This window comes from Sphingobacterium sp. UBA3549, assembly GCF_002376635.1.
Classification (GTDB): Bacteria; Bacteroidota; Bacteroidia; order Sphingobacteriales; family Sphingobacteriaceae; genus Sphingobacterium.
Genome location: NZ_DFOE01000036.1, coordinates 1 through 92,076 on the forward strand (window position 1 = coordinate 1; position 92,076 = coordinate 92,076).

Sequence of the window (92,076 nt, forward strand, 5' to 3'; positions counted from 1 at the left end):
CACAGTTTACTTTACACCCTCCCAGAATTAGCGCTAATTGCTGGGCGAAATAATTTTATTTGACAACTGTTGCTTCGAATTCAATCTTGAGTGTCTCAAAAAGTTTGTTAACTTCCATAACGGTGGTTGCCTGCTGTAATTGGTGCTTTTTAATCCAGAGCTGAAGAACATCGAAATTTTTAAATAACTCTTCCTGTTCGGTTGTGTAAACATTAAGTCGAACAATATTCTTTATTTCAAATTGAGACTGAAAAATGACTTTTTCAAGATTTTCTAGCGCCATCAATATCTGGGTTCTCATATCGGCGTCGCTAGAAATTCCATCATCGTCGATTGCTGTCTGTCCTGAAACATACAGCGTGCTCCGTGCATTTTTAACTTCTACAGCTTGCACATAGTCTCTAGCATCCTGCCACTGCCAAGGGTTGATAACTCTCTTTTCCATGTTATTTATTTTAGTTAAAGAAAGTTCAAAGTTCGTCGAAATGAATGCATGTTTTGTGTGACATTAATCACAATAACTTGGGCTCCGAAAAAATCGGCTTAACGTTTCCCTTGAAACTCCAAGATAAAGTGCCAGCGTAGTCTTGGGAATCCGCTGTAGCAGTAGAGGATAATATTTAAGGAAATGCTCGTATTTTCCTTGTGCAGATAAGGTCATGAGAGAAAGAATCCGGTGCTGGCTGGAAATATGGCCTCTTACAGCCTTGTTTAGAAAAAAATGAGTCATTTTGGGAACTTCTTGCAGCAATCGATGGTATCCCCCGTACGAAAGTTTTAAAACTCTGGTATTTTCAATACATCTCAACGATTGCGAAGCTCTAGTTTGGGTATAGAATGCATGGTAATCAGTTTCCCACCAGGCATCCATAGCAAACGATATAATGTGCTCATTAGCGTGATTATCCATAACCGAAAGTTTTACAAGTCCCGATAAAATAAAGTACATATGTTCCACTTTATCGTTCTCTCGTATAATGAAATCTTTCTTTTTAAACGTATCGCTAACGAAGAATGTCATAATGTGTTCTATTTCCTTTTCGGAAACATCGATTGTTTGCTTTATATCGTTGATTAGAAGTTGGCTCATGTCTAGCAAATATATGAATATGCGTATTATGGATAAACTTTTTTAGTATCGTGGCAACCATTTGTACAATAGCTCCGTCAACGTTTTCTTAACAAAGGGTTTCACCGCAAAATCGTCCATGCCAGACGCAATACACCTTTCTTTCTCACCTTTAATATTACTCGCAGTCAATGCTATAATCGGTGTACGATTTTCTTGGTCCTCATTTTCTCTGATTAATTTGCTTAATTCATAACCATTCATCTTAGGCATTTGAATGTCCATGAATACCAAATCTGGCGCATGTTCCTTAAATAATTCATACCCCTTCACACCATCGGAAGCCTCTATGATCTCAGCATTAGGAAGAAGATTCTGCACGATAGTATGGGTGAGTAACATATTGAATTTATTGTCTTCTATAATTAATATTTTGTGTTTTGACTCCAAGAAAATGGTTTCTTCATCGTTGGATCTGACTGATTTAACATGCTGTTTTAATACGCCAACCAACACAGAATATAACTGATCGATCTTAAAGGGTTTATTAATAGAAGGAGTGAATTCACTGTTAATACTATCAGCGGCATGGCTTTCTACGGTAGATAACATTAAAATAATCGGCTGTTCAGTATCATTGTAGATTAGTTTTTCTCTAATTTTTTTTATTGTATCCATACCGTTCATTACAGGCAGATCATGATCAATAATAATCATATCATACCGATGTCCTTTGGCTAATAATTGGAGAACTTCAAATCCGTTATCAGCTAAAGACACATTGACTTTCTTAATATTTAACATTAATGCAGTATTAGCTCTGTCGGTATCTTCCCGAGCCACAATCAGCATATGTAAGGACTCCAAAAGTTTCCACTCATATACCTCACCTTTTAAGGATCTTATGGTTATTTCGAAATAAAATTTGCTCCCTTCCCCATATTCACTTTCTAATTTTAGTTGACTACTCATCATTTTTAGCAACTGATTTGAAATACTAAGTCCAAGTCCAGTTCCTCCAAACGTTTTGCTTATTGAAGCGTCTTCCTGCGAAAATGCTTCAAATATTTTTTCCTGTCTGTCTGGTTTAATACCCATCCCGGTATCAGTAACACTAAAGCGTAGCGTTGTGGTGCTGCTGTCGGTAGAAAGTACATCAGCAAGAAGCTCAATCTTTCCCTTCTCAGTAAATTTTAACGCGTTGCTTAGTAGATTCATGAGCACTTGTTTTAATCGAAGAGTATCAACCCAAATATAATGCGGTAACGATTCAGATAAGCTCAACTTAAAATCTAACTTTTTGATTTTTAATTGAGGATCGATCAAACTCGTTAACTGAGCAAGCATTTCGTATAAATCACTTTTCTCAACTAAAAGTTCTAATTTCCCTGCTTCAATTTTAGAAAAGTCAAGTATATCATTGATAACTCCCAAGAGAAGATTAGCGGACTGATCGATGATAGATAGATACTCTTTTTGTGTAACATCAAGTTTTGTACGACTCATTAAATCCGTAAAACCAATAATTCCATTAAGAGGTGTGCGAATTTCATGACTCATATTAGCCAAAAATTCAGATTTTGCTTCACTTCCCTGGTCAGCAAGTTTTTTAGCTTTTTTTAATTCTTCACGCTGCAAAACACTCTTCGTGATATCGGTGGCTATGCAAAGATAACCTATAATCTGGTCCGAAATATCCCGAATTGCCGTAACAGCTACAGATACATAAAGTTGGGTCAAATCCTTTTTTACATATATCCATTCTCGCTGCTCTGATCCATAACGTTCCGCATTCTCAACAAATACCCTAAATTCACTAACAGGATAGCCCAGTTCAATTTCCAATTCATTGGCGCGTCCTTTTATTTCATTGCTACTATGAAATAATGTTGGGCTAATTTTTCCGATAACTTCCTCACTGCGATATCCTAAAAGGTTTTCAGCTCCCCGATTAAAAAGTGTTATCAACCCTTCTGAATCAGTTGCAATAATGCCTACTGGAGTTGTAGCGTTTAATACATCTTCAAGCAGTTTTTTTGACTGCATCGAATCCTCCTCAGAACGCTTTCGCTTATCAACATCCTGAAAAGTCCCATATAGTCGAACGCATTTCCCATTATCAAACGCTGCATTTCCAAGGACTCTAACCCATAGTCTTTGGCCTTGATATGTTTCAATCTCCAATTCCAGATCCCAAGGTGTTCCAGTAAAAATAGCGTCATTCATAGCCCTAACAATTTTCATTCTATGTTGCGGATCCTTGTAAAAATCAATTGCTGTTTCGACAGTAGGATTATAATCCATAGAAACGCCATGGATAGTTCTAGTCATTTCAGACCAATTGATTGAGTGTTCTATTAAATCATACTCCCAGCCACCTACCCTAGCCACTTTACTCGTCATGTCTATTGTGGATTTTACATATGCCAATTCACTGCTTAGATTAAAACGGCTATTCCTATCGTAGAGCAGTTCAAGCACTTCGAGGCATAATAATGATAAGAGCGTATGTTGATTATCATCAATGTCTCTAACATTGCTATCCATAACGCTTAAAAAACCAACCGTCTTTCCATCTGGATTTTTTAGTGGTATTTCCAAGTAGTACATGATGTTATATTCTTGGAAAACCACGGAATTACGCAACAAACATCGCTCATTCTTCAGATCTGAAAGCTCTGAATGAATACCATCATCAAACATATAATCCAGGAACACTTTGTCTACACTGACATTTCCTTTAGCATCGTGGAAGTATGTACCGACAAAATTTCGATTATTATCAAATAAAGTTAATATGGCCATCTCCGCATAACTGATCAATTTAGCCTTAAGGAGCACCCGAAAGAAATCATCCTTAATCATATCAGCTATCAGCCTATAATTTTGATCAGCTACGAAGTGAAAAGTGTTTTCGTTTTTAGGATATCTTTGGTTGTGAATAAGGCCATAATATGCTAGAGAAATTTAAAATATATGAACAAAACAACCGTGTTAATCAAATGGTTTTTTAATAAAAAAGATTTAAGTTGAATTATAGCTTACTGGTGCCCTCCTAATTAAACTAGTTACTGAGTAATAAAGCTTGAGTAGAAAATAAAATTCAAGAAAATATTTGATGGCAAAACAAATTCAATACTATTTTTTAATAACTTTGTATAGGATGAAAAAAATGCTTGCTATATGCTTTTTGACGATCTATATCGCCTCTGCAACAGAAATTGCGCAGTTGTTGCGGTTTCCATTGTTGATTGAGCATTATTTTGAGCATAAGGCGAAAAATCCACAGCTATCTGTCTTCGAATTTCTAAAGATTCACTATAATGGGGATCACCTGGAAAACCATCCACATGATGACGACTTTGAAGAAGATCAGAAGCTCCCATTCATAATGCATACAGCTTCATACTATGCTGTTTTTGTTTGCCCTCCCACTATAGAAGTGGAAATGCACAATAGCTCCCAACCGAAGCAGCATACCACTACTCCAATCCATAACGATCGGTTTATAGACGATACATTTCTTAGTTCCATCTGGCAACCGCCAAAATTCTGTTAATATATTCCTCTTTTTATTAGGATAAAGACGTCCGCAGTTCAGCATCTTTCTTGACAGTAAATGCCTATAATTTCTGTATTGGAAATACGGAAGCATTTTTCAATGTCAATATATTGCTGTTCATTCATGTCTTTGTCAAAACTTACGATTTAACAGAATCAAATTGATATGCTTACGAAAATTATTGAGTTCTCTGTAAAGAACAAACTCATTGTCGTGCTGTTGATGTTGGCTTTGATCGGTGTAGGTGCTTATCAGGTGACGAAATTGCCTATTGATGCCGTGCCCGATATTACCAACAATCAAGTGCAGGTCATTACAATAGCTCCATCCTTTGGAGCAACAGATATTGAAAGGCTCGTTACTTTTCCAATCGAACAGGCCAACAGTAATATTGGTGGATTACAGGAAATCCGGAGTTTTTCGCGATTTGGCTTATCCTTGGTAACCCTTGTTTTTGATGACAATATCGATATCTATTGGGCGAGGCAACAGGTAGCTGAGCGTCTCCAACAGGCGCAACAGGAAATCCCACCTGGTATAGGTTCTCCGCAGTTAGGTCCGATTTCAACAGGTCTTGGCGAAATATACCAATATGTTATTCGCCCGGGGCATGGATATGAGGGTAAATATAATGTGACTGAGCTCCGTACAATCCAGGACTGGATTGTCAGAAGGCAGCTGCTGGGTGTTAAAGGTGTAGCCGAAGTCAGCAGTTTTGGCGGTAAACTTAAACAGTATGAGATCGCTGTAAACCCCGACAGGCTAAATGCTTATGGGATTACCATTAACGACGTCTTTGATGCCCTCAACACCAACAATCAGAATACCGGCGGTGCTTACATCGAAAAAGGACCGACAGTGCTTTACATCCGAAGTGAAGGATTGGTTGGCACGATTGAAGACATTCAGAATATTGCGATCACAGGGAAGCAAAATAACTTACCAATTTTCATTCGGGATGTAGCCGATGTCCGCACGGGCTTTGCAACGCGATATGGTGCCATGACCTACAATGACAATGGTGAGGTGGCTGGAGCCGTCGTCATGATGCTTAAAGGAGCCAACAGCAGCCAAGTGATTGCGGATGTAAAGGCCAAGGTAGAGGAAATCCGAAAAACCCTACCCAAAGGAGTCGTCATAGAGCCATTTCTAGACCGTACCAAAATGGTCAATAATGCCATCAGCACCGTGCAGATAAATCTTTTGGAAGGCGCACTTATTGTGGTCTTAGTGCTGGTCCTCTTTTTGGGCAACATACGCGCCGGATTGCTCGTAGCTTCCGTCATTCCGCTAGCCATGCTTTTTGCAATCTGTATGATGAACCTTTTTGGGGTGAGTGGTAACCTAATGAGTCTTGGTGCACTGGATTTCGGATTAATCATTGATGGGGCAGTCATTATTGTTGAATCCGTCATGCATCAGCTTATGCAACAGCAACGATTCAAAGCCCTATTCAAAGTGCCCGCTTCTGAAATGGACGATTTGGTAACAGCATCAGCCGGTCGCATGATGAACAGTGCTGTCTTTGGACAGATCATTATTCTGATCGTTTACCTTCCAATCTTAACGTTGCAAGGAATCGAAGGCAAAATGTTCAAGCCTATGGCCGAAACGGTTGCTTTTGCGCTATTGGGTGCATTCCTTCTATCGCTCACCTATATTCCGATGATGAGCTCATTCCTACTTCGGTCAAAAAGTAACAGACCTTCGATTTCGGATAAGCTGATGAAAAGACTGGAAAAGTTTTATCTACACACACTACTCAAAGTACTGCGAATTCCAAAGACAATTTTTACACTGGTGATTTTACTTTTTATAGGAGCTGTAGTGGTACTCAGTCAGCTAGGTGGTGAATTTATCCCTTCACTGGAGGAAGGTGATTTTGCGGTGGATACCCGCGTACTCCCGGGAAGCAACCTGACGACGACCATTGAAAGCACCCAGAAAGCTGCCCATGTCTTAAAGAGCAGATTTCCGGAAGTAGAAAAAGTAGTCACCAAAATTGGCAGTGGCGAGGTGCCAACCGATCCTATGCCCATGGAGGCATCGGATATGATGGTTATTTTAAAAGACAAGAAGCAATGGACTTCGGCACATACGTTTCCTGAACTTGCTACAAAAATGAGCGAAGCATTGAAAGATGTCCCCGGTATTACCGCGGGTTTTCAGTACCCCGTCCAAATGCGGTTCAATGAGTTGATGACGGGGGCACGTCAGGATGTTGTCCTCAAAATATTTGGAGACAACCTGGATTCCCTAACTTTACATGCTCAAAAAATAGGTAAAATTATCGAAACAGTCCAGGGAACCCAGAATCTTTACATCGAACCGATTGCTGGGCTTCCGCAAGTTGTCATATCCTATAATCGCCCCATCATAGCGCAGTATCACCTCTCGATTGCTGAAGTGAACAGAACCATCAATGCTGCCTTTGCTGGACAGCGAACAGGTCTGGTATTCGAGGGTGAGAAACGATTCGACATGGTCGTACGGCTTGCCGCCAGAGACCGAAATAACATTACTGATATCCGTAACCTTTTAATACCTACTCCCATGGGAAACCAAATTCCATTGTCCCAATTGGCCCGTGTAGAGATTGTACAGGGCCCTAACCAGATCCAACGGGAAAATGCGCAACGGCGGATTGTTGTCGGATTTAATATCAACGGTCGAGATGTACAAAGTATCGTTCATGACCTACAAGCTAAGATTGAAAAAGAAATCAAACTTCCAACTGGATACTCCATCAAATATGGCGGCTCTTTTGAAAACCTCAATAACGCCAAACAGCGCCTGTTGATTGCTGTACCTATTGCGTTAGCGCTAATTTTTATACTCTTATTCCTTGCATTTAAATCTGTTAGAGAAAGCTTATTGATCTATACAGCTATACCATTATCAATTATCGGTGGCGTGTTCTTACTGGCGCTGCGGGGAATGCCTTTTAGCATTAGTGCCGGAGTTGGATTTATTGCGCTTTTTGGGGTCGCTGTGCTCAATGGAATCGTATTGATATCTGAATTTAACCGACTTCGAAAAAGCGGCATCCGTAATATTGTGCGTATTGTCGTTGATGGTGGAGAAAATCGGTTACGTCCTGTTTTAATGACCGCATCGGTGGCCTCACTGGGATTTATTCCAATGGCGCTGAGCAACGGAGCTGGAGCTGAAGTACAACGCCCTTTAGCAACTGTGGTTATCGGTGGTCTCCTTATTGCGACACTATTAACTTTATTTGTGCTTCCACTGCTTTTCGTAACGATGGAACGCGGATTTAAAACGCGTAAATTAAAAGGAAAGCAAATTGTACCGCTTGTGATAGCCTTTGTTGTTTTTGCAACAGAAAAATCCACAGCACAGACCAAGATCACTTTAGATCAGTCTATTGAACTTGCGCTCCAAAACAACCGAAACATAAAAATTGAAAAACTGCGTGTAGCCTATGCAAAGGCAATGATAGCGACATCCACTGCTGATGTTCCTCAAACGGACCTAAGCTTGGATTACGGGCAGATCAATAGCGCCTATCAAGATACAAAAATCAGTGTCAGTCAACGTTTTGGATTTCCTGCTGTCTACAGAAGGCAACGCGCACGCTATACCGAAGAATGGAAAAAAAGCCAGCTCAATGTCACTCTCAAAGAGTTTGAGCTGAAAAAGGCTGTCAGTCTAACCTACTATAACATCTTGTATTGGCAGCAAAAGGAAATACTTTTAAACGAGGCATTGTCCCTTTATAGCGGCTTCCTTGACAAAACTATACTACGTAAAAAAGCAGGAGAAAGTAATGCCTTAGAAAGCGCAACAGCGGCAAATCAAAAGGCAGCAATCACAATCCAATTGAGACAGGTGGCTGATGAACTAAAAGTCTTTCACCTCCAATTTCAATGGTTGCTAAATACACCAGAAGCCTACAGCCCTATCCAAGTGGAAAAGACTATTTTCGTTCAGTCATCGGTAGTCGATCATCCTTTACTCAAAGTACTGGAACAAGAAAAGATAATCGCAGCTCAGGCGACTGCAGTGGAAAAATCCAGGCTGCTTCCCCAATTACTGCTAGGCTACAATCTGAATAGTTTTAAAGGTGCAGGGCCTGATAACAGAATTTACGAAGCGAGTCCAAGATTTCATTCGGTGCAGTTAGGGCTCTCCATACCGGTATTTTCGAGCGGACAGCGTGCCCGGATCGAAACGATGCGCCTGGCTGAAGCCATTGCCAGCGATGAATTGCAAAATGCACAATCTGCGCTTGAAAGACGAGCCCAAGAATTTTCTCAACGCTATCAGACCAGTCTTGCTATTGTCAATCAATATGAATCCGAGGGACTCAAAAATGCAACAATAGTTTTTGAAACAGCACAGAAGCAGTTTTCCAATGGAGCAATTGACTATCTCGAATTTGTCACTTTAATCAATCAGGCGATCTCGCTGAAAAGTAGCTATACAGATGCATTGTGGCAGCTCAATGAAAATGCCATTCAACTTCATTACATCATGATAAATCAATAGAAATGAAAACAAAAAATATGATAGTCCAATACATCGTCCTTATGTTGACAACAACTGTCATCTCTTGCCAGGGTAATAAAGGAGATGTCTCACCGTCATCACCCAAGTCGAAGGACGAAACTCTTGTCTCCTTAACGGAAGCGCAACTGCACAATACCCAAATAGAAACTGTAACGCTCTCAGACCAGCCGATAGCCATCATCTTAAAACTGAATGGAAAAATTGATGTCCCGCCTCAGAACCTGGTATCGGTAAGTATTCCTTTGGGGGGATATTTAAAAAGTACCAACCTGCTGCCCGGTATGAAAGTATCAAAAGGCGATATTATTGCTATCGTCGAAAACCCTCAGTTTATTCAACTGCAGCAAGACTATCTTGCCGCCCAGTCGAAATTACAATTTGCCCAGATCGACTACAGACGTCAAAAAGAACTCAACCAGAGCCAGGCAAGCAGTGACAAAGTAATGCAGCAAGCACAGGCCGAAATGAACAGCCAGCAGATAATTATGAATGCAATCGCCAGACAGCTAGAACTTATTCATATACAACCAAGTACTATTACTGCAGGAAATATCCGTAAAAGCGCTCCAGTCTATAGCACGATCGATGGCTATGTAAGTAAAGTGAATGTCAATATCGGAAAATATGTAAATCCTTCCGATATCCTCTTTGAATTGATCAATCCGACGGACATTCATCTAAATCTGAAAGTCTATGAAAAGGATCTTGAACAATTACGTCCAGGCCAATCACTATTGGCTTACACCAATGCTAGTCCCAGTAAGAAGTATGCTGGAAAAATCCATTTGATCGGCAAAGATGTCGATCCTATAGGCATGACAGATGTCCATTGCCATTTGGATAACTATGATCAGGAGCTGGTACCAGGTGTATATATGAATGCTGAAATCCAAACGACAACGAGCTTGGGACAGGCTCTGCCGGAAGAATGTATTGTAGATTTCGAAGGAAAAAGTTACGTATTCGTCTCAGAAGGAAACAGGAACTATCGTCTGACAGCAATATCCGTTGAGGAGCCCCAAAAAGGCCTAGCTAAGGTGTTAAACGGTCGAGATTTCGAAGGTAAAAAAATCGTTAGTAAAAATGCTTATACCCTATTAATGCAGTTAAAAAACACAACCGAAGGAGAAGATTAATAAAATCACTATGAAAACATTATTAAATACGTTGGTACTAACACTGTTGTGTTATACCGCTCACGCGCAGAATCGACTGGATGTTGCTAAACAACAGGCACTAGCGCAACATGAACTTATACTGCTCAATTTTTCCGGTTCGGACTGGTGCATTCCCTGTATAAAGCTGCATAAAGAGATCATTGATACCGAGCAGTTCAAACAACTTCTAAACGAACAGATCATTGTCTTTCTTAATGCTGACTTTCCAAGAAGCAGAAAAAATCAACTGCCGGCAGAACTGAAAAAAGAGAATGCGAATCTTGCAGATCAATATAATCCTACGGGCATATTTCCTTATACGCTGTTACTGGATGCCAATGGGAAAATTTTAAAGAGCTGGGCCGGCTTACCTCGGGAAGATCGCTCTGCTTTTTGCGATGAAATCAGGACAGTTTACCAACAAATAACACGGCCATGAAAAAAGAATTTCGACGTGGACTCAAACTCATGGGTAATCATTTTGAGCTAACAGTAGTCGATGAAAATGAGGTAAAAGCTAACGCCCATATTGATGCGGCTATTGCAGAAATACAACATATAGAGCGATTATTGACCACCTTCAATGAAAACAGTCAAACGAACCTGATCAACCGTCATGCGGGCATCCGTCCGGTCAAAGTTGACCGGGAAATCTACCAACTTATCAAAAGAAGCCTGCGGATTAGCCGCTTGACGGATGGCTATTTTGATATTTCCTACGGGAGCATTGATAAGGCCCTTTGGAATTTTGATCGCAGTATGCCATGTCTTCCTGATGCAGAAACTGTTGAACGCAATTTGAGTTTAGTGAACTACAACAATATAGTACTCGATGATAAGGCAAGTACGGTATTTTTAACAAAGCAGGGCATGCGTATCGGTTTTGGAGGCATCGGAAAAGGATATGCGGCCGAAATGGGGAAACGAATATTACAGCAGCGGGGCGTAGATGCGGGTGTGGTAAACGCTTCGGGTGACCTTACCGTCTGGGGAAATCAGGCTAATGGAAAGCCATGGACCATTGGAATTGCCAATCCGGAGCAGGCAGGCCTTCCCTTTTCCTATATGAACATCACTGATACTGCTATTGCAACATCGGGGAACTATGAAAAATTCGTCCTTATAGACGGTAAAAAGTATTCTCATACCATTAACCCAAAAACAGGAATGCCCATAAGCGGTATAAAGAGTGTTACGATCATCTGCCCGAATGCTGAAATAGCAGATGCCCTTGCAACGCCGATCAGCATCATGGGTGTTCAAAATGGTATTGAGCTCATCAATCAGATTCAACAGGTAGAATGTATCATCATTGACGATGACAACCATATTTATTCATCTCATAAAATCAACTTCAAATGAAAAACAAAAGCAATAAGATATACTGGAGCCTCGCTATGATTGTACTATCGGTACTGGCCTCCTCCTGCAGTACAGTAAAAGAATACGAAAAAAATAAACTCAACGATGCTGAAATGAGGTTGGGAAACCGCCATGTCGAAAAGACTGAACTCAGCTTTCAGTCTTATAGAGAAGGTTCTTCTGGCGCAAACGCCGGAAAGGTTGGCGGCGGCTGTGGCTGCAATTAAAATGATTCCTGTTTTTTAACACACTACTAAATGAAAAAAGTATTTCTTAGCGTTGCTGCCCTTCTGGGCCTGCTGCACACAAAAGCACAGGAAAGCAAACCCACGGAAAAATCGAGGAAGCTTACTTTTGAAGAGGCAAATCTTGTCTCAAGTTATTATCATCAGGACGGCAACAATTCGGCAGTAACAGGCGGTATCGGTTCAGAAAGATTAACAGATATCTCCAATAATATCGAGGTGGTCCTCTTAAAATATGACAAGAAAGACCGGAAAAACAAATTCACATTCAATATCGGATTGGACCATTACACTTCGGCATCTTCAGATATGATCGATCTCAAGGCCAATTCCTCTGCTTCACATGCCGACAATCGAATCTACCCGTCAATTTCCTGGTCTCGGGAAAATGAAAAAAAGGGATCGACATTGATGGGTGGAATATCCCTTTCTTCAGAATTTGACTATCAATCCTATGGTGCCAATATTGGTTTTGCGCAGAAAACCAAAAACAGAATGGGCGAATTCACAGCACGATTCCAAACCTACCTCGACCAAGTAAAGCTGGTCACCCCAATCGAGCTACGCTTAAACACCAACCTTGGGTCGAATGGAAATGAGCATGATAATAACTATGGTTCAAGCGGCAGAAATACCTATGCGCTTTCACTGAGCTATTCACAGATTATCAACAGCAATTTTCAGGTGGAATTTTTGGCTGATGCCGTACAGCAATCAGGTTTTTTGAGTTTGCCCTTTCACAGGGCCTATTTTACAGATGGCACGGTGCATCAAGAAGCCCTACCCGATAGAAGATTTAAAATTCCATTGGGTGTACGGGCAAATTATTTCCTCGGCGACAAATTCATCATGCGCGCCTATTATCGTTATTACACAGACGATTGGGGAATAAAGTCCAGCACAGCAAGTCTAGAAATGCCGATAAAGCTTTCACCATTTGTTTCGCTAAGTCCTTTTTATCGGTATTACCGTCAGACTGCCGCTAAATATTTTGCAGCTTATCAGCAACACACCGGATTGGACGATTACTACACCAGTAACTATGATTTATCGCAATTCACCAGCAATTTCTCTGGTGCCGGTGTCCGTTTCAATCTTCCAAATGGACTGTTCGGTATCCGTAAATTGGATCTGTTGGAACTACGGTACGGACATTACACCAAGTCAGTGGGCATGAAGTCCGATATTATTTCATTAAATCTAAGATTTAAATAAATGAAGACCATAATCTTAACCACGATGGTATGTTTGCTCTTCGCTAATTTAGCGTCTGGAATGCATCATTGTTCAAGTCGTGATACACTGTTTGGGAACGAGTCGAATAACTTGGATTCTTTGGATAAAATGTATAAGCCAAATTATAAAACGATGATCATACCATCCCTATGCATTGGATACGGTATTCTCAGTCTTACTAACCCAAGCATAAAAGAAATCAACAGTTCAACGCGTTTTGAAATTGGAGAGCACAGCCCATCGCATATTAATTTTGATAATTACACGCAATTTGTGCCTGGAGCTTTAGTTTATGGCTTAAATGCCATTGGTATAAAAGGAATACATGGCTTTAGAGATCGTAATCTAATTTTGGCCACCGCTTTGCTAATTTCCACAGCGATCGTGACGCCTACAAAACACCTAGTCAGCGAACAGCGACCCGATGGTTCAAATAATTTATCTTTTCCATCGGGCCATACAGCTACAGCTTTTGCAACAGCTCATTTTATGTTCCGTGAATATCGTGCGCATAATTTGTGGCTCAGTTTACTCGGTTATCCTTTTGCCATATTCACTGGAACATATAGAACGTTCAATGATAAGCATTGGGTAGGCGATGTGGTTGCAGGAGCAGGCATTGGAATTTTGTCAACAGAGCTTGCCTATTGGTCATTTCCAAAACTGTCTGAATTATTTTCGAGCAAAAGGGAAAAAAATCCACTTGTTTTACCCTACTATCAATCAAATAAGTTGGGGGTCGCCTGTATTTTAAAGTTTTAAAAAATGAAATATTCTTTTTTGCCATTAATAAATCTACCGATTCATGATATAAAATGATCTATCAGACGGCTGAGCAAATTCAATACAAACTACCCTTAGGAATTAGATTATAATCATTAATTTAGGTCGATCATTATAATTTAGTTCCTAAAATTAGGTATAGGATGACAGCATGCTAAAACAACTGAAAGAAAATATCGCCAATCATATTGATCTCTCCGCACCGGATCTAGCGCAGTTTTGTGAACTATTTGCTCAAAAAAGCATCAAAAAGAAGGAATTCTTATTGTACGAAGGCGACGTTTGTAAATTTGAAGCTTTTGTCATTAAAGGGCTTCTTCGCGTATACCATATTGATGCTAATGGATTTGATAAGGTGTTATATTTCGCGGTTGAAAGTTGGTGGCTAACCGATATTGATAGTTTTACAAACCAGACACCGTCGCAGCTATGTATAGAAGCTTTGGAAGATAGTGAGCTATTGATAATTTCCAAAAGAAATAAGGAATTAGCCTATGAAGCTATACCTGCTGTTGAAAAACTTTTTCGGATCATGAGACAAAAGACACATGTTGCATTACAACGTCGGATGATAGATAATCTAAGTAAAACGGCAGATCAGCGATATCTTGATTTTATCGAAAAATATCCTAAACTTTCACAACGTCTTACTAACTTACAAATTGCAGCGTATCTAGGAATTAGTCATGAGTTTGTGAGTAAAATCAGAAAAAAAGGAAAGAACCTGGAAACTCATTTAGCGCCAAACGCTGAATGGACAGAAGCTGCGGGTTTTCCTTACGCCGGAACTTATATTGGAATAGCGGAAATTTCGAAAAATGTTTTCTATCGATTAGCAACAGAATGGATAGATTATAAGTTTACGCCCGAGAAATATATCGTAAGTGATAGTCATATCGCCGTTATTGGCACATACACAGGTACTTATAAGATTACATTAAAAGCAATGGCCGCAAGAGTTGTCCATGTGTGGGAATTGGAAGAAGGCAAAATTGTACGCTTTGAACAATTTGTGGATAGTAAAATTGTAGTAGATGCCATGAGTTAAATTAATGCGTCAGCCTTTCTTTCCTACATGCATACACTTATTTGTGACAATAACGGTATACTCTATCATCTGAAAAAAATGGCATAGCTGCGCCTGCATTTGTTTTAGGAGTCTTCTCCCATATTTAAGTGTACAGTATTGCGATAACCTTTTAAACTCAACCCTTTATGCCTTTTGAAGAACTTATTGATATGGCTTTCATCTGCAAACCCAAATTCATCGGCTAGTTCATGAACCCTTTTGTCACTAAACCGTAATCTATGTTCTATCAAACGAATACGATAGGAGGATATATAACTTTGGATGGTTTCGTTGCACTGTCTTCGAAAATAAGTACCGAGGTAAGTTGGAGATATACCGAACTGATTAGCAATTGCTGAAATTTTCAGTAATTCCGGCTCTCGAATATTTTCCTGTATATAATCCAGTATCTGCAATATTCGACCGTCTGATTTAGAGGAGATGCCATTAGGCTTCATCACAGCAATATTTCTTCCTGCAATGACAATTACAGCATTGACCAAATGACGGATAAGATCCTCGTTGTACATAGATTGATGGGCTATGGCCTGTCTTAAATTCTGCATAAGTAAAGAAACCATTTGCTGATCTTCTCTATTTACAAGGACGGAGCCAGCTATATGGGAAGCATAATATAATATACATTCCAAATGGTCAATACTTTTCCATTGGTATTCCTTTATATAGCTTTCCCCAAAACGCACAACCATAAACTCACATACGCTTTCTAAATCAAACTCGTGACGATCATGCGGTGCAAGAAGAAACATATCACCCGTATGGTAAGCGACCTTGTTCCCATTGACAACGTGAACTCCACATCCCGAAATAACATAAACCAATTCAAAAAAATTAAATTCTCTGTCACGCAATGGGCAGTGGTCCACCTTTTCATAAAAAACTTCTATTGATTGATAAATATTTTCCTTCGGCATACTGCAAAAATACCAATAAATACTGTAAAAGTACCTGTTTTAGGGACTTTTATCGGTCTATATTTGCCTAATAAATCGTAAGAAAATGAAAGCAATAATATTAGAAAAGTTCGGAAATACAACTGGTCTTGTTTACAAGAATATGGAAAGACCAAGTGTTAAAGCACATGAAGTGTTGATAAAGGTGAGAGCCATAAGTGTTAATCCTGTTGATGCTAAAGTCCGTAGCAGGCAAGCACCTTTAGCAGAAGATTTAGCACATCATGATCCATTGATTTTGGGGTGGGATGTATCTGGAGAAGTGATAGAAACCGGGGAGCAGGTTCAGCAATTCAAAATTGGTGATGAAGTTTTCGGGATGATCAATTTTGTTGGTCACGGCAAAGCGTACGCCGAATACGTCTCCGCACCAGCGGAACATCTTGCTTTGAAACCGCATAGCATTAGCCATATCGAAGCGGCGGCCAGTACCCTATCGGCCTTAACAGCATGGCAGGCGTTTGACAGTTATGGAAAATTGAGACCGCACGATCAGGTTCTTATTCACGGAGCGTCGGGAGGCGTAGGACATTTTGCTATACAGATTGCAAAACATATTGGTGCTTATGTGGTTGCAACATCATCTAATTCCAATCGAGATTTCGTCCTCAGCTTGGGTGCAGATAAACACATTAATTATAAAACGACACATTTTGAAGATGTACTTCATGACATAGATTTTGTACTAGAATCCATTGGAGGCGATAATTTCCAAAAGTCCGTAAGTGTATTAAAACCGTTTGGAACTATAGTGGCATTACCGTCTGGCCATACTAAAGACGATGAGCTTAAAGCGCAACAAAAGCAGTTACATGCCTGCTATTTCATGTCCGTTTATTCTAGCGGTGTTGATATGCAGCGAATTGCATCACTATTAGAAAGAGGTATTCTGAAACCTCATATTTCTCATGTGTACAATTTCGACGAGATGGCAAAGGCACATCTACACATCGAAACCGGCCGTACAGTCGGAAAAATAGTAGTCACTTTATAAAACGTTCAGCCATTTTACAACCACCCAGTCAAGTTATCCAGCAGCATTTTAAGTCAAAAGAAATGAAAAAAATAGTAGTCATCAACGGACATCCCGATAACGAAAGTTTCAACGAAGCATTAGCACAGTCATATATTAAATCTTCCTTAGCAAATGGCGCTGATATACGTTACGTAGCCATAGGAGCATTAAATTTTAACCCCAATCTCCAGTTTGGTTATCGACAAAGGATGGATCTTGAACCAGATTTGGTAAAAGCATTGGAAGATATACAATGGAGCCAACACCAGGTTTGGATACATCCGCTGTGGTGGGTGGGTATGCCTGCAATTATGAAAGGCTTTATCGATCGTTTATTTCTACCAGGATTAGCTTTTAAAACTGATAAAAATGGGATTAGTACGGGTCTGCTACGTTCAAAAACAGCAAGAATTATTACCACATCAGGCGATTTATCTCTGGATACTTATCAAGAAATTTATCATTCTTGTGGGCTCGTTCAATTGGAAAAAGGCATATTGGGATATTGTGGCGTGTCTTCCATTCAAAGTGCATTTATAGGCCCATTACACAATATGGATAGATTTGATAGGGCAAAATATTTGGAATATACAGCCTCGATGGCTTTTAATGATATGAATATAACACCCGCAACTTAGTTTACAGTTTTTTTTATTAGAGATTATTATAAATCGCTGTGCATATTTGATAGTTTAAAGTACGTTTGTACCTGAGTATATAATGTTCCACTTTTTTAGTATCTTAACTGTAAACAACCATACAATGCCTAAAAAAATTATTAGAAATCTTCAGATAGGTGTAGTGCTCTCCTTGATACTGCTGATTGCGAGCTCCGTAGCATCCTATATCAGCATACGAAACCAGATGGAGAATAGAGAAAGCTTCCTAAAAAGTAAGGAATCTATCAGTTTGATAAAAGATCTTCTAAACACACTCTTAGATGCTGAGACAGGCAATCGGGGATATCAGCTTACCGGTAGGGATAATTTTCTGGAACCTTTTAACAAAAGCAGGAAAGAGTATCCGCTGCTAGTTGCTCAAAAAGGCACATTTCATCTCAAAGATAAACAACAAATGAATACCTTAAGTGATCTGCTACAGACTTCAGAAGCAATGATGAAAGGTTATGTCTTACTGATTGAAAATCGTAAAAAGGGGGTATTAATGACCTCAGAAGAACTGATCCAAAATAAGAGGACAATGGATAAATGTCGTATGCTCGTTAACCAATTTGTCAAATATGAGGAAATTCAGCTCGCTATAAAAAATGAAGATCTAAATACGTCTTCTAGATGGACTATTCTATTTATCCTCTTTTCTGCAGTTGCAGCCATTGGTGTTACTATCTTCGTTTATATACAATTAAAATCCGACATCTTACGCAGAGATAAGCTCGAAAAGGATCTTTTTCGTACCAAGGAAATGCTTGAGGAAACAAGTGCGGTTGCACAAGTTGGCGGCTGGGAGGCTAATATGAAAACTGGTAAGCTCTTCTGGTCTCAAAGCACGAGGGAAATTCACAAAATCAAAAGCAATTTTCAACCAACTTTTGAAAATGCTCTTGGATTTTATGAAGGAGAAAATGAAAAACGAATAAGATATCTCTTTGACAGGGCTGTACAACAAGGAATTTCTTTTGATGAAGAGCTTCAGCTTTTGCGTAATGACGGCATTACAATCTGGGTAAGAGTAAAGGGTATTCCTGAATTTGAAGATGAAATCTGCAACAGAGTTTATGGAATTATCCAGGACATCGATACCTTTAAAAAAATGTTTCTGGAAATCACGCGGAAAGAGGCGATGATGCAATCTTTTGCCACTGATGTCCCTATTCCTTTAGCGATGTTCGACAAAGTCCTTAACTATGTTGCTGTAAGTAGCAAATGGAAAGAGGAATTTGATATTCATGATGTGGATCTTATCGGTAAAAATCTCTTCAGCACATCTCCGGATATTCCTGGAGAAAGAAAGGAAATCTACAGGGATGCATTGTTAGGACAAACTTACACCGATGGAGATTTTAAATTAAAGGTGAAGGGAAAGGAAGAAATGCAGCATTACGACCTTAAAGTGGGGCCTTGGTATCTTACAAAAGACGAGGTAGGCGGCGTAATTATTTCCATACAGAATATTACTAATGCCGTGAAAATTAATGAAGAGCTAAAAAATGCGAAAGAAGCCGCAGATCTTGCCAGCAAGGCAAAATCTGAATTTCTAGCCAACATGAGTCATGAAATTCGTACCCCTTTGAATGGGGTTATTGGTTTTTCTGACCTTCTCTTGAGAACACCACTGAATGAAACACAGATGCAATATCTGAATTATATCAACGAGTCCGGTGAAAACTTGCTTGGAATTATCAATGATATATTGGATTTTTCTAAAATAGAATCCGGAAAAATGGAGCTCTCAATCGAAAAAAGCAATATTTATGATATACTAAGCCAAGTTATAAATGTTATTCTTTATCAATGCCGGAAAAAAAATATCGAACTCTTGCTGAATGTAGAACCGGAATTGCCGAAAATGCTATCCATTGATGAAGCAAGGTTAAAGCAAATCTTAATCAACCTTTTGGGTAATTCCGTTAAATTTACAGAACAGGGAGAGATTGAATTAAAGGTAGAGAAATTACGTATAGACAATAATACCATCACTCTACGCTTTTCAGTAAGAGATACCGGAATTGGAATTCCTGCTGAGAAACAGAAATATATTTTTGATGCTTTTACCCAGGAAAACAGTTCTATTAGCAAAAGATATGGAGGCACGGGGCTCGGGCTAACCATCTCGAACAATATTTTGGGATATATGGGAAGTCATTTATCCCTAATTAGCCAAATGGGAAACGGTTCCGTATTTTTCTTCGATATCAAGGTCCCCTATGAAATCACCGAATGGCGAGATGAGGATGAGATATCTATCAAAACGGCTCTAATCGTCGATGATAATGAGTCCAACAGAATCATTTTAGAACACATGCTTGCCTATAAAGATATCAAGGTTACCTTGGCTTCTAATGGAATGGAAGCGTTAGATATCATGTTGAGAGGTGAACGGTTCGACGTGATCCTGATGGATTATCATATGCCTATTATGTCAGGATTGGAAACAATCGATAAAATAAAAGGATTGTTAAATCAGCGCAAAGAGACTACCCCATTTATACTACTCTCTGCTTCTTCAGAGGAAATGGATACGTATACATCCCGTAAAAATACTGAAAATATGTATCTATTGATGAAGCCTATAAAATCCGATGAATTATACCAAATACTTAAAAACATTGACAAAAGTAATGCAACAGAAAACATCCTTGACCAAGTTGGAGGACATTCACCGTTATTTGTTCTATCATCGGACGTACTATTGGTTGATGACAATCCTGTGAATATGGCCCTGAATAATAAGATAATCAGATCCTTTGCCCCTACTGTGCAACTAACAGAAGCTGTCAATGGTTTGCAGGCATTGGAAGAATGTAAGAAGAAGCAGTTCTCTGTTATTATTATTGATGTACAGATGCCAATAATGAGTGGTATTGATGCAACCCGATATATTAGAATGTTGCCAGGTTATCAAGATGTACCTATCATAGGCCTAACTGCTGGAAATGTACATGGAGAAAGAGAAAATTGCCTTGAATGCGGAATGAATGACCTTCTTGCCAAACCTATACGACAGGCTGACCTTTTTGAAGTACTCAAAAAATATATAAATGTTGAGTAATTATTACTTAATAATTTTAAAATCATATCAGAACCATACAGACAAGCAAATTGAACCGTGTAAGAAAGTGATTATGTTACAAAATAAAGACTTTTGTCTTATTACATTAAAATCAATCAAATGTCAGAAATTACAAGAATTCAACTGGGCAAAAATGGACCTGCGGTTTCAAAACTCGGCTTGGGTTGTATGCGGATGTCATCAATATGGGGCGGTGCTACGCCCGATGAAAAGGAGAGCATCGCGACCATCCATCAGGCGTTGGACATGGGGATCAACTTCCTGAATACCGGAGATTTTTATGGCGCAGGGCACAACGAGATGCTTATTGGGAAAGCAATTAGAGAAAGAAGGAATGATGCTTTCATCAGTGTCAAATTTGGCGCGATCTTCCATAATGGACAATGGATCGGCTTGGATCTCCGCCCTGTAGCCATTAAGAACTTTATCAATTACTCCTTGACACGTCTAGGCATTGAAGCCATCGACCTATACCAGCCCAGTAGAATGGATGGCAGCGTGCCGATAGAAGACATTATCGGTACAATAGCCGACTTGGTTAAAGAAGGTAAAGTACACCATATCGGCGTATCAGAAATTACCGCTGATCAACTTCGTAGAGCAAATAATGTTTACCCCATCAGTGCACTTGAAATCGCCTATTCTTTGACCGACCGTCAGATCGAAAAGGATCTTTTGCCGGTGGCTGAAGCGTTAGGAATTAGTGTAGTGGCTTTTGCTAATACTGCCGAAGGTCTGCTAAGTGGTCAGCTAAAAGCGCCAGTTCCTATGGATGACTATCGAAACCATTTTTCCCGTTTTCAGAGCAATAACCTAATCCATAATCTTGAAAAAGTTGACATATTAAAAGAAATTGCGCATCTTAAAAATGTCACACCTGCGCAGCTTGCAATCGCATGGGTTAAAGAACAAAGCGACAATATCATGCCATTGGTGAGTATGAGCCGCAGATCAAGGCTACCTGAAAATATTGCTGCTATGAAAATCGTATTTACACCGCAGGAGATGAGCCTTTTAAACAGTACATTTGCAATAGGTGCAATCAAAGGCAGTACATACTTACAAAGATAAATGGAGAGTCCAGCAGAAATACTTCCCGGCGTTATATTCTATTCTTACCTTTCTTCGAAGCGAAAAGAGAAAGCATGCGTTTGGAATCACCATACCCTAATATTGCAGGTATCAGGTCACATGCATCTCGAAACTACTCAACAGAATATAAGCATAACTGCTGGAGAAGTATTGCTAATTCATAAAAATCAACTTGGAACGTTAACTAAAACACCTGAAACAAATGGCCATTATGAAACAATTGTTATATCCCTGCAAGAAAATCTAATGCGTCAGATTGCGTTTGAGGAAAAATTGGAAGTTAGCGGTAAATACAGCGGACCGCTGAATCTATGTCTCCCCAATAATATATATCTCACAGGCTATTTTCAATCGATTATACCCTATGCTCGAAGCGCTGGACGTGAAATGACTGATGAAATGGGACTTTTAAAAGTCAAAGAGGGACTCAAATTGATACTGATTGCAGTGCCAGCACTACGTAACTTTTTCTTTGATTTTTCGGAAAATTATAAAATAGACCTTGAAAAATTTATGCTCCACAATTTTCATTTTAACGTTCCCATCGAGAAATTTGCACAACTTACAGGAAGAAGCCTTTCAGGGTATAAAAGAGACTTTCAGAGGGCTTTTGGTATGCCGCCACGAAAGTGGCTACAGGATAAAAGATTAAACGAAGCATGGTATTTAATTGAAAAAAAGAAAAAAAAGCCCTCAACTATCTATTTAGATCTTGGCTTCGAGAGCCTCTCCCATTTTTCTACTGCCTTTAAGAAAAAATTTGGAAAAGCGCCTACCCTAGTTGGCTAAAAAGCTTGTGTTGCACATGAACTTGACATCCAAAAACGGTGGGCGATCATCCATAACTACAAAGGCTATAAAAAAATTTAAGTTTAGTTTTTTCATAGTGCACGTACAAGATCTCCATTGATAATTATAAGATTAAACGTATGATTTTCTTTTCCTCGTCAACCGAATAATTCAATTTTCTATGAAAAAATTGCTCAAAGATCGCTGATACATCAATATAAGGATCTTCAACATCACTTACACTTCCTCCCGAGCGCCGAGACATGCCTTGATTAATGATTGTTTTTATAAATTGGGGCTGCCTTAAGGATTTTGGAGCTTCGTCGTCAGTACTGTAAGCTAACAAAAGTTGGCCATTGCGATCAAACGCACTATTTACGGTATAGTATGAACTAGCGTCAATGTATTTTCTCTCCTCCCGACAGTAAATCTTCGATTTGTCGTAATTGATAAAGGTGACGCTCCCCTGGAAAAATGGATTGCTCGGTTTTTCAGAATTGAGTTGATAGTGTTGCTCCGCTAGTGCAGAAATAAAACATACCGTGCCTGATCCTGCCTTCAAAAACACTTTCTTATCCCTAACGAAACGTTTACTGAACGCAAAAACACCTCCATTGCCGAGCTCATAGATTTTACCATTTGATGAAATCCCAATAATATAACCTCTGGCAACAAATTCCTTTTGCCACCAACCAAAAGTTTTTCCGATAAAAAATAAGGGGATTAAAAAAGGCAACACAATTAAAAATCGACCACTTTTTTGAAATAATATACTGTGTTGTGTTTCCTGCTTATTTTCGTTTTCCACCCCGTCGAATTTGGTAAACTTCTCTCCCATTTTCCATATGATTAGTTTAAGAAAAGTAACTACTCAACACCCTTGAAAGACATGATGACGCCAGAATATTTATCATGGTCTGCACCAATATATGACAGATCTATTCTTGATAAATCTTTATTGAGGGAAGCTTCTTTAAATAGTGGATAATTCATCTTTTCGATATGGTTATTCCAGTCTTCATCTGTTGTTGGCTTGATTGATTGCAAATCTTTCATTTCAAACATCGCGCGATCTGTCATTTTTTTTGACCGTTGGACGAAAATTGTATCTCCTTCTATCTTTAGAATTTTAACCCAACCGACAGGCAAACCTTCGATATTATTTCCTTCAGCGTCAGTAAAAAAACTTGCTCCATAAAGTTGACCCGCGTGTAATTGTCGAGCCGATTTCACAAGATTATCCTTTTCATTACGATATTTTTTGCCATCCAAATTTAGTTTTATACCGTAAATAATAGAGCCGACAATTGCTATTGAGGCTATCATCAAGTACCCTTTCCATAGTTTGAAATAGGGAATTTTAAGCGTCTTTTTAAATTTTTTAACCTCTTCTTTTATTTCAGGTGAATAATTTCTAGCGTGGATGACCTGTCCGTTTTGATTCACTAAACGAGACATTTTTACTAAACCTCCACCAACTGGGAATCCTAAAAATTTGGTTGCAGGTGTGATGATACTAAGATTAAAGTTCTGGGGTACGGCCTCATTTTTTAATGTTGCCAAGATATTTTTACTCCCTAGAACGTACTCGTAACGCGTATAAATGAAAAGCATAAATTGAATAAATTATAAATACTAAAATGCCAAAATTAAGAAAAAACTTTATTTGTAACAATCCTGTATCAATTAACTTATTAATACAGAAACTAATAAATTTATTTTTTGACTAATTGAATTACGACCATGTTACTTTTCAAATACTTTAGACCGTGGTATGCTAACCCGATGATATGCGATGAAATTACATTTAAAAAATAATTCGCCTCATTAAAAAGGTTGCAAGCAATTGATATATTTTAAAATTCAACATAAATTCTACCCTTAATAAATTCTCTGATAAGCATTTGAGCTTAATATTAACAAATCAGTGGTCAATTACTTCAGATGCTCTCTAAGGAAATTTTTTATTTCTGAAGCCACTTGACGATGTACCGATTTTCTGTCAATAGTTTCATGATCGTAGTAAAAAGTCGGTTCTTCATTAACTAAAAATGATTTTCCTTCATTTAAAAAAACATAATGCCCCGTTTTAACTGGAAGTACGCTATATTTTGAGCCTTTTATTACTTCACTATATTTAAGCGCATTCGATGCCAGCGGAGCAATGGAATCATCTGCGGCACCGATGATCAAAACCGAAGATTTTGTGCTTTGTTTTTCTTCCGAAAGTCCCAGTCCCAAAGCCGGAGATAAAGCTATGTTGACTTTAAATCGACTATCTTTTAAATTTTCTGGCACTTGGTTGCATGGGATTTTTTGTATGAGTTCTTGAAGATCACCCAGTTCAGGAACAACAAATTGGTTGCGATTTTTGGCTATCGATGCATTTATCTTGAGTTTATCACAATCTATTTTAACTCCAGCAAGTGCTAAAGTGGTGTATCCACCTAACGAAAATCCGATTCCCGCTATTTTACTACTGTCTATGTAACTATTATAAACAGGATCATCAAGCAATGATGAAATTAGAAAACTCATATCCAGCGGCCTATCCCAATAACGTACAAAGTTTTCAGGAATTTTATTATCGAGAGTATTTCCCCAATGATCCGGAGCTATCACAACATATCCGTCTTTAGCTAATTCAATCGCCAACCATGATAAGCTATATCGATTGCCTCCTGTCCCATGAGAAAGGACAACCAATGGATATTTTTTTTGTATAAATTCTGCATCTTTTACTGTCGGTGGTAAAACGAATGGTTGTTGCGTATTTTTAAAATTCGTACCCGTTGTTGGATACCAAATTTGGGATTTCAAAGGTCGCTCTCGAGAATGATCAGTATAAGTAACTTGCCGCTCTCCTACGTTTGTAATAGGCGTATGATAAATCATCATAAAAAGACTTAACAAAACAATACTAAATGGAATAGTCATATTTGGCACTGCTAATTTGGATCTTAACACTTTAAATAGTAAATAGAACATCTATACAACTCCCAAAGTTACCAGCGATGTTATACTTCAGTCAATGGTTATATTTAACCATATAAATAAAAATCGTTACTTTATTCAAAAAGGTTTTTCATATCGCTGCTAAAGAGACACTTTTACCAATAAATTTAAAGAATAAAAGCTATATTGTATCCGATCATTCGACCACATCAAGATATGGATTCTTTAGCAAGTATATTAATAGGACATTTCACGTTAATGGTAGAACGCTAATTGATGATAATAATTTGAAATTATAAACTTTACTATGGGACATTCAGTTAGTTATTGCAGGTACTCTCATACGTTCTTATTCATCCTTTTCATGGTAGGGGGAATAAACACAAGAGCGCAGTTATTTAATCAAGACAGCTTGAAATTAATATCTCGGGAGTTTACATTTACAGAAGGTCCTGCCGTGGATCGGGAGGGGAATATTTATTTTACTGACCAGCCAAATAACAAAATCTGGAAATACAGCACAAATGGTGATCTTTCGTTGTTTAAAGATTCTTCAGGCCGTGCAAATGGACTTTACTTTAATCATCTGAATCAACTGCTTTCATGTTCGGATGAGAAAAACGAAATTTGGTCAATCAACATGGATGGTAAGGTTACGGTCCTGCTATCAGCTGTAGATGGAAGAAAATTGAATGGTCCAAATGACCTATGGGTGGATGAAAAAGGAGGCATTTACTTTACAGACCCCTATTATCAGCGTGATTATTGGGATAGAAAGAAACCCGAGATAGCGGGGCAAAAAGTATACTACCTTCCTTTCGGAAAAGGAAAGAAGCCAATTGTGGTGGCTGATGATCTCACTAAGCCCAACGGAATAGTAGGTTCGCCTGATGGAAGATATTTGTATGTAGCAGACATTGAACGGAATAAAACGTATAGATATGTCATTGAGTCTAAAGGTAAATTAAGTAGTCAGACAGCGGTCATTGAGCAAGGTTCTGACGGACTTACCCTAGACAGCCAAGGAAATATTTACCTTACTGGAAGAGGTGTTTCTATCTATAGCCCGAAAGGTGAATTGATCGGACATATTGAGATAAATGAACCTTGGACATCGAACGTGTGTTTTGGAGGAAAAGATAGGACTGATTTATTTATTACCGCATCTACAGCAATATATTGTATTCCAATGCGCACAAAAGGAGTTAAATGAAATATCTCCAGTATCCTTAATTAAACATGTATCCATGTCGCTCAGATTCTGTTGAATTAAATCCATTTAAAAAAGTTTCCTACCGCGGTTCTTAAGAGTTAAACTACTTGAATTACCCGTGATTTATACGGTCAGCGGTATTAAAGGCATATGATTTGTAATTCTTCTGATAAGTATAATTGCCTTGTAGATACTATGCTATTATAGCCTGCTATAAGGTCGTTTATCGCCCTAATATTATAAAAGACAACGCGAATGTAAAGCAATTAAAGCAACACCTTCAACTTACACAAAAGAAATTCCCAGGCTTAGGTATTGGGTTCTATACATCCAAAGAAATCATTATGAATCATTAAGGTACATTATGGATGGAAAGGTCGGTTGATGAGGGTGCTACTTTTAATTTTACATTACCTATTATGCAAAAACAAAAAATACATGGAAGCTAAACGAATAATGATTTGTGACGATGACGAGGGAATACTTGAAGTTCTCGAGCTATATTTAGAATTGGAAGGTTATGTTGTCTTCACTGTCGCCAATAGTACCCTGTTAATTGAGCAGATAGAAATGCATTCACCTGATCTGCTCCTGCTTGACCTTTGGATGCCTTTGTTGTCTGGCGATCAGGTGATAAGCCTGATTCGCAAAAACGGTAAAATAATGGATTTGCCTATTATAGTACTTTCCGCTAGTGTTGATGGCGCCACCATAGCCAATGAAAATGGAGCAAATGGCTTTATAGCAAAACCTTTTGATCTAGATGACATTAAAGCGAATATTGATAGAATGATTAACAGGGAATAGACAAAATATATCCTCAATTCTTTTTGCGTACAGCATCTCCTGTACACCACATACTGTTCCGAATCTCCCACAAATGCTTCTAGAGCAGATTAAAAGTATTCGCGTAAATGCTGTCGCTCCAGGACCTTTATGGACGTAATTTAACGCACTGAAAGTATGATTTATGCAGACAGTGCGTTAATAGTTGTTGCTGTTAAGTTGAATTATAATTCACTCACTCATCAACACTACTTCATCAGCCAAAAGCCCCTTGCTTTTGGCTCGAAGGATGATTTTACCTTTTTCTTTGCTTTTTATCATCACCAAAGCTTTGCCGTTGAATGCCCTTCGGGCTGTTGATTGAAAACTAGTTAAGTCGGCTGTATTACCATTATCAGTGACAATAACCGTTGTGTTGGCAGAATCTGTCATAAATTCTATTTCATCAGCTGCATCCGGAACAATAGTATCATATTGATCAACAATGAAGGCCTGCACAAAGAATAGTTCATCGCTGCCGTTTTTTGCGATCGAATTTTCTGCCATTAGTTTGATTCGATATGCGCTCTCCGCAGTATGTACTGCCTTGCTGAGTACCTTCTTGTTTCCAAGGTACGATACCGCTTCGAGCTTACCAGGCTCAAATTCCACTCCTTTAAATACAAGGTCGTACCGATCTGGATCTTTGGACTGTTCTCGTATTTTTCTGTCGTTTAGATAAAGCTCTACCCGATCAGCCTGATTAAAATAGACCACCACGTCAACTCGGTCGCCTTTTTTCCAGTTCCAATGTGGTAATACATGTAAAACCGGTTTTTCTGTCCACACACTTTGATACAGGTAGTAAACATCCTTCGGAAATCCAGCTAGATCCACAATACCAAAGTACGAACTTCGCGCTGGCCAAGTGTATGGTGTGGGTTCACCGAGATAATCAAAACCCGTCCACACATACATGCCTGCAATATGGCTGTACTTCTCCATTAGCCGCAAACTCGTCTGATGGCTTGATCCCCAAGGCGTGAATACATTGTCGTAAGCTGATATGCTCCTGTCACTGTTGCCCCCATCAAAAGGAATATCCCATCTTTCAGGCCACATACGAATGGAATCGTAAGGAACCAAATCATATTTCCCGCTGCTTTCCAATGCCGAAGTACTTTCTGTTACAATAAACTTCTTTCCCGGATGATCCTGTGGGAAGCTTGCCCATTTGTGATGGTTGTAATTATAGCCAACTAAATCCACCGCCGTACTCATGAGTACGGGATTGGCTTTGGAGAGCTCATTATTGGCAATGGTGGTCGGGCGTGTGCCATCCAGGCTATCGACGATTGCGGCTAACGATATTGGAATAGCTGTACCATCAGCTTTGGAATGCCACTGCTCCTGTGCTTCATTGCCCAGACACCAGATAAACAGCGACGGATGATTCCGGTCCCGTTTGACATGATCCGAGAAGTCTCGCTTGTACCATTGGTCCCAGTATAAATGATAGTCATAGGCATTTTTACGACCTTTCCAAACATCGAATGTTTCACTCATCACGACGAAACCCAAGCTATCGCAAAGGTCCAAAAATGCTGGGGCCGAGGGATTGTGTGATGTTCGTATCCCATTCACCCCCATTGCTTTCATCATGCGGAGCTGACGTAATGCTGCAGACCGATTAAATGCCATGCCTAGTGCGCCGAGGTCACTATGTAAACAGACCCCTCGGATTTTAAGCTGTCTTCCATTCAGTATAAAGCCCTGCTGCTGATCGAATCTAAAATGGCGTAAGCCAAATTTGGTATGCTGTTCATCCAGCACCTCACCATCCACAATGAGCTGCATTTTTGCTGTATATTGATAGGGCTTTTCAATATCCCATAAGACGGGATTTTCGAGAACAATCTGCTGAGCGATGGGATGTAGACCTGCTTTGACGGCGTTCAAAGATGTACGTTTGCTTGCGATAACAGCACCTTGAGCGGAAAGGACCTCCGTCAGCAGCGTCATCTTTTTTGATTCTTTACGGCTGTGCTCAATTTCCAGGGAAAGATCCACGACAGCACGTTTCTCGCTGAGCTGCTCAGCCCTTATGAAGGTGCTGTTCGTTCCTATACTGACTGGATTCCGGCTGATTAATTTGACATCCCGATAGATACCCGAACCCGAATAGAAACGCGAATTGGGCTGATTCTTATTGTTTACTTTTACTGAAAGCAGGTTGTCCCTACCATCCCAGTATAAATAAGGGGAAAGCTCGTATTCGAATCCGATATAACCATTGGGCCGTTTCCCTAAGAAATGCCCGTTAATCCAGACTTCGCTGTTTTCGTATATACCTTCAAATGCGACAAATATCCGCTGGCCCCGCTCCGCGCTAGGCAGCTTAAAAGATTTTTGATACCAGCCTACGCCACCATCGAGGTAAGCAGCCCCGCTGCCTGCGGGACTGTTTTCTCTAAAAGGCATTTCGATGCTCCAGTCGTGCGGCAGATCGAGCTTTCGCCAGCTTTCTCCTTTTCGTCCATCGCTATATTGCTGGTTGCTATCCAGTTTAAACCACCAGCCCCCATTAAAATCAATAACCTTTCTGGACTGTCCAATCACGGAGCCCGTGAGCGTCAATAATAGCAACAATATACCTATTAATCTGCTATACCCCATGTCAAATAATTGCTTCAACATACATTTATTTGTTCATTTTGGTATTCGACCTATTTTCGGTCAGACTCTCCTTGAAGGCCTTGCTAATAAAATTAAAGGTCAGCATGGCCGCTCCATCATTCGAAAGCACCGGATCTCGCAATACCGCTAATTGCATGGTATTCTCGGTCAACGACATAATACGGACATCACCCCAGTCGACTACGATCCCATCTTGTGGTTTTCCATGTAAAGGCGAAGCCCCCGTCATACGGATGGTTTTCTTTTCAGTATCGATATTAAAAGTCCCCTTCTGTACTTTACCCAACATGGCATGATTCACATTGATGTTTGCTCCACCTTTCAGGTCAAAGGTCATACTCCCATAATCGCCTGCAGGCATCAGCCAACTATTGCCTTTCCAGTCGGGTTCCCAGCTCCAACTATCGCTGTTAAGAGGCGCAGCTGTTTCGTTGATGCTACCCCACCAGTCACCGGTGCCGTAAAAGTACAGCGGACCTTTAAAGTAACGAGAGATACCGTCAGCATCTAGATCGAGGTACCAGGTTTTCTCTTCCCCGGCCCCGCCCGTCAATAAGGTCCAGGTCTCGTCACTGATAAATTCGGCATACATCTGATCGATTTTAAATGTTACAGGTTCACCGTAGACAATCCCGCCACGGGTCTCAACACCAAATTTGACCGTGTACTCGCCCGGGAAGGGCATTTTCAGGATAACCTTTTTTTCCTGACTCCGTCCCTGCGGATGCTCCCACAAAGCGGTGTATCTGGCATCCATCAAGCTTGTCAAATACACTATATTGGGATTATTGGCATCATGTTCAACAGTAAAGGCTTTTCCCTTCTCCAACTGTGCCGATGTGACATCGATGTCCCCCAGTGTATAATTCTCCGGAGAACAGGCTCCAAAAAGTACCATCGCTACAAAGAAGCAGATGGCATATGTGAATATCTTTTTCATGTTTGTCTAGTTATAATTCAACGGGTACCAAATTCTACTAAGATTTTGTCTAGTTCCAGCCGGCATTTTGTTTCAGTACGCCATTGGAAAGAGTAATCTGCTTGTTTGGAATCTGCATAAATCCTTTCGTTGTCAGAAAACGCTCTTTAGTTACGGTGACCTTCTCCGGTACTGAACCGCTGAGGACATCTTCTGTTGTTTCCAGTGTAGCAGCAGCATTGTTTAGCCCCTGCCGCAATACATCCCAATAGCGGACACCTTCAAACGCAAATTCAAACTTTCTTTCCTTCAGAATATTATTTTTTGAAACTGATAAGGAGACAAAATTGGTCTTATAGGCTCTTTTTCGTACCTCATCAAAGTATTTCTGCGCATTTGCGGAACCGAGTTCTGCCGCCATCAACAAGACATCAGCGTAGCGGATAACAAAGTAATCCTGGTCTTGGGACAATTGCATATCCTTATCGCCACCTGTATTGCTGGTACCGTCCGGCAATGCTGTGGGGGCGTATTTTTTTATAGTGTACCCTGTATACTCACGCTGATCTTTCAGGTCAAATCCCGTAATCTTCTCGCCATCAATATCAATAATTGAAGCAGTCTTGCGCGTATCCGTGTTGTCAAACTCATTGAAGAATTTTTTGCTTACCGTACATGCACCCCATCCCTGGCCATAAGGCGACCAATTTTTACCACGTAGGCCCAGAAAGACGACCCAGCGATTGCCATCAACATAACCGTTGTAATTCGATGTATTGTTGAATTTCTGTGCAAATACCACCTCAACATTCCCCTTACCGGCATATTTGGAGATGTCTAGCGTATTATTGCTTGCATTCGGAATATAACTGGCTGCCGGCCACAGATTTTTGAAATCGGCCACCAGCGCATACTGACCACTGCTAATGATCTCTTCTAAGCCTGCAAGGGCTTCGGCTTTGGAGATACCGATATCTTCCTTTCCATAATAACCGGAATAAAATAGATAGACACGGGCCAATAGTGCTTTTGCAGCAAAGGGAGTTGCCCGGCCATCATTGGTTGCCGCAGCTGATTTGGGGTAAGCTGTGGCTGGGATATTGGTTGCCGCAAACTTAAGGTTGGAAACAATCAGCTGATAAATCGCTTTGGGGTCCGACTGCGGGATATTCTCATTGGTTGGGCTTGTAAGCAGAGGTATGTTTTCGAATAGGCGGACGAGATCAAAATACATGGTGGCCCGCAGGAATTTCGTTTCTCCTTCAATACGTGCCCGTGCAGTTGTATTGCCCGAAAAATCAGTACCGTCCAATTTTCCCAACAGCGTATTACACCTAAAAATTCCAGCATAGTAATCCGACCAGGTGCCGTCAAAGATATTGTTGTCCGATTGGGACTGCGCAATATCAAAACGGTCTATTGCCTGAAATGAGCGACCGTCTGTTGTACCTGTTCCGCCAAAACAATTGTCTGCAGCCACCTCTGCTGTCAGATAGAAAGACTGGCTCCCATTGGAGGTCGTCCGTTGATAACCATCGTAACAACCAACCAGCGCCATGTCAGCATCGGCGACGGTTTTATAAAAATTGCTTTCCAAAACGCTTGTCATCGGTTCGACATCCAAAAAACTAGATGAACACGATCCTAAAATTAAGGACCCAAATAACATGGAATGATAGATATAGCTCGTTTTTTTCATGATTTCTTGTGTTTAGAATTTAACATTTAGGCCAAATAATACCGTTCTTGGTCTTGGATAGTAGCCGAGGTCGATACCCGATACCCAACCATCTGTTCCATAGCCGATCTCGGGATCCATCCCATCATATTTGGTGAACGTGAACAGATTTTGACCTTGTACGTAGAACCGGATCTGATTAGCATACTTCCATTTGATCAGCTTCGACAGATCATAACCAAAGGTCACATTGCTGATCCGAAGAAAGTCTCCATCCTGAATATAAAGGTCTGAAAACTGCCAATTGACATTAGTTTCCGTAACACGGGGGATCTTACTGGAAGTACCTTCTCCGGTCCATCGGTCTAATATTCGTGTGGTATAGTTTGCTTGTTTATTGGCATGATTGCGGTAAGACTGTACAATTTTGTTTCCAAGGGAACCGTAGGCATTCACCGAGAAATCAAATCCTTTATAATCCAGTCCAATATTAAATCCATAGGTAAAATTAGGCATGCCAACACCTAGATTTGTCTTATCCGAGGCATTGATAATACCATCGTTATTCTGATCTACATATTTCACATCGCCCGGTTTTACATCCGCTTGAAGGATACCTTTTCCGGCTGTTTTCCAGGCGTCGATCTCGGCTTGGTTCTGGAATAGACCGTCTGTTTTATACCCCCAGAAGTAGCCAATGGGTAGGCCGTTTGCGGCGCGGTAAAATTCTTCCGAGTTATCGTATAACATGGCTGTCTGTCCGTGGATAATACCATCTTCAGTTGGTATCTGTCCCACCTTATTTTTGTTATAGGCACCATTTACCCCAAGACGATACTTGACTTCATTGATCTTATCCGCCCAATTTAGTCCCAGTTCCACCCCTGTATTCTTCACGTCACCGCCATTGATAAAAGGGGGCAACGTTCCAGTTGTCGCCAAAACAGGCGCTGTAACCAGCCAGTTTTTCGTCTTTTTGACATAAAAGTCGGCAACAACATCCAGACGGCTGTTCGCAAATTTGGCATCAAATCCGATATTGGTCTGTTCGGAAGTTTCCCAGGTCAGATTCGGATTGGATAAGCGGCTCGGATAGGCCCCAGCGATATTATTGTTGCTCGTTCCAAAAACATAATGTGCGCCGGGGTTGGACGATGTAATGCCAGTTGAGGTACTGATGGGTGCCGCATATTGAAAATCAGCAATATCCTGGTTACCAACTTGTCCCCATGAAGCACGGAGTTTAAAGAAGTTTACAGCCGCTAAATGCTCTTTAAAAAACTCTTCAGAAGAAATTACCCAGCCCGCCGATACCGAAGGGAAATATCCCCAGCGGTTGCTACGCGAAAATTTAGAGGATCCATCGGCACGCAATGTAGCATTCAAGAGGTACTTTTCCTTATAGTTATAGCCCAGGCGTCCAAAATACGAGACCCTGCGGGTGATGTTCTCTGGTTTTCCAGACACCGTACGCGTTTCGACGACATTACCTTTTTCATCCAGGTGTGCCTGGCCTGTGGTATTGTCCAAATAGGCATGTGCAAAATCGTTGAACTGCGAAAGCAGATTCCAGTTGGCCCCCGAAAGGTAAGTTCCCTGGTAACGTAGCGACTCCATACCGACCATGGCCGAAAAACGGTGATCCGTGTGAATATCAAAGTCATAGGAAGCGGTATTTGTCCAGGTCAGCGTATGACCTTTGCTCATGTTCTGCGAGGTGGTTGTATGATCTTGGTTGTAGGTGTAGATGGAGAAGCGATATAAGGGCGTAAAACTTCTGTATTCTGAAGCATAATAGTTGAACCCCAGCAGTGAGCGGACCTTTAAGCCTTTAATCGGTTCGATCTCTGCAAATACATCGGCCAGTAATTTTTGACCATCATTGGCGTTGTTCGAATTGGTCATCATCACCCCATATGGATTGCTGTCCCCATTGTACCAGGGCGAATTGGAGGTATCATTGAAAGGACTTCCGTACAAGCCATTGTCCGAATACACCGGTGACAAGGGCGAAGTAGCAAAAGCACCACGCAGCGTATTACTGTACTGATTGCCGACACTGATGCCTCGATTCTTAATGTAGTTAAAGTTGAGGTGTTGACCTATTTTCACAAAGTTATCAAAAAGTTTATGCTCCGAGTTCGTCCGGAAACCATAACGCTGATAGTTGGAAACGTCCTTACCACCCACAATTCCCTCCTGACCAATATAGTTCATGGATAAAGCGTAGGTGGATTTCTCATTCCCACCGGTCAGGCCAAAATTGTAATTGTCCGTTTTTGCATTATCCTTGAACATGTAATCCATCCAATTGGTATTGGCCAAACCTTCCATGCTGTTAAAATCAATCAGCGCGGCTCCCGAATTCAGTGATTGCTCATTCATGATTAGCTTGTACTGATCTGCATCCAGTAATTTCGCTTTACGCGAAACATTCTGAATGCCTGTATAGCCATCAAACGATAGCACATTTTTACCCGCTGCCCCCATTTTGGTAGTGACCAGGACCACTCCGTTTGCCGCTTGCGACCCATAGATGGCAGCCGAAGCAGCGTCTTTAAGTACGTCGATAGATTGGATATCGGCCGCATTCAAGACCGAAATATCTCCTCCTGGGACACCATCAATGACATACAAAGGACCTGAGTTACCGATTGTCCCCAGTCCGCGGACGACGACTTTCATATCTGCTCCCGGCTGACCCGAAGTTGATGTAATGGATACACCCGGTGCTTGCCCCTGAAGCGACTGCAGCGGGTTCAGCTGATTGCGTTTCTGCAGTTCTTCACCCTCAACTTTCAAATTGGCTCCTGTATTCAATTTTTTCTTCTGTACACCGTAGCCAATGACCACCACTTCTTCAAGATCAGAAGCTTGCGGCTGCAGGCGGATTACCATATTGGGGCCGGTAACTTTAACTTCCTCTGTTCTATACCCCACGTAGGTAATGGTCAATACTGTCCCTGTGCTGGCCTTCAGTGAAAACCTGCCCGATTCATCACTGCTGGTTGAAATCTTCTGATTCTTTATGCTAATACTCGCTCCCACGATTGGCAAGCCTGAATCAGCCGAAACAACCGATCCGGTGAAGGATTGTGCCCAGACCAGAGAGGTCACGCCGGTCATGACCACGACGGCCACGCCCCTGCTCAACAATTGTTTGCTTATCATATGTCTTGATTTATAAATTGGTTTTTTATTATTTTAATTTGATCTGCAAGGCTTTTCCTGTATAGGTTATAGCCGTTGATTTTTTTGACGAAACATCCAGTCCGACGACGTTGCTTTCGCTGACAAAAATGATATTAAACTTTCTTTTGGTCAGCATACCCTCGAAATCCCCCTGACGGCTGGCCAAAGAAAGTGTGTGTGTCGAGTTATCATAGCTGAAATCAATACGGCTGTATTTTCCTTTTTCATAATTATAGTTGCTCCCTTCATCTTCATAGAGTGAAAACTGACCGTTTGCTCCGGCATAAATATAAAGATCCAGCACATCTGCCTTTTTCTCCGTCGTATACTGCATGACAGGTCCAATGGGTACTATTGCTCCGGCTCTGACATAAACAGGGATACGTTCGTATGGTGCTGCCACAACCAGATCCTGCCCGCCTGCTACCATCTTGCCACTGTATAAATCATACCAGCTGGCTCCTTTCGGGAAGTGTATCTTGCGTGAGGTCGCTCCTTTTTCAGTGACTGGACTGATGAGCAAGGATGGTCCCCAAAGGTATTGGTCGTTGCTCTGGAATCCATCTTTGTCCTGCGGGAAATCCATGGCAAGTCCACGTATCATCGAATAGTCTTCGAAAAAGGTCTTTGCCGCCAGACTGTAATTGTAGGCCAGTAATTTATACCGTAGATTGATCGCATAGGTCATGCTTTTATAGGCCGGATGATCTTCCGGTGCGATATTGTATGGCTCGCGATACGGATATTGTCCATGCGCCCTGAACAAGGGCAAGAATGCGCCATATTGATACCAGCGGCTATTGAGCTCCCGCCACTCCTCCAAATCTGCCGCATTGGGTTTGTGAAACCTATTTTCCACCAAAAAGCCACCGGCATCCATTGTCCAATAAGGTGTACCGGACATCGAGAAATTGATCCCCCCGGCAATCTGATCTTTCATGTCATGCCATCTGGAAGCGATATCTCCGCTCCAGGCAGCCGCGGCATAGCGCTGCTGACCCGCAAAAAAGGAGCGCGTCAGAATAAATACCCGTTTGTTGGGATCCGTTTCACGCTGACCCTCATAGATGCCCTTGGCATTTTGCAAAGGGAACGCATTATAATAGCGAACAGATGATCCTATACTCGGCTGAAAAACCGACTTGCGTTCATCCAGATCGATATTGGAGTGAACATCAGGTTCGCTGGCATCCATCCACCAGGCATCGATCCCGATTTTGAAAAGGTTGTTGTCCAGCAACTTCCAGAACCCATCGCGTGCTGCTTTGTTGAAAGGATCATAAAAGGTCGAAGTATAACCTTTTCCGATCCAGTCTTTTCTGCCATCATAGATATTCCGGGGATAAATCCATTTGTTCGCTTTAAATTCTTGGTATACGGAAGACTCTTCGTTGATTTTGGGCCAGGCCGAGATCATGATGTTAAAGTGTTGATCATGCAGCTTCTTCACCATAGCCTGCGGATCTGGAAAACGCTTTACATCAAATTTCTGACTGCCCCAATCATTTTCGGACCAGTAAGACCAATCTTGCACAATATTGTCGATCGGAATCCTGCGTTTACGAAACTCAGCTGCAACCTCTTCGATTTCCGCCTGCGTCTTGTAGCGTTCTCTGCTCTGCCAAAATCCAAAGCTCCAAATCGGCATAATCGGTGCCTTGCCCGACAAGTGGCGATAGCCAGCAATAACCTCATCCATGGATTCACCCTGAACAAAGTAATAGTCAATGGCATCTCCGGCTTCCGAATTAAAGGAAAATAAGTTTTTACGCGCTTCCGGAATGGGGCTTTGCCAGTTTAAGGTAAAATAAGATTCACCCCCATCCGGGATCCATTCCATCCGGATCTGGTAAGTTTTATCTTTCTGCATGTCCCTTTCTATTTCAAAGGTGCCTGCATTCCAGGATTGCCGCCAGCGGTCGGCGACCTGCTCGCCATCAATCCAGACTTTCATATAACCCGAATATTTAAAATGCAGCACATGTTTGCCTGTGTAGGACGAAGAGAAACTTCCCGCATAGATGACCTTGCTGTCGGCCAGATTTACTCCCTTTGGAAACTTGTGCTGATCCGTTAGATAGCCATAATCGATGATCGATTCCGGCCGGGATAAATAGACCTCGTTGGCCTTGTTTCGATTTACATAGGTTGCAGTGAGCCAACCTGGTTCACCTTCTTTTGACAGTAGTTTAAAAGCATTTAAGGGCAATAATGGTCTCACATCGCCCGCTTTTGTAATGGAGTAATTGTGCCATAAGATACCATAGTTATTGGTAGACAGTAAAAAGGGAATTCCGATTTCTGTATTGTACTGCAGCAGCGAAACCTGTTTTCCGCGGTTATAGTTCATCACACCATTCTGATGCTGACCCAGTCCATAGATTCCTTCCTCAGCATCGACAATAAAGTCTTGGTTAAGGTGATAAAATGCATCACCCTGATAACTATTAGCTAAGAAAGAACTTGAATTTCGTTTTGCTTCTTTAAAGATCGATCGTCCCTTCAGGTCAAAAAACTCAACCTTGCCACTCACCAAAGAAACGACAGCCTGCATATTGGCTGTTTTTAAATTTACGGTGGAGTCGGTCGAGCTTACTGCTAAAGATTTCACTTGTCGACGCAGTGAATCGACGATCACTAAGCTTGTTTGTCCTGGTAAGGCTGCACCAGCCGGAACAGCCGTGACACGCACGATCTTATCGGTCACGACATCCAAATAGACATCCTGATCAATGGAGGTTTCCGAATTTTTGAAGCTAACTTTAATACCAGTAGGTGTTTTTTCATAATGAGCTTTATTCGTCTGGCTGAATCCCTGCTGCACGATCGCGAAGAGCATCAGACCACTTAAAGCGTACGTTAAGTTGCGCATTTAAATAAGATTTATTGGTTATTATATTCCCTTGGTTATTACACGTCCTTTCCTATTGAAAGAACTGATCAAATATAGAATGTAACCGGTTGTATAAGGGGTATATTTTGTTAACTTTTAGGGGCTCCTTTGTTAACATGTAAGGGATCATTTGAAGGTACAATAAACTTCAAACCTATGAATTACAGGTTTTTTCGGTAAAAAGACGGTAGGTTTCCAAATGCAGATTTAAAATATTTGCTGAACTGTTTCGGATTTCCGAATCCCGCTTCATAAGCAATTTCAGCTATCGATAATTTCGAGTTCTGAACTAAATGCATAGCACGTTTGAGCCGGATATGCCGGATGTATTCCATCGGCGAATAACCCGTGATGGCAAGCACCTTTTTATAAAGGCCTACGCGGGTGATGTTCATTCTTTTGGCAAGCAGTTCGACAGAAAGCGAAGAGTCACTGAGATCCTGTTCAATTTCCTTTACCAGCGCACGGATAAACTGTTCATCAGCAGATGCGACATCGGGCTGCGCCAGATTGACATAAATCTTTTTTTTATACCGTTTTACCATCGTCTGCTGCTGATTAAGTATCTGCGCTAATTTGGAACGCAGCAGGTTAATATTAAAAGGCTTGTTGATGTAATCTGTAGCACCGGACTGCAAGGCTTCCAGTTCAATTTTCTGATTGACTACCGCCGTTACAATCAGCACAGGGATATGGACCAGCTTAGTCTGGGCTTTTATATAGCGGCAAAAATCCAACCCACTCTCCCCGGGCAGGCTGAGATCGGTGATGACAAGATCAACTTGTTGCTTGCTTAAAATTAATTTAGCCTCATTGACACCTTTTGCAGAGTAGATTACGTAAGTTAACTTTAAGATCCGCTCCAGGTAATGAAGAAAGTCAATATCATCTTCGACCAATAAAATAGTGGGTTTATCCTGTTTATTGCTTTCGACAGAGTCAGTGCTCGCTGCGACCTTATTTAAAGGTAGTTGAACATAAAATATCGTCCATTGCCCATTGCTGCTCAGCCTGATATTTCCACCCAAGAATTCTACATAGTCTTTGACAATGGAGAGCCCGATGCCCGTACCCTGATTTAGTTTTCCATTTGGCACATCCAGCTGTATGTAACGTTCAAAAACACGGGACTGTAGATTTTCTGGAATCGCTGTACCCTGGTTTTGAACTTCAATAAGCAGTACCTTTCCTGCTTCTTGTTCAGTTATTTCGGCATTGAATGCCACAATGCCGGCTATCGGACTAAATTTGATCGCATTCGACATCAGATTGAAAATAATGCTTTCCAGTTTGTTTTTGTCGAACCACGCCGGGTATGTGTCTTGGGCAATATTGACCTGTAGGGAGATTTGATTGCTTTGGGCCATTCCGGCAAAGGCATTGAGCTGTTCATGGATAAATCCCATGAGATCCCCATATTCCTCGCTCAGTTCCAGTTCACTTTTCTCTAATTTCCTAAAGTCCAGCAGCTGGTTAACCAGTTTGAGGAGGCGGTCCGCATTCTTCTTGATCAAATTTAGGTCAGCTTTTTTTTCTGGATGCTGTTCTTCCTCCAGCAACTGTTGTGCTGGAGTTAGGATCAAGCTGATCGGAGTCCTGAATTCATGGCTTATATTGGTAAAGAAACGTGTTTTTAAAGCATCCAGCTCCTTTGCCTGGGCTGCCTGCTCCTGGGCAAGGTAAAGTTGATTACGCGTCTTGACACGCAGTTTTGTCAAATAAAAATAAGCCCATAGGACGACTAGTATCATACAGGCATAAAAAAGAAAGGCCCAGGTAGAACGCCAAAAAGGCGGCTGTACATCGATTTTCAAGAGCAGTACACCCTCCGACCAGCTATTCGTATCGATGGCATGCCGAATAAATAAGCTGTAGCTGCGGGTGTCTAGATTGGTGAAATTGGCGCGCATGGTCCCCGGTTCAAAATCAAACCATTCATCACTTAGACCGGCGAGCTGATATTGGTAGAGTCCATTATGCTGTTGCAGGTAATCAAAAGTCGAGAATTCCAGCGAAATGGCATTTAGATTGTACGGAAGACTCAGTTCCTTGAGATTATTCAGGGCTTGATCGTAAATGACCCGACCCGAAAATTCCTCGCCTACTGCTACCCGCTTATTAAATAAATAAAGGTTGGACAAAAGGGGTAAGACCAGTTCACTTTCGCTGCTAATTTTTGTAGGGTCGATAAAATTGAATCCCTTTGGTCCACCAAAGACAAGTCTTCCGTCCTGAATTTTTAAAGCGGCATTTTCATTGAATACATTCCCCTGGAGGCCCGATTCCTGTGTAAAATTGCGAATGATGAATTTCTCGGCCTGCCCCTTGCCGACGATCGCTGACAGTCCTTTGTTTGTTGAAGCCCAAATATCCCCTTGGTTATCGACCAATAGTGCCAGGATCGCATCGTCGCTGAGCCCATCCTGCTGTGTGAGACAGCTTATTTTCGTCCCGTCGATTACATGCAATCCCTCTTGTGTCGCTATCCAGATGCGACCGGTTTTGTCCTCCTTGATATCATAAATCAGATCATTCATGAGTTTCATAGGAGAACTGGAGGTATTAATATAGCTGATCCTACCGTCGGGACCCAATAATTCCAACCCCGTAGCTGTGCCAATCCAGAGCCTTTTTTTCGAATCCTCAAATAAGACGGAGATATAATTGCTGTTGATGGTTTGGCCCTGCCGAGAATACGTTTTCGAAAACTGTTCTGTTTTTCTATCAAACAGGTACAAGCCGGAACTTAGGGTTCCTATCCAAAACCGATGTTGACTATCTTCATAGATCTCCCAAACACTATCGTCGTTCAATTTTCCAGGTGCCGGGTCACGATGGAAAACTTTAAAACTTTTGCCGTCGAATCGACACATACCACCTCGATAAGTTCCGATCCACAGCCTGTCTTCTGTATCCAGCAATAAGGAAACAATTACGTTGGAACTCAAACTATTGGGATCCCGAGGATCATGCAAATATTGCTTAAATGTTTTCTGACTGATATCATAATAGAGCAATCCCCCACCGTTTGTCCCGATCCAGAGATTGCCCCTGCGATCCTGTACAAACTTATTGACATCGTCAAAGGGAAGTGATCTGGGAAGCCCCAGATAGTTCTTGATTAAGGAGAATAACAACAGGTTGGGATGATAATAACTGATGCCACCTTTATAGGTTCCTGTCCATATAATGCCTGACTTATCCCGATATAAGCACGTTATACTATTGTAAGGCAGACTCCGTAAGTCATATTTATCATTGCCGATGATTTCGACACTTTTCGTTTTCTTATCGTAGACATTGATGCCACCATGGTCTGTGCCCAGCCAGAGAAGTCCTTTGTCGTCTTCCACGATATTGCCTACAAAGGGGTTGGACAGTTCTTTTTGAATATGCCGAATTACCCCGTCTTTCGGGTCAAGCCAGTATACCCCAATGGGGATATCCTTTGAGAATATCCATATGACGCCATCTTGATCGGCAAATAGATTATAATTTACCGTTTTATTAATGAGCGGCAATAAACTGGTTTTGATACTTTGCAGCGACTTTGTATCGATATAGCCAAGGAGGCCATTTTCGTAGATTACGCAGATCGTTTGCCCTTGCCCCGCTATCACATCCGCAATTCGGCTGCTTTTGGTCAGCTGCGGCACAGTACGGTACGTTTTGGTTAGGGCGTCGTACAGGACCAGCGAACGATCGCTATACAATAGTGCAAAGGTCTGCTCTTCAAGCGGCCTTATCGTGTGTACGTCTTTGACGGGCAGCTTCAAGCTGGTGAGTATAGAATCCAGGTGCTGGCGGATAATGCCTGAGCGCTGATCATACACATTCATCCCGTTGTTGGTACGGATCCAGACATTGCCTTCCGGTCCTTCGAAGATTGCTGAAATCACATTTCCACTCAGGCCTGTGTGCTTACTGGCAGAATATCGGAAATTTGTGAATTGTACCCCATCAAATCGGCTCAAGCCCGACTCGGTACCAAACCACAGGTAATTATTCTTATCTCTAATGGCACAGTTGACGTGATTATGAACCAAGCCTTGGTCAGAAGTTAAGGTTTTAAACGCATAAGTATTGACCTGGCTCCAAGCCGAAAAATGACCTATGAAAAGGAGAAGAAAAAGGTTGAGATACGCGTATAAAAAAGACTTAAGTTGCTGCATTGGTTATGATCTTCCCAATGATACAAAAATTGAGCAAATCCAGCAAATCTGCTGTACGATTTCAGGTGTATACCTCCTACATTGACTCATTTGTATGGTTTAAGAGGAGATCATGTCAATCTAGATGTGTCATCTCTGGTAACATCAATTTAAAGTTTTTTGAACAATTTGAACTGAGGAACTGTTCAACTAATAAAAAAATCAGAGCAATGAATACACGAATTGGATTAATGATCACAGCAGCAGCGGGTGTTGCTGCATTTATTTACAGCCGTTGGAAAAGACGATTTGTAAATATCAATACGGAGAAAGACCATCAACACGAAAAGAGCAATCTATTCTATCCACCTAAATGGCACAATCAAATCAAAAACCTTCCAGACATAGATGCTGCAGATATTGTTTCGTTGCAGTATGCTAATTCATCCATATCTTCCAACAGTAATGAGGTTGCACAAAGCCTCGCTAAACATGTGCCCTACCACCAAAGAGGGAAAAGGCATCACTAGGAGGATTACATTAATGAGAATTAAAAGGGTTCTCTAAATCTCGCTTAAAAACTGACTTGCCTTCTTTGATCGTTTCTACAACGATGATATCTCTTAATTTTAGAGGATCTATTGTTAACGGATTCTGATTCAAAATAACAAGGTCGGCTAACTTCCCTACCTTCAGAGACCCTTTACTTTTTTCCTCTTGGTATTGATACGCCGCATTTATCGTAATTGCTTTTAACGCATCCCATACGCTAATACGTTCTCCTGGCCCTAATACCATTCCGCTCCGCGTTATACGGTTGACAGCGGCGTACACCCCAGTCATTAAATCAGGTGGTGTTACAGGACTATCATGATGGATAGTAAAAAGTATTCCAGCAGTTTTTGCTGATTGCGCGGGACTTATAAAAGAGGCACGTTTTGGGCCAAAAACACTTTGATAATGCCAGTCTCCCCACAAATATACATGGGATGAAAAATAAGACGGTATAACGCCAATTTTTTTTATCTTAGCGATATGATCATGTCTGCTGTTTTGCACGTGAATTAACGTCGCTCTGAGTTCGGGCTTGTAAACCCCTTCATTTTTCAGTTTTTCGATCACCCGAATCGCCTGATCAATAGCCGCATCACCATTGACGTGGAGTTGCGCCGTAATATCGTGTGAAAATATTGTTTTCAGATCATTGTATAGAGCTTCGTCCGAAAATATTGGAAAGCCTTTATAATCTGTCGACTGGCCTTGTGGAGGAACGAGATATGGTGCTGTTAACCACGCTGTTTTTCCCTGCGGAGAACCATCGTTTGAAAATTTAAAACCGCCAAATTTCAAACGCTTTTCGTATATCATATAATTAGATTTAAAGGAATTCCAATCTGACTTGTTGGCTTCGAAATCTGGAAAATAGATCACGTCTGCCTTAAGAAGATTTTTTGAAGCGGCTTCTTTTAAGAGTTCAATATTCCCTCCCATCGAACGCCCGTCGCAGATCGTTGTCTGACCATAACTAAGCCACTCGTCTTGCGCTTTAACAAAATCTTTAAGCGATTGAGATAGTTCGTCTTTAGCCTCTCTGGGCTTGGGCAACAAGGCTGTCAGCTTTATTAATGCCGCAAAGGAGGCATTTTCTTCCAACTTACCATTTAAGCGATTATCGGAACTTCGCCCGTAATGCCCTCCCTCTGGATCCTTGACGTTTTCTGTAATATTTAGCAAGGTTAGCATAGCGCTATTAACAACACTCGCATGACCAGAAGAATGGATGACAATAATAGGATGTGTAGTGCTAACCGCATCTAGTTCCTGACGGGTAGGATGACGATGTTCATGCATAATAGCATCGTCATAGCCGTTTCCCAATATTGGCGCAACAGATCCGGGTTTCATCCGATCTATTACCATTTTTAATGTCTTTTGAAGATCCGGCATGGAATTTACGGTTCCATAAGGGCTTGGAGAAAGATCTATTGCTTGTTCCATCCCGGCTCTTGAAGTGATATGCCCATGAGCATCAATAAAACCAGGAAGTAGGGTTTTACCCTTTAAATCAATTCGCTTTGTATTGTCTTTTATGTAGTTATACGCTTCCTTTTGGCTTCCAACAAAAATGATTTTACTTTCCTTTAATACTAGAGCTTCTGCTTCCGGAAAATCCTCTTCCATCGTAACAATATTTCCGCCGAAATATACAACATCTCCTTTTTGCTGATTACTCTTACAGCCTAAAAAAATTAAGAAAAAAAGGAAAATGATTACGTTTCTAATTGTTTCCATGTGACCGGTTAATAATGTTTTCTAATAACAATGAAGTATCTTCATTGTTTTAATGTTATTAAAACGACCAATCTACAAACGGAAATTTAACTATTGAATGGCGATATTAGTTGGGTCCTTCAAGTTAAAAAAAGTGATTTTACAACAAACGCTTAACGAGATCTATATCTTTAACTAAAGCAAGATTGGTAGCAATTGATCTAAACTGTCTATCTGTAGAAAACTACTCGGCTTTATTTCATCGCTTGCTTGTTCATGGGACCACGTTACGTGATACGGAATATGTATTGCCTGTCCGCCAATTTCCAAAACGGGTAGAATATCGGAATTTATTGAATTTCCTATCATCATGAAATTCTCGGCCGGACATTCAATTTTGCTTAATAATTTCGTATAATCCTCACTTTTTTTGTTACTCATAATCTCAACATGATGAAAATATTTTTGAAGAGGCGAATTCTTCAACTTTCTTTCCTGATCCAACAGATCGCCCTTTGTCGCTACAATCAATTTGTAATGTGCACTAAGTTGTACCAACGTATCCTCTATGCCATCCAATAATTCAATCGGCATTTTTAATAAACACTGTCCAATTTCTATAATTTTGTTTACTATGCTCAAAGGCAGTTGGCCAGCAGAAATACGGCTGGCAGTTTCTATCATACAAAGAATAAAACCTTTTACGCCATATCCGTAAAGCGACAGGTTGTTCATTTCCGTCTTAAATAGTTCCTGCGAAATTGCATGCTGCGGAAGATAGTTCTCTAACAGTGCGCAGAAATCATGTTCTGCTTTTTGAAAATAGGGTTCATTTACCCATAATGTATCATCAGCATCAAAGGCAATGATTTTAATCGCGTCTTTATTAACAGTCATTTTTCTTATTCAATTAAAACATTCTAAATAAGCTTAGTATTGCTATACTGCTCCCATAGTCCCGTCAAGTTTACGGCTGAGTCATAGGTAGCATTAAGAGCGAAATGCTTTTTCTTTGCCACATAATCATAGATATAGAGATCGGTTATTGGCGTCGGAATAGCGGATAAATCCGCTGCTGAAACCCATTCTAAATCTCCTTCATTACAATACGGTACATCGACAAATTCGATGTCTGATACATATACGTAACTGATCCAATTGTAATTAACTGGAGAAGTTTCTGTCAAAATACCACGAAACTGTTTTGAAGTTATATGGATACCTGTTTCTTCGATTACCTCTCGCTCAACAGCCGCATCAGGATTTTCAAAGGGGTCTATTTTTCCACCAACAGGAACGTACATATCCTTGTTGGGTTCTTTTAAGCGTCTTAATAATAGGAATTTATCTTTATTTCTCAAGATACATAGTGTTGCGACTCGTTTCAAACCGATCACTTCGTTCTCCATCTTTTTTCTGTTTCTAACAAAAATAGGAAAAGATGCGACAGTCTTCAAGAAATATTTCTTCCAATTTTCAATAAGCAGATCAGCCCTCTTTTTTGAAAGAATTTTGGAAATTTGATTTATATTTATATACCTAAAGTTTATATATGTTAGAAAATTTTGAATTCTATCTATTTGTGCTCCTATTGATCACGATGCTGATCTTACTGGCGAGAAAAATTCAGGTTGCCTACCCCGTTTTACTTGTATTAGCCGGACTTGTAATTAGTTTTATACCAGGAGTTCCTACTATAAAAATAGAGCCCGAATTAATATTTATTATTTTTTTACCTCCACTTTTGTACGAGGCTGCTTGGTCAACGTCATGGAAAGAACTGTGGCGATGGCGTAGGATTATATTTAGCTTTGCCTTCGTTGTGGTCTTTTTTACAGCCTTATCGGTTGCCGTATTTGCTAACTATTTTATCCCAGGATTCTCCTTAGCACTTGGATTTTTATTGGGAGGAATAGTTTCACCGCCTGACGCGGTTAGTGCTGGTGCAATTTTAAAATTCGTAAAAGTACCCAAAAGATTGGCTTCCATTCTGGAAGGTGAAAGTTTATTGAACGATGCTTCCTCATTAATAATCTTCAGATTCGCAATGATCGCCGCAGCTACAGGACAATTTGTATTGTACCAAGCTGCCGGAAGCTTTATTTGGATGTGCGTTGGCGGTGTAGCAATAGGGCTTGCAATCGCATATGTTTTCCTTAAAATGCACAAACTTTTGCCCACCGATTCAAATACAGACTTATTGCTAACTTTCATAGCGCCTTTCTCCATGTATTTGATCGCAGAACAACTTCACGCTTCCGGCGTTTTGGCAGTGGTAAGTGGCGGATTATTTTTATCCTATCGCAGCCACGACTTTTTGAGTAGCGCATCCCGAATCCGCACTGTAACAGTATGGGAAAGCTTCTGCTTTTTATTGAATGGTATTGTCTTTATGCTTATCGGATTAGATTTACCTGAAATTGTTTCGGGATTGGGAGACACCAATATTTCTACCGCGATTGGCTACGGTGTAGCCGTAACAATAGTCCTTATTCTCGTCAGAATTTTCGCTGGATATGCTGCGGTAATCACCACTTTAGTAATGAAACATTTCATAACAGTCGCCGATGCCCAATCACCAGGTTGGCAAACTCCAATGATTATTGGTTGGACCGGAATGCGTGGTGTAGTTTCTCTGGCGGCAGCTCTGTCTATTCCCTTAACACTGGCGGATGGTACCCCTTTTCCACAAAGAAACCTTATTCTTTTTATCACATTTGTCGTCATTCTTTTAACCTTAGTCGTTCAAGGATTAACACTTCCTTTTATATTAAGAACAATCAAATTAGTAGATAGAGATTTTGTCCGAAGCGAGAAGGAAATCGATTATGAAATTCAGAATAGGCTAGCTCAAGTTGCTGTCGATAAAATTCGAAATGACTACGCCGACAAAATTGAAAATTTTCCGACCTTAAAGGATCAGTTGGATAAGTATGAAAATCAATTGCGGAGCTCTGAAATTATCATTAATTATGCAGAATATCGCAAAATATATATTGACATTCTTGAAACGCAACGCATGTGGCTTATCAATAAAAATCGTGAGGAGCTTTTACTAGACGAAGAAATTATTAAGAAGCACCTTCGTTTATTGGATCTTCAGGAAGAAAGATTAAATATGAAGAGCTAGGTCTTGTACAATCAGATCACCTAATTTTCATGATCGGCAATAAAAATATTGACCGATCATGAATAAAAAAAGCTGATTAATCTTCATCCAGGTAAATACCATGAACGACAAATTTAATATCCTTGTTGAAAACAATCATATCTTCAACATCTTCAGAATCTATAGGGTAAAGGGTGTCAAGCCCTCCCCCATCCAACAGTTCCGAATCTGGTATAAGTTCAAAAAAGGTGACTCCATTAACAACAGATAGTTCCTCCACTTTGATATAAGAAACATTTTGGCTTCTCCAAAGTGCCAAAATATCAGTAGAAAATAACTGATAATTACTAGCTTGATTTGACATGGATGCAAATTAAGAAAAAAGTGGCGCAATTCACCTGTCCCAAAAATTTTTCCACTTCTGAACTAATTGTAAAACAAATTCTACTAACTTTGCAATCATCAGATGATGTGATTATATGAAGAATGATGCTATTATAAGGAAATCGCTAGCAGAGGAAGTTGCTACTGCAATTGAAGAAAAAATCAAAATGGGCACTTTTCCGGTAGAGTCAAAACTTCCCACGGAACCTGAATTAATGAAGCAATTTGCTGTGGGTAGATCAACAATTCGCGAAGCTGTTAAATACTTGTGCCAGTCTGGCTATCTAACTGTACAACAGGGGTTGGGAACATTTGTGAAGAGTTCAATAGGACATCACGCCTTGGATGCCAAAATTGAAAAAGGAAATTTTGATGATATCTTCGAAGTTAGGCAAGTATTGGAGATTAGAATTATTGAAAAATCTGCAGTGAATAGGACAACTAAGGGGCTGAAAGATATGGCTTCGGCGCTAAAGAATAGACTAAAATATGCAGAGTTGAATAATCTGATAGCCTGTGTCGAAGCTGATATAGCTTTTCATAGTGCAATTGCAGAATCTTGCGGAAATGGCATTTTAACAGCACTATATACAACATTATCGGTGCATGTCAATAAGTTCTTTATGTCCATATATAAAGACACCACTCCCTTCCTATCATCTCAAAAACAACATGAAGAGTTAATGTTGGCGATTAAAGATAGGGATGTCAAACGGGCGGTCGACATCGCTAATCGAATTATAAAACAACTATAATTACTTAATAATAATTTTCAAAATCAAATTTAACAATCCGCTATCAATTTAGCAACAAACATCTGATGACCTGATGAAAAGTCCTCTAAAAATTAAAACCTTAAATCAACGTGGTTCTTGGAATAGTTCCGGCACCGTGTACCCAATCTTATTTGCCATCAGTGCATCACATCTGCTCAACGATTTAATTCAATCTGTCATTCCCGCGGTATATCCGATGCTAAAATCGAATTATGCGCTTACTTTTACACAAATTGGTATTATAACATTGGTATTTCAACTGACGGCTTCTATCTTGCAGCCATTTGTTGGCTTGTATACCGATAAAAATCCCACACCTAGATCCTTAGCCATTGGCATGTTATTCTCATTGATGGGGTTAATTTGTATTTCTTTTGCTTCAAACTTCCTGTATATTCTATTGTCTGTAAGTCTCATTGGCATGGGATCTTCTATATTCCATCCTGAAGCTTCACGTGTAGCACATTTAGCTTCAGGTGGAAAAAAAGGTCTTGCACAATCCATTTTTCAAGTTGGTGGAAACGCAGGTGGTGCCATTGGGCCCCTCCTTGTAGCACTCATTGTAATTCCTTTTGGTCAAAATTACATTGGCTTATTCGGCGTATTGGCAATCGTTGCAGTCGTGATATTGACCTACGTTGGGAAGTGGTATCAAATTCATCTCAAACCTAAAACAGAGGTTATACCGGCAAATCAGCCAACATCGAAACTACCAAAATCAAAGATAATTTTTGCCTTGGGGATTCTATTGGTGCTGATTTTTTCCAAATATTTTTACATGGCCTCGATGACCAGCTACTTCACTTTCTATCTGATCAATAAGTTTCATGTTTCAGTTCAGGAATCTCAAATTTACCTCTTTGTATTTCTCGCCTCGGTTGCTGCGGGAACAATATTAGGCGGACCATTAGGAGATCGTTACGGTCGAAAGCTCATTATCTGGGTTTCGATTCTCGGTGCCGCACCGTTTACGCTACTTTTACCACATGCAGGTCTTGAAGCGACAATTATCCTTTCAATATCAATTGGCCTTATAATCTCCTCTGCTTTTTCAGCAATCCTAGTTTATGCAACAGAGCTCATGCCGGGGAAAGTGGGCATGATCGCTGGCTTATTTTTCGGTTTTGCATTTGGAATGGGGGGAATTGGTTCTGCTCTATTGGGGTGGTTAGCAGACCGTACCTCCATTGAGCACGTATTTAGCATTTGCGCCTACCTCCCATTGATTGGTATTGTGACCGGATTATTACCCAAAATGAATCATCCTAAGAAATAACGTTAAAAAGGCCTCCATTTATAATGAAGGCCTTTCTGAATTAATATCCGGGATTTTGAATTAATTTCGTATTTCTATTAATCTCGTCCCGATGCAAAGATGTAAAATACATCTTGTCATCCCAGTTTCGGTTTTCAATTCCTGGATCAATATCCGATACAACATATTTATAGGTGTAACTGCTTGGATCGTATTTGTATTGTGTCACACTTTTGCCTGCCTTAAGAGTTCCAGTAATATTGATAATATTTGCCTTCCGGCCGATTGTTTCTGCAGCTATCATCCAACGTCTTGCGTCAAAGAAGCGATGCTCCTCATAAGCTAACTCTACACGACGTTCGTTTCGATAGCGTGCTTTTAACGCCGCTCCACTCTCACTACTAGGTATTGCAGGCATTCCAGCTCTAAACCGAACTTTATTCATCCATATTTTAGCCTCGCCTTCCTCACCTAACTCCAGACATGCCTCGACGTAGTTTAATACCGCTTCCGTATAACGAAACATCGGCCATGGAATACGTTGTCTTGTATTTTGGTCTTCCATTGTAGGATCTGGATCAGTAAATTTACGGATATAATAGCCCGTTCGGGAGCCATTCCAATCTTCAATAGGGCTCTTTCTTGTGTCGAGACCAAAATGTGTGGTTTTTTGACCTTGTGCATTAACAACCTCATATTGCCCTGTCTGAATCTGGTTTACCTTATCCCGGGCGGCAACATCAGCTGTTCGAGGTTTCCAGTCTGCACCATCATACAATAGAGTTGCCTTCAAACGCGGATCACGATTTTGATAAGGATTAGCTGCCATAGTTGGATTTGACCAATCGAACTTTTCACCGGCAATCGTCTCGTAATCATCTACCAACAATTGTATTGGCGTATTTCCAGCCCAATTGTGGTAGCCATTCGGTCCATTGTCGCGACCTACCCAACCACCGCGTTCATCTTTTTCATCGATAAAAAATCGCCCCAAAATAATGTCTTTAGCCGCCGTAAAGTCAACTGTTTTACTCCCCCCTCCTAAGGAAAGAGCCATGTAATTAATCGCTCCATCAGCAGCCGAAACAGGCTGATTTAAATCAAGTTTATAGGCAAATTCGCTATGATCAATGACAGCCTTGGCAGCGGCCTTTGCTTTTGTCCAACGATCTGTTTGATTACCTGTGGTATACATTAGGTATTCTGGGTTTTTATATCCTGCTAATAATGTAGATTTTGATTTTGCTTTATTTGCATCGTGAAGGTCACTAGCGGCATACAACAAAACTCTTGATTTTAATGCCAGTACAGCAGCTTCGCTCGCCCGTCCTTTTACTTGAGATGCCCCTTTCAAAAGCTGAGCCGCGTTGTCAAGATCTTTAACTATGGCATCGACACATTCCTCATAGGTATTTCTAGGAACCATGTAATCTTTATCGTTCAGCGTATAGATCTTATTATCGATCGGTATTCCGCCATAGTAACGTAACAACTGCTGATAATAATAAGCACGTAAGAAATAGGCCTCCCCTAAAAGTTTATCTGCCTTTGTTTTATCAAATTTGGCTTCTGTTAAATTAGAAATCGCAATATTAGTCGCCCGGATGCGTGTATACATGCGCCCATATTCATAAGTTTCCATAATATAGCCCTGATCGGCAGGATTCGAGCGCGATTCAGTAACTGTATTTATTCCCCGGTTTGGATGGGTGAATAGTGCTTCATCTGTCATCGAAGCCATTTGCTGTTCATAAAATCCACCTACTCCAAATCCATTATAAATTTCAGTCACAAAAGCTTCTGATAAGCCCGCGTCTGACCACACCACCTCCTGTGGCACTTCACTAAGTGGCTTTGTACTTACAAAATCATCATTACAAGCGTGTAATGTTGCAGATAATACAAGTAGCATGAGTGATATATTTGTAATCTTTTTCATCTTCTTTTTCTTTTAAATTCGGGTTGATTAAAACGATAACAACGCGCCCAGATTGATTAATCTTGCTTGCGGATAATATTGTCCTAATGCATTCACAGCTTCCGGATCATACATTTTGATTTTACTCCAAGTAATGAGGTTCATTCCATTCGCAAATAAACGCAATGAGCCTATACCAATTTTATTGCATATACTAGAGGATAGATTATATCCTAATTCTACATTCTTAAGTCGGAGGTAATCTGTACTTCGCATCCAATACGTGTTATTATAGGAATAATATTGATTACCGCGGTCTGTTAAACGTGGATATACACTGCTCGGGTTACTGATACTCCAGCGGTTTTCGTAGAATTCCTCCACAAAATTTCCAATAGATCCAGACTCATCTGTACCGACACGGATCTCTCCGCCTGTAGCCCCCTGAAATAATACCGATAAGTCAAAATCTTTATAGGTAAGGCTAAAATTGAAACCGCCTTGAAATGTTGGATCACTATTTTTATCGCGTCTAACTTTATCATCGGGTGTGATTTTTCCGTCACCGTTGTAATCTTTGTACTTCATGTCACCAGGACGTAGAGTCTTTGTTATGGCGCTATAATCTAACTGATTGTTTGCAATATCATTTAAATCTTTGAATACGCCATCATAGATATAATAGATATCAGTTTTTATTGGCTTTCCTGTACTCTGCTGCCATGCTGGCGCTCCTGGTGCCTCATCCCAGAAGATAATTTTATTCTTCGCATACCCACCGTTAACGCCTACAGTATAACCAAGTTCCCCGACTTTACCATGATAACCGAGATTAAACTCCCATCCTTTATTATCGACCTTACCGATATTCTCGGCTGGGAGCGTCATTCCTGTACTCTGCGGTATGGACGCATTTTTGCGCCATAAAATTGAATTACGCCGGTTTTTGAAGATGTCAAATTCCAAGTTCAACTTGCCCTGAAGAAACTGAAAATCAAATCCGAGATTGTAATTATTGGCTACTTCCCAAGTAATCATTTCATTTGGTACACGACTTTCGTAAAGAGACTTGGCTAACTTGTCATTTACGATATACGTTCCAAAAGAATACGTGGAAAAATATTGATATTCTTGTAATTTATCATCATAATAGATGTTATCATTTCCCATCTGGCCGTACGAAGCACGGATTTTAAAATAATTAATTACAGGTACATTTTCCTTCCAGAAATTTTCTTCTGACACGACCCATCCAGCCATTGCCCCAGGGAAGAACCCGAATCGCTCCTTTTCAGGAAACATGTAAGAACCGTCGTAACGCCACAAGAGTTCGGCGATATATTTACTTTTATAGTTATAACCAAACCGACCAAAATAATTTAGACGAGCGCGCTTCCATGCCGCACCGTCGTTATTTTTTTCCTGTTCCCCGCCGGCGAAAAGATAATCAATCGCATTGGAAAGAAAGTAGCGGCGATAAGCACTGAATTTATCGTTATCAATTGTTTCTCTATTGATACCCGCAATGGCATTCACTTGATGGTTTCCAAATTTCCGGTCAAAGCTCAAAATACCACCAAGCAAGATGTTTAATTGATCTTCATTGCTTTGATTCAGATTCGGATCCGCAGGACCACGTCGCCCAGGGACCAGTTGTGGTGTTTCCCCATCAGCTTCATATGCACCCTGCCACGAATATAATGTCCAAGGTATCACCCACGTTTTTTGGTTTTTCACATATTTGTCTACAGATGCATTCAGTGTTAGCTTCAGACCATCAACCCATGGATTAGTTATTTCAACCTGTCCATTCGTTTGGAAATAATAGCGTTTGTCCCTATCATATCCTGTGGCATTAGTAGTGATAACAACGGGGTTTTCACCGTTTTCTATATCTGGCCCTGGCATACCGTTTGGCCAAATTGCAGGTTGAGTGGGATTTCCGCGCATGAGCATTCTGAAGATTGTACCAGCAGTTTTTGTTGGAAAATTGCGATTTTCCTGTCTCCCTAATACGCCGAATTGCGTTTTTATATATTGACTTATATTAGCATCGAGATTAATTCGCAAATCATATTGTTTATAGCCTGTGGCGGAGTTCTTGTAGTATGCATCCTGATTTTGATAGCCCAGGGACATCAAATATTTGACATCCTCAGTACCTCCATTGATCTGAAGATTGTGGCGTTGTTGCGGCGACCAATCTTTTAGGGTAGACTTATACCAATCTGTATTTGGATGGCCCCAAGGATCAGACCCGTCGCGGTATTTTTGGATATCCTCGGGTTTAAAAGGTGCATCTAATACTCCACCATCTTTTTTAATATAACTCCCTTTATCCGTTATTGCGCTATATGCTGCAGACCATTCGTCGACCGATAGGTTATAGATCTCAAGTTCATTTCTAATTTCAGCAAATTGAGCAGCAGTGGTCAATTTGGGGATTACTGTAGGTTGGGAATATCCCTGATTAAAAGTGTAGGAAAATTGTGGCTTGCCTGTTTTTCCTCTTTTCGTAGTGACAAGAATAACGCCGTTAGCTGCACGGGCGCCATAAATTGCTGCGGAAGCATCTTTAAGTACCGATATATTTTCAATATCACGGGGATTAAGCCGCTCGATTCCGCCTTCACGCGCCGGAACACCGTCAATTACCACCAAAGGACTGCTATTCCCTAACGTATTTGTCCCGCGGATCTTGATGTTAGATCCATCATAACCGGGCTCAGCACTCCCATTGGTCGCTGTGACACCAGGTACCCGGCCTGTTAACGCATTTGAGATGTTTAATGCGGGTGATTTGGCAAGATCACTCCCTTTAACTGTCGCGACAGACCCAGTCACAGTCTCCTTTTTTTGCTTTCCGTAACCTACCACGATAACCTCTTCCAAACTAGATTGTGAATTGAGTAGAATGACGTCAACAATACGTCTTCCCTTTATAGCTTCATCCATAGATAGCTTACCAACCATTCGAAAATTGAGCGTACCAGTACTTGGCACTTTATCCAATGTGTATTTACCTTCGTTGTCGGTTTTAGTCGCTAAGTTACTTCCACTTACCGAAATGGTCACTCCTGGAATAGGCATTCCAGCTTCATCGGTCACTTTACCGGTAACACTTAACTCTTGTTGAAAGAAAATTCCATAGCTTGCAAACGTTGCAGCGTCGACGAATTGGGGACTCAATGTGACTAAAGAACACAACGAACCAGTCCAAAACGCTCTCTTCCATTGATTTGAGAAATAATGGCAGTTGATCATAAAAACTGTTTAATGTTTAAATTCTATTTATAATAGTTATTTTTTTTGCTGTGATAAGATTTATCGGTTTAGCATCTTACGACAGCGGTTTATAATTGAATATTCATTTTGAATTTACAAAAATTATGATAAAATACAAGTGTTATTTTTACACTATTTAACATATTTTACACAAACGTTTGTAAATAAGCTATTTGAAATTTCATAAGTAAGCCACCTTTTCGCACAGATCGTAAAATGACTTTAAAAGTTTTTTTAAGGTTGTTTTGACCGCCCTATAACATAGAACTTTACAAGCGATTGCATGAATAAAAACATCTTTACAATATCGAAATTATATTAGTGCAGATAAAATGAAAAGACAGCTTTTCATGCCTTCTAATTACATCTATAATTAATTTAATAAAAATAGCCAAAATTGCTGGATACCGCAGTAATTAAACAGCACTTATTAAGAGATAAGAAAAAAAACTCCAGGAGAGCAAATAGAAAGGTAGGCAATTTAAAACACGCTGTAATCCTTTGATGCCAGCGTGCTTAATTAATACTTAATGGGATAATCTTGCATAAATTCAAATTGGTAGCCTTCGCTTTTGAGTGCATCAATTAACAAAGACAATTCCTGCTGTCCCTTTTTCGTTTGGAACATATCATCATGCATCAAGAAAACGACATTGTTCGGTACCATTGAACTCTTGTTGTTCATATAATTCCTAATGTGACTTAAGGTCGATTCTTGACTCTGAATGGGTGCTCCAGTGACACTATTGAGTCTCCACTCCACATCCCAACCATAAATCGTATATCCATTTTTATGAAGCAAATCCGCCGTACTGGCCCCGTTCTTGAGGTCGATCTTTCGAACATTTTCATAGATCCAGATATTCCTTCCTGGAAGTCGAACGATTTTATGCTTCAAGTTGAGATCTGTTTCATTTTTTTCAAAATCAGCAAAAGCCTTTTGAGGGTTATTATAAAATCTAGAATATTGATTATTTGCGTGTGTATAACTATGATTGTAACACGCTACAAGAGGATTTGATTCATATCGCGCAAGATCACGTTTCCTACCTTTACTCATATTGGCGTGCTTACCAATAAGGAATACGCTAACTTTGATATTTTTCTCCTTCGCAATGGAGTCAATAAAAGCACTACCAATTAATGGACCGTCATCAAAAGTTAAATAAATATGTTTAGGGTGTCTATCAAAAGCTTTACGCAAGGAATCTTTAAGTTCACGCTTTTGCTGTCTTACGGAAATAGGATGCAGACTGTCAACCGTAAAATGAATCTGATTTTTTTGAAGAGAATCCCATCTGTCCAACAAATGCGGTATCTTTTCCTCAACCTTTAATTGCTCTGTAATTGTATCTTTCAGATCCCCCTTTCCTAAAACCTTATTTGAAAAATCTTTACATGACGTCATACTTAACATCACGCTACATGTGAAAATTAAGGCAAACAACCTGCTACACTTCATATCAATCGCTATAACTTTAATGACTTTCTTTTTCCAAAATTAGTATAAAAAACCCTTCTTTCGTCCATAAAATATTTTAAATTCTTTTTCTCTATGTCGATAATACAATGCAATAAACTATGCATCTTTTTTTTATGAAGTAAATTGTATACTTAAAGTCCGATTGAAGAAACAATCGTGCCAGTTTTATAGAATACCATTCATGAAGATCATTGCCGCTTCTTAAAAATCAAAGCTTTGTTATATTCAAAATTCATACGTGCAATATTCAATACGGATATACCTTGAGGACACTCTACCTCACAGGCTTCCGTATTTGAGCAGTGACCGAAAGACTCCATATCCATTTGACTTACCATATTTAAAACCCGCAAGCTACGCTCTTCTTTACCCTGTGGAAGTAAAGCCATATGCGTAATCTTCGCAGCAGTAAAAAGAGCAGCACTACCATTTTTACAGGTCGCTACACAAGCACCACAACCTATACAGGCAGCAGAGTCAAATGCAGATTCCGCTAATTCGTGAGCAATAGGAATAACGGTCGCATCTGGAGCTTGCCCAGTATTAATGGATACAAATCCGCCCGAAGAAATAATTCGGTCAAATGCTGATCGATCCACTTTTAGATCTTTTTTTACCTGAAATGCAGCCGAACGGAAGGGTTCTATAGTTATCGTATCGTTATCGTTAAATGAACGTAAATGTAGCTGGCAGGTGGTGGTATGTTTAAGTGGTCCATGAGCAATTCCATTGATCATCAATCCACACTGACCACAGATGCCCTCGCGACAGTCATGATCGAACTCTATAGGGTCATCGCCTTGCGTAATGAGCTGCTCATTTAAGGTATCCATCATCTCCAAAAATGACATATGGGGATTAAGGTCATTTAAAGTGTAGGTCACTAACTTTCCTGTGGCATTGCGATCCTTCTGGCGCCATATTTTAAGATATAAATCCATAATTGTTCGTTTTATTTGTAGCTTCTTACTGTCGGCTCTATTTCTTCAAAAGTCAAGGGCTCTTTGACTAATTCAGGTTGTTCACTTTCTCCCTTCCAAGACCATGCTGAAATAAATTGGTAATCCGCGTCATTGCGTAATGCTTCACCATCTGCTGTTTGGTATTCTTCCCTAAAATGTGCCCCACAGGATTCGTTCCTTGTCAACGCATCATAACACATCAGTTCGCCGATTTCAAAATAATCCGCTACTCGTCCAGCTTTCTCCAATTCAGTATTTAATGTACTAGCCACACCGCTAACAATGACCTCATTATAAAATTCCTGTTTGAGCTTTTGAATCTCCCCAATTGCATAGCGAAGGCCCTTTTCATTTCGTGACAGCCCACAGTAATCATAAAGTATTTTACCAAGTGTTTTATGAAAATAATCAACAGTTTTCCTACCTTTGATTTTCAAAAATCTATCAATTTGCTTCCTAACCTGTTCCTCTGCACGTACAAATTCAATATGATCTGTAGAAATTTTACCCGTATGGATATCGTTTGCCAGATAATTTGCAATCGTATAGGGTGCAATGAAATAGCCGTCCACAGAAGCTTGAAGTAAAGAATTAGCGCCAAGTCTATTGGCGCCATGGTCTGCAAAATTAGCTTCACCTAAGGCAAATAACCCTGTTAGACTTGTCATCAGTTCATAATCCACCCACAATCCACCCATGGAAAAATGTGCGGAAGGTGAAATCATCATCGGTTCTTTATAAGCATCATATCCGGTTATCTTTTCATACATATCAAATAGGTTACCATACTTCTCTTGTATTTTCTGTTTTCCTTGTTCTCGAATAGCTTTCGCAAAATCAAGATAAACGGCATTTTTAAGCGGACCAATGCCAAAGCCGGCATCGATGCGTTCCTTCGCTGCCCGCGATGAAATATCCCTTGGCGCGAGATTGCCAAATGCGGGATAGCGCCGTTCCAAATAGTAATCCCTTTCTTCTTCGGGGATAGCGTTCGCGTCCCGTGTCTCACCCCTATGTAGTGGAACCCAAATCCTTCCATCGTTACGCAAAGACTCAGACATTAATGTCAATTTAGATTGATAATCGCCAGACTGTGGCAACGATGTGGGATGAATCTGAATCCAGCTCGGCGAGGCCATTAACGCTCCTTTTTTATGCGCTCGCCAGATTGCAGAGCCGTTACAGCCCATTGCCAAGGTAGATAGATAATAAATCTTCCCGTAGCCTCCAGTGGCCAATATAACGGTGTGTGCAGCATGTCGTTGTATTTCTCCGGTGTCGAGATTTCTAACAATAATACCCCGGGCCTTCCCATCAATAACAACAATATCGAGCATTTCGTGCCTAGAGAAAAGCTGTACGGCACCTTTACCCACTTGACGCATAAGCGCCTGATAAGCGCCCAAAAGAAGTTGTTGCCCAGTTTGACCTCTTGCATAGAATGTACGGCTTACCTGAACACCTCCAAAAGATCGATTATTCAGATAACCTCCGTATTCACGGCCAAAGGGAACGCCCTGGGCTACCGCCTGGTCTATCAAATTGAGCGAACACTCGGCCATACGATAAACGTTGGCCTCACGGGCCCGAAAATCTCCCCCTTTGAGCGTATCAACAAACATGCGATAGACACTGTCCCCATCATTTTTGTAATTCTTCGCCGCATTTACGCCACCTTGAGCAGCCACTGAATGCGCCCTTCTTGGACTATCCTGAAAGCAAAAAGATTTTACTTGATAGCCCATTTCGCCAAGCGAAGCAGCTATCGAACTGCCCGCAAGCCCAGTACCCACAACGATAACATCCAGCTTTTTACGATTCGCAGGATTAACAAGCTTGGCAGTTTTTTTATAGAGCGTCCATTTCTGATCCAATGGTCCACCCGGAATTTTTGAATTTAATGCCATGAATTCCCTTCCTTATTTTACTGTAAAAAATATATAAATAGGCATCAATGCAAAACCAATGCTGATGATGACAGAATAGCTGATACCGATGATCTTAAACCATTTAACAAATTTGGGGTGGAATACGCCTAAAGTTCGAATCGCACTATGAATCCCATGAATAAGATGATAGCAGAGAGCAGCCATGGAGAATACGTAAATAACCACATACCACCATTGCTTAAACACCTCTACGACAAGTATGTACAAATCTTTATTGCCCCGATCATCAAGTGGTGGAGCACCAAATTTGTACACATACCAAAAATTTTGAAAATGGATAACCAAAAAGATCAGTATAAGGGTTCCGAGAATTCCCATATTGCGCGAATACCACTTGCTCGCCCTCCCACGGCGATCGGACACATAATTTGCTCCAGCCCTTTTATTATGTAATGTGATCATTAACCCGTCCAAAGCATGTAAAATAATGCTTAGATAAAGTAAATAAGAAATCAATTTAATCAAGATATTGCCTGAAAGAAAATGCGAGTAAGCATTAAATTGTAAATGCGCTTGTTCCTGAGGCAAGAAGAGCTGCAAGTTTCCCAAAAAGTGAATCAGTAAAAAGAATACTAAAAACAATCCCGTCAGACACATGAGCATCTTTTTAGCTAAAGTAGATAACATAATAAGATCTTAATTTTAATAATAACCTATAACTTTCATCCAAAGTCCACCTACCCCCATATAAATCACCAACAATACAATGCCTATTTCAATTCCCCGCAGCCACCAGGATTTTAAATCTACATAACCACTTCCAAAGAACACAGGTGCGGGGCCATGTCCGTAATGCGTTAAGACACCATAGATAGAACCCAGAAATCCGAGCATCATTGCCAGTAACATCGGTGGAATACCTAGTGAAATGCCAACGCCAAGCAAAGCGGCATACATCGCCGCCACATGGGCGGTAGCACTGGCAAAAATGTAATGACTAAAGAAATAAACAAGAATAATGACAGGAAAAGCAATTTGCCAACTTAAATCACCAATCTGTACTTTAATTAAATCACTAAACCAGCCAATGAAACCAAGTTCATTTAAAGAACTAGCCATCATCACTAACACAGCAAACCAAACAATTGTATCCCAAGCACCTTTTTCGGCCTTGACGTCCTCCCAAGTCAATACAGAAGTTAGCAATAGAAGCGTCAATCCTATGAAAGCAGTTGTTGTAGCGTCTATTGAAAAGGAGCCACCAAAAATCCACAATGCCAATAAAATAAAGAATGCCAGCAGCATTAACCATTCGTTTTTGGAAATTGGGCCCATCTCCTTCAGTTTTTGTGCAGCCATTCTAGGAGCGTCACCTGTTTTTTTTAATTCAGGTGGATATAACTTATAAAGAACAAGCGGTACAATAAAAAAAGCAACGATACCAGGAACAAACCCTGCAACTGCCCAAGACATCCAAGTAATGTCTATTCCGAGATTTGCAGCAAATTTTTGACACATTGGATTACTCGCAGTGCCTGTCAAAAACATGGAAGATGCGATCAGATTCATGTAATAACTGTTTAAAGTTAAATAAGATCCTAATTTTCGATGTGTCTCTGGCTTGTCAGGAACTGAATCAAAACTAATCGCCATAGATTTCATAATTGGATAGATAATTCCTCCACCACGAGCAGTATTGCTCGGGATAGCCGGAGCCAGACAGACATCTGCTAAACCCAATCCATAAGCCAGTCCCAGCGAACTCTTTCCAAAAACACGAATGAAAAGAAAAGCAATCCTATTGCCCAGACCAGTTTTGATAAAGCCACGCGCGATAAAAAAAGAGATTCCTATCAGCCAGATAACTTTGTCGCCAAATCCAGTCAAAGCTTTAGTAATGGACTTACCCGCATCTCCAGGAGCCAAGACTTGAGTGAGTGCCGTAAACGCAATAGCCATCATACACATAGTCCCCATGGGCGCAGCTTTTAGAATGATACCGAGAATAGTGGCGGCAAAAATTGCAAATAAATGCCAAGCTTCTGGACGGACGCCTTTCGGTATTGGGATAAACCATAAAATGAGTGCTACCAGAATAGTAATGGCAACATTTTTAATACTGATTTCTTTCATGTTAAATGTAGTTTAATTGGTTAGAATCGACTCTGTACTTGAACGATAAATAAGTTTTTATTGAACTCAGAAGTATTCACAGTTTGCTTTTTATATCGGTCCAATTGCACCCCCAACTGTATCCTTGCCCCATAATTCTTTAAAAACTCTAACCCAAACATTGGCGTGTATGTTTGGTGTGCATTTGCGTGAAGCTTATAATTAGGATCAATGTATTCGTAACGACAAGATAGCTCGAAAGCACTTAAATTGAAATAATTCACTTCGTACCTCAAATTTGGAAGAAAATAAATTCCTCGAACTAAGTAATCACTCAATTTAGAGCTACGAGTATTTTCATTCAACGAATAATACAAATTATGATTAATTGCTTGTTTTGCCTCTAATTGCATATCCAGATTCCAGCGTTTAGCTAAGTTCACATGACCAGTCAAATCGACTCCAAATGCATGTACTTGCCGCTTCATGACTTCACCAATCCCCCCATTAATCCCCAGGTTGAAACCATACCTCTTCGAAAGTCCAAAGACCAATCTAGTAGCATACTGTTTACCGTTATCCATATCAACCACCTGATTCTTTCCATTTCCATTCACGACAGACAAAGAATAACTAAAAGGAACCTCACCGAGATTGGTCTCCCCCGTTGCAGCGACACCTATTTGAAAACTGGCCCAGCCCAGTTTGCCGAATTCGAGATACTGATTTGACCAGTCTAAAGATTTGATAATGTCGATGGGATAGGTTTCCTCAATACCAAACCACGGGCGAAACTGCCCCACAGTAATGGCCAGTTTGGGACTAAAAGTATATTTCAAATAAGCATTTTCAAGTACTTTTGTTTTTGGATCGCTTTTAAAATCGGCAAGATTAGCCAAAACAGCAACCTCAGTACGCTTACTAATTTGAGCACGCATTTGCACGCGCATATACTTCACCATAAAGTTATTATCGGTGCCCGTCCCGTCACTGTGATGCAGTCCATTGACATCCACATCTTTTGTTCCACTCACAAGATATCTCGCCTGAAATAAACCTTTGATCTGAAGCTTGGTATAAATTACATTATCTTTCACTTCCTTAATAGAATCTACTTTGCTCTGCTGTACCGCCGATACTTGCCCTTTAACTAGGTTACATAATAGCAAGCATGCAATAAGGATTGGAATATAGGGTCTCTTCATACCAAAATAAATGAACTTAACCAGTAGCCAGCACCACTTTTGCTGTTAATAATATTATTTCTTTGTGTTAGTCTTATAGAGACAACACAAAGCTTTAGAAAATGTTTTCTTATTTAATGAATTAATAATGGTAAGAAAATCAATCGAATCAGCATATATTAAAACTTAAATTACAAGTTTTTATGTAATTTCACGGCACGCATCACACCAGGAAACTTTTAAATCTGCAGATTCAGCTAATTATAAGTCTTTTGATGTACTTTTCATAGTCTGCATACATTATGCGATGAAACTCTTAGAATAAATAAATATTATGAAGGAAAAATTAATTAGGAATTGTACTATCGCACCATTACTTCTTATCATTACCTGTTTATCATTGCAGGTAGCTCATGCAGCTGACAAAGAAAAGCCAGCGATGTTTTGGACGTGGTTAGATTATAATGTAAATACAAACTTCGATTCCATTTGTCAGGAAATGAACTATCTAGGAATCGATGGTGTAATGTTAAATGCTGCGAGTCCAGACGAATATCGCGTAGCAATTCCAATTGCAAAAAAATACGGCATCCAAGTCATCGCATGGCTTTGGACAATGAACTTAGAACACGACAGAGACAAAGTGCTACAAGAGCACCCCGATTGGTTTAGCGTCAATCGTAACGGAAAAAGTTTGGCCGATACAACGGCATATGTGAGTTATTATAAGTTCCTGTCGCCTGTTGTTCCCGGCGTGAAGGAATACACTCGACAGAAAATTGAATCTTATTGTGAAGTTGAAGGACTTGCCGGTATCTCTATCGATTACAATCGCTATGTAGATGTTGTCCTTCCCACGACACTTTGGCCAAAATACAATATTGTACAGGATCGTGAATATCCAGCTTGGGATTACGGCTATCACCCCATCGCGATAGAAAAGTTTAAAAAACAGTATGGCTATGACCCTAGAGCACAAAAAGATCCATCAAATGATTTAAAATGGCGCCAATTTCGTTGTGACCAGATCACCGAGATAGCCAATATGATTGCTGAGATTGTCCATTCCCATGGTAAAATCATGGCTGCATCACCTTTCCCAACACCAAAAATGGCTGCACGCATGGTACGTCAAGACTGGGGGAAGTGGAATTTAGATCTAGTTTTTCCAATGGTGTATAGCAATTTCTATACGGAAGACTCAAGCTTTATTAGCGATTGTACGGTAGAAAATTTACGTGATAAGGGCGACAATACAACATTGTATTGTGGGCTGATGGCCAAAAATGATGCAGAAATACTGAGCGATATGGATGAGGCGTTGAACAATGGTGCGCAAGGAATCTCTATCTTCACTATCCACAACTTAAAAGATCCTGAGATCAAGAGAAAATTTAGCGCTTATACGGCCGCTGCAAAAGCAAGAAAAGCGCAAAATCATGGAACACTGACACACTCTACCAATGTAAAAATTGAAAATAATCCGTTCAAAAAAGACGGAATAATGAAGTTAGTAAATCAAAAGATACAAGACTTAGTTCGTTCTGAAAACCCCGCAGCACGCCAGATCGTGTTATCAAAATATAAGAAAATTGATGCTTACGATGTCACGAGAAAATACCTCGTAACGGATAAGATAAGTAAAAAGAGCTTTTACGTGACTTTCTTTTTCTATGGAGAAATACTCTCAGGCTGGAATGTCGACCCCGTGCCAAGTACTGTCTAATTATCCATATAGTAAAAGATGCTAAAATTTACATATTTCAGCATCTTTTAATTTTTCATGCACTGTTCCCTATCTTTGCAATGGACAAATAATTTAAAAATGAGAAAAAATTTCAGATTAATAGCCTGCATAATCGGTCTGATATCTTGCGGATCAATCCCGGTATCCTTTGCTCAAAAGAATACTGAAAATCACTCGGGTACGAATAAAAGTGTAAAAATTGATAAGCCACTATTGGAAAAAATATGGACTACAAATAAAATGTCATTCAATGCAGGAAAAGTTGCTAATTACATTCCTGAATTAGGTAAAGCCAATGCAGCATCCTCAGCCCTTTCGGTTGTAAATAGCGATGGAACAATAGTGAATGTCGGTGATGTAAAACAGAGATTTACCATGCAGAGCATTTCAAAAATTGTTTCATTGATGGTTGCCGTATTAGATAATAGTGAACAGGATATTTTTAATAAGATGGGTTACTACGGCACAGAAAAGCCTTTCAATCACTTTGCTAATCTGGAAACTACGGGCAAGCCCCTCAATCCAATGATGAATGCTGGAGCTATTCTAACAACATCACTTATTAAAGGGAAAGGTGAAGAACCCTTTATTAAAATACTTGATATGATTCGATTTATAACCAACAATGAAGCTATTAATTACAGTAAATCTGTATACAACTCGGAAAGGGAAACTGGTCATCGAAACAGAGGCATGTTTTATATCATGCGCAGCAATGGACTTATTGAAACTGAGGGTGAAGACAAACTCAACAATTATTTTAAGCAATGCTCAATTGAGGTAACAGCTGAAGATCTGGCTAAAATAGGATTCTTTTTTGCCAATCATTGCATACGCTATGATGGAAATAGAAAATACTACAATCCAAGCCTGTCCCAACTTATCTTATCACAGATGCTTATTGCGGGAATGTATGAATTCAGCGGAGAGTACGCCAGAACTGTCGGTCTTCCTAGCAAATCTGGAGTTGGCGGCGGTATTGCAGTAAGTGTACCGAATAAAATGGGTATTGGTGCGTATAGTCCAGCACTGGATCAAAATGGCAACTCTGTTGCAGCATATCGTATGATATTGGATCTAGTGAAAGAAAAATCACTAAGTCTCTTTAATTAAATTTTTGTCTATCCTAGCAGATCAAGGATGTATTTAAGCATAGAGAAACACCACACGGTCACCACAAAAAAGAACCCCGCCTAGCGGGGTCCATTCAAACAAACAACTTATTTCCAGCCTCCTCCCAAATCTTTATAGATATTGACAACAGCATTGAGCTGCTGCTTCTTTGTTTCTATCAATTCAAGCTTTGAATCCAGTACATCACGTTGTGTCATTAAAACCTCCATATAGTCTGCCCTCGCTGATTTAAATAGATCGTTGGACACGGTGACGGAATTATTAAGGACCTCAACTTGCTTTGTTTTGAAATTGTAGCTGCGACCAAGGTTTTCAATATTTGAAAGTTGAGTAGAGACTTCTAAGTAAGCATTCAGAATTGTTTTTTCGTAATTATAAACAGCCTGTATTTGTTTTGCGTTGGCCGTATTAAATTCTGCTTTAAGCCCATTTTTATTAATCAATGGTGCCGCAAGCTCCCCGATTAAATTGTATAAAACTGATTCCGGCATCTTGAACAAGTACGAAGGTTTAAATGCCTGTAAACCCAAAGCAGCCGAAATCTCCAGAGAGGGGTAAAACTCTTTCCGTGCAATACTTACATCCAATTTGGCTGCAGCGAGTTCATACTCTGCTTCTCGGATGTCAGGTCTATTGCTTAAGAGTTGGCTGGGTAAACCTGTCTGAACCTTCGCCGGGATCAAATCTACAAAACTACTTTGATCGCGCTTAATCTCCTGCGGAAAACGTCCCAGCAGAAAATTAATACGATTTTCTGTTTCCTTGATCTGTTGTCTAGTTTCAAACTCCATGCCCTTGGTTTTCAAAACCTCAGCCTCAAACTTTTGCACCGCAAGTTCAGTTACACGGGCTGCCTGTTTCTGCAGTCGTATTACCGCAAGCGCATTGTCCTGTAATTCAATATTCTGTTTGATAATAGTCAATTGATTGTCCAATGCCAATAATTCATAATACGAGCGGGCAACTTCAGCAATAAGACTACTCAATACAAAATTTTTCCCCTCTACTGTAGCAAGATAACGATTGAGCGCAGCTTGCTCGCCATCTTTTAGTTTTTTCCAAACGTCAATTTCCCAACTTGCGTACGCGCCAATAGTCAAATCTCCTAGCGGATCGGGCATTTCTTTTCCAGGCGCAATTTCTGTACTAGCATCACCGGCACCCTGGCTGGTATATCGTCCAACTTTTTCAACACCACCACCTGCACGTAGACCAACGGTAGGTTTTAATGCTCCTTTCCGTAACAAAATATCATTCTTTGCAATTGCCAATTCCTGCAATGTAACATTCAACTCCTGATTATTTTTCAACGCTGTATCTATCAATACAACTAAATTTGGATCCGTAAAAAATTCACGCCACTTAACCGACGCTGTGTTCGTTGTATCTGATTTAACGACATCTATATACTGGTTAGGAACAAACTTATTCTCCTGTATTGATGTCGCTTTAGGGACTTTACATCCCGTCACTGCTGCTGAAAGCGAAAATGCAATGACCCATTTTATTTTGCTGCGATTAGTCATTATTATCAAGTTCTTCAGTTAATGGATTTTCATCTTCGTGTTTAATAAGCTTACGTTTGGAGGCAATGGTTCCGAAGATATAGTATAAGCCTGGTATCACCAAGATACCGAAAACGGTCCCAAACAACATACCCCCCGCAGCAGCTGTACCAATCGTACGGTTTCCTATCGCACCAGGCCCTGAAGCCATAACCAATGGAATCAGCCCTGCGATAAAAGCAAAAGATGTCATCAAGATTGGTCTAAACCTTACTTTTGCTCCGTCCAAGGCAGCTTCAATAATGCTCAATCCTTGCGAATGCCGTTGAGCAGCAAACTCAACAATCAAAACTGCATTCTTGCCAAGTAGCCCGATAAGCATGACCAATGCGACCTGTGCATAAATATTATTTTCCAACCCCAATAGCTTCAACAGTAGAAATGCGCCGAAGATTCCAATTGGTAAAGAAAGTAACACCGCAAAAGGCATTATAAAGCTCTCATATTGAGCAGAAAGAATTAAATAAACGAAGCCGAGACAGATCAAAAAGATGTAAATCGCCTGATTTCCACGCCCTACTTGATCCTTGGAGATACCAGCCCAGTCAATACCATAGCCCCGGGGTAAAGTTTTGGCCGCGACTTCATTAATCACTTGAATCGCTTCACCACTACTGTAGCCGGACGCGGCAGAGCCTGAAATTTCAGAGGCCAAATACATATTGTGCCGCGTGATCTCAGAAAGACCGTACACCTTCTCCATATGCATAAATGCTGAAAATGGGACCATTTCATCCTTTTCATTCTTCACATACAGCTTTAAGATATCTTCTGGCAAGGCCCTATATTGTGGCAAAGCCTGAACCATAACTTTGTATTGACGGTCGTATTTGATAAAATTCGTTTCGTAGTTACTACCGACCAAAGTGGAGAGTGTATTCAGCGCATTGTCGATCGTAACACCCTTTTGTTGCGCTAGATCATTGTCTATATGCAACATGTACTGTGGAAAACTCGCACTATAGAACGTAAATACGGATGATAATTCAGGCCTTCTGTTCAATTCACGTACGAAATCCTTACTTACCGTTTCCATTTTTTTGTAATCGCCAGAACCGGCTTTGTCTAGAAGACGAAGCTCAAATCCACCCGCAGCACCATAACCTGGTACAGCAGGCGGTTGGAAAAATTCGATGGATGCCCCTGGTATATTTTTGGCGGCAGCCTCAAGCTGCTCAATAATCTCCTGTGAAGACTCTTTACGATCCTCCCAGCTTTTGAGATTGATCAAACAAGTTCCTGTATTCGCACCTGTGCCTTCGGTTAGGATTTCATAACCCGCTAATGAAGATACGGATTGCACACCATCTATATTTTCCGCTTCTTTTTGCAAGGTTTGAGCAGCCAAATTCGTCCGTTCCAATGTTGAGCCTGGAGGCGTTTGAATAATGGCATAGATCATCCCCTGATCTTCATTGGGAATAAAACCTGCAGGAACAGAATTGTTCAAAAAATATGCACCAATACAAAAGCCAATCAAGACTATAAATGTAAATAACCGTTTATCTAAAATGCCTTTCAACAAGTAAACATATTTGTTGGACATCTTATCGAACAATCTATTGAAAGAATCCAGAAATTTATCGATTATGGATTTCTTTCTTGGCTTGCCATGACTATTCTTCAGCATGATCGCACACAGCGCAGGCGTTAAAGTTAATGCAACAACACCGGACAAAATAATTGAAGTTGCCATGGTAATGGAAAACTGCCGATAGAATATACCTACGGGACCTGACATAAAAGCAACGGGGATAAAAACTGCTGCCATGAGAAACGTGATTGCGACAATGGCCCCACTGATTTCATGCATCGCTTTTTTAGTAGCCTTGTAAGCTGAAATATGAAGTTCTTCCATTTTCGCATGCACCGCTTCAATAACAACAATCGCATCATCCACAACCACACCTATGGCAAGCACCAGGGCAAATAAGGTGATCAAGTTGATTGTAATACCAAAAAACTGCATGAATAAAAATGATCCGACCAAGGAAACTGGCACTGCAATGGTTGGAATCAACGTGGAGCGCCAGTCGCCCAAGAAAAGGAAAACGACAATAGCGACAAGCACAAATGCTTCCAATAACGTATGAACTACTTTTTCCATGGATGCATCCAAAAACTTGGAAACGTCGTAACTAATTTCATAATCGAGTCCCTTCGGAAAAGATGCCTTCAACTCTTTCATTTTGCTTTTTACATCTTGAATGACCTGAGATGCGTTACTTCCATAAGATTGTTTCAAGACAATCGCCGCAGATGGCTTTCCGTTCAGAGTTGAATAGATATCGTACATCGCCGAGCCAAACTTGATATCCGCAACGTCTTTTAAACGTAGCATTTCGCCATTTTCGCCCGCACGTAAAACGATATTGCCATAACCTTCAGTTGTGGTAAAGCGTCCTGGGTATTTCAATACATATTCGAAAGATTGGGAGGTCATACCGGACGATTCACCAGCTTTACCCGGTGAAGCTTCTAAACTCTGTTCGGATAAGGCTTTCATCACCTCTTCTGCTGATATCTTGTAGGCCGTCATACGATCGGGTTTCAACCAAATACGCATGGCTAATTCACGCGTTCCAAGAATATTTGCCACCCCAACACCATCTACACGACGCAATTCGGACACAATGTTCATGTCCGCATAGTTATACATAAAGTTTCCATCCAGCTCTTTATCTTTACTATAGAGATTAATGTACATCAACATATTAGACTCCTCACGTGTAATTTTTACACCTTCACGCACCACAATTGGTGGAAGTTTATTGACGACTGAGGCCACACGGTTCTGGACATTTAAGGATGCCTGATTAGGATCGGTACCTAAGTTGAAGACCACTTGGATACTCGCTTCACCGTCGTTACCCGCATCAGAAGCCATATATTTCATGCCCGGAACTCCATTAATTGCCCGCTCTAAAGGAATGATAACTGATTTAATCATCAACTCACCATTTGCTCCTGGGTACTCGGCAGTAATATTGACCTTCGGTGGCGATATCGAGGGGAATTGCGTTACAGGAAGCTGCACCATAGAAAGCACACCCAAAAACACAATGATCAGTGATATAACGATCGAAAGTACTGGTCTATTTATAAAACGACTAAACATAAGAATTTAAGTGTAAGGGTCTATTCTGTTTTTAATTTCAAATTGGAAATGGCATCTTTAGGTTGCACGAAGCTGTAACTGATCTTCTCATCTTCCTTCGCTTTCTGAATACCATCCAATAAAAATTTATCGTCTTTTTTAAGACCGCTCGTTACCACATACAGATCAGGTAAAGAGTTGCCAATGGTAATATGACGCGCTTTTAATTTACCATCCTTATCGACTACATACACATATTTACGGTCCTGCATTTCATAAGTTGCTTTCTGCGGAATAATTAAAACCTGTTTCAACGGGAAATTCATGACCACCTTGCCGCTCTCGCCATGTTTTAAAAGACGGTTTGGATTTGGAAACTTCGCTCTAAAAGCAATATTGCCTGTTTCACTATTAAATTCACTTTCTATCGTCTCCACCATACCGCTCTGCGAAAATAGCTCGTTATTAGCAAGCAGTAGACCAACGTGGGAATCTCCACGTTTACTTACATTCGTTTGATAGCTCAAATATTCTGGTTCGGAAACATTAAAATAAACCAGCATCTCGCTATTGTCGGAAAGACTGGTTAATAATTCACCTTCATCCACCAAACTTCCCAGTTTCAACGGAATACGGTCGATAGTTCCGTCAAAAGGTGCTCTGATTTCTGTAAAGGAAAGATGCAATTTCGCAATCGCTGCCTCAGCCTTAGCCTGTTCAAGCTTTGCTTTAGCCATCGCTAATTCATTGGGCGATACGACGTTTTTATCGGCTAGCGTCTTTGTGTTTTGAACCTCAATTTCTGCCACATTCACCTCTGCTGATGATTTACGGTATTCTGCCTCATACATCTTCGGCATAATCCTAAAAAGTAGTTGCCCTTTGTGGACAAATTGTCCTTCGTCGACGAATATCTGTTCTAGATATCCTTTCTCTTGAGCTCTGAGCTCAATATTACGGAAAGATCTGATCTGAGAAACAAAATCCTTACGGATAGTGGTATCCATTTGCACAGGCGAGGTAGTAGTGAATTTCTCTTTTTCTTCCTTTTCTTCCTTTTTGGAAGTACACCCGATTTGGCATATGGTAATTGCCAAACTAGCGAGCATAAATACTCTTTTCATTTGTAAGCGTCTAATTAAAAAATAAGTTTGATTGTTTGTTGTGCCGGATGGTGAAATGACCTCTGCTCGGGCTAATGGTCGCTCAGACTTGCCTATAAGTGTGCAAATTGGATGCAACTAAAAGGAATATCCATCAGGATATCCACCAAAGCATACGAAATTTCGAAGGTTATGTATTAAATTCTCCAGTTTTGTTGAAGAACATATCTTTGAGGGAAAAGATAGGCGATGAAATTGCAAAAAGGAATTTTCTTTGCAAATCGAAAAACAAAAATAAAAAGGACAATTGCAAAGAGCAGCAGCGAAACAAGTTGGGATGTGGCATGCAAATCTTTGGTCAATTGAAAATTTTCATAATCAAATTCCGCTATAACAGGGTTATCGTCGTGTATACTACCATACACAAGCGGGTCGATGTGATCAGCTGATGCGTCAATATACTGCTGTAAATCGGCGTGATTGTGCTGATGCATAAAACTAACGGCCGGCCGATCGGATTCAATGAGCACAGCATGGCTATTACTGCTTCTTATAACTAAGAAGCATAAGAAAAAGAATATGGTAATAACCGTTTTCATTGCGGAGCAAATATACTAGCGTACAAACGAATTTATTGATCTTTAACAAATTTTAACAAAACAATTACAATTGGAAGATTCTTCCTAGAAAACACTGAGTTGCAACCCCGGTGGATTCTTTCTCTGAGGCACTGCTTCCCCGTACACTGTCCTCCCACCGTATTTCCAGGAATCTCGCTTTTCTTCCGCGATAATTTGCTGAATATCAAACTGTGGCTCAAAATTTCTTTCACTATCCAACACCACCTGATGTAATTTGTGGACGGACTTCAATTTGTCTCCATGACCCAATTTAGATTTTTCAATGCCTTTTTTCAAAATCTGAATACTTTCATCGTAAATAGTTAATGGAACCGGAAATGGATGTCCATCCTTACCCCCATGAGCAAACGAAAATCGAGCCGGATCTTTAAATCGGGATGGTGCGCCATGAATTACTTCGCTGACTAAGGCTAATGATTGCAACGTACGGGGGCCAATCCCCTTTAAAAGAAGTAGATCTTCAAAATCAATTAGTGGACTTTCGCGAGCAACGTATAACATCGCGCCCAATCTTTTTAGATTGACATCCGATGCACGTACATCGTGATGAGATGGCATGACCAATTTAGCGAATTCTTGTATAACTTTAAACGAATCCTCTCCCACCAACGTCATAATACCCGCTCTATTTGCTGCCGCTTCAGCAGCCGTTAAATTGAGGATAATACCCTGTGAAGGACCGGTGATACCCGCATGCGGTTCCTCTACAAACGATTTGATCTTTTCAGAATGCCAATGGTAACGACGGGCAGTCCCATCTTTTTCATGCATACCTTGCTGCACGACTGACCAATTGCCATTATCTGCCACGACAAAATTATGTAAATACAATTGGTAACCGTCTTGAATGGCTGTGTTATCCACCTTCGCAACAAGCTTACTACTGCGAATCAAATCGTTACCATTTAATCCAATCCGATCAGAAACCTGAAGCAGTTCTTGTGGGGTTTGCATGGACAACTTCCCTTTTCCGCCGCAGATGTAGAGTCCCAATGACTTGGCGTCAGGATTAATGGCGCGTTTTAATGCACCCATAACAGCCGTTGTAATCCCCGAGGAATGCCAGTCCATGCCAAGAACAGCTCCAAAGCTTTGAAACCAAAAGGGATCAGCAAGCCTCCTTAAAACCTCATCCTTTCCATAATCCATGAGCATAACTTCCACGATTGAACGCCCTAGAGAAGCCATACGCTCGTAAAGCCACGCAGGTACTTTACCAAAATGCAATGGAAGGTCTGCAGTACCGGATTTCCTCATATTAAACTAAATTTATTAGCACAAATCTATCTCTTTTATTTTTAAAAAGCGAAAAAGGCTAGAATTTATCTAGCCTTTTCATTGTATGAGTAATGATACGTTGCCGACAACTATCGCTTCCTGCTCACTGGCATCACACCGTATATAGCATTTCCACTACTTACCCGTTAGCGCCGACAATAATCCAACGCGGAACGAAGGATCCTTCTCCGAAAACTCAATAGAATGCTTGTAGGTATCAACGTTAAAGAAGAGTTCTGCCGGCTCAGCTTTCTTATTATCCAAGAATAATTTAAAGCTATAGGCCGTTTTTTTTGATAGGTCCGCATTCACCTTATTTGATGAAAATACATTCGGAAGAATCACATCCTTTGTAAAAGAATCAGTTGTCGTTGTCTGAAATAATTCACCTAAAGCTTTAATTAAATTATCAGACTGCGCACCTGACGACGAAATTCTAATTTTACCCTTTGTGAAACCAACATCATCACTGGGCTGACCATTTATGATACCGGCGGGAATAAAATCTACAACCTCAAACTTCGCTCCCACCGTATCCTGCTTGTAAAGAGATTTTGTAATATAGATACGACTTGAATCCGTTTTAACTTCATCAGTAATACGTAAGAAAAAATTCTTTTTCTCAGCTCCTGGAGCACCATTTGTAAACTGCTCGATTTTCACGCCATCAATTTTGTTCGCTGCTGTGGTATCGCTTCCATCAGTTTTCTTCTGATTGGAGTTTCCGCAACCAGCCATCAGCATCGTAGCGGTTGCAAGAAATACTATAGATTGAATCTTGTACATAATGAATTGTTTGTTATCAGTTATCAATGATTATTGCTCTTATAATATTACCATTATTACAGATAACAAACAACTATTATCAATGTTTTTATTTTATTTCAATAAAGCATCATATAAAATTTCCACAGGATGATAAGATTTTCGTCCGACCCCATCTTTGATTTGATGTCTACAAGAGGTGCCTGCTGCGGCAATCAAGGTGTCGGCTTCCGTTTTCCGTACAGCTGGTAACAAAACCAGCTCGGCAACTTTCATTGAAACGTCATAATGCTCGGCCTCATAACCAAATGAACCCGCCATACCACAGCATCCAGAAGGAATTGTCTCTACGCTAAAATTCGTCGGAAATGACAATACCTGTTCCGTAACAGTAACCAGATGGAAAGCCTTTTGGTAACAGTGACCATGAAGCTTGATTTTTCTTGCTGTTGTTGTAAACTGTTCCGGGCGAATACGTCCTGCTTTCATCTCAGTCAGTAAAAATTCATCAATCATCAGCGCATTTTTAGCTATGTTTTGCGCCTCAATACGAATATCGTCATCCACCAGGCTTAAATATTCATCTCTAAACGTAATGATACCGGATGGTTCAACCCCTAAAAGCGGTGTTTCGTCGGTTATTAATCCTTTTAAAAAATGGATATTTTTATTGGCAATTTTCTTTGCTTCTTTCACAAAACCTTTAGAAAGGTAAGTCCGTCCACTTTGCACATGTTTTGGAATAATCACTTCATAGCCCAAGGCAATAAGTAATTTATACGCTGTAATACCGATTTCTGCATCATTATATTCGGTAAACTCATCCGAGAAAAGATAGACCTTACGCTTGGCATCCCTAATAGGACCTTGTGTTTTTACCCACTGGCTCAAGGTTGTTCCATTTACTGTAGGCAGCGAACGTTTAGGTGCAAACCCGACGGTTTTCTTGACCAAGCCAGACAGAAAATCATTTTTTACAACAAAATTATAAAGGGGTGCGACCCACGCCCCCAACTTCTGAGACTGCGTGAAATTAGCAATTAGTTTTGTTCTAAATCCGGCCCCATGTTCATCATAATAATGCTGTAAAAATTCTGCTTTCATTTTAGCCACGTCCACACTCGAAGGACATTCCGTTTTACAACCTTTGCAGCTCAAACACAGATCCATGACTTCTTTAATCTCTTCATGATCGAAACGGTTTTTCTTGGTGGAATTTGTTAAAAACTGTCTTAACATATTCGCTCGTGCGCGTGTAGTATCTTTTTCATCACGCGTAGCCATAAACGAAGGACACATTGTTCCACCAGTAATTTCAGTCTTCCGACAATCTCCCGAGCCTGAACACTTCTCTGCCAATCGAAGAATAGACTCCTCTTTAGAAAAATCGAAATAGGTTTTTATTTCTGTCCGGTTGCTATCATTATCATAACGGAGGTGAGAATCCATTGGCGGTGTGTTGACAATTTTATTTGCGTTAAAAACCCCCTTTGGATCAAAGATAAATTTAACTTCTTCAAGTAATTTGTAGACTTTATCGCCGAGCACCTTGCCAATAAACTCTCCGCGAAGACGACCGTCACCATGCTCGCCACTCAATGAGCCATTATATTTCAAAACTAGGTCACTGGTTTTTTCAAGGATAGAACGAAAAGTACGCTTCCCTGCTGGCGTTTTCAAATTTACGAATGGTTCAATATGCAATTCGCCTGCGCCAGCGTGCGCGTAGTATGACGCATGCACACCCTCTTCCACCAAAAGCTTTTGAATATCACTCACATAAGCAGGGAGATCTTCAGGCGACACCGCACAATCCTCAATCAAATTTACGGGCTGACTATCACCCGGTAAATTACGAATGAGCCCCAGTCCCGCTTTGCGTACATCCCAAACTAAATTCGTCTGCTCTATACCCGTAATATAGGGATAAGCATAACCTAGGCCACGTGCAACGAGATCGGCTTTCAGCGCCATCGCTTTCGCTGCTGTTTCGGCCGCTGTATGCCCTCTAAACTCCACAATCAATAGCGCTTGCGGATCGCCCTCTATAAAAAAACGATTATACTTGTACGTTGGATGCCCAACCGTAAAATCCATGATGTATTTATCCACTAATTCTGAAGCTTCCGGCTTGTGCGCTAAAGCCACAACATTACCATGCATACATTCTACCATATCGGCGAAATGAACACAGAGCAAACCTAGTTCAGGAGGAGGCAAGGGCATTAACTTAAGTTTAGCTTCTATAACGACAGCCAGCGTACCTTCAGAACCCGCCAATAAATTACACATATTAAAAGGAGCCGAACGATCACTTAAAATATCCAGCGCGTAGCCTGTATTTCTTCTTGTGATCGATCGCTTTGGATAGCCGGTTTCAATTGCGCTTAAATGCTGAGGATTGGTCAACAATGAATTCATATGACGATAAATATCCCCCTCGCGGCCAGTCAATAATAATTTATTAAAATAAGCCGCTTCGTCTAAGGTTTCAAATGCCACCTCAGAGCAATCATCCAAGATTACATTTGCTGAAATCAAATTGTGCCGTGTATCGCCCCAGACGATCGAATGCAGGCCCGAAGAGTTATTACCAATCATTCCGCCTATCATGGCGCGACTCGCGGTTGAAGTTTCAGGACCAAACATCAGCCCAAAAGGCTTAAGATAGTTGTTTAAGTCATCGCGAATCACCCCCGGTTGAACTCGAACCCATTGCTCTTCAACATTAAGCTCAATAATATGGTTAAAATAACGGGAAATATCCATAATAATACCATGGCCGACTACCTGGCCTGCCAAGGAAGTGCCGGCAGTACGTGGTATGATAGTAACCTTATTCTGTCGCGCAAAATCAATTAATTTTTTAATATCATCAATATCTGCGGGTATCGCTACGGCCAACGGTTTTTCCTGATAGACAGACGCATCGGTCGAATAGGCTAGCAACATCGTTTGGTCCTTAGTTTCATGGGTATAATAGAGCTCCCCTTTGAGTTGTGAAGCTAATGAGGCTAATTGATTCTGATCTTTCACTTAATCTGCATTTAAAGTATAGAACAAATCTAGTCAAATTTATGCATTGGTAAAAGAGTAGAATGCAAGAAATAACCAAATCAAAAGCAAAAAACGCACAAAAACGCAAACAGGAACATTTGCCATAAATGATAATTATATTTCGTTCCTTCCAACAATGCTTGTATTTTTGTAGCACTACATCATTTAAATTAACGATTGATATTCTTATATGCGTAATCTATTCCTTCGCTATACGCTCCATTCAGATTTTATTATATATACGATTCGCGTACTAATTGGATTCCTTATCGGTTATCCTTTATTTGTATCCTTTCCCCAATATTCTGTTTCTTGGACCCTTATCTCGATTATACTGGTGATTTCTCCACAAGAGAATGAATCAAAAAAAATAGCGATCGATCGGGCCAAATCCAATTTCATAGGATCCGCCATTGGACTGAGCTTATATTTTGTTCCGATCCAGCAACTTTACGCAATGGTAATCGGTATCCTGGCCTCGTTGATTACTTGTAAAGTACTCAACATTATAGCTGTAGCGAGGACATCGATGGTTGCGCTAATTATAGTCTATCTGCATGAACAGGAAAGCCGCTCCTACTTCGCTGCCTTAGATCGCTTTGGTTGTGTTTGTTTAGGTTGTTTAATCGGACTGAGCGTCATACTTTCAACAAGAAATATTATTTTGAAATTAAGAAAACGATACATTTTTTGATCTTAAACTCTGCTCACTAAAAGACAATATATTTATTTTCAGACCATTAACACATTCGATCAAATCAAAGTACCACCATATTCGAACAATATTCACTAACACCAGCAAAACAACAGAATTATATTCATTATTTATTATAATATTTTGAATTTTATACTTTATTGCATACCTTTGCGGTCGAAATGACAAAAGTAGAATATAATTTAGATCAGGTCGATTACAGAATCTTGCGTTTAATGCAGGACAATGGACGTATCAACAACGCCGATATCGCCAGAGAGCTGGGAATGGCACCTTCTGCGATTCTAGAACGGGTAAAAAAGCTCGAGCAAAAAGAGGTAATTTTAAAATACAGTGCAAAGATCAATCCTGCAGCGGTCGATCAAAAACTTTTATCATTTATTTTCATAAAAGCCAATGATATCATTGGTGAACAAACAGTTGGGTTGGCACTTGCCGAAATTCCTGAAGTACAGGAAGTACATGACATTGCAGGTGATGATGGTTACCTGATTAAAGTAAGAACTGCAGATTCGAACGGATTAGTTGATCTAATGCGAAATACTTTAAGTAAAGTGGAAGGGATCATCTCCACCCGTACTACAATTGTACTTCAAACTGTTAAGGAAGATCAGCAGGTCGTAATACCTGAGTAATAGAAAGGAAGTTTAATCATGTTGCAAGGACAAAAAAAGGCCGCTAACCCGTTGATGGTTGTTGTCGCCTATATCATTATTTATGTTGTATGGGGATCCACCTTTTTCTTTATAGAAAAGGCACTACATAGTTTTCCACCATTTATTTTAGGTTCGTTTCGATTTGTTACAGCCAGCGCAATTCTAATGACATATTGCGCAATGAAAGGTTATAAATTGTTTAATAAGCGATCCGTTCAGGAAGCAACAATCGTAGGATTTCTATTGCTTTTTGTCGATATGGCTGGGGTTATCTGGGCCGAACAATATGTTTCAGGTGGTGTTGCTGCCATTATTGCTGCAGCAGCAGCGATCTGGTTTATTTTATTGGATAAACCCAAATGGAAAGAAAATTTCAGCAGTATTAGCATGGTTTTAGGTGTCGCGTTAGGCTTCTGTGGAGTGGTGATGTTATTCGCTGAACAGATTATGTCGACCAATGATAATACCGATGGAACACTTAAGGTGATCGCCCTATCTATTTTAGTATTAGGTTCTATCGCTTGGACCGTAGGGTCTTTGATTTCCAAATATTTCAAAAAATCTGAGAAACAAGAGGAAGAGGATTTACATGTCATGGTGAAGACCGCTTGGCAAATGGTTACTGCAGGTATACTCTTTAATATCACCGCCCTTTTCACCGGTGAGTATACAACATTTACGCTAAGTAGCGTGGCACCGGTGGACTGGTTCAATTTGGGCTACCTAATTACTTTTGGCTCAATCCTCGCCTTTAGCTCCTATATTTGGTTACTACAGGTTCGCCCCGCAATGGAAGTTAGTACGTATGCCTATGTGAATCCAATCATTGCACTTATTTTAAGTCATTTTTTCACTTCGCATGTAGTGACCTCATTGCAGATTTTCGGACTAGCTGTGATCTTATTTTCAGTCTTGTTAATGAACTGGAAAGCGTATCGAGCCAAACTGTCCGCGCGTAGCAAAAGTAGAAAAGTTCTCCAACCAGAGAATAAGTTGGATACCAACCCTATCGCTGAGTCGGAATTAGTACACTAGGTTGTTATTTTTCTAATTATATGGACAAAGCTTAACATACGATGTTAAGCTTTTGTTGTTTTTAAAAATTAGCTAACATTGGATAAGATTTGTTCATATATAATTGGCTAACTTTGCCCAATATTTGGTTAAACGAAAAAAGAATGAAGATATCAAAGCAAATTGCCTTTATTGGTAGCCTTGGATTCGGTTCGCTTTTGATGGTTGCCAGTTGTAGCAAGCAGCTCCATCCAACGCAGAAAGATTTCCAACAATATCATATCAATAGCGATATGCAAGCTGATCCTACAGTCGTATCAATCTACGAGCCCTTCAAACATAAAATGGAAGTTGAGATGAATCGAGTGATAGGACATGCAGACAAAGCGTTGACAAAAGAGAAGACGGCAGAAACATTAATGGGCAATTTTTTTTGTGAAGCCTTGTTGTGGATGAGTGAACACAATGCCCATAACCCTGCGGATTTAGCATTTGCTACTAAGGGTGGAATCCGAAATGATCTGAAAGCAGGCGATATTACCGTTGGACATATTTTCGAGGTGATGCCTTTCGAAAACACTTTAACAATTCTCGAACTCAAGGGAAGTCAAATTCGTCAACTTGCAGACTATATCGCCTCAACACATGGTCAACCCATCGCTGGGATGACGTTGACCATTACAGGCAACAAAGCCCAGGACATTAAAATCAAAGGTTTAGCAATTGAAGACAATAAGTTGTATAAATTGGTAACCTATGATTATCTCGCTAATGGTGGCGACAACCTGACACTGTTGACACAATCTGTATCACGGGCAAATTATCCGCAGCGGATGCGTGAAGGACTGATTGAATACGTGAGTGAATTAACGAAAGAAGGCAAAAAAGTAAATGCAGAATTAGATGGAAGAATTAAAATCAATTAACCGAAGATCATTTATCAAGCAAGTTGGTGGATTTTCTGCTGCAGTTGCATTGGGGTCACTTCCTTTTCAAGCTAACGCTAAGAGCAAAAAAGTAAAACTTACAATCTTACATACCAACGATGTGCATAGCCGCATTGAACCTTTTCCTATGGATGGTGGCAAATATCAAGGATTGGGTGGTGTGGCTCGCCGAAGCACGCTTATCAATAAAATTCGCAAAGAAGAAGAACACCTCCTATTATTAGATGCGGGCGATATGTTTCAAGGTACACCCTATTTTAATCTATTTGGAGGTAAGCTGGAGCTGGATCTCATGACGAAATTGGGGTATGACGCTGGGACATTTGGAAATCACGAATTTGACAATGGACTGGACGGACTTGTGAAATACCTGGACCATGCTAAATTTCCGTTTTTAACGGCCAATTACGACTTTAAAGGAACAGTATTGGAAGGAAAAACCAGCGATTACACCATATTTCATAAGGGTGGTATAAAAATCGGTGTATTCGGGCTCGGTGTAGATATCGAGGGATTGGTAGATCCCAATAACTTTAAGGGAATGAAATATCTGGATCCAATTGAGGTATCCAAAAAGGTGGTAAAGATACTCAAGGAAAAACATAAATGCGATCTCATCATCTGTCTGTCGCATTTAGGTTACCAATATGAAAACGATAAAGTGTCGGATTTGGTGCTTGCAACTAAAACATCAGATATCGACTTAATTATAGGCGGGCATACGCATACATTTTTAAATGAACCCACATTAGTTACCAATTTAAAAGGTACGAAGACCGTTGTGAATCAAGTCGGTTTTGCAGGGATTAATCTGGGGAGGATTGATTTCATTATGGAGCCGGGTTCCAAAAAGAAACAAATGGTGGCGAGCACCTATCAAGTCGATCCTACAATTCCAGCGTCCATGTTGGCATAATTTGATTCACTATTCATAAATGCCAAATTGACTAATCAATTTGGCATTTTTTTTCAAGACAACAAGAAGACTTATAGACTTAAAACACGAGGTTTATATAAGCTGATTTACCCTTTAATGAAAAGAATTTTATCAATATACCTAGACTCCTTTAGAGGACTCTCACAAGCTGCATGGCTGCTTGCTATCGTCATGCTGATCAATAGAATGGGAAGCATGGTGATTCCATTTCTCGGCCTTTACATGACCAGAGTTTTGCACTTCGATATAAAACAAGTCGGAATTGTTTTGATGTGTTATGGCGTTGGCTCCGTCTGTGGATCTTACATAGGAGGCTGGCTGACCGATCGAATTGGTAGTTTCAAGGTTCAGTTCGGAAGTCTTGTGTTGGCCGCTCCTTTATTCCTACTGATACCATACTTTAAAGAGGTACAGTCGCTATCAATCATGATTTTTACGTTAAGCTTGATTTTTGATGCTTTTAGACCTGCAAACTCCGTCTCAGTAGCAAGTTACGCTAAACCCGAAAATATCACCCGCGCCTTTTCATTGAATCGTTTGGCTATCAATCTGGGCTTCTCGATCGGTCCAGCGGTGGCAGGTTTTCTAGCATCCATCTCTTTCAATTGGATATTTTATGGAAATTCCCTTGCCGTTCTCTGTGCAGCAATAATTTTCTTTGTCTTTTTTCATAAAAGACAAAAAAGAAGCGATATCAGATCAAAAAAAGAGACTACACCTGATAATGAAATGCCTCAAAAAGGACGAAATCCTTATACCGATGTGCCATTTATCCTATTCAATATCTTTTGTTGTATCTTCTCTTTTTGTTTTTTTCAGCTGATCACTACCTTACCGATATTCTATCGAGAAGTTCACCATTTGAATGATCACCAAATTGGATTTCTGCTTGGATGGAGCGGCTTCGTCATTGTGTTATTAGAAATGTTTATTGTTCATATTGCCGAGAAGAGATTTTCATTAATTAGCACACTCGTCTTTGGAACATTTTTATGTGCCATTTCATATGCTATGCTAAATTTTACTGGTGGACTTGCTTGGTTATATTTCACATTTTTTATTTTTGGATTGGGAGAAATGCTCACATTGCCTTTTATGGCAACCGTTTCTGTCAATCGGTCTTCCCCGAAAACCCAAGGAGCCTACATGGGCTTCAACTCACTGGCCTTTTCAGCTGCAAATATTTTTTCGCCAATCCTGGGCACAAGTATTGTTGATTCCTTTGGTTTCACAACGCTATGGTGGGCAACTGCATTGAGTTTATCCGTTACAGCCATTGGGTTCTATTTGGTTTTGAAATGGATGAGATAGCTTAAATTGAGTCAATATAAAGGGCGTATTCCATTTTGCAATACGCCCTTTTTTAATTGATCTCATGAACAAACTACCAAATTTTAATCCGCTTATTCACAGGAACAAACATTTTGTCTCCCTCCTTGGTATTCCAAGCTTTGTGAAAAGCGTCCAGGTTAATAATCGGCGCAAAAGCACGATACTGCGCTGGAGAATGGGGATCGGTCTTCACTTGGTTGACCACAAACTCATCCGTTGTTTTGGTCCTCCAAATAGTTGCCCAAGAAAGGAAGAAGCGTTGATCTTGTGTAAACCCATCTATCAATCCAGGATTGCCCTTATCTTTCAAATAAAGTTGCAAGGCATCAAAAGCGACAGATGAGCCGCCCAAATCACCGATGTTCTCGCCCAATGTGAAACGACCGTTTACAAAAACTCCTGGCACAGGTTCATAAGATTCAAATTGACGGACCAATGCATCTGCAGCGGCTTCAAATTTTGCCTTATCACTATCGCTCCACCAGTTGTTCAGATTTCCATTCCCATCATATTTAGCACCCTGATCGTCAAAGCCGTGTGAAAGTTCGTGACCAATTACCGCACCAATACCACCGAAATTAACAGCTGCATCGGCCTTGTAATCATAGAACGGAGGTTGAAGAATAGCCGCGGGAAAGACAATTTCGTTAAACAATGGACTATAATAAGCGTTTACAGTTTGCGGGGTCATCCCCCATTCAGACTTGTCCACTGGCTTATCTTGTTTAGCCAAATTTTGATAAAATGCCCATTTGCTTGATGCCAATACATTTTCATACAACGACGTACCCACTTCAAGTTTGCTATAATCTTTCCACTTATCTGGGTAACCAATTTTAACTTTAAACTTAGCCAGTTTTTCCAAAGCCTTTACTTTTGTGTCGTCAGACATCCAGGTCAAGTCCTTGATATGCTGGCCGAATGCTTTAATCAGATAGCTTACAAGCTCCTCAGCCTCGGCTTTAGCCTTTGGAGGAAAGCTTTCTTTCACATATAATTTACCCAATAGCTCTCCCGCGATGGAGTTAACAAACTCTACGCCGCGCTTGTCTAGCGCACGTTGTTCTTTTTGTCCTTTTAACTTACGCCCCCAAAAATCAAAAGACAGATCGTTTAATTCTTGCGTAGTGTACGACGCCGCGTTATTTAGCACATGAAATGTCAATAACTCTTTAATCACCGGTAAATTTTTAGGATTGAAAACTTTGTCAAGATTTTCATAGTATTTTATTTCCGGTATAATAACCGTGTCAGCCTTAAAACCGACGTCATTTAAGTATTTTGCAATATCGATATTCTTCACGATTTTTTTCAGATCCGCAACAGCGATCGGATTATACCGGCCATTGGCATCCCTTGATTGCTCAACAGTTTTAAGATTTGAGGCCAACTGCTTTTCAAAGGCAACAATTTTCGGCCCCTTTAAATCCCTTGTAAGTTGACCTGATTTGGCATAAAGTGAAGAGATATAAGTCGAATAATCATTTAATGTCTCTTCATTCTTCTTGTCATTTACCTGATAATAGGATCTTCCCAACCCGAGACTTCCTCCACCTAAATATAGCGTATTGACATCTGAATTCTTAAGATGTGCATAAACATAACCACTGAAAAAAGGATTTCCGCCAATAGGCCCCACTTCGACAAGATACTCATACAAGTCGCTGAAATTTTTAATCGCAGCGATTTTATTAAGATATGGCTTAACTGGCTCCAAACCGAGTTTGTTACGCGTCTTCATATCTACGAACGATTTATACAAATCTGCGATCTTCTGATTGTCTGTTCCTTTCTGAAATTCACCTGAAAGTGACTCTTGCAGGACCTTTAATGTAGCAATATCTGTATTTTCACGAAGCTCATCAAATGATCCCCATCGCGCCTTATCGGAAGGAATCTTGACTGTTTTCATCCATTGTCCATTCACAAAATTGTAAAAGTCATCTTGAGGGCGTACGCTTTTATCCATGTAAGTCACATTAATTGCATTGTTTTGCGCATGGCTTATCAATGAACCACAGGTCAGCAGGGCTGCTAAGAGTATGTTTTTCTTCATATAAAATTTAGTTTGTTTATCGCTATATACAAACTTAAGAAAAGTTATTCTATTGTCGATGCAACAAATGAGTTTCAAAAAGCAACTTAGATTATCCGCGACAATTGGAGATTTGTCTTAAAATAGCATACTATTCTAATGGGTTTCGTCGGGATAAAAGCGATTACCCCTGTTTGATTTCCCCCAAATGGATAACATCTTTCAGGTCAAAAGGTGTTTCCTGATAAACGAAGTAATTCAACCAATTATTGAACAACAGATTGGCATGGCTTGTCCACCGAACCAAAGGGCGATTCTCAGGATTATCATCGACATAATAATTGACAGGCATTGCAATCTGCTGACCTTTTTCCAAGTCTCGTTTATATTCTTCGTCCAATGTAAAAGGTGCATATTCCGAGTGTCCAGTCAAATAAAACTCTCGCCCCCCACGGGATGAAGCGATCGCAATGCCCGCTTCCGGAGATTCTGAAAGAATTTCCAAACCATCCTTCGTTAAAAGATCATCCTTTTCAACAGTCGTATGGCGGCTATGGGGGATATAGAATTCATCATCAAACCCCCGGAACAAAGGGTGTCTCTTATCTAAAGCTGTATGCTTAAATACACCAAAAAGCTTCTCTCTTAACGGCTTCTTCTCTACCTCATAAAAATGATATAATGCCGCTTGGGAAGCCCAGCAGATATACAAACTGGAGGTTACATGCGTTCTCGCCCAATCAAAGATCGTCTTGATTTCATTCCAATAGGTCACCTCCTCAAAAGTAACCATTTCAACCGGAGCACCCGTAATGATCATACCATCGTAGAAGTTTTCCTTTACCTCAGTCAGACTCTTGTAAAACATTTCCAAGTGCTCTTCCGGTGTGTTCTTAGATACATGTGTTTCAAGTCGTAAAAACTCCATTTCCACCTGCAAAGGATTATTGGACAGCAAACGGATAAAATCTGTCTCAGTGGTAATTTTAAGAGGCATTAAATTAAGTACTAAAACACGTAGTGGTCTAATATCTTGCTCATTTGCTCTTAAATCGCTCATGACAAATATATTTTCCTTTTTCAACAGCTCAATGGCAGGAAGGTTATTAGGAAGTTTGACGGGCATAGATAATTTCTCCTTATACAATTAGCACGCAAAATTAGCAAGAAAATGCCGAAAATACTAAATGAAACATAAATTATCTTCCATTATCTTGCTATCTTGAATAATCCTGGAATCTATCCCCAGCCCGATTCTGGCGGTGCAGAAAAAACAATAAACCCATCAATAAAACAGTCCACTACTAAATTCTGTAGTCCTATTGTACGATGCTTGTTTATTGCTATTTTCATAATACCTAACACAATATCAATAACTTCATTTGATTGCTTCAAAAGGATCAAATACTTAGTTTGACGTTTTTTTTAACCATTGCTAACCACAGGTCGATTTTACATAAAAAAGATAAAGGTGTGTGTAAAAGATATTACAAACAAATTTGGGCCTATGCATATTATATACTAAGAAAAATAAGTAGATGAATATGAGCAAAGAGAAATCAATACGCGAAATTGAAATTAACGGAAGATCTTACCATTACAGTTCCATTAAGGACCTTCCGGAAGGTAGCATCAATCACTTACCCTTTAGCATTCGGATATTATTGGAGAATGTTTTGCGTAACCACGATGGATTCAGTATCACGGATGAGCACGTTAATACACTGATCAACTGGTCGCCCCAGCCCGTAGATAAAGATATTCCCTTCAAACCGGCCCGGATTTTAATGCAAGATTTTACGGGAGTACCTGCAGTGGTCGATATGGCATCCTTACGTGCCGAATTTATCCGTCACGGCAAGGATGGACAGAAGATAAATCCTGCCATACCAGTGGATCTTGTGATTGACCACTCCGTTCAGGTAGATTACTTTGGCACTGAATATTCTTATGATAAAAATGTCGCGTTGGAATATGAACGTAACCGCGAGCGTTATGAACTTCTTAAATGGGCGCAGAAAGGATTAAAGAATTTTACTGTCGTTCCACCGGGTATGGGTATCTGTCACCAGGTCAATTTGGAATATCTAGCCAAAGGCGTGGTAGCGCATGACAATTGGCTTTTTCCAGACACATTAGTAGGTACAGATTCGCACACGCCAATGGTCAATGGTATTGGCGTTTTAGGCTGGGGAGTTGGCGGCATAGAAGCTGAAGCCGCCATGCTTGGACAACCCATCTTTTTCACCTGCCCAGAAGTTATCGGTCTCAAGCTCAGTGGAAAAATACCAGGTGTATGCACCGCCACGGATATGGTACTTTCCATAACAAAAGTCTTACGCGAAAAAGGCGTTGTCGGAAAATTTGTTGAAGTATTTGGAGATGGATTAGACAGCCTATCTGTAACAGATCGTGCAACCATTTCAAATATGTCTCCGGAATTTGGCTGTACGGTTACGTATTTTCCAATTGATGATCGAACCCTCGAATACATGCATAGTACCAATCGAAGTGCTGAACAAATTAAACTTGTTGAAGATTATTGCAAAAACAACCTACTTTGGCGTACGGGCAACGAGGATATTCAATATTCTTCTGTGGTAGAATTCGATTTATCCAACCTAGAGCCTACTGTGTCAGGTCCCAAACGTCCTCAAGATAAGATTTTGGTAAAAGATTTAAAGGCTACATTCTCAGCGCTCTTAGACAGCGAACACCATCGTCAATATGTTCCAGTGCTGCAGCGATCTGAATCAGCATGGCTCGCCGACGGTGGTTCAGGCACAGAGTTTACCTTTGGAAAAGTACCTGTCGACCATGCTTCGCCACATGAAGTTATTCAGGAGTCTATTCATGCCGTTCGCATCAAACACAATCATAAGGAGTATATTGTTAGTGATGGTAGTATTGCCATCGCTGCCATTACGAGCTGTACAAACACATCGAATCCTACCGTCATGATCGGCGCTGGTTTATTGGCTCGAAACGCGATCGAACGCGGACTTCGCACAAAATCTTGGGTAAAAACTTCCTTAGCACCGGGCTCAAAGGTCGTTACGCAATACCTCGAACGATCGGGACTTCGCGCAGATCTTGACGCCCTGCGTTTTCACACCGTGGGCTATGGTTGTACCTCCTGTATTGGAAACTCCGGCCCTCTCCCGCCCCAAATTGCAGAAGCGGTAGAAAAGGGTGAACTGATTGTCGCCTCAGTATTATCTGGCAATCGAAATTTTGAGGCACGTGTGCATCCGCAGGTCAAAATGAATTTTTTGATGTCGCCGATGCTTGTTGTTGCCTATGCCCTCGTCGGGAGAGTTGATATCAACCTACTGGAAGAGCCAATTGATTACGACCCCAACGGTGAGCCTGTATATCTTAAAGATATTTGGCCCACCCGGGAAGATATTATGGAAACCGTCAATGCCTGTGTCAAACAGTCAGATTTTCAAGAAGTTTATGATGTGATCTTCGACGGGTCAGCAGATTGGCAAGAACTTGAAGTAAATCTTGACCAGAATTACCAATGGGATAATACTTCCACTTACATCAAGGAATCACCTTTTTTCGAAAATTTACAGGCTGTTCCTAACCCTATACAGGATATTGAAAATGCAAGGGTGCTTCTTTATCTCGGCGATTCGGTGACGACGGATCACATATCTCCTGCCGGCTCATTCAAAGAAGACACGGCAGCTGGGCAATACCTCAGGTCACATCAGGTAATTAAAGAAGATTTTAATTCCTATGGATCCAGACGTGGCAACCATGAAGTCATGATGCGTGGAACATTTGCCAATGTACGTATTAAAAACAAAATCGTCGATCGCGAAGGTGGATTTAGTCGCTATTTTCCGAAGAATGAGGTAAAAACTGTGTATGATACTGCTATGAATTACCGTAATGACAATACGCCACTGATTATATTGGCTGGAAAAGAGTACGGTTCGGGCTCTTCGAGAGATTGGGCCGCCAAGGGGACTTTTCTGCTTGGCGTGCGGGCTGTAATTGCTGAAAGCTTCGAGCGTATCCATCGAAGCAATCTGGTCGGCATGGGCGTAGCACCACTGGTTTTTATCAATGATGAAAATGCCGAGAAATTGGGCCTAGACGGAACAGAAGTTTATACCATCACAGGACTGGAAACCGACTTAACACCCCATAAACTGCTCGCGGTAACGGCTGTACATGAAACTGGAAAAGTCACCACATTTCAAGTAAAAGCAAGGCTTGATTCGGCCATCGAAATTGAATATTTTAAGAATGACGGCATCCTACAATATGTACTACGTCAATATTTAAAAAATAACTAAGATGTATTAATACGATCCAGGATTTATTAGCATGTAAAGGGCACCCAAAAGTGCCCTTTAACAATTTATACTAAACCCTACCAGAGTTCTACAATGCTCCAACTTGGTACCCAGCATCCCCATGGTGATGTCTATGGCTTTACCAAAGATAGCCTTAAAAAATCAGCATTTGTATCCCTAGAAACAGGTATTTTCTGCAAGCGAAAACATCAAGATCTAATTCATATTAAAATGAAATCATTCCGAAGAATTCCTTATTTTAGCTAAAATCAATACCAACTAGAATCAATGCCAAAACGTTAGCAAATGAAAGAGCTTGTCGAACAAACAATCACTAAACAGACTTTCACAACCGAACTAAAAGAAGTTCAAGAATACTATAAATGTATTTTTGAACAATGCGATTTTCAAAATGCGGAGCTGGTAAACCTCATTTTCACAAACTGTGAATTTAAGTCTTGCAATGTCTCCAATGTCAGTTTAAATGGGACACAATTAGATCATGTTGTTTTTGATAACTGTAAAATGCTGGGCATAAACTTTAATGCATGTAGTTCATTTTCCTTTCATGTCAATTTCAGCAATTCTGTGCTGGATTACTCCTCTTTTTTTGAAAGAAACCTAAAGAAGTTTCAATTTGAAAACTGCTCTTTGCAACACGTGGATTTTGAACGCGCCAATCTTCAGCAATCGGTATTCAAAAAGACTAATCTATTTAATGCCCGTTTCGTTCAATGTAACCTCGAAGGCTGTGATTTTAGATCGTCCATCAATATACAGCTTGATCCAGACGCCAATCGCATGAAAAAAAGTAAATTTAGCCTAGAACAACTGCCCGGACTATTGCTTAACTATCAATTGACCATTGACTAAATACCAACACCATACATCGATAAGGTCTTGTTGCTTGCTGAAAGAAAAGACCGAAGTGGATTTATCGTTAAAATAACGGATTTCAGGGATACAACGCCTTACTTGCAATCAGGATATTTGTGCTTCAAAGTTTAACAAAATGAAAAAAATATCCTTATCATTCGCAGCCTTCCTGGTAACCAGTACGATGTCGTTTGCTCAAATAAATGAAACGTTCAAGACCAACAATTCGAATGAGCATTCCAGCGACTCAACCAAAGAAAACACAATAGAGAGCAATCAAATGGCTGAAAATCTCTATGTCTTTGAAGATGCCACAACTCGTCTTGTGGGATTAAAAGACAGCGAGGAAAAAACAATTGTACCCGCCCAATATCTTTACATCGCACCATTTGTCGGAGATGTCAGCATAGTTCAATATAAGAATGAGAAATATGGTACTATTAACCCCGTTGGTAAAGTAACAATCCCTTTCAAATATGATTATTTAGGTTATGATGATTATCTTGAACAATTTGTTTTTGGACTAAACGAGAGATATGGAGTGATGGATAAAACCGGAAATATTTTGATTGCAGCAAACTATGATATGATATCGGTTATTAATGGCGGATATGCTATCTTTCAATTAAATAACAACTATGGACTTTTGAATCAAGCTGGTAAAATTGTTATTCCGGCACGATATAGCTACATTTCAGAAAATAATTCAACGCATTTCATTAGCATCGAAAACGACAAGTATAATCTTGCTGACATAAAAATGAATCGGATCATTGCACCTGATTACGATTTTATTTCAATTACCGAAGAACCCAATCTTTTCCTGGCGAGCAAAGATGGAAAATACGGCTATTTAGATGGACAGGGAAAAATAGCAATCCCATTCATATACAGCGGAGCTACTGCTTTCAGTGGTGGTATAGCTTCTGTATCTTTACTGGATTCGGATGATGTAATTTTGATTAATACCAAAGGCGAACGCATAGAAATAGATACAGAAGAAGAAAGTGATGTTAATTAATAACCAACAACAAAAAAGACCGGCTGCAGATGAGGGCACTGAAAAAGTCTCAAGTTTTTAATGAGTCCTAAAGAAATGACTGAGTATCGGGTTTACGTTACTCGGTCATTTTTGTTTAA

65 protein-coding genes are annotated in these 92,076 nt (G+C 40.3%); 31 read left to right on the forward strand and 34 right to left on the reverse strand.

Annotation, left to right across the window (positions count from 1 at the left end; translation table 11 throughout):
• Positions 1–55: 55 nt before the first annotated feature.
• From B2W36_RS18530 to B2W36_RS18540, 3 genes are all read right to left on the reverse strand, one after another.
• Positions 56–445: a RidA family protein gene (locus tag B2W36_RS18530; protein ID WP_293883322.1), complete on the reverse strand. Its 390-nt coding sequence runs from the start codon at positions 443–445 to the stop codon at positions 56–58.
• 63 nt (positions 446–508) lie between these two features.
• Positions 509–1,090, reverse strand: a complete 582-nt coding sequence (locus B2W36_RS18535; protein WP_293883320.1) for a Crp/Fnr family transcriptional regulator — start codon at positions 1,088–1,090, stop codon at positions 509–511.
• Positions 1,091–1,132: 42 nt separating this feature from the next.
• Entirely contained in the window at positions 1,133–3,934 is a 2,802-nt protein-coding gene (locus tag B2W36_RS18540; RefSeq protein ID WP_293889169.1) for a PAS domain-containing hybrid sensor histidine kinase/response regulator, read from the reverse strand.
• 298 nt (positions 3,935–4,232) lie between these two features.
• Between B2W36_RS18540 and B2W36_RS18545 the strand changes: the two genes are divergently transcribed.
• The 9 genes from B2W36_RS18545 to B2W36_RS18585 all read left to right on the forward strand — a co-directional run bounded on the left by B2W36_RS18545 (position 4,233) and on the right by B2W36_RS18585 (position 14,992).
• Positions 4,233–4,628, forward strand: a complete 396-nt coding sequence (locus tag B2W36_RS18545) for a hypothetical protein (RefSeq protein ID WP_293883316.1) — start codon at positions 4,233–4,235, stop codon at positions 4,626–4,628.
• 168 nt (positions 4,629–4,796) lie between these two features.
• On the forward strand, positions 4,797–9,140 hold the full coding sequence (locus B2W36_RS18550; protein WP_293889170.1) for a CusA/CzcA family heavy metal efflux RND transporter: 4,344 nt from the start codon (positions 4,797–4,799) through the stop codon (positions 9,138–9,140).
• A gap of 2 nt (positions 9,141–9,142) precedes the next feature.
• Positions 9,143–10,297, forward strand: coding sequence for an efflux RND transporter periplasmic adaptor subunit (locus B2W36_RS18555; RefSeq protein ID WP_293883312.1), 1,155 nt, complete (start codon positions 9,143–9,145; stop codon positions 10,295–10,297).
• Between the two features lie 10 nt (positions 10,298–10,307).
• Positions 10,308–10,757 carry a thioredoxin family protein gene (locus B2W36_RS18560; protein ID WP_293883309.1) on the forward strand — a complete coding sequence of 150 codons (450 nt, stop codon included), beginning with the start codon at positions 10,308–10,310 and terminating at the stop codon, positions 10,755–10,757.
• Positions 10,754–11,680 (forward strand): FAD:protein FMN transferase, encoded by a 927-nt coding sequence (locus B2W36_RS18565; protein ID WP_293883303.1) that lies wholly within the window; start codon positions 10,754–10,756, stop codon positions 11,678–11,680. Before B2W36_RS18560 ends, B2W36_RS18565 begins: the two co-directional genes overlap by 4 nt.
• Complete coding sequence (locus tag B2W36_RS18570; RefSeq protein WP_293883301.1) at positions 11,677–11,907, forward strand: DUF4266 domain-containing protein; 231 nt, start codon at positions 11,677–11,679, stop codon at positions 11,905–11,907. The genes B2W36_RS18565 and B2W36_RS18570 overlap by 4 nt, the downstream gene beginning before the upstream one ends.
• Before the next feature lie 30 nt (positions 11,908–11,937).
• Positions 11,938–13,140: a DUF3570 domain-containing protein gene (locus tag B2W36_RS18575; RefSeq protein WP_293889172.1), complete on the forward strand. Its 1,203-nt coding sequence runs from the start codon at positions 11,938–11,940 to the stop codon at positions 13,138–13,140.
• Positions 13,141–13,923, forward strand: coding sequence for a phosphatase PAP2 family protein (locus tag B2W36_RS18580; RefSeq protein ID WP_293889174.1), 783 nt, complete (start codon positions 13,141–13,143; stop codon positions 13,921–13,923).
• Positions 13,924–14,095: 172 nt separating this feature from the next.
• Entirely contained in the window at positions 14,096–14,992 is an 897-nt protein-coding gene (locus B2W36_RS18585) for a nuclear transport factor 2 family protein (RefSeq protein ID WP_293889176.1), read from the forward strand.
• 104 nt (positions 14,993–15,096) lie between these two features.
• On the opposite strand, the gene B2W36_RS18590 is transcribed toward B2W36_RS18585, so the two are convergent.
• The gene (locus B2W36_RS18590) at positions 15,097–15,948 is read right to left on the reverse strand and encodes an AraC family transcriptional regulator (protein WP_293883292.1); all 852 of its coding nucleotides are present in this window, start codon (positions 15,946–15,948) and stop codon (positions 15,097–15,099) included.
• Positions 15,949–16,033: 85 nt separating this feature from the next.
• On the opposite strand from B2W36_RS18590, the gene B2W36_RS18595 reads away from it, so the two are divergent.
• The 5 genes from B2W36_RS18595 (at position 16,034) to B2W36_RS18615 (ending at position 22,633) form a co-directional block, all read left to right on the forward strand.
• The gene (locus B2W36_RS18595) at positions 16,034–16,981 is read left to right on the forward strand and encodes an NADP-dependent oxidoreductase (RefSeq protein ID WP_293883290.1); all 948 of its coding nucleotides are present in this window, start codon (positions 16,034–16,036) and stop codon (positions 16,979–16,981) included.
• Between the two features lie 62 nt (positions 16,982–17,043).
• On the forward strand, positions 17,044–17,640 hold the full coding sequence (locus tag B2W36_RS18600; protein WP_293883288.1) for an NAD(P)H-dependent oxidoreductase: 597 nt from the start codon (positions 17,044–17,046) through the stop codon (positions 17,638–17,640).
• A 124-nt stretch (positions 17,641–17,764) separates the two neighbouring features.
• On the forward strand, positions 17,765–20,731 hold the full coding sequence (locus B2W36_RS18605; protein ID WP_293889177.1) for a response regulator: 2,967 nt from the start codon (positions 17,765–17,767) through the stop codon (positions 20,729–20,731).
• 120 nt (positions 20,732–20,851) lie between these two features.
• The gene (locus tag B2W36_RS18610) at positions 20,852–21,823 is read left to right on the forward strand and encodes an aldo/keto reductase (protein WP_293883283.1); all 972 of its coding nucleotides are present in this window, start codon (positions 20,852–20,854) and stop codon (positions 21,821–21,823) included.
• Positions 21,824–22,633 (forward strand): helix-turn-helix domain-containing protein, encoded by an 810-nt coding sequence (locus B2W36_RS18615; RefSeq protein ID WP_293889178.1) that lies wholly within the window; start codon positions 21,824–21,826, stop codon positions 22,631–22,633.
• Positions 22,634–22,757: 124 nt separating this feature from the next.
• On the opposite strand, the gene B2W36_RS18620 is transcribed toward B2W36_RS18615, so the two are convergent.
• From B2W36_RS18620 to B2W36_RS18630, 3 genes are all read right to left on the reverse strand, one after another.
• Positions 22,758–23,471: a hypothetical protein gene (locus tag B2W36_RS18620; RefSeq protein ID WP_293889179.1), complete on the reverse strand. Its 714-nt coding sequence runs from the start codon at positions 23,469–23,471 to the stop codon at positions 22,758–22,760.
• 29 nt (positions 23,472–23,500) lie between these two features.
• The gene (locus B2W36_RS18625) at positions 23,501–24,196 is read right to left on the reverse strand and encodes a hypothetical protein (protein WP_293883274.1); all 696 of its coding nucleotides are present in this window, start codon (positions 24,194–24,196) and stop codon (positions 23,501–23,503) included.
• Positions 24,197–24,568: 372 nt separating this feature from the next.
• Positions 24,569–25,570, reverse strand: a complete 1,002-nt coding sequence (locus B2W36_RS18630; protein WP_293889180.1) for an alpha/beta hydrolase family protein — start codon at positions 25,568–25,570, stop codon at positions 24,569–24,571.
• Positions 25,571–26,000: 430 nt separating this feature from the next.
• Between B2W36_RS18630 and B2W36_RS18635 the strand changes: the two genes are divergently transcribed.
• Positions 26,001–26,801, forward strand: a complete 801-nt coding sequence (locus B2W36_RS18635) for an SMP-30/gluconolactonase/LRE family protein (RefSeq protein ID WP_293883268.1) — start codon at positions 26,001–26,003, stop codon at positions 26,799–26,801.
• A gap of 438 nt (positions 26,802–27,239) precedes the next feature.
• Positions 27,240–27,608, forward strand: a complete 369-nt coding sequence (locus B2W36_RS18640) for a response regulator (protein WP_293883266.1) — start codon at positions 27,240–27,242, stop codon at positions 27,606–27,608.
• Between the two features lie 210 nt (positions 27,609–27,818).
• Here the strand turns inward: B2W36_RS18640 and B2W36_RS18645 are convergent, their stop codons facing one another.
• The 6 genes from B2W36_RS18645 to B2W36_RS18670 all read right to left on the reverse strand — a co-directional run bounded on the left by B2W36_RS18645 (position 27,819) and on the right by B2W36_RS18670 (position 43,117).
• Positions 27,819–30,263, reverse strand: coding sequence for a glycoside hydrolase family 2 TIM barrel-domain containing protein (locus tag B2W36_RS18645; RefSeq protein WP_293889182.1), 2,445 nt, complete (start codon positions 30,261–30,263; stop codon positions 27,819–27,821).
• Between the two features lie 4 nt (positions 30,264–30,267).
• A complete protein-coding gene (locus tag B2W36_RS18650) occupies positions 30,268–31,203 on the reverse strand; it encodes a hypothetical protein (RefSeq protein ID WP_293889184.1) in 936 nt (311 codons plus the stop codon).
• A 49-nt stretch (positions 31,204–31,252) separates the two neighbouring features.
• A complete protein-coding gene (locus B2W36_RS18655; RefSeq protein ID WP_293889186.1) occupies positions 31,253–32,881 on the reverse strand; it encodes a RagB/SusD family nutrient uptake outer membrane protein in 1,629 nt (542 codons plus the stop codon).
• Between the two features lie 12 nt (positions 32,882–32,893).
• Positions 32,894–36,031 carry a SusC/RagA family TonB-linked outer membrane protein gene (locus B2W36_RS18660; protein ID WP_293889187.1) on the reverse strand — a complete coding sequence of 1,046 codons (3,138 nt, stop codon included), beginning with the start codon at positions 36,029–36,031 and terminating at the stop codon, positions 32,894–32,896.
• A gap of 28 nt (positions 36,032–36,059) precedes the next feature.
• Complete coding sequence (locus B2W36_RS18665; protein WP_293889188.1) at positions 36,060–38,924, reverse strand: TIM-barrel domain-containing protein; 2,865 nt, start codon at positions 38,922–38,924, stop codon at positions 36,060–36,062.
• 182 nt (positions 38,925–39,106) lie between these two features.
• The gene (locus B2W36_RS18670; RefSeq protein WP_293889189.1) at positions 39,107–43,117 is read right to left on the reverse strand and encodes a two-component regulator propeller domain-containing protein; all 4,011 of its coding nucleotides are present in this window, start codon (positions 43,115–43,117) and stop codon (positions 39,107–39,109) included.
• Between the two features lie 209 nt (positions 43,118–43,326).
• On the opposite strand from B2W36_RS18670, the gene B2W36_RS18675 reads away from it, so the two are divergent.
• Positions 43,327–43,626: a hypothetical protein gene (locus tag B2W36_RS18675; RefSeq protein WP_293883247.1), complete on the forward strand. Its 300-nt coding sequence runs from the start codon at positions 43,327–43,329 to the stop codon at positions 43,624–43,626.
• 10 nt (positions 43,627–43,636) lie between these two features.
• Here the strand turns inward: B2W36_RS18675 and B2W36_RS18680 are convergent, their stop codons facing one another.
• The 3 genes from B2W36_RS18680 to B2W36_RS18690 form a co-directional block, all read right to left on the reverse strand.
• Positions 43,637–45,388 (reverse strand): amidohydrolase, encoded by a 1,752-nt coding sequence (locus B2W36_RS18680; RefSeq protein WP_293889191.1) that lies wholly within the window; start codon positions 45,386–45,388, stop codon positions 43,637–43,639.
• A gap of 174 nt (positions 45,389–45,562) precedes the next feature.
• Positions 45,563–46,264: an HAD family hydrolase gene (locus B2W36_RS18685; RefSeq protein ID WP_209579503.1), complete on the reverse strand. Its 702-nt coding sequence runs from the start codon at positions 46,262–46,264 to the stop codon at positions 45,563–45,565.
• A gap of 23 nt (positions 46,265–46,287) precedes the next feature.
• Complete coding sequence (locus B2W36_RS18690) at positions 46,288–46,776, reverse strand: NUDIX hydrolase (RefSeq protein ID WP_209579501.1); 489 nt, start codon at positions 46,774–46,776, stop codon at positions 46,288–46,290.
• A gap of 143 nt (positions 46,777–46,919) precedes the next feature.
• Between B2W36_RS18690 and B2W36_RS18695 the strand changes: the two genes are divergently transcribed.
• Positions 46,920–48,497 carry a Na+/H+ antiporter gene (locus B2W36_RS18695; protein ID WP_209579500.1) on the forward strand — a complete coding sequence of 526 codons (1,578 nt, stop codon included), beginning with the start codon at positions 46,920–46,922 and terminating at the stop codon, positions 48,495–48,497.
• Positions 48,498–48,573: 76 nt separating this feature from the next.
• Here B2W36_RS18695 and B2W36_RS18700 read toward each other — a convergent pair whose 3' ends face one another.
• Complete coding sequence (locus B2W36_RS18700) at positions 48,574–48,840, reverse strand: hypothetical protein (RefSeq protein ID WP_209579498.1); 267 nt, start codon at positions 48,838–48,840, stop codon at positions 48,574–48,576.
• A gap of 115 nt (positions 48,841–48,955) precedes the next feature.
• Here B2W36_RS18700 and B2W36_RS18705 point away from each other — a divergent pair, with 115 nt between their 5' ends.
• Positions 48,956–49,615: a FadR/GntR family transcriptional regulator gene (locus tag B2W36_RS18705; protein WP_209579496.1), complete on the forward strand. Its 660-nt coding sequence runs from the start codon at positions 48,956–48,958 to the stop codon at positions 49,613–49,615.
• Between the two features lie 73 nt (positions 49,616–49,688).
• Complete coding sequence (locus B2W36_RS18710) at positions 49,689–50,912, forward strand: MFS transporter (RefSeq protein ID WP_293889195.1); 1,224 nt, start codon at positions 49,689–49,691, stop codon at positions 50,910–50,912.
• A gap of 40 nt (positions 50,913–50,952) precedes the next feature.
• Here the strand turns inward: B2W36_RS18710 and B2W36_RS18715 are convergent, their stop codons facing one another.
• The 8 genes from B2W36_RS18715 to B2W36_RS18750 form a co-directional block, all read right to left on the reverse strand.
• Complete coding sequence (locus B2W36_RS18715; protein ID WP_209579492.1) at positions 50,953–52,830, reverse strand: RagB/SusD family nutrient uptake outer membrane protein; 1,878 nt, start codon at positions 52,828–52,830, stop codon at positions 50,953–50,955.
• A gap of 27 nt (positions 52,831–52,857) precedes the next feature.
• Positions 52,858–56,073 (reverse strand): SusC/RagA family TonB-linked outer membrane protein, encoded by a 3,216-nt coding sequence (locus B2W36_RS18720; protein ID WP_209579491.1) that lies wholly within the window; start codon positions 56,071–56,073, stop codon positions 52,858–52,860.
• A 541-nt stretch (positions 56,074–56,614) separates the two neighbouring features.
• On the reverse strand, positions 56,615–57,511 hold the full coding sequence (locus tag B2W36_RS18725) for a polysaccharide deacetylase family protein (protein WP_209579489.1): 897 nt from the start codon (positions 57,509–57,511) through the stop codon (positions 56,615–56,617).
• Between the two features lie 254 nt (positions 57,512–57,765).
• Positions 57,766–58,518, reverse strand: coding sequence for a succinate dehydrogenase/fumarate reductase iron-sulfur subunit (locus tag B2W36_RS18730; RefSeq protein ID WP_209579487.1), 753 nt, complete (start codon positions 58,516–58,518; stop codon positions 57,766–57,768).
• Positions 58,519–58,529: 11 nt separating this feature from the next.
• On the reverse strand, positions 58,530–60,446 hold the full coding sequence (locus B2W36_RS18735) for a fumarate reductase/succinate dehydrogenase flavoprotein subunit (protein WP_209579485.1): 1,917 nt from the start codon (positions 60,444–60,446) through the stop codon (positions 58,530–58,532).
• A 12-nt stretch (positions 60,447–60,458) separates the two neighbouring features.
• The gene (locus B2W36_RS18740; RefSeq protein WP_209579484.1) at positions 60,459–61,115 is read right to left on the reverse strand and encodes a succinate dehydrogenase cytochrome b subunit; all 657 of its coding nucleotides are present in this window, start codon (positions 61,113–61,115) and stop codon (positions 60,459–60,461) included.
• Positions 61,116–61,130: 15 nt separating this feature from the next.
• Complete coding sequence (locus B2W36_RS18745; protein ID WP_209579482.1) at positions 61,131–62,561, reverse strand: anion permease; 1,431 nt, start codon at positions 62,559–62,561, stop codon at positions 61,131–61,133.
• A 20-nt stretch (positions 62,562–62,581) separates the two neighbouring features.
• A complete protein-coding gene (locus B2W36_RS18750) occupies positions 62,582–63,745 on the reverse strand; it encodes a porin (RefSeq protein WP_209579480.1) in 1,164 nt (387 codons plus the stop codon).
• A gap of 313 nt (positions 63,746–64,058) precedes the next feature.
• On the opposite strand from B2W36_RS18750, the gene B2W36_RS18755 reads away from it, so the two are divergent.
• Both B2W36_RS18755 and glsA read left to right on the forward strand, forming a co-directional pair.
• Positions 64,059–65,450 carry a hypothetical protein gene (locus B2W36_RS18755; RefSeq protein WP_209579478.1) on the forward strand — a complete coding sequence of 464 codons (1,392 nt, stop codon included), beginning with the start codon at positions 64,059–64,061 and terminating at the stop codon, positions 65,448–65,450.
• A gap of 99 nt (positions 65,451–65,549) precedes the next feature.
• Entirely contained in the window at positions 65,550–66,584 is a 1,035-nt protein-coding gene (glsA, locus tag B2W36_RS18760; RefSeq protein WP_209579476.1) for a glutaminase A, read from the forward strand.
• 107 nt (positions 66,585–66,691) lie between these two features.
• Here glsA and B2W36_RS18765 read toward each other — a convergent pair whose 3' ends face one another.
• The 7 genes from B2W36_RS18765 to B2W36_RS18795 form a co-directional block, all read right to left on the reverse strand.
• Positions 66,692–68,131 carry a TolC family protein gene (locus tag B2W36_RS18765; RefSeq protein ID WP_209579474.1) on the reverse strand — a complete coding sequence of 480 codons (1,440 nt, stop codon included), beginning with the start codon at positions 68,129–68,131 and terminating at the stop codon, positions 66,692–66,694.
• Positions 68,124–71,288: an efflux RND transporter permease subunit gene (locus B2W36_RS18770; RefSeq protein ID WP_209579472.1), complete on the reverse strand. Its 3,165-nt coding sequence runs from the start codon at positions 71,286–71,288 to the stop codon at positions 68,124–68,126. Before B2W36_RS18770 ends, B2W36_RS18765 begins: the two co-directional genes overlap by 8 nt.
• 20 nt (positions 71,289–71,308) lie before the next feature.
• A complete protein-coding gene (locus B2W36_RS18775) occupies positions 71,309–72,391 on the reverse strand; it encodes an efflux RND transporter periplasmic adaptor subunit (protein ID WP_209579470.1) in 1,083 nt (360 codons plus the stop codon).
• A gap of 176 nt (positions 72,392–72,567) precedes the next feature.
• Positions 72,568–72,969: a hypothetical protein gene (locus B2W36_RS18780; RefSeq protein ID WP_209579468.1), complete on the reverse strand. Its 402-nt coding sequence runs from the start codon at positions 72,967–72,969 to the stop codon at positions 72,568–72,570.
• Positions 72,970–73,053: 84 nt separating this feature from the next.
• Positions 73,054–74,268, reverse strand: coding sequence for a DUF763 domain-containing protein (locus B2W36_RS18785; RefSeq protein WP_293889203.1), 1,215 nt, complete (start codon positions 74,266–74,268; stop codon positions 73,054–73,056).
• A 156-nt stretch (positions 74,269–74,424) separates the two neighbouring features.
• Positions 74,425–75,075: a hypothetical protein gene (locus B2W36_RS18790; RefSeq protein WP_209579465.1), complete on the reverse strand. Its 651-nt coding sequence runs from the start codon at positions 75,073–75,075 to the stop codon at positions 74,425–74,427.
• Positions 75,076–75,168: 93 nt separating this feature from the next.
• Positions 75,169–78,090, reverse strand: a complete 2,922-nt coding sequence (locus B2W36_RS18795; protein ID WP_293889204.1) for an FAD-binding and (Fe-S)-binding domain-containing protein — start codon at positions 78,088–78,090, stop codon at positions 75,169–75,171.
• Positions 78,091–78,301: 211 nt separating this feature from the next.
• Here B2W36_RS18795 and B2W36_RS18800 point away from each other — a divergent pair, with 211 nt between their 5' ends.
• From B2W36_RS18800 to B2W36_RS18825, 6 genes are all read left to right on the forward strand, one after another.
• Positions 78,302–78,805, forward strand: coding sequence for an FUSC family protein (locus tag B2W36_RS18800; RefSeq protein WP_209579463.1), 504 nt, complete (start codon positions 78,302–78,304; stop codon positions 78,803–78,805).
• A 182-nt stretch (positions 78,806–78,987) separates the two neighbouring features.
• Positions 78,988–79,461 (forward strand): Lrp/AsnC family transcriptional regulator, encoded by a 474-nt coding sequence (locus B2W36_RS18805; protein WP_293889205.1) that lies wholly within the window; start codon positions 78,988–78,990, stop codon positions 79,459–79,461.
• 18 nt (positions 79,462–79,479) lie between these two features.
• Positions 79,480–80,517 (forward strand): EamA family transporter, encoded by a 1,038-nt coding sequence (locus tag B2W36_RS18810; protein WP_293889206.1) that lies wholly within the window; start codon positions 79,480–79,482, stop codon positions 80,515–80,517.
• A gap of 143 nt (positions 80,518–80,660) precedes the next feature.
• Positions 80,661–81,422, forward strand: a complete 762-nt coding sequence (locus B2W36_RS18815; RefSeq protein WP_293889207.1) for a 5'-nucleotidase C-terminal domain-containing protein — start codon at positions 80,661–80,663, stop codon at positions 81,420–81,422.
• Complete coding sequence (locus tag B2W36_RS18820) at positions 81,400–82,359, forward strand: bifunctional metallophosphatase/5'-nucleotidase (RefSeq protein WP_209579457.1); 960 nt, start codon at positions 81,400–81,402, stop codon at positions 82,357–82,359. The genes B2W36_RS18815 and B2W36_RS18820 overlap by 23 nt, the downstream gene beginning before the upstream one ends.
• A 117-nt stretch (positions 82,360–82,476) precedes the next feature.
• Positions 82,477–83,691, forward strand: a complete 1,215-nt coding sequence (locus tag B2W36_RS18825) for an MFS transporter (protein WP_209579456.1) — start codon at positions 82,477–82,479, stop codon at positions 83,689–83,691.
• Between the two features lie 73 nt (positions 83,692–83,764).
• Here B2W36_RS18825 and B2W36_RS18830 read toward each other — a convergent pair whose 3' ends face one another.
• Positions 83,765–85,768: a M13 family metallopeptidase gene (locus B2W36_RS18830; RefSeq protein WP_209579455.1), complete on the reverse strand. Its 2,004-nt coding sequence runs from the start codon at positions 85,766–85,768 to the stop codon at positions 83,765–83,767.
• Between the two features lie 163 nt (positions 85,769–85,931).
• The gene (gene metA, locus B2W36_RS18835; RefSeq protein ID WP_293883188.1) at positions 85,932–86,873 is read right to left on the reverse strand and encodes a homoserine O-acetyltransferase MetA; all 942 of its coding nucleotides are present in this window, start codon (positions 86,871–86,873) and stop codon (positions 85,932–85,934) included.
• Between the two features lie 418 nt (positions 86,874–87,291).
• Here metA and acnA point away from each other — a divergent pair, with 418 nt between their 5' ends.
• The 3 genes from acnA (at position 87,292) to B2W36_RS18850 (ending at position 91,957) form a co-directional block, all read left to right on the forward strand.
• Complete coding sequence (acnA, locus tag B2W36_RS18840; RefSeq protein ID WP_293883187.1) at positions 87,292–90,060, forward strand: aconitate hydratase AcnA; 2,769 nt, start codon at positions 87,292–87,294, stop codon at positions 90,058–90,060.
• 306 nt (positions 90,061–90,366) lie between these two features.
• On the forward strand, positions 90,367–90,933 hold the full coding sequence (locus B2W36_RS18845) for a pentapeptide repeat-containing protein (RefSeq protein WP_293883186.1): 567 nt from the start codon (positions 90,367–90,369) through the stop codon (positions 90,931–90,933).
• Between the two features lie 139 nt (positions 90,934–91,072).
• On the forward strand, positions 91,073–91,957 hold the full coding sequence (locus tag B2W36_RS18850; protein WP_293883185.1) for a WG repeat-containing protein: 885 nt from the start codon (positions 91,073–91,075) through the stop codon (positions 91,955–91,957).
• Positions 91,958–92,076: the final 119 nt, after the last annotated feature.

Bases quoted from the DNA above. Each gene is read 5' to 3' on its own strand.
- B2W36_RS18640 (WP_293883266.1), top strand. From the start codon at position 27,240: ATGGAAGCTAAACGAATAATGATTTGTGACGATGACGAGGGAATACTT.
- B2W36_RS18665 (WP_293889188.1), bottom strand. From the start codon at position 38,924: ATGCGCAACTTAACGTACGCTTTAAGTGGTCTGATGCTCTTCGCGATC.
- B2W36_RS18830 (WP_209579455.1), bottom strand. From the start codon at position 85,768: ATGAAGAAAAACATACTCTTAGCAGCCCTGCTGACCTGTGGTTCATTG.
- B2W36_RS18580 (WP_293889174.1), top strand. From the start codon at position 13,141: ATGAAGACCATAATCTTAACCACGATGGTATGTTTGCTCTTCGCTAAT.
- B2W36_RS18605 (WP_293889177.1), top strand. From the start codon at position 17,765: ATGCCTAAAAAAATTATTAGAAATCTTCAGATAGGTGTAGTGCTCTCC.
- B2W36_RS18660 (WP_293889187.1), bottom strand. From the start codon at position 36,031: ATGATAAGCAAACAATTGTTGAGCAGGGGCGTGGCCGTCGTGGTCATG.
- B2W36_RS18690 (WP_209579501.1), bottom strand. From the start codon at position 46,776: ATGGAGAACGAAGTGATCGGTTTGAAACGAGTCGCAACACTATGTATC.
- B2W36_RS18850 (WP_293883185.1), top strand. From the start codon at position 91,073: ATGAAAAAAATATCCTTATCATTCGCAGCCTTCCTGGTAACCAGTACG.
- B2W36_RS18820 (WP_209579457.1), top strand. From the start codon at position 81,400: ATGGAAGAATTAAAATCAATTAACCGAAGATCATTTATCAAGCAAGTT.
- B2W36_RS18805 (WP_293889205.1), top strand. From the start codon at position 78,988: ATGACAAAAGTAGAATATAATTTAGATCAGGTCGATTACAGAATCTTG.
- B2W36_RS18705 (WP_209579496.1), top strand. From the start codon at position 48,956: ATGAAGAATGATGCTATTATAAGGAAATCGCTAGCAGAGGAAGTTGCT.
- B2W36_RS18615 (WP_293889178.1), top strand. From the start codon at position 21,824: ATGGAGAGTCCAGCAGAAATACTTCCCGGCGTTATATTCTATTCTTAC.
- B2W36_RS18800 (WP_209579463.1), top strand. From the start codon at position 78,302: ATGCGTAATCTATTCCTTCGCTATACGCTCCATTCAGATTTTATTATA.
- B2W36_RS18810 (WP_293889206.1), top strand. From the start codon at position 79,480: ATGTTGCAAGGACAAAAAAAGGCCGCTAACCCGTTGATGGTTGTTGTC.
- B2W36_RS18585 (WP_293889176.1), top strand. From the start codon at position 14,096: ATGCTAAAACAACTGAAAGAAAATATCGCCAATCATATTGATCTCTCC.
- B2W36_RS18530 (WP_293883322.1), bottom strand. From the start codon at position 445: ATGGAAAAGAGAGTTATCAACCCTTGGCAGTGGCAGGATGCTAGAGAC.
- B2W36_RS18750 (WP_209579480.1), bottom strand. From the start codon at position 63,745: ATGAAGAGACCCTATATTCCAATCCTTATTGCATGCTTGCTATTATGT.
- B2W36_RS18735 (WP_209579485.1), bottom strand. From the start codon at position 60,446: ATGGCATTAAATTCAAAAATTCCGGGTGGACCATTGGATCAGAAATGG.
- B2W36_RS18780 (WP_209579468.1), bottom strand. From the start codon at position 72,969: ATGAAAACGGTTATTACCATATTCTTTTTCTTATGCTTCTTAGTTATA.
- B2W36_RS18745 (WP_209579482.1), bottom strand. From the start codon at position 62,561: ATGAAAGAAATCAGTATTAAAAATGTTGCCATTACTATTCTGGTAGCA.
- acnA (WP_293883187.1), top strand. From the start codon at position 87,292: ATGAGCAAAGAGAAATCAATACGCGAAATTGAAATTAACGGAAGATCT.
- B2W36_RS18570 (WP_293883301.1), top strand. From the start codon at position 11,677: ATGAAAAACAAAAGCAATAAGATATACTGGAGCCTCGCTATGATTGTA.
- glsA (WP_209579476.1), top strand. From the start codon at position 65,550: ATGAGAAAAAATTTCAGATTAATAGCCTGCATAATCGGTCTGATATCT.
- B2W36_RS18560 (WP_293883309.1), top strand. From the start codon at position 10,308: ATGAAAACATTATTAAATACGTTGGTACTAACACTGTTGTGTTATACC.
- B2W36_RS18720 (WP_209579491.1), bottom strand. From the start codon at position 56,073: ATGATCAACTGCCATTATTTCTCAAATCAATGGAAGAGAGCGTTTTGG.
- B2W36_RS18765 (WP_209579474.1), bottom strand. From the start codon at position 68,131: ATGACTAATCGCAGCAAAATAAAATGGGTCATTGCATTTTCGCTTTCA.
- B2W36_RS18685 (WP_209579503.1), bottom strand. From the start codon at position 46,264: ATGACTGTTAATAAAGACGCGATTAAAATCATTGCCTTTGATGCTGAT.
- B2W36_RS18620 (WP_293889179.1), bottom strand. From the start codon at position 23,471: ATGGGAGAGAAGTTTACCAAATTCGACGGGGTGGAAAACGAAAATAAG.
- B2W36_RS18590 (WP_293883292.1), bottom strand. From the start codon at position 15,948: ATGCCGAAGGAAAATATTTATCAATCAATAGAAGTTTTTTATGAAAAG.
- B2W36_RS18755 (WP_209579478.1), top strand. From the start codon at position 64,059: ATGAAGGAAAAATTAATTAGGAATTGTACTATCGCACCATTACTTCTT.
- B2W36_RS18535 (WP_293883320.1), bottom strand. From the start codon at position 1,090: ATGAGCCAACTTCTAATCAACGATATAAAGCAAACAATCGATGTTTCC.
- B2W36_RS18575 (WP_293889172.1), top strand. From the start codon at position 11,938: ATGAAAAAAGTATTTCTTAGCGTTGCTGCCCTTCTGGGCCTGCTGCAC.
- B2W36_RS18650 (WP_293889184.1), bottom strand. From the start codon at position 31,203: ATGAAAAAGATATTCACATATGCCATCTGCTTCTTTGTAGCGATGGTA.
- B2W36_RS18600 (WP_293883288.1), top strand. From the start codon at position 17,044: ATGAAAAAAATAGTAGTCATCAACGGACATCCCGATAACGAAAGTTTC.
- B2W36_RS18550 (WP_293889170.1), top strand. From the start codon at position 4,797: ATGCTTACGAAAATTATTGAGTTCTCTGTAAAGAACAAACTCATTGTC.
- B2W36_RS18725 (WP_209579489.1), bottom strand. From the start codon at position 57,511: ATGTTAAGTATGACGTCATGTAAAGATTTTTCAAATAAGGTTTTAGGA.
- B2W36_RS18670 (WP_293889189.1), bottom strand. From the start codon at position 43,117: ATGCAGCAACTTAAGTCTTTTTTATACGCGTATCTCAACCTTTTTCTT.
- B2W36_RS18740 (WP_209579484.1), bottom strand. From the start codon at position 61,115: ATGTTATCTACTTTAGCTAAAAAGATGCTCATGTGTCTGACGGGATTG.
- B2W36_RS18595 (WP_293883290.1), top strand. From the start codon at position 16,034: ATGAAAGCAATAATATTAGAAAAGTTCGGAAATACAACTGGTCTTGTT.
- B2W36_RS18845 (WP_293883186.1), top strand. From the start codon at position 90,367: ATGAAAGAGCTTGTCGAACAAACAATCACTAAACAGACTTTCACAACC.
- B2W36_RS18825 (WP_209579456.1), top strand. From the start codon at position 82,477: ATGAAAAGAATTTTATCAATATACCTAGACTCCTTTAGAGGACTCTCA.
- B2W36_RS18790 (WP_209579465.1), bottom strand. From the start codon at position 75,075: ATGTACAAGATTCAATCTATAGTATTTCTTGCAACCGCTACGATGCTG.
- B2W36_RS18610 (WP_293883283.1), top strand. From the start codon at position 20,852: ATGTCAGAAATTACAAGAATTCAACTGGGCAAAAATGGACCTGCGGTT.
- B2W36_RS18785 (WP_293889203.1), bottom strand. From the start codon at position 74,268: ATGAGGAAATCCGGTACTGCAGACCTTCCATTGCATTTTGGTAAAGTA.
- metA (WP_293883188.1), bottom strand. From the start codon at position 86,873: ATGCCCGTCAAACTTCCTAATAACCTTCCTGCCATTGAGCTGTTGAAA.
- B2W36_RS18770 (WP_209579472.1), bottom strand. From the start codon at position 71,288: ATGTTTAGTCGTTTTATAAATAGACCAGTACTTTCGATCGTTATATCA.
- B2W36_RS18680 (WP_293889191.1), bottom strand. From the start codon at position 45,388: ATGGAAACAATTAGAAACGTAATCATTTTCCTTTTTTTCTTAATTTTT.
- B2W36_RS18710 (WP_293889195.1), top strand. From the start codon at position 49,689: ATGAAAAGTCCTCTAAAAATTAAAACCTTAAATCAACGTGGTTCTTGG.
- B2W36_RS18675 (WP_293883247.1), top strand. From the start codon at position 43,327: ATGAATACACGAATTGGATTAATGATCACAGCAGCAGCGGGTGTTGCT.
- B2W36_RS18540 (WP_293889169.1), bottom strand. From the start codon at position 3,934: ATGATTAAGGATGATTTCTTTCGGGTGCTCCTTAAGGCTAAATTGATC.
- B2W36_RS18695 (WP_209579500.1), top strand. From the start codon at position 46,920: ATGTTAGAAAATTTTGAATTCTATCTATTTGTGCTCCTATTGATCACG.
- B2W36_RS18555 (WP_293883312.1), top strand. From the start codon at position 9,143: ATGAAAACAAAAAATATGATAGTCCAATACATCGTCCTTATGTTGACA.
- B2W36_RS18565 (WP_293883303.1), top strand. From the start codon at position 10,754: ATGAAAAAAGAATTTCGACGTGGACTCAAACTCATGGGTAATCATTTT.
- B2W36_RS18815 (WP_293889207.1), top strand. From the start codon at position 80,661: ATGAAGATATCAAAGCAAATTGCCTTTATTGGTAGCCTTGGATTCGGT.
- B2W36_RS18730 (WP_209579487.1), bottom strand. From the start codon at position 58,518: ATGGATTTATATCTTAAAATATGGCGCCAGAAGGATCGCAATGCCACA.
- B2W36_RS18645 (WP_293889182.1), bottom strand. From the start codon at position 30,263: ATGTTGAAGCAATTATTTGACATGGGGTATAGCAGATTAATAGGTATA.
- B2W36_RS18775 (WP_209579470.1), bottom strand. From the start codon at position 72,391: ATGAAAAGAGTATTTATGCTCGCTAGTTTGGCAATTACCATATGCCAA.
- B2W36_RS18545 (WP_293883316.1), top strand. From the start codon at position 4,233: ATGAAAAAAATGCTTGCTATATGCTTTTTGACGATCTATATCGCCTCT.
- B2W36_RS18655 (WP_293889186.1), bottom strand. From the start codon at position 32,881: ATGAAAAAAACGAGCTATATCTATCATTCCATGTTATTTGGGTCCTTA.
- B2W36_RS18700 (WP_209579498.1), bottom strand. From the start codon at position 48,840: ATGTCAAATCAAGCTAGTAATTATCAGTTATTTTCTACTGATATTTTG.
- B2W36_RS18715 (WP_209579492.1), bottom strand. From the start codon at position 52,830: ATGAAAAAGATTACAAATATATCACTCATGCTACTTGTATTATCTGCA.
- B2W36_RS18630 (WP_293889180.1), bottom strand. From the start codon at position 25,570: ATGACTATTCCATTTAGTATTGTTTTGTTAAGTCTTTTTATGATGATT.